We start from the raw sequence: 115,343 nt of genomic DNA, 5'->3' as shown, positions 1-115,343 counted from the left end.
TCTGGAGAAGGGCCAGAAGGTGGTGGTCATCGAGGACCTCATCTCGACGGCCGGCTCCTGCATCGAGGTGGTCAACGCGCTGCGCGAGGCGGGTGCCGAGGTGCTGGGCGTCGCTTCGATTTTCACCTACGGCATGAAGAAGGGGTTGGACCGGCTCAAGGAGGCCGGCGTGGTCAACTACAGCCTCTCGAACCTCGACGCCCTGGTGGAGGTGGCTGCCGACGAGGGCTACATCCAGCCCGAGGACAAGGCGCGCCTGCTCCGCTTCCGCGACAACCCCTCGGACGAGAGCTGGATGCAGCGCTGAGAGGCTGCCGCTGCACAATGTGAAACCCGCTAATTGCTGATTGCCTGATATGAGACATCTGATAGACCCGACCGACCTGTCGGTCGCCGAAACCGAACAGATTGTGGCGCTGGCCGAGGACATCATCGCCAACCGCGCCAAATACAGCGAAGCCTGCAAGGGAAAGAAGCTGGCGACGCTCTTCTACGAACCCTCGACGCGTACGCGTCTGAGCTTCACGTCGGCCATGCTGGAGCTGGGGGGCACCGTCATCGGCTTCTCGGACGCCAATTCCTCCTCCGTATCGAAGGGCGAGACCGTGGCCGACACGGTGCGCGTCATCCGCTGCTTCGCCGACATCATCGCCATGCGCCACTTCAAGGAGGGTGCCCCTCTGGTGGCGTCGCAGTATGCCGGCATCCCGGTCATCAACGCCGGTGACGGCAGCCACGCCCACCCGACGCAGACGCTTACGGACCTGCTCACCATCAAGCGTGAGAAGGGGCGCTTCGACCACCTGACCATCGGCTTCTGCGGTGACCTGAAGTTCGGCCGCACGGTGCACTCGCTCATCAAGGCGCTCTCGCGCTACGAGGGCATCCGCGTGATTCTGATTTCGCCCGAGGAGCTGCGCCTGCCCGACTACATGCTGCAGGAGATGAGCGCCAACTCGAAGCTGGAGTTCCACGAGGTGCGCACCATGGAGGAGGTGATGCCCGAGCTCGACATCCTCTACATGACGCGCGTGCAGAAGGAGCGCTTCCTCGACGAGGAGGAGTTCGACCGCGTGAAGAACAGCTTCGTGCTCGACCCCGACAAGCTGAAGACGGCCCGCAAGGATATGATTATCCTCCACCCGCTGCCGCGCGTGAACGAAATCACGCGTGCGGTCGACAATGACCCGCGTGCGGCCTACTTCCGCCAGGTCGAGAACGGCAAGTTCGTCCGTATGGCGCTGATTTACACGCTGCTCAAGTGGGCCGACGAGAACAAGCCCTTCGACCATACGCCCCATTTCGACGAGGAGTACATCGTCAACGAGCTGGTCTGCCCGAACCGACGCTGCATCTCGGCGACGGAGGATGTCGACCAGCTCTTCCGGCGCCACGCCGACGGCACGTGCCGCTGCGCCTACTGCGAGTCGAAGGCGAAATAGAGCCGCTGTGCGGCGGCCCGTGCGGCCGGCACACGCTGCGAATTTGCGGAAAAGCTCCCTTTCGAGGGGGCTTTTTCCTCTTTTTTATGCATTTGTCTGAAAAAAAGTGGCGGGTGGCGTCAGGAGTTTTGCCTGCTGAAGTGTTATAATACATAAGGTCGGAGCATCCGCATCCGGTCGGGAGTCGACGCAACGCTCCGGCCGGGGCCCGGAGCCCGGACCTGTGCAGTGGGGGAGATGCCCCGCGCGAAGAGAAAGGAGAGATGGGTATGGAGTCGGTTTCTTCAGGCGAAATGCTGGACCTCGCGGCCTTTGACCGCCTGTTCGGGGAGTACAGGCCGCGCTTCATCCGTTTTGCCGCGTCGTATGTGACCGATGCGGCCGTGGCCGAGGACATCGTCATGGAGAGTTTCATGGCGGCGTGGGAGCGTCGTGCCCTCCTTTCGGAGCGGAGCCTCCCGCCCTACGTGCTGGTCATCGTCCGCAACAAGTGCCTCAACCACCTGCGCGCGCGTCAGGTGCGCCTGCGCGCCGAGGAGCACCTCCATTCGCACGGCGCGCGGATGCTCGAACTCCGCATCTCGACCCTCGAGGCGTGCGAACCCGCGCAGCTCTTCTCGGACGAGGCCCGGCGGCTGGTTAACGAGACGCTCGACCGCCTGCCCGACCGTACGCGCGAGGTCTTCGTCCGCAGCCGCTTCCGCGGCGAGAGCTACAAGGAGATTGCCGCCGCTCTGGGAACGACGGTCAAGAGCGTCGAGTTCGAAATCTCGAAGGCGATGCGCTCGCTGCGCGTCTCGCTCAAGGACTATCTTCCGCTTCTCATGCTTTTTCTGCTGATTGACAAATAGTTGCTCCTCGTGGAGCTGCCGCCGGGCGCCCGCATCCGAAAAAAATCCGACTTTTTTTCAGGGGAAGGGCGCCTTTCGGTGTTATTAGTGTGACTATGGACAAAGAACTGCTCTACCGCTTTTTCAATGGAGAGACCTCCGTCGAGGAGGAGCAACGCCTGCTCGACGAAATCGACCGCAACCCCGAAAGCCGCCGCGAGCTGCTCTCGGAGCGCTGCCTCTTCGACTCGATGCTGATGCTGACGGATGCGGAGCGTGCCGCGGCGCGCCGTCCGCGGATGCAGCTGCTCCGCGGGGCCCGTCGTCTGCTCCGCTATGCCGCCGTGGTGCTCGTGACGCTCGGCGCGGCGGCCCTCTACGTACAGCTCGGCCACAACCGTCTGGCGGGCGCGGGCAATACCGTCTCGGTTCCGGCCGGACAGCGGGTCGACCTGGTGCTGCCCGACGGCACGAAGGTCTGCATGAACGCCTGCTCCGAGCTGAGCTATCCGGCCCTCTTCTCCAATGGGGAGCGCCGCGTGCGGCTCGACGGCGAGGCCTTCTTTGAGGTGGCGCACGATGCGAAGCACCCCTTCGTGGTCGAGACCTTCGCCTGCGATGTCGAGGTGCTCGGTACGAAATTCGACGTCGAGGCGCATGCCGCAAGCGACAAGTTCGTCACCTCGCTCGTCGAGGGGCGCGTGCGTGTGGTGGACCGCGACCGTCAGGTCGAGCTGCAGCCCGGCGAGCAGGTGAGCCAGGTGGACGGCCGCCTCGTGGTGGGGCGGATTCCCGACTACGAGAACTTCCAGTGGCGCGACGGCCTGATAGCCTTCCGCGACGCCTCGTTCGGCGAGCTGATTGAGGAGTTCGAGAAGTACTACGACGTACGCATCGTGGTGGCGCCCGGGCGCGACTTCTCGTCGAACCGCTTCACGGGCAAAATCCGCATCTCGGAGGGGCTCGACCACGCCCTGTGGGTGCTGCAGCGCAGCGCCGACTTCGTCTGCGAGCGCAGCGAGAGTGGCGACGTTATCTACATCCGCTGAACCCCGGGGGGAGGCGGCGGATGCATGCGAAAGAATATGACAGACAGAAAAAATAATAACGAAAAACCGAGACGAACGCCTATGTAAGAAGAAACGAACTACACCCATTTGAAACAATTCCGTGCCGCACGCCGCGACGTGCGGACCGTCTCCCCCGCGCGGAGACATTCGAGGAGCCGCCCGGCGGGAACACACTAACCAACTTAAACCTTGAAATATGAAAATGAAAAGGCAAGCAAGAGCCTTCGTGTTCTTGCCTGTATTGGCACTTTTGTGCTGCTTTTTCGCAGGCGGAGCCTACGCGCAGCGCGTGGCCGTGACGCTGAAGGCGACGGATGCCCCGCTGGAGCAGGTGCTCGATGCGATTGAAAAACAAACTACCTATCTTTTCGTCTACGACAAGAGCGTCGACGTGACGCGCCGCGTATCGGTCGACGTCGACAACATGCCTTTGGGCACGGTGCTCTCGACGCTCTTCGGTTCGACCGATATCAGCTATGCCGTAGAGAACTCCTCCATCGTCTTGTCCCGTCGGGCTGCGGAGCCGACCGCTCCGAAGTCCAAAAACCCTGTCGTCGTAACGGGTGAGGTCGTCGACGGGGCGGGACTCCCCGTCATCGGCGCCAGTGTGATTGTCAAGGGCACGACCCTCGGCACGAGCACCGGCGTCGACGGCTCCTATTCGCTCCAGGTTCCGGCTCCCGCCGAGTCGGCCGTGCTGACGGTCAACTACCTGGGCTACGAACCGGTCGAAGTGGCCGTGGGCAGCCGCACCCAAATCCGCATCACGCTGCGCGAGTCGGCCGTCGATGTCGACGCGGTGGTGGTGACGGCCCTCGGCATCAAGCGCTCCGAGAAGGCCCTTTCGTACAACGTCCAGCAGGTGAGCTCCGAGGAGCTGCTCGCCGGCAAGGATGTCAACTTCGTCAACTCGCTCAACGGCAAGGTGGCCGGTGTGACCATCAACGCCTCGTCGTCGGGCGTCGGCGGCGCCTCGAAGGTGGTCATGCGCGGTCAGAAGTCCATCATGCAGTCGTCGAACGCCCTCTACGTCATCGACGGCGTGCCGATGTTCACCACGGCGCGTGACGGCGGCACGGAGTTCGCCTCGCAGGGTACGACCGACCCCATCGCCGACATCAACCCCGAGGACATCGAATCCATCTCGGTGCTTAACGGCGCCGCAGCGGCGGCCCTCTACGGTTCGGATGCCGCCAACGGCGCCATCGTGGTGACGACCAAGCGCGGCAAGGCCGGCTTCACGTCGGTGACCGTCTCGAGCAACACCGAGGTGATGAGCCCCTTCATGCTGCCGTCGTTCCAGAACCGCTACGGCACGGGCGACCTCCTCTCGAGCGAGGGGTCGATTGACCGCAGCTGGGGACAACGGCTCAACAAGGCCAACTACATGGGCTACGACCCCGCGTCGGACTACTTCCAGACGGGCGTGACCGGCACCGAGAGCTTCTCCTTCTCGACCGGCACCGACAAGAACCAGACCTACCTCTCGGCCGCTGCGGTCAACTCGCGCGGCATCGTCCCCAACAACGGCTACGACCGCTACAACTTCACCTTCCGCAATACGACCAGCTTCCTGAAGGACCGTCTGACGCTCGACGTGAGCGCCAACTACGTCATCCAGAAGGACCGCAACATGACCAACCAGGGTGTCTACAACAACCCGCTGGTGGGTGCCTACATCTTCCCGCGCGGTAACGACTGGAACGACGTGAAGATGTACGAGCGCTACGACATGTCGCGCCTGCTCTACACGCAGTACTGGCCCGTGGGTGCCGCCGGCATGACCATGCAGAACCCCTATTGGATTAACTACCGCAACCTGCGCGAGAACCGCAAGGACCGCTACATGTTCAATGCGCAGCTCTCCTACGACATCCTCGACTGGCTCTCGGTTTCGGGCCGCCTGCGCGTCGACAACGCCCACACGGACTACACCGAGAAGTTCTACGCCTCGACCAACACGCAGCTGACCGAGGGGTCGCGAAACGGCCTCTACGGCATCACCACCTCGAAGGACAAGCAGGTCTACGGCGACGTGCTGGTCAACATCAACAAGACCTTCGGCGAGAACTGGTCGCTGCAGGCCAACGTCGGCGCCTCGATTTCCGACCTGCGCTACGACGCCATGAAGGTGCGCGGCCCCATCCCCGACGGCTCCATCACCGACGAGAAGCCGCTGCTGGCCAACGTCTTCAACGTGCAGAACCTGAGCAACTCGTCGCTCACGACACGTCTGCAGGAGGGCTGGCGCGAGCAGACGCAGTCCATCTTCGCCTCGGCCGAGGTGGGCTTCAAGAACGCCTACTTCCTCACGCTGACGGGCCGTAACGACTGGCCTTCGCAGCTGGCGGGCCCCCACTCGAACCGCTCGTCGTTCTTCTATCCTTCGGTCGGCGCCTCGGTGGTGCTCTCGGAGATTATCCCCAACATGCCGAAGAACCTCTCCTACATCAAGCTGCGCGCCTCGTACGCCTCGGTGGGCGTCGCCTTCGAGCGCTTCATCGCCAACCCGCGCTACAGCTGGAACGCCAGCGGCCTGAGCTGGAACACCAAGACGCAGTACCCGATGTATGACCTGAAGCCCGAGCGGACGAAGTCCTTCGAGGTGGGTCTGACGATGCGCTTCCTCAAGCACTTCAACCTCGACTTCACCTACTACGACACCCGTACGCAGGACCAGACCTTCGACCCGCAGGTGTCGACCGGTTCGGGAAGCTCGACCATCTACATCCAGTCGGGTAACATCCGCAACCGCGGTATCGAGCTGGCGCTGGGGTACAGCAACACCTGGGGCAAGTTCTCGTGGGAGAGCAACTACACCCTCTCGACCAACCGCAACGAGATTCTCTCGCTGGCCAACAACGTGGTCAACCCCGAGACGGGCGAACACTTCTCGGTCGACCTGCTCGACATGAACGGTCTGGGTACGGCGCACTTCCTGCTCAAGGAGGGCGGCACGCTGGGTGACCTCTACTCGTTCGTCGACCTCAAGCGCGACGAGACGGGCTCGATTTACATCGATGCCGATGGCAAGCTGGCCACCGAGACCATCGGCAACGTCGACCGCTACATCAAGCTGGGTTCGGTGCTGCCCGATGCCAACATGGCCTGGCGCAACGACTTCCGCGTGGGCAACTTCCACTTCGGCTTTATGATTTCGGCGCGTCTGGGCGGCATCGTCTTCTCGCGTACGCAGGCCATGCTCGACTACTACGGCGTTTCGGAGGCTTCGGCCGCGGCGCGCGATGCGGGCACCGTGATGATTAACGGCGGCGACTATGTCGACCCCAACGTCTGGTATTCGGCCATCGGCGGCGGCAACTCGGTGCCGCAGTACTACACCTACTCGGCGACGAACGTCCGTCTGCAGGAGGCCTCCATCGGCTACACCATTCCGCGCAAGAAGCTGGGCAACCTCTGCGAAATCACCCTCTCGCTCGTGGGCCGCAACCTGTGGATGCTCTACTGCAAGGCTCCGTTCGACCCCGAGACCATCGCCACGACGGGTAACTTCTACCAGGGCATCGACTACTTCATGATGCCGTCGCTGCGCAACATCGGCTTCAACCTCAGACTCAAATTCTAAAACCATGAAACTTCACATATTCAGGCCCTTTGTCTGCCTGCTTGCCGCAGCGGGCATCTCCTGCACGGCCAACTACATGGACATCAACGGCAATCCCTACGAGCCGACCGAGGACCAGATGCAGGCCGACGGATACATCATCGGCGCGACGCTGACGGCGCTTGCAACCACCGTCGTCTCGACCGACGTCAATACGGCCCAGTTCACCGACGTGCTGATGGGCGGCCCGCTGGGCGGCTACTTCACCACGACGGGTTCCTTCCCCACGGGCACCATCATGAACTTCAACCCGACGGACGACTGGACCAACGTCTTCCTGGCCAGCGACAAGATTATCCCGGTGCTCTACTCCAACCTGCGCGAGCTGGAGCGCGTGACCGACGACCCCATCACGCTGGCCATCGCCGAGGTCATCAAGGTTGCGGCCATGAGCCGCGTTACGGACACCTACGGCCCGATTCCCTACTCGAAGGTGGGTGAGGACGGCAAGCTGCAGGTGCCCTACGATTCGCAGGAGGAGGTCTACACGCACTTCTTCGAGGAGCTCGACCACGCCATCGGCGTGCTGACCGAGCACCGCACGGGCGCCATCGCCTCGACGGCCGACTACATCTACGGCGGCAGCGCCGAGAAGTGGTGCCGCTTCGCCAACTCGCTCAAGCTGCGTCTGGCCATGCGCATCGTCTATGCCGACAAGGCCAAGGCCCAGCAGATGGCCGAGAGCGCCGTCAAGAGCGAGGTGGGCGTGATGACCTCGAATGCCGACAACGCCATGCTGACCGCCTTCGGCGAGAAGGGAAACCCGCTCTACACGGCCATCAACTACAACTCGGTGACGGCGGCCAACCATCCCGACGGCAAAGATTGCCAGACGGGCGGTGACACGCACGCCGCAGCCGACATCATCTGCTACATGAATGGCTACAACGACCCGCGCCGTCCCGCCTACTTCATCCCCTCGGAGTGGAGCGGCTACCAGTATGTCGGCATGCGCCGCAGCATCCAGATTCCCTCGCTGGTGACCGTCGGCCACAAGTATTCGGGCATCAAGTGCGACATCTCGTCGCCCGTCTACTGGATGAACGCCGCCGAGGTGGCCTTCCTCAAGGCCGAGGCCAAGGCCGTCTTCGGATTCGACATGGGTCCCGGCACGGCCGAGGATTTCTACCGTGAAGGCATCCGCCTCTCGTTCGAGCAGTGGGGTGTCGCCGGCTGGGAGGAGTACGCCGCCGGTCAGACCAAGCCGGAGAACTACCGCGACCCCAACGGCACGAACACCTATACGGAGCCCATCTCCGAAATCACCGTCGCTTGGAACGACGGCGCCTCGACCGAGGAGAAGCAGGAGCGCATCATCACCCAGAAGTGGATTGCCAACTGGCAGCTGGGCAACGAGGCGTGGGCCGACTTCCGCCGCACGGGCTATCCGCTCATGATGCCGGCCACGGCCGAGGGCAACAAGAGCAACGGCAAGGTCGATTCGCGCATGGGCGCCCGCCGCATGCCCTATCCGCAGGTCGAGTATACGACCAACGGCGAGAACGTGCGTCAGGCCGTGGCCTCCTGGCTCAACGGCGGCGACGACATGGCAACGCGCCTGTGGTGGGACTGCAAGGAGGACCTTCCGCAACTTCGATAATCACCTAAAACGAATCCAAGACTGATATGAAATTCAATATGAACAGACGTTTCGCCCTCCTTTCGCTTGCCGCGCTGCTCGCTCTGGGCGGCTGCAGCGAGTGGACCGACATGGAGAGCGTGACCATCAAGGAGCCCCAGGTGGAGAAGAGCGAGGCCTACATGCAGGCCATCCGCGACTACAAGGCTTCGGAACACAAGGTGCTCATCGGCTGGTTCGACAACGTGGCCCTTCCGGGCGACCGCTCCCAGCATCTGACCGTGCTGCCCGACAGCATCGACATCGTCGTGCTGCAGCACCCCGAACTCATCACGGAGGCTCTGGCCGCCGAGGCGGCCGAAATCCGCACTCGGATGGGTACGCGGACGCTCTGTAGCGTCAGCTTCGCCGAGCTCGAGGCGGCCTTCGAGGCGCAGCAGCAGACGACCCCCGCGGCCGACGAGAGCGGTGAAGAGGGCGGAGACGAGGGCTCCGGCCAGGAGGGTGGCGATGGCGGCGATGAGGGCGGCGAACAGCCTCAGGAGCCCGCAGCCGACGCCTTCACGCTCTTCTGCAACGATTACGTGGCCCGCGTCATGGCGCTCTGCGATACGTGGGCGCTCGACGGCGTGAGCGTCGCCTACGACGGCCGCAGCACCACGCAGATGCCCGACGCGGAGAAGGAGAGCTACCTCTCCCGCCAGCAGGCCTTCCTTGCGGCCGTGGCCGCATGGCGCACCGCCCATCCCGACCGGATGCTGCTCTTCGAGGGAACGCCCCAGTACCTGGCCGACGCCTCGCTGCTCGAGGGGTGCGACTACATCATCCTTAAGATGTTCACGCAGACGACCGTTGCCGACCTCGACCGTGCGCTCCGTCTGGCGCTTACCGACAACGTCCCCTCGGACCGGATTGTCATCGGCGTGGAGTCGTGGCCGCTCGATGCGGCGGACACCAAGACCGGCCGCTTCCAGACCGAGGAGGGCAAGGAGGGGCGTGCCGTCATCGAGGTGGCCCGCTGGATGAATCGCTACGACGCCGGCTGCTCGAAGTCGGGCCTGGCGGTGAACCATCTCCAGTACGACTATTTCAACCCCTATCGCATTTACCAATATACGCGTGAGGCCATCGGTCTGATGAACTACGCGCCCAAAACCACTACCGAATTATGACGTCGAACCGCATATTCATGACTTTAGCCTTCGCCGCCGCTGCGCTTCTGGCCGGCGGATGCGCGAACGAGGACCTCAACGAGCACCACTTCGACAACCGGCTCTACCTCGACGGTGAGTCGACCGTCACCACGCTGCTGCTCAAGAAGGATGTCCCCTCCTATACGGTGCAGCTGATGGCTGCCATGGCCCTGCCCGAGTCGCAGGCCGTCGAGGTGGAGTTCGCGGCCGACCCGTCGCTGGTCGACCACTACAACCTCGCCTACGGAGCCGAGGCCGTCGCGCTGCCCGCCGAGAACTACACGCTCTCGGCCACCGAGTCGGTCATCGGCGCGGGAAGCGTCGCCTCGGTGCCCGTCGAGCTCTCCTTCACGGGGCTTGACGTGCTGCCCGGCCAGCAGCTCTACGTGCTGCCCGTCACCATCGTGCGTGCCACGGTGCCCGTACTCGAGAGCCGCCGCACGTTCTACTACCTCTTCCGCGAGGGTGCGCTCATCAACGTCGTGGGCGAAATGGAGAAAAACTACCTCGACGTCAACTGGGTCAATGCCGACGTGGTGAACAACCTCACGGCGATGACCGTCGAGGCGCTGGTCTACGCCCGGGACTTCGACCGCGAAATCTCGACGCTGATGGGCATCGAGGGGAAGTTCCTGCTGCGCTTCGGCGACGCTACCTACAACCCCGGACAGCTGCAGGTGGTCAACGGCAGCACCAAGTTCCCCGACAAGGATGACTCGAAGGCGATTCCCACCAACGAGTGGGTTCACATCGCCGTGACCTACCAGTCGACGGGCGAGATTTGCATCTACGTCAACGGCGTGCTGCAGTCCGAGGGCAAGTGCGGCAGCGGTGCGGTGAACTGGGGCACCTACGTTCCGCCCTACCTGGAGACCGCCAGCAAGCGCGGCTTCCACATCGGCTACTCCTACACCGACGAGCGCTACTTTGCCGGCAACCTCTCGGAGGTGCGCATCTGGAACCGCGTGCTGAGCGCCGATGAAATCAACGCGACCAACCACTTCTACTGGGTAGACCCGGCCAGCGACGGACTGGTGGCCTACTGGAAATTCGACGACGGCGAGGGCAACACCGTCCGCGACCACAGCGGCAACGGCAACGACGCCCGCTCGTTCGCCACGATGGAGTGGAAGCAGGTCGAGCTGCCCCGGACCGATAAATAACCCCTAAAACGAATCAACCCATGAACATACTGCATAAATTAGCCGCCGGATGCCTGCTCGGATGCTGGGCCTTCGCGGCGGTCTCCTGCACCGACGACATCTCGATTCCGGGCTCGGAGCAGAACGGAGGCGCGGCCGGTGAGCAAGGAATCGAAGCCTACCTCCAGAGCGAGAGCGGCAAGAGCGAAACGACGGTCGAGCTGCGCGGCCAGGCCGTGCGGAGCACCGTACGGCTGGGTCTGACCCACGTGGCCGGCCGTGCCGTGGATGCCACGCTGCGTGTGGCGCCCGAGCTGGTGGAGGCCTACAACGAGGAGCATGAGACCTCGTTCGAACTCTTCCCCGAGAGCCAGGTTTCGCTCGAGGAGAACGGAGCCGTGCTGATTGGCCCCGAGGATGTCTTCTCGGACTACATGGCCCTCAACCTCATGCCGGGCGAGGGTGCGGTCGAGGGGCAGACCTACCTGCTGCCCGTCTCCTTCGACGTCAAGACCGCGGGCATTGCCCCGGCCGCCGACCGCAAGGCGCTCTATCTGCTGGTGAAGGTCTCGGGCGCGCGTCCCGATACGACCAAGCCGGGCGGCTTTACGATGGTCTCCTACTTCGAGGTCAACGACATGAACCCGCTCAACGCCGTGAACTACTTCCTGGCCGACAGCGGCAAACCCTTCTTCGACATCGTCAACATCTTTGCGGCGAACATCAACTACGACGCCGCGAGCGGCCGTGCCTACGTCCACTTCAACGACAACGTCGCCCACCTGCTGGCCAATCGCGACAAGTACATCGCGCCGCTGCAGGCACTCGGCATCCGCGTCTGCCTGACGATTCTGGGCAACCACGACCGCATCGGCGTGGCCAACCTCTCGGCCGAGGGCGCGCGCGAGTTCGCCCGCGAGCTGCGCGTGGTGGTCGACACCTACGGGCTGGACGGTGTCGACTTCGACGACGAGTGGAGCGACTACCCCTCGCGTGCGGACGAAGCTCCGGGCTTCCTCGTCCCCTCGTCGGAGCTCTACGGCCGTCTGCTCATCGAGACGCGCCGCGTGATGCCCGACAAGCTGGTGACGCTCTACGCCTACGGCCACACCTCGTTCTACAACCCGATTGACGGCAAGCGCATCGGCGAGGTGGTCGACTATGCATGGAACAGCTCCTACCTCTACGCCGACTACAACTCGATGAAGAACTTCCTGGGGCTGATGCCCGGGCAGTGGGGGCCCTATTCCATCTGCCTGAACCCCGATTCCGACCAGTACACGGGCGACTCGCTTTCCGATGCGGAGATTCAGAAGCTGCACGAGGGTGGCTACGGCGTGATGGTGTGGTACGACCTGCGCACCGACAAGCGCCAGAGCTACGTGGGGCGCTTCTCGCAGGTGTCGAGCGTGGTCTACGGCGAGCAGACCGTCAAGCGCGGATATGATTACGGCAAGGATTGGTAACGAAAAGCGTATTTGGAACAATGAAAAGAATGATGATAGCGTTTGCAGCGGCGACGATGCTGTTGGCCGGCTGCAGCGAGGAGAATACCGAAGCGCCGGTAACGCCCGAGGTGACCGACTGGATTGAGGTCACGGGCGGCGAACAGGAGCCGCTCCCGGCCGCCGGCACCGAGTTCGCGGTGACGGTCAAGAGCAGCGGCGACTGGCGGCTGGCCGGCAGGAAGGAGTGGTGCCGCCCCGATGTGACGGAGGGCGCGGCGGGTGCCGAGGTGCACTTCACCGTCGACGAGAACACCGGCTACGAGGCCCGCAGCGTGGTCTACACCTTCATGAGCGGCGGCAAGTCGTGCAAGATGACCGTCAGCCAGGAAGGCGGCGTGGTGGTCGAGGCCGACAAGGACCGCTACGAGGTGGCATCGGCCGGCGGCGAGTTCCGCATCCGCATCGATGCGAACGTGGCCCTGACTTGGGAGCTCGACCCGTCGTGCAGCGACTGGGTGAGCGACACGACCCCCGTTTCGCGTGCCGGCATGCCCGAGCGTTCGTACATCTATCTGACCGTGGCCGAGAATACGACCTATGCGGCCCGCGAAGGTCTGCTGCGCGTGACGGGCGAGGGCGGCCAGACGCGTGAGATTACCGTGGCCCAGCTGCAGAACGATGCGATTCTGGTCGACGCCGACACCTATCCGGTCGAGCCCGAGGGTGGCGTCATTACCGTCCAGGTCGACGCCAACGTCGACTATACGGTCGAGATTCCCGCCGAGGCTGCCTCGTGGTGCCGCCATACGTCGAGCGAGGAGTCGGCGGGGGAGGGTCCCCTGCGCCGTACGGTCGAGACCTTCGAGGTCGACGAAGCCTCGATGACGCGCAACGCCGTGGTGGTGCTGCGTGCGGTCGAGGGGGGTGCGACGGCCAACGTGAACATCTCGCAGATTGTCGAGTCGGACGCTCCGATTGTCGACGTGCCCGATGAGGCCTTCCGCAACTTCCTGCTCCAGAAGGGCTATGTCGTGGCGGCCGACGGCACGAAGTGCCAGCTCACGGATGCCGGCATGGAGCTCCAGGAGATGGATTGCAGCGGTCTGAAGATTGAGTCCCTGAAGGGTATCGAGGGCTTCACGGAGCTCGTCTCGCTCAACTTCACCAACAACATGGTCAAGGAGGTCGACCTCTCGGCCAACACGAAGCTGAGCGACCTGAAGTTCGAGACCAACCCCGTCGAGCTGATGAACCTGGGCGATGCGCCGGTGATGCTGGTCGACATCTCGGGAACGAAGCTCCAGGTCGGCGAGAAGTGGTGGGAGATGGTCTATCCGCCGAAGTTCACCCTCATCAGCTCGCAGCCGCTCGAGGTGAAGGCCGGCGACAACTGCGTCTGCACGAAGTTCGACATGACGCAGGTGCCCAACCTCAAGCGCATCGACGTTTCGTACATTACCTATGCAGGTTATATTCTCTACCTGAAGCGGGGCGTGCACTCCGAGGATGTGGTTTACCGCGGCACGACGTCGTCCGTGGAAATCGTGTGGGTGGATTGATGGTGTTTCGACCCGATTTGCAGGGTGCGGGCGTTCGGTCTTCGGCCGGACGCCCGCTCTTTTTCCGGCGGCGGGGCCGGAGGTTTAAAAGAGCCAGAGAATCTCCTCCGCGCCGCGGGCCGGGCGCCCTTCCACGCGGCCGGGCTTGTCTCGGGGCGCCAGTCCGGCCCCCGCCGAGCCGTAGCGCAGCTTGAGGCTCTCGACCAGCCGCTCGGGGACACCCATCGTCCGGATGTCGCGGTTGATGGCCGTAGCACCCATCGGGATGCAAGCGATGTAGCGCACCACGTTGTGGTANTTTTCCGGCGGCGGGGCGCGGGGTGGCGGCACTGCGGAATCGTTGCGTAATGTCCCGGCCGAATGTGTGAAACTCCCGAATTTTTTGTATCTTTGTCCCCGGATTTTATCCCCACAAACCTACATCCTTTAGACCTGAATGAAACCGGTACATGCCCAATCCACGAAACACTCGCCTCTGGCGTGGGTTCCGACTCTTTACTTTGCCATGGGCCTCCCGTTCGTGGTGCTCAACATGGTCTCGGCGGTGATGTTCAAGGACCTTGAAATCTCCGACGCGCAGATTGCCTTCTGGACCTCGCTCATCATGTGGCCCTGGACCATCAAGTTCCTCTGGAGCCCCTTCCTCGAGATTTTCCGCAACAAGAAGTTCTTCGTCGTGCTGACGCAGCTGGCCAGCGGCGTGCTCTTCGGCGTGGGTGCGCTGGCGCTCCACCTGCCGTCGTTCTTCGCCATCACGATTGCCATCTTCGCCGTCATCGCCTTCAGCGGCGCGACGCACGACATCGCGGCCGACGGCGTCTACATGTCGGAGCTCTCGACGCAGGACCAGGCCAAGTACATCGGCTGGCAGGGGGCCTTCTACAACCTGGCCAAGTTGGTGGCCACGGGCGGACTGGTCTGGTTCGCCGGCTGGCTCTTCAACCGCTTCGCCCCCGATGCCGCGAGCGACGTGGCGGCCTACCGCCATGCGTGGACCATCGTGCTGGTGATTCTGGGCGCCATCATGGTCGCCGCCGGCCTGTGGCACATCCGCGTGCTGCCGCTGGGCGGCGCCCCCGCTTCGGGCGCACACTCGCTGCGCGAGGGGCTCGACGGCCTGCGGGAGGTCATCACCTCGTTCTTCGCCAAGCGCCACATCTGGTACTACATCGCCTTCATCATCCTCTACCGTCTGGGCGAGGGCTTCGTGATGAAGATTGTCCCCCTCTTCCTCAAGGCCGACACCTCGATTGGCGGTCTTGGGCTGAGCAACCAGCAAATCGGCCTCTACTACGGCTCGTTCGGCGCCGGCGCCTTCCTGCTGGGCTCGCTGCTGGCCGGATACTTCATCGCGGGCCGCGGCCTGAAGCGGACGCTCTTCACGCTCTGCTGCATCTTCAACATCCCCTTTGCGGTCTATGCGCTGCTGGCACTCTTCCAGCCCTCGTCGATGTGGCTGGTGGGCGGCGGCATCGTCCTGGAGTACTTCGGTTACGGCTTCGGCTTCGTGGGCCTCACGCTCTTCATGATGCAGCAGGTGGCCCCGGGCAAGCACCAGATGGCCCACTACGCCTTCGCCTCGGGCATCATGAACCTCTCGGTGATGGTCACCGGCATGGCCTCGGGCTTCCTGAGCGACCTGTTGGGCTACAAGTTCTTCTTCATCGCCGTGATGTTCGCCACCATTCCGGCCTTCCTCATCACGTGGTTCGTCCCCTTCACCCACCCCGACGGCAAGGAGGTTTCGTCGAGCGAGCTGAACGAGGAGCTGAAGAACGACTGATGAGTCAGGCGACACGATTCGAAAAAATGAAAAGATAACCAATAAACAAGCGTAAATTCATGAACAGCAATCTGAAAATCGCAGGTCCGGCGCTTCCGGACATGCCGTGGGAGGAGCGTCCCGCCGGCTCGAAAGAGGTGCTCTGGCGCTATTCGGCCAACCCGATTATCCCGCGCAACCTGCTTTCGACCTCGAACAGCATCTTCAACTCGGCGGTCGTTCCCTTCAAGAACGGCAAGTACAACTATGCGGGCGTCTTCCGCTGCGACGACACCAACCGCCGGATGCGGATTCACGTCGGCTTCTCGGTCAACGGCATCGACTGGGACATCGAGGAGGAGGATTTCCACCTCGAGGGTGCCGACCCCGAAGTGGGGGAGTGGGTCTACGGCTATGACCCGCGTGTGGCCAAAATCGACGACAAGTACTACGTGACGTGGTGCAACGGCTACCACGGCCCCACCATCGGCGTGGCCTGGACGACCGACTTCAAGACCTTCCACCAGCTGGAGAACGCCTTCCTGCCCTACAACCGCAACGGCGTGATGTTCCCCCGCAAGATTAACGGCAAGTTCGCCATGCTGTCGCGTCCGAGCGACACGGGCCACACCCCCTTCGGCGACATCTTCTACTCCGAAAGCCCCGACATGGAGTACTGGGGACACCACCGCCACGTGATGTCGCCCGCCGCATTCGAGGTGAGCGCCTGGCAGTGCATGAAAATCGGTGCGGGCCCCATCCCCATCGAGACCTCGGAGGGGTGGCTGCTCTTCTACCACGGCGTGCTGCGCTCGTGCAACGGCTATGTCTACGCCTTCGGCTCGGCGCTGCTCGACCTCGACCAGCCCTGGAAGGTGCTGGCCCGCAGCGGCCCGTATCTGATTACGCCGCAGATGCCCTACGAGTGCATGGGCGACGTGCCCAACGTCACCTTCCCCTGCGCGGCGCTGCATGACCCCGAGACGGGCCGCGTGGCCGTCTACTACGGCTGCGCCGACACGGTGACGGGCCTGGCATTCGGCTACATCCCCGAAATCATCGAATTTACGAAGAAGAACTCAATCCTGTAGGCCGATGAAACGGACGCTTTGGCTCGCGGCGCTGGCGGCAACGCTTGCCGTTGCCCCCCTTGCGGCGCAGGAACCGGCCGACTACGTCAATCCGTTCATCGGTACGACCAACTTCGGTACGACCAACCCCGGCGCGGTCTGCCCTAACGGCCTGATGTCGGTGGCCCCCTTCAACGTGATGGGCTCCGATATGAACCGCTACGACAAGGACGCGCGCTGGTGGTCGACGCCCTACGAGTACTACAACAAGTTCTTCACCGGCTTTTCGCACGTGAACCTCAGCGGCGTGGGATGCCCCGAGATGGGCTCCCTGCTGCTGATGGCCACCTCGGGCCCGCTCGATGTGGACTACCACAACTACGGCAGCACCTATTCGCGCGAGACGGCCTCGCCGGGCTACTACTCCAACTTCCTGGACAAGTACGGCATCCTGGCCGAGGTATCGGCCACGCTGCGCAGCGGCGTGACGCGCTTCACCTTCCCGGCCGGCGAGAGCCACATCCTGCTCAACCTGGGCGAGGGTCTGACCAACGAGTCGGGTGCCTTCGTACGCCGCGTGAGCGATACGGAAATCGAGGGGACGAAGCTGCTGGGCACCTTCTGCTACAATCCGCAGGCGGTCTTCCCGATTTACTTCGTCATGCGTGTCAACAAGCGTCCCGAGGCGGTCGGCTACTGGAAGATGCAGCCCCCGAAGCAGGGCGTCGAGGCCGAGTGGGACAAGGACAGCGGTCGCTACAAGCTCTATACGCGCTATGCGAAGGAGCTGGCCGGTGACGACATCGGCGTGTGGTTCACCTACCGGACGACCGAGGGCGAGCAAATCGAGGTGCAGATGGGCGTCTCGTTCGTCTCGATGGAGAACGCCCGCATGAACCTCGACGCCGAGCAGCAGGGCAAGGACTTCGACGCCGTGCGCGCCGAGGCGCGTGCGCGCTGGAACGACGACCTGGGCCGCATCCGTGTCGAGGGCGGTACGCGCGAGCAGCGCGAGGTCTTCTACACGGGTCTTTACCATGCGCTCATCCACCCCAATCTGCTGCAGGACGTCAACGGCGAGTACCCCGTCATGGAGAGCTCCGAAATCCGCACCGTGAAGGGCAACCGCTATACGGTCTTCTCGCTGTGGGACACCTACCGCAACGTGCACCAGCTCCTGACGCTGGTCTACCCCGAGCGTCAGATTGAGATGGTCCGCTCGATGGTCGACATCTACAAGGAGTGGGGCTGGATGCCCAAGTGGGAGCTCTACGGCCGCGAGACCTTCACCATGGAGGGCGACCCGGCCATTCCGGTCATCGTCGACACCTGGATGAAGGGGCTGCGCGACTTCGACGTGGAGAGCGCCTACGAGGCCTTCATCAAGTCGGCGACCACGCCCGGAGCCGAAAACCGGCTGCGTCCCGACATCGACCCCTACATCGAGCGGGGCTACGTGCCGCTGGGCTTCTATGCCAAGGACCTGGCCGGCGACGCCTCCGTGTCGCATGCCCTGGAGTACTACATCGCCGATTATGCCCTCTCGCGTCTGGCCGACTCGCTGGGCCGCAAGGAGGATGCCCGCCTCTTCCGCGAGCGTTCGCTGGGCTACCGCCACTACTACGACAAGGAGTACGGAACGCTGCGCCCCATCACGCTCGAGGGGCGGTTCCTCACCCCCTTCGACCCGAAGGCGGGCGAGAACTTCACCGCAGCGCCGGGCTTCCACGAGGGTTCGGCCTGGAACTACACCTTCTACGTGCCGCACGACGTCGAGGGGCTGGCGCGACTGATGGGCGGCAAGCGCAAGTTCGTCGACAAGCTCCAGATGGTCTTCGACACGGGCCTCTACGACCCGGCCAACGAGCCCGACATCGCCTATCCCTACCTCTTCAGCTACTTCAAGGGAGAGGAGTGGCGTACGCAGCGCGAGGTGCGCCGTCTGACGGCGAAGTACTTCACCACCGAGCCCGACGGCATCCCCGGCAACGACGATACGGGAACAATGTCGACGTGGGCTGTCTTCTCGATGATGGGCCTCTATCCCGACTGTCCGGGCGAGCCCTACTATACGCTCACCTCGCCCGTCTTCGACAAGGTGACCATCCGCCTCGACCCGCGCTTCTACGGGCGCGACGAGCTGGTCATCCAGACGCGCGACAACGCTCCCGACAACATCTACATCCGCTCGATGTCGCTGGGCGGCAAACCGCTTCGCAAGTACCGCATCAGCCACGAGGAGCTGCTGCGGGGCGGTACGCTGACCTTCGACCTCAGCAACGAGCACCGTTAAGATTGTTTTTATAACCCCAAACCATCCCCATAGACCATGAAACTCAGAACCATTTTCACCATAGGCGCGGCAATAGCGGCGGTCGCCTGCGGCAAGGCTCCCCAGAGCGAGTCGCTGACGCAGTGGGTCGACATGCGCATCGGCACGGGCGGCCACGGCCACGTCTTCATGGGCGCCAACGTCCCCTTTGGCGCCGTACAGCTCGGTCCCACCAGCATTCCCCAGACGTGGGACTGGTGCTCGGGCTACCACGTATCCGACACGACGGTCATCGGATTCTCGCACACGCACCTGAGCGGTACGGGCATCGGCGACCTGTTCGACGTGACGGTGATGCCCGTCATCGGCGAGGTGACCTACGCCCGCGGAACGGAGGATGAGCCGCAGTCGGGCCTCTGGTCCTACTTCAGCCATGCCGACGAGGTGGCCCGCCCGGGCTACTACCGCACGCGCCTGCTGCGCTACGGTATCGACGCCGAGCTGACGGCGACCAACCGCGTGGGCCTGCACCGCTACACCTTCCCCGCATCGGACGAGGCGGCCGTGGTCATCGACCTGGAGAACGGCGGCTGCTGGGACAAGGCTACCGAGACCCACATGGAGGCCGAGGGCGACCGCGTCGTGACGGGCTACCGCTACTCGACGGGCTGGGCCAAGGACCAGAAAATCTACTTTGCGGCCGAATTCTCGAAGCCCTTCACCTCGTTCGAGCTCAAGGGTGAGAACAACATGTACGGCCGTGCCTCGTTCGCAACCACCGAGGGTGAGGAGCTGCTGCTCAAGGTGGCTATCTCGCCCGTCTCGGTCGAGAATGCGAAGGAGAACCTCGCCGCCGAGCTGCCGGGCTGGGACTTCGAGGCCACGGCACAGGCTGCCGATGCGGCCTGGAACGACGAGCTGGGCCGTGTGCGCATCGAGACGGCCGATTCGTCGGCCCGCCGGATTTTCTATACGGCGCTCTACCATACGATGATTGTCCCCTCGACCTTCTGCGACGTGAACGGCGACTACCGCGGCGCCGACGGCAAGACGTACAACGCCGAGGGTGCGCACATCTATACGACCTTCTCGCTGTGGGACACCTACCGTGCCGCACAGCCGCTCATGACGCTCATCCATCCGGACCGTATGCAGGACATCGCCGCAACGATGGTCGACATCTACAAGCAGCAGGGCAAGCTGCCCGTATGGCACCTGGTGGGCAACGAGACCGACTGCATGGTGGGCAATCCGGGCATCTGCGCGCTGGCCGACGCCGTGCTGAAGGGCTACGTGCCGAACCGTGAGGAGGCCTACGAGGCGCTGAAGGCCTCGGCGATGGTTCCCGAGCGGGGTATGGACCTGCGCATGCAGTACGGCTACATCCCCTGCGACCTCTACAACGAGGCGGTGGCCTTCGACCTCGAATATGCCATTGCCGACTGGTCGGTGGCCCAGGTGGCCCGCGAGCTGGGCAAGGAGGAGGACTACGCCTACTTCCTCGACCGTAGCAAGTCGTACCGCCACCTGTTCGACCCCGAGACGCACTTCCTGCGCGGCCGCGACTCGAAGGGTGGCTGGCGTACGCCGTTTGACCCCTTCTCGGCCATCCACCGCGGCGACGACTACTGCGAGGGCAACGCCTGGCAGTATACGTGGCTGGTGCCCCACGACGTCGAGGGTCTGATTGAGCGCTTCGGCTCTAAGGAGGCCTTCACCGCCAAGCTCGACTCGCTCTTCACGGTCAGCTCGGAGCTCGCCGGCGCCGCATCGCCCGACATCTCGGGCCTCATCGGACAGTATGCCCACGGCAACGAGCCGAGCCACCACGTGCTCTACTTCTATACGATGATTGGCCAGCCCTGGAAGACGGCCGACAAGGTGCGCGAGGTGCTCACGACGCTCTACCACGACCAGCCCGACGGACTCTCGGGCAACGAGGACGCGGGTCAGATGTCGGCGTGGTACATCCTCTCGTCGCTGGGCATGTATCAGGTTGAGCCGGCCGGCGGCCGCTACTTCTTCGGTTCGCCGCTCTTCGACCGTGCCGAGCTGAAGGTGCGCGACGGCTTGCTGACAATCGTGGCCCACAACAACTCGGCCGAGAACCGCTACATCCAGAGCGTCCGGTTCAACGGCGAGGAGTACGACAAGCCCTGCATCGACTTCGAGTCGCTGGCGCGGGGCGGTGTGCTGGAGTTCGAGATGGGCTCCGAGCCGAAGGTATGGTATGAACTCTGAATGAACGCTAAACGAATCGACATCTGCCGATGAAAATCATCTTCTGGGCACTTTCGGTGCTCGCAATGGCTGCAACCTCCTGCTGCGCTCCGTCGCGGAGCGCGGAGGAGGTTGTCCGCCCTTCGGAGCATGTCTCGACGCTCGTCGGGACGCAGTCCGACTATTCGCTGTCGGCCGGCAACACCTATCCGGCCATCGCCCTGCCGTGGGGCATGAACTTCTGGACGCCCCAGACGGGCCGCATGGGTGACGGGTGGACCTACACCTACGGGGCCCATACGCTCCGGGGCTTCAAGCAGACGCACCAGCCCTCGCCGTGGATGAACGACTACGGCCAGTTCGCGGTGATGCCCGTGCGCGGCAACGACAAACTGGACGAGGAGTCGCGCCAGAGCTGGTTCTCGCACCAGTCCGAGCAGGCGCGTCCCTACTACTACTCGGTCTACCTGGCCGACCACGACGTCAAGGCCGAGGTGGCCCCCACCGAGCGGGCCGCCATCCTGCGCTTTACCTTCCCCGAATCGGAGGAGTCGGGCGTGGTGGTCGACGCCTTCGACCGCGGGTCGAGCATCGAGATGGTCGACGACCACACGCTGGCCGGCTATACGACGCGCAACAGCGGCGGCGTGCCCGACAACTTCCGCAACTACTTCGTCCTGCGCTTCGACAAGCCCTTCTCGGGCATCGAGCTGACCGACTCGCCGTCGGACTACAAGGCGGGCAGCCGCGTGCTCTATCCCGAGGGCGGCAAGCGCGTCGAGGGGGAGCATGCCGTGGCCAAGGTGCACTTCGCCACGCGGCGCGGCGAGCAGGTCAACGTGCGCGTCGCCTCGTCGTTCATCTCCCCCGAGCAGGCCGTGCGCAACCTTGAGAGCGAGCTGGGCAGTGACGACTTCGAGACGGTGACGGCCAAGGCGCAGCAGCGCTGGGACGACGTCCTGGGCCGCATTCGCGTCGAGGGGGGCAGCGACGAGCAGATGCGCACCTTCTATTCGTGCCTCTACCGCTCGACGCTCTTCCCGCGCAAGTTCTACGAAATCGACGCCGCGGGGAATCCCGTCCACTACAGCCCCTACAACGGCGAGGTGCGTCCGGGTTATCTCTACACCGATACCGGCTTCTGGGATACGTTCCGCTGCCTCTTCCCGCTGCTCAACCTGGTCTACCCCTCGGTCAACGCCGAGATTCAGGCCGGACTGGCCAACGTGGCGCGCGAGAATGCGCTGCTGCCCGAGTGGGCGAGCCCGGGCCACCGCGGCTGCATGGTGGGCAACAACTCCGCTTCGGTGGTAGCCGATGCCGTGGTCAAGGGCATCGTTACCGACTCGGCCGACCTGGCGAAGCTCTACGAGGCGATGGTCTACGCCACGGAGCATGTCCATCCCGAGGTCTCGTCGTCGGGCCGCTGGGGCCATGAGTACTACAACGAGCTGGGATACGTCCCCTACGACGTCAACATCCCGGAGAACGTGGCCCGCACGCTCGAGTACGCCTACGACGACTGGTGCATCCTCCAGACGGCCAAGCGGCTGGGCCGCCCGGCCGAGGAGCAGGAGCGTTGGGCGCTGCGTGCGAAGAACTACCGCAACGTCTTCGACCCCGAGACGCACCTCATGCGCGGCCGCAACGCCGACGGCTCGTTCCAGAGCCCCTTCAGCCCCTACAAGTGGGGCGACGCCTTCACCGAGGGCAACGCCTGGCACTACACCTGGTCGGTGTTCCACGACGTGGAGGGGCTCGCGCGGCTGATGGGCGGCCACGAGGCCTTTGCGCGGATGCTCGACTCGGTCTTCGTCGTTCCGCCCGTCTACGACGACAGCTACTACGGCTTCCGGATTCACGAAATCACGGAGATGCAGGTGGCCAACATGGGCAACTACGCCCACGGCAACCAGCCGGCGCAGCACATGATTTACCTCTACAACTACGCCGGCCAGCCCTGGAAGGCGCAGTGGTGGACGCGTGAGGTGATGGACCGTCTCTATTCGGCCCGTCCCGACGGCTATTGCGGCGACGAGGACAACGGACAGACGTCGGCCTGGTACGTCTTCTCGGCGCTGGGCTTCTATCCCGTCTGCCCCGCCTCGGACGAGTACGTTATCGGCTCGCCCCTCTTCCCGCGGGCGACCGTCACGCTGGAGAACGGCGCGCAGCTGGTCATCGAGGCCGAAGGAAACGGCCCTGCCCGCCGCTACATCGCCTCGGCCGAGCTCAACGGGAAGCCCTACGGGCACAACTTCCTCCGCCATTCGGAGCTGGAGCGGGGGGCGCGGCTGCACTTCACGATGTCCGAAGAGCCCGTCACCACGCGCGGAACGGCCGAGGAGGACGCTCCCTACTCGTTCAGCCGCGAAAATTGTCGATAATTTGTCGATAGAATCTGTGCCGTTATTTTGAAAGTTGTCCGGAAAACCGTACTTTTGTAACGTTGTTTTGACCATTGACAGGTTTATCCGGACGAATTCATGACACGAATCGGCAATAACGACCGGCGAGGGCGCAGGAGACGACAGGGCGGCAGCTCTGTTCTTCACTCTCGGGTGCACCGGATTGACCGGACCACGAGCGCAGCGGGGCAGGAGCGGCAAGCGGCCTGCACTCTGTGCGAATAGATAGGACCGCCATGACAGATATGTTGTGGCGGTCTGTCTTTGTATCTCCCGGCCCTGTTCCCGGGTCGGAGCGCCGCCGAAGGGGCGCACGACCGGGAGGCGTGCCGGGCTTTGGAGTTGATTTACAGATAAAAACAGATAAACTATGAAGGTCGGAGTTATTATGGGTTCGACGAGCGACTACGAGGTGATGGCCGATGCCGTGGCCATGCTCGAGCAGTTCGGCGTCGAGTACGAGAAGCGGGTGGTGAGCGCTCACCGTACGCCCGATTTGCTGTGCGAATATGCCAAGACGGCCCGCAGCCGCGGTCTGGGCGTCATCATCGCCGGAGCGGGCGGTGCGGCCCATCTGCCGGGCATGGTCGCCGCGATGACGACGCTGCCGGTGGTGGGCGTGCCCGTGAAGTCGCGCGCGCTCAACGGTCTGGACTCGCTGCTCTCCATCGTGCAGATGCCGGCGGGTGTGCCTGTGGCCACGACGGCCATCAACGGCGCGAAGAATGCGGCGCTGATGGCCGTCTCGATTCTGGCGCTGCAGGACGCCGCACTGGCCGAAAAGCTCGAGGCCTTCCGCGCCAGGCAGACGGCCGACGTGCTGCGTGCCGAACTCTGAATTGGCGGGGCGGAGCTCCGTGCGGAGTCCGCTTCCGTGCTGACAACCATTTGTAAATGAACGAAATGAAAACCATAGGAATCATCGGCGGCGGACAGCTGGGGCTGATGATTGCCCAGCAGGCCCACCTGCTCGGGGCGCGCGTCGTCTGCCTCGACCCGGCGGCCGATGCCCCGGCCTTCGCCTGCTGCGACGACCGCATCGTGGGGCGTTTCGATGACCCGCAGGCGGTCGAGGAGCTCTGCCGCCGTGCCGACGTGGTGACCTACGAGTTCGAGAACGTGCCGGGCGACATCCTCATCCCGCTGGTCGAGCGCTACAACATCCCGCAGGGATACCATCCGCTCTACGACTCGCAGGACCGCCTGCGCGAGAAGGAGAATGCCCGCCGGAACGGGTTGCTCACGCCGCGCTACGAGGCGGTCGACGACGAGGCCTCGCTGCGTGCGGCCGTCGCATCGCTCGGGCTTCCGGCCGTGCTGAAGACCCGCACGCTGGGCTACGACGGCCACGGTCAGGCGGTGCTGCGCACCGAGGAGGATATCCGCCGGGCGCTGCCCATGCTCTCGGTACCCTGCATTCTGGAGGAGTTCGTCCCCTTCGACTACGAGGCCAGCATCGTGATGGTCGCCGACGCGGAGCGGGTGGTGAGCTTCCCCGTGGGGCGCAACGTCCACCGCGACGGCATTCTGGACCTCTGCTTCGTGCCGGCCGAGATGTCGGCCGAGCTGCTCGGGCGCATGAAGCGGCTCAGCGCCGAGTTCATGCGGCGGTGCGGCTATGAGGGCATCCTCGCCATCGAGTACTTCATCCGCGACGGCGAGTTCTACTTCAACGAGATGGCGCCGCGGCCCCACAACAGCGGACACTATACGATTGAGGGGTGTACGACCAACCAGTTCCGCGAGCTGGCCCGCTACCTGCTGGGCCTGCCGCTGGAGGAGCCCCGGCTGGTCGCCCCGACGGTCATGAAGAACATCCTGGGCCAGGACCTCGAGGCGGCGCAGCGCATTGCGGCCGAGGACCATGACGGGGTCTACGTCCACATCTACGGCAAGACGGAGAGCCGCCCCAAGCGCAAGATGGGCCACATCACCTTCGTGGGGATGACCCCCGAGCGCTACGACCGGGAGTGGCGCGACCGCTTCGTGCGGTAGTCGGCCGCGAAGAGCGAGGAAAAAAGAAACAAAAGAGCATACATGAAAACGTCCAATTACCGAATTTTCGTCGAGAAGCGTCCCCGCTTCCGCGTCGAGGCGGAGAGCCTCCGCCGCGAGCTGAACGACAACCTGAATCTGCACATCGCCGAGCTGCGGCTGCTGAACATCTACGATTTGTTCGGCTTCACGGAGGAGCTGCTCGAGAAGAGCCGCTACCGCGTCTTCGGCGAGGTGGTGACCGACACGGTGAGCGATTCATGCGACCTGGAGGGGCGCAAGTACATCGCCGTGGAGTTCCTTCCCGGCCAGTTCGACCAGCGCGCCGCGTCGGCCATCGACTGCGTGCGGCTGATTGACCCCTCGGCCCAGGTCAACATCCGTTCGGCCAAGCTGCTGCTCTTCGACAACGGCGTGACCGACGAGGAGCTGGCCCGCATCCGCCACTACTACATCAACGCCGTCGAGTCGCGCGAGAAGGACCTCAGCCGTCTGACCGACCTCGAGCATGCCGAGGTGAAGCCCGTGCCGGAGCTCGAAGGCTTCCGCCAGATGGGCGAGGAGGAGCTGGAGCCCTACTGCAAGCGCTACGGCCTGGCGATGAACGCCGACGACCTGCGCGAGGTGGTCAACTACTTCCGCCGCGAGGGCCGCGACCCCTATGAAACCGAACTCAGGATTCTCGATACCTACTGGAGCGACCACTGCCGCCACACCACCTTCACGACCCACCTCGAGGATATCTCGGTCGAGGAGTCGTTCGTGCGGGGCGACATCGAGGAGTCGCTCGCGCTCTACCTGCGCATCCGCCGCGAACTGGGCCGCGAGCAGAAGAGCATCTGCCTGATGGACCTGGCCACCATCGGCGCCCGCTACCTGCGCAAGCACGGGCTGCTGGACGACCTCGAGGTGAGCGACGAGAACAACGCCTGCTCGGTCTATGTCGACGTCGACGTCGACGGACGCACGGAGCGCTGGCTGCTGCAGTTCAAGAACGAAACCCACAACCACCCGACCGAAATCGAGCCCTTCGGCGGTGCGTCGACCTGTCTGGGCGGCGCCATCCGCGACCCGCTGTCGGGCCGCAGCTACGTCTACCAGGCGATGCGCGTGACGGGTGCGGGCAACATCTACCAGAAGGTGAGCGACACGCTGCCGGGTAAGCTGCCGCAGCGGGTCATCACCCACAAGGCCGCGGCCGGTTACTCGAGCTACGGCAACCAGATTGGTCTGGCCACGACCCACGTGCGCGAAATCTATCACGAGGGCTATGTGGCCAAGCGCCTCGAGGTGGGCGCCGTGGTGGGCGCCGTCAAGGCCGAGTCGGTGCGCCGCGAGAAGCCGCAGCCGGGCGACGTCATCCTGATGCTGGGCGGCCGTACGGGCCGTGACGGCATCGGCGGAGCGACCGGCTCGTCGAAGGAGCACAACGCCAAGTCGCTCGAGACGTGCGGCAGCGAGGTGCAGAAGGGCAACGCCCCCGAGGAGCGCAAGCTCGAGCGGCTCTTCCGCCGTCCCGAGGTGACGCGCCTCATCAAGAAGTCGAACGACTTCGGCGCCGGCGGCGTCAGCGTCGCCATCGGCGAGCTGGCCGACGGACTGGACATCCACCTCGACCGCGTGCGGGTGAAGTACAGCGGTCTGAATGCGACGGAGCTGGCCATCAGCGAGTCGCAGGAGCGCATGGCCGTGGTGGTCGAGGCGAAGGATGCCGAGGAGTTCATGAAGTACTGTCGCGAGGAGAACATCGAGGTGGTGCAGGTGGCCGAGGTGACCGACACGGAGCGCATGCGGATGTACAACGGCGACCGTCTGGTGGTCGACCTCTCGCGCGAATTCATCGACAGCGCCGGCGCCCGGCACTATGCCCAGGCGCGCATCGGCCGCGTCGAGCAGCGCGACCCCTTCCGCCGCGAGCTGCCTGGTGCGACGCTCGCCGAGAAGATGGCCGCCAATCTGAGCGACGACAACGTCCTCTCGCAGCGGGGCCTCATCGAGATGTTCGACTCGACGATTGGCCGCTCGACGGTGCTCATGCCCTTCGGCGGCCGGACGCAGGGGAGCGAGACGCAGGTCTCGGTGCAGAAGCTCCCGACCGACGGCTACACCGATACGGCCAGCATCATGGCCTTCGGCTACAACCCCTTCCTGGCATCGTGGAGCCCCTACCACGGGGCGGCCTATGCCGTGGTTGAGGCTGCGGCGAAGGTGGTGGCCGCAGGTGCGCGCTACAACCGGATGCGCTACTCCTACCAGGAGTATTTCGAACGCATGACCAAGAACCCGACCTCGTGGGGCAAGCCGCTCGGCGCGCTGCTCGGCGCGCTGCGCATGCAGGTGGAGCTGGGGCTCCCCTCCATCGGCGGCAAGGACTCCATGTCGGGAACCTTCCAGGATATCAACGTGCCCCCGATGCTGATGGCCTTCGGCATCACGACGGTCAACGCCGGGCAGGTCATCTCGACCGACTTCAAGCGGCCGGGCAGCCGCCTCTACCTCGTGCGCCACACGCCGCGCGCAAGCTACATGCCCTATACGGAGCAGCTCAAGGCCAACTTCGGCTTCGTGAGCGACTGCATCGAGCGGGGCGACATCCTCTCGGCCTGGTCGGTGGGCTTCGGCGGCGTTGCCGAGGGTCTGGCCAAGATGGCCTTCGGCAACCGCATCGGTGCGCAGGTGAAGATGGACGAGCATGCGCTCTTCGACTACGCCTACGGCTCGATTCTGGTCGAGAGCGCCGTCGAGCTGGACTACCCCTCGGCCGAGCTGCTGGGTGAGACCGTCGCCGACGAGGCGCTGATTGTCAACGGTGTGCGCATGCCGCTCGACGAGCTCTACCGCGCCAACACCGAGAAGTTCGCCACCATCTATCCCGACAAGGGCGAGAACCACGCCGAGGTGGTCGAGACCACGCCCGAGCGCCGCGTGTTCCACTACGAAGGCGAGGCGGTCGAGCATCCGGTGGCCTATCTGCCGGTCTTCCCCGGTACGAACTGCGACTACGATACGGCCAAGGCCTTCCGTCTGGCGGGCGCCGAGGTGACGACGAGCGTGCTCTGCAACCTCGAGGGCGACGACATCCTGCGCTCGATTCAGCAGATGAAGGAGCACATCTCCCGCTGCCACATCCTGGTGCTCAGCGGCGGCTTCTCGGCCGGCGACGAGCCCGACGGCAGCGGCAAGTTCATCGTCAACGTGCTGAACAACGCCGAAATCGCCGCCGAGATTCATGCGCTGCTCGACCGCGGCGGCCTGATTCTGGGCATCTGCAACGGCTTCCAGGCGCTGGTCAAGTCGGGACTGCTTCCCTACGGCCGTCTGGGCATGGTGAACGACTCCTCGCCGACGCTCTTCCGCAACGACATCAACCGCCACGTCTCGCAGATTGTCACGACGCGCGTGGCGTCGCTCAACTCGCCCTGGCTGGCCGGCTTCGAACTGGGCGAACTGCACTCGATTGCCGTCAGCCACGGCGAGGGCAAGTTCGTGGTGAGCGACGAGCTGGCGCAGGAGCTCTTCGACAACGGGCAGGTGGCCTTCCAGTATGCCGACTCCGAGGGTCGCGCCACGGCCGAGGCTCCCTGCAACCCCAACGGCTCGAACTTCGCCATCGAGGGCCTCATCTCGCGTGACGGCCAGATTCTGGGCAAGATGGGCCACACGGAGCGCTGGGAGGAGAACCTCTACAAGAACATTGCGGGCAACCGCGAGCAGGCCATCTTCCGCAATGCGGTGAACTACTTCCGCAAGCGGTAGAGGGCGCCGTGAACCCCGGAATTCAAGCAGTATAAGCAACAAACACAAGATACAGAATACAAACCATGCAAAAGCTCGAAAAGTTTTACGACGGCAAGGCCAAGCAGGTGTTCAGCACGGACGACCCGGAGTATGTCATCATCCACTATACGGATGCGGCTACGGCGTTCAACAACATCAAGAAGGCCACCATCGTGAACAAGGGCATTCTGAACAACGCCATCTCGGCACTCATCTTCGAGCAGCTCGCCCGGGCGGGCGTCGAAACCCACTACGTCCGCACGCTCAACGAACGCGAGCAGCTGTGCCGCCGCGTCGAGATTATCCCGCTCGAGGTCATCGTCCGCAACGTCATCGCAGGGTCGATGGCGCAGCGGCTCGGCATCGAGGAGGGGACGCGGCCGTCGAACGTGATTTACGACATCTGCTACAAGCGCGACGAGCTGGGCGACCCGCTCATCAACGACCACCACGCCGTGGCGCTGGGGCTGGTGACCTACGAGGAGCTGGACCGCATCTACCGGATGACGGCCCGCATCAACGAGGTTTTGAAGGAGCTCTTCGCCCGCATCAACATCACCCTGGTCGATTTCAAAATCGAGTTCGGCCGCACCTCCGACGGGCGGATTATCCTGGCCGACGAGATTTCGCCCGACACCTGCCGCCTGTGGGACATGACGACCGGCGAGCGTCTGGACAAGGACCGCTTCCGCCGCGACCTGGGCCGTGTGCGCGAGGCCTATGAGGAGATTCTCAACCGACTGAAAAAAATCTGTGCCTGACATGATAGAGAAGATTCAAGAGCGCGAGTTGCACGAGGAGTGCGGCGTCTTCGGTGTCTACGGGGTGCCCAATGCGGCCTCGCTGACCTACTACGGACTCCACGCCCTGCAGCACCGCGGGCAGGAGGGCGCCGGCATCGTGGCCGTCGACGCCGGGAAGAACTTCCGCCGCATCAAGGGAGCCGGACTGGTGACCGAGGTCTTCGACGAGGCGAAGCTCGCCACCCTGCGCGGCAGCATGGCCATCGGCCACGTGCGCTATGCGACCACGGGCGGCGGCGGTGCGGAGAACATCCAGCCCTTCCTCTTCCGCCACAACTCGGGCGACTTCGCCCTGGCGCACAACGGCAACATCGTCAACTCGCAGCTGCTGCGCGAGTACCTCGAGAACAAGGGAAGCCTCTTCCAGTCGACCTCCGACAGCGAGATTCTGGCCCACCTCATCAAGAAGGAGACCCGCTACCACGACCGTCCGCGCATCTACTCGATTATCGATGCGCTGAACATGCTCGAAGGGGCCTTCGCCTTCCTGATTATGACGGGCAACCGCATCTATGCCTGCCGCGACAAGTACGGACTGCGCCCCCTCTCGATTGGACGGCTGGGCGAGGGCTACGTGCTCAGCAGCGAGACCTGCGCCTTCGACGTCATCGGCGCCGAGTTCGTGCGCGACGTCGAGCCGGGCGAAATCGTCACCATCGACGAGAAGGGGATTCGCAGCAGCGACTACTCGATGTACAAGCGCCACGAGATGTGCGCGATGGAGTACATCTACTTCGCGCGCCCCGACAGCGACATTGAGGGGTGCAACGTCCACGCCTACCGCAAGGAGTCGGGACGTCTGCTCTTCCGCGAGGCGCCCGCCGTGGCCGACATCGTGGTGGGAGTCCCCGATTCGAGCCTCAGTGCCGCGATGGGCTATGCCGAGGCGAGCGGACTGCCCTACGAGATGGGGCTCATCAAGAACAAGTACATCGGCCGCACCTTCATCCAGCCCTCGCAGGAGCTGCGCGAGAAGGGCGTGCGGATGAAGCTCTCGGCCGTGCGGACCATCGTGCGCGGCAAGCGCGTGGTGTTGGTCGACGACTCGATTGTGCGCGGCACCACCTCGCGGCGCATCGTGGCGATGCTTCGGCAGGCGGGAGCCACCGAGGTGCATGTCCGCATCGCCAGCCCCGCGATGACGAACCCCTGCTTCTACGGGGTCGACACCTCGACCTACGACGAGCTCATCTCGGCCCGCAAGAACTGCGCGGAGGTCTGCGCCGAAATCGGGGCCGACTCGCTCTCCTTCCTCTCGCCCGAGTCGGTGCTCAAGGCCGGCAACCGCAAGGAGCTCTGCATGGCCTGCTTCACGGGGCACTATCCCACGGCGCTCTACAGCCGTGTGGAGGAGGCCAACAAGGATGGCAAATAGCCTCGCAGAGACAGATAAGAAGAATTGAAGTAAGAACCTTAAAAACAATAGAATTTCATGGCTCAATCCTATGAAAAGGCCGGCGTGAATCTCGAAGCCGGATACGAAGTGGTGCGGCGCATCAAGAAGCATGTGGCATCGACCTCGCGCCCGGGTACGATGGGTAATATCGGCGCCTTCGGCGGTATGTTCGACCTGGCGTCGCTCGGCGTGAAGGAACCCGTGCTGGTCAGCGGCACGGACGGCGTGGGCACGAAGCTCAAACTGGCTTTCGAAATGGACAAACACGACACAATCGGCATCGACGCCGTGGCGATGTGCGTCAACGACGTGCTGGCCCAGGGTGCCGAACCGCTGCTCTTCCTCGACTATGTGGCCGTGGGGCACAACGAACCCCGTAAAATCGAGGCCATCGTAGCGGGTGTGGCCGAAGGGTGCCGTCAGGCGGGTGCCGCTCTGGTGGGCGGCGAGACGGCCGAGATGCCGGGCATGTATGCAGCCGGCGAGTACGACATCGCGGGCTTCACGGTCGGCGTGGTCGAGAAGTCGAAGCTCATCGACGGCTCGAAGGTCAAGGTGGGCGACGTGCTGGTGGGCATCGCCTCGAGCGGCGTGCACTCGAACGGCTTCAGCCTCGTGCGCAAGATTGTGGCCGACAACGGCTTCGACCTCCACAAGGTCTACCCCGAGCTGTCGCACAACCTGCTGGGCGAGGTGCTGCTCACGCCGACGAAAATCTATGTGAAGCAGGTGCTCGAGGTGATTCGCAACTGCGATGTCCACGGCATCAGCCACATCACGGGCGGCGGCTTCGACGAGAACATTCCCCGCATCCTGCACGACGGCCAGGGTCTCGACATCGAGGAGGGCACGTGGGAGATTCTCCCCGTCTTCCGCTTCCTCGAGAAGTACGGCAAGGTGCCTCACCGCGAGATGTTCAACATCTTCAACATGGGTATCGGCATGGTCATCGCCCTCGACTCTTCGGAGGCGCAGCGTGCCATCGACATCCTGACGGCCGCAGGCGAGAAGGCCTCGGTCATCGGCCGCGTGACCGACACCGAAGGGGTCGTCATCCGTTAGTGCCATGAAGCGACGGATTGCGGTATTCGCCAGCGGCAACGGCTCCAACTTCGAGGCCATCGCCACGGCGTGCGATACGGGCGAGCTGCAGGCCGAGGTGGCGCTGATGGTCTGCGACCGGCCCGGAGCGCCGGTCGTGGAGCGGGCTGCCGCCCACGGCGTCGAGAGCTACGTCTTTGCCCCCCGCGAGTTCGCCTCGAAGGCCGACTTCGAGCGCGAGATTGTGCGGCGGCTCGACGAGACGGGCGTCGAACTGGTCTGCCTGGCGGGCTACATGCGCATCGTGGGACCGACGCTGCTCGGGGCCTACGAAGGGCGCATCATCAACCTCCACCCCTCGCTGCTCCCCTCCTTCCGCGGAGCGCACGCCATCGAACAGGCGCTCGACTACGGCGTCAAGGTCTTCGGCGTGACGATTCACTGGGTCGATGCGACGCTCGACGGCGGGCGCATCATCGCGCAGCGCGCCTTTGGCTACGAGGGGCATGATTTGGAGGAACTCGAGGCGATGATTCACTGTGTGGAGCACCCGCTCTATATCGAGACCATCGCCCGGCTGCTCGACGGCGGACTCCGGGACCGGGGACCGGCTGCGGGGGCCGCGGAGGAAAAGAAACAGGAACAACCAACACAAACAAACGATAAACAATAAGATATGCGAGCATTAATCAGCGTAAGCGACAAGACCGGCGTGGTCGATTTTGCCCGGGGGCTGCGGAGCCTCGGCTGGGAGGTCATCGCCACGGGCGGCACCATGAAGCTGCTCCGCGAGAGCGGTGTGGAGGTAATCAACATCAGCGACGTGACGGGTTTCCCGGAAATCTGCGACGGCCGCGTGAAGACGCTCCATCCCAAGGTGCACGGCGGTCTGCTGGCCCGCCGCGACGACCCGTCGCACATGGCGGCGCTCAAGGAGAACGGCATTGAACTCATCGACATGGTCTGCGTCAACCTCTATCCCTTCCGTCAGACCATCTCCAAACCCGACGTGAAGATGGAGGACGCCATCGAGAACATCGACATCGGCGGCCCCTCGATGCTGCGTTCGGCGGCCAAGAACTGGGCCGACGTGACGGTCGTATGCGACCCGGCAGACTATGCTGCGGTGCTCGACGAGCTGCGTGCCGAAGGTACGACGCGCCGCGAAACGCGTCTGCGCCTCTCGGCCAAGGCCTTTACCCATACGGCCGAGTACGATACGATGATTGCCACCTACATGCGCGCCCAGGCGGGGCTCAACGAGAAGCTCTTCCTCGAGTTCGACCTGGTGCAGTCGCTCCGCTATGGCGAGAATCCCCACCAGGCGGCCAAGTTCTACCGCGAGGAGAAGCACGTTCCCTACTCGCTGGCCTTTGCCCGCCAGCTCAACGGCAAGGAGCTCTCGTACAACAACATCCAGGATGCCAACGCGGCGCTCTGCATCGTCCGTGAGTTCGACGAGCCCTTCTGCGTGGGTCTGAAGCACATGAACCCCTGCGGCGCCGCTACGGGCCGCGACGTGGTCGAGGCGTGGAAGAAGGCCTACGAGGCCGACAAGGTGTCGATTTTCGGCGGCATCGTGGCGACGAACCGTCCCGTAACGCTCGAGGCAGCCGAGCTGATGAAGCCCATCTTCCTCGAGATTATCATGGCGCCGTCGTTCACCGACGAGGCCCTCGAGCTGCTCCGCACGAAGAAGAACCTGCGTCTGCTCGAGGTCGACATGACGCGCGGCGAGGTGGACCGCAAGCAGTATGTGAGCGTGAACGGCGGTCTGCTGGTGCAGGACCTCGACCTGACGACCAAGCACGTCGACGCCTCGATGTGCGTGACGGAGACGAAGCCCGCCCCCGAGCAGATGGAGGACCTGAACTTCGGCTGGCGCATCGTCAAGCATGTGAAGTCGAACGCCATCGTGGCGGTCAAGGACGGACGCACGCTGGGCGTGGGCGCCGGTCAGATGAACCGCATCGGTTCGGCCGAAATTGCCCTCAAGCAGGCGCGTGCGGCCGGTGTGACCGAGGGTCTGGTGCTTGCCTCGGACGGCTTCTTCCCCTTCGACGACTGCGTGGCGCTGGCCTCCGAGTACGGCGTGACGGCCATCGTCCAGCCGGGCGGCTCGGTGCGTGACGGAGAGTCCATCAGCAAGGCCAACGAGAAGGGCATTGCCATGTGTTTCACGGGCGAGCGCCACTTCAAGCATTAACAGGACAGAGACGGGGCGGCGGACTCCTTCGGGAAGCCTGCCGTCCCGTATCGTTTCATTACAAATCCAACAACCGTTCGCAATATGAAGGTACTGGTTATAGGAAGCGGCGGCCGCGAGCACGCCATCGTCGATGCGCTGACGCGCTCGGCGCAAGTCGAAAAGATATACTGCGCACCGGGCAATGCCGGCATCGCCCGCGTGGCCGAGTGCGTCGACATCCGCGACACGGAGGTCGAGCGGCTGCGTGATTTTGCGGCCGGCGAGGGCATCGGGCTCACGGTGGTGGGCCCCGAGGTGGCGCTGGCGGCCGGTGTGGTCGACGTCTTCCGCGCTGCGGGGCTGCGCATCTTCGGCCCCACGAAGGCGGCCGCGCGCATCGAATCCTCGAAGGAGTTCGCCAAGCGGCTCATGGCCAAATACTGCGTGCCGACGGCCGGCTTCCGCGCCTTTACGGAGTATGAGGAGGCGCGCGCCTACGTTGCCGCGCGTCCGCTGCCGGCCGTGCTCAAGTACGACGGCCTGGCTGCAGGCAAGGGGGTGGTGATTGCCGCCACGATGGAGGAGGCCGACGAGGCGCTGCGCGAGATGCTGCTCGACGACCGTTTCGGCGAGGGCAAGGTCGTTGTCGAGGATTTCCTCGAGGGCCCCGAGTTCTCGTTCATGTGCTTCGTTTCGGGCCGCAAGGTGTGGCCGATGGTGCTGGCTCAGGACCACAAGCGCGCCTACGACGGCGACAAGGGTCCCAATACGGGCGGCATGGGTGCCTACTCGCCCCTGCCCTTCATCACGGCCGAGGACGAGCAGTTCGCGCTGCGCAACATCATGCAGCGGACGGCCGACGCGATGGTTGAGGAGGGGTGTCCCTTCACGGGGGTGCTCTACGGCGGTCTGATGAAGACGGCGCAGGGCATCAAGGTCATCGAGTTCAACGCCCGCTTCGGCGACCCCGAGACCGAGGTGGTGCTGCCGCGTCTGAAGAGCGACATCGTCGACATCTTCTGCGCCGTGGCCGACGGCGGCGATGCGACGCTCGAGTGGCACGACTTCGCCACGCTGGGCATCGTGCTCGCCTCGAAGGGCTACCCGGGCAGCTACGAGAAGGGTCACGAAATCAAGGGACTCGACCGCGTGCGGGGCAAGGTCTACCACATGGGCACCCGCATGGAGGGCGACCGTCTGGTGACGGCCGGCGGCCGCGTGCTCTTCGTCGTGGGCGAGGGGGCGACGCTCTCGGAGGCGCGCCGCCATGCGCTCGAGGATGTCGCCCGCATCGAGTGCGACAACCTCTTCCACCGTACCGACATCGGCCACTGGGCGCTCAACAAGAGGTAGCGGCGTGCGGATGCGAATACCGAACAACAACAAACGAACAACCTGATTGACAGCATGATTATTAGTGGAAAAGAGCTCTCGGCGCAACTCAAGGCCGAGATGGCGGAGAAGGTGAAGGGCTTTCCCGCATTGTATGGACGGGTGCCCCACCTGGTGGTGATTCTCGTGGGCGAGGACCCGGGCAGCGTGAGCTATGTGAAGGGCAAGGCGAAGGCTTCGGCCGAGGTGGGGATTCGCAACACCACCATCCGCAAGCCCGACACCATCTCGGAGCAGGAGCTGCTGGAGCTCATCGCGCAGCTCAATGCCGACGACGAGGTGGACGGCATTCTGGTGCAGCTGCCGCTGCCGAAGCACATCGACGAGGACAAGGTGATTGCCGCCATCGACAAGGCGAAGGATGTCGACGGATTCCATCCGCTCAACGTCGCCGCCCTGTGGCAGAAGCAGCCCTGCACGCTTCCCTGCACCCCGAAGGGCATCATCAAGATGCTCAAGGCGGCCGGTGTGACCATCGAGGGGAAGCGGGCCGTGGTCATCGGCCGCAGCAACATCGTGGGTCTTCCCGTCTCGAAGCTGCTGCTCGACGAGAACGCCACGGTGACGATAACCCACAGCCGTACGCGTAACCTTGCGGAGGTGACGCGCCAGGCGGAGATTCTGGTGGTGGCCATCGGCCGCCCGAAGTTCGTGACGGCCGACATGGTTGCCGACGGGGCGGTGGTCATCGACGTGGGTGTGAACCGCGACCCGGAGACGGGCAAGCTGTGCGGCGACGTCGACTTTGCGGCCATCGAGCCGAAGGCCTCGGTCATCACTCCGGTGCCGGGCGGCGTGGGTCCCATGACCATCTGCTGCCTGATGGAGAATACCATCGAGTGCTTCCTCCGCCGTCGGGCGAAGTAGTGCGTCCGGGCGGTCCGAAGGCAGCGAAGGCTGCCGGTAAAAGCCTGTAAAAGAGAAGGCCCCGAAGATAAACTCTTCGGGGTCTTCTCTTGTTTTGCGGCCTGCCGATGCGCGGCTTGCACCGGGCGGCACGATGTTTCGCGTCGGGCAGCCGTGTTGCGGTGCTTCGTGCCGGGGCGTCCGTGCTGCGGCGTTTGGCGTCGGGCGGTCGTGTCGCGGTTGTCCGTGCCGGGTGGCGGTGTCATGATTGCCCGTGCCGGGCGGCAACGCTGCCCCAGACAACACCGGCACCGGCAACGCTGTGCCCGCTACCGCTTGGCGCCGGAGAGGCGGGTGCGGAGCGCGAAACTTTCATACTCGCTGCGCAGCGAGGCGATGAGTTCGCGGACGCTCTGGATTTTCTCGGCCCGCCAGGCGTTGGCCCCGCAGAAGGCGTAGCCGTTCTGCAGCCGCCCCTTGAAGGCGTTGTAGAGTGCCAGCATGATGCAGTAGGGGCTGTGCGTCACGTCGCAGGTCTTGATGCAGTCGAAGGGGCAGGCACGTGGGCGCTTGAGCCCCTGCTTCACCCGCTCGAGGAAGGTGTTGTGGATGGCCCGGCCCGGCATGCCGACCGGGCTCTGGATGATTTCGATATCCTCCTTGCGGGCATGGAGGTAGCTCTCCTTGAACTCCCGGGCGGCGTCGCACTCCTCGGTGGTCACGAAGCGCGTCCCCATCTGTACGCCGTCGGCCCCCAGCTCCATGATGCGGTAGATGTCCTCGCCCGTGTAGATGCCGCCGCCGGCGATGACCGGGATGTGGCGGCACTCGTGCGCCGCCTCGAAGGAGCGCACCTCGGCCACAATCTCGGGCACGAGCTGCTCGAGGGCGTAGTGTTCGTCGTCGAGCTGTTCGGGCTTGTAGCCCAGGTGGCCTCCCGCCTTGGGACCCTCGACCACAATCGCGTCGGGCAGGTAGCGGTACTCCGAGAACCACTTGCGGCAGAGCAGCCCGGCGGCGCGTGCCGACGAGACGATGGGGGCCAGCTTGGTCCGCGCCCCCTGGGTGAGGAACGAGGGGAGGTTGAGCGGCAGCCCCGCACCCGAGAAGATGATGTCGGCCTTCTCGGCAATGGCCGTGCGGACCATGTCGGCGAAGTTCGACATGGCCACCATGACGTTGACGCCGATGATGCCGCGCGTCCGCTCGCGCGCCTTGCGCAGCTCCTCCTTCAGCCCCCAGATGCTGGCCTTGCGGTAATCCTTCGAATAGTCGTTGTAGATGGCTCCCAGTCCGGCCGACGAGATGACGCCGATGCCTCCCTGCTCGGCAACGGCCGAGGCGAGGCCCGAGAGCGAAATGCCGACGCCCATGCCGCCCTGTACGATGGGCAGCGGAGCGAGCAGGTTTCCGATTTTCAGTGCTTTCATGGTTGATTGGCGCGGGACGCGTTGGTTCCGTCCCGTTGAGGCAAAGGTAGGGATTTTTTGGCGCGGGTAGCCTCTGTTTCGCTGAAAAGTCCGAAAAATTTGCCAAAAAAGTCGCAGCCTGGAACGCGTCCGAGTACGGATGTTGTGCGGTTTGGCCTATTTTATGGTCTGTTATCCAGTAATTTGTGAACCTGCAGTCGGATTCTGGCGGGATTTTCGTATATTTGAGTGGGTATCGTGAATCCGACGCGGCCGGAGAGGCCGGGTTCCGCCCCCTTGCCCCCGACGGTGCGGAGCTCACGACCGGAGTATTCATCTAAAAAACAACGATGCTTATGAAACGAGTGATGTGGAGGCCGCTGTTGTTGGCCTGTGCTCTGTTTGCTTTCAGCGCCTGTGACAAGGAGGATGGCGAACGGACGGAGAGTCGCGTCGAGGTTGCGCTTGACGCCAACGCAATCGAGTTGACCGTGGGAGAGACTCATACGCTGACCGCCCAGGTGACGCCCGAGGCGGAGGCCGGTGCAAGTGTCGTGTGGGCATCGGCCAATCCCGAAGTGGCAGTTGTCGATGCCGGCGTGGTGACGGCCGTAGGTGCAGGCGAGACGACCGTCACGGCCTCGGTAGGTGAATCTTCGGCCGCATGTCGGGTGACGGTGACCGAGCCCGAACCCGAGCCCGAGCCCGAGCCTTCGGAGCCGAAGGTGGGCGACTACTTCTACAGCGACGGCACGTGGAGTGACGGCGGACTGGTCAGCATCGAGGCCGACGGTCTGAATCCCGTCTGGGCCGACGAGAAGCCGGCGCCCGTGGCCGGGAAGCAGGTCATCGGCATCGTCTTCCAGACCAACCCCGAACGCATGGCCGCTTCGGACGTTGCGGCGGGCTATACCCACGGCTATGTGGTGGCCGTGCGCTTTGCTCACGGCGCCGACAAGATGACCACCTACTGGTCGAAGGACTGGGAGTTCTCGTGCCTGGATGCCGCCAAGCTGGCCGAGACGTGGTATGCCAACGTGAACGGCTATGTCGAGACGATGACCGTGCGCGACAACTACGGCGAAACGCTCGACGAGATGATGCCCGCCTTCGGGTGTGTGCTCAACGACTTCTCGCTGCCGGCGCCCGAACATACGAGCGGATGGTTCCTCCCCTCGACGGGGCAGTTGTGGGACATGGCCGCCAACCTGTGCGGCGATGAGGTGGCCCGCTACATGAAGGAGTGGCAGACGCTCTCGTACGACGCCACGTGGTACTGCTCGGAGACGGTCTCCTACGACGCGATGGCCCGCTTCAACGAGACGCTCTCGAAGATTCCCGAGGCGGAGCGCGACCTGCTGGTCAACGACGACGAGACCCATCCCTTCTGCTCGCTCTGGGCTTCGACCCCCTACGACAGCGAGTCGGCATGCATCCTCGAAATCGGCTCCGAGGGGCTCATCGAGTGCATGACCAACTGGTACGACGCCGACTGCTTCGCGCGTCCCATTCTGGCATTCTGACCTTAGGCGGGCGGCCCGGTGCCGCCCCCTTGACGAGCGAAGGCCGCAACCCTTACGGGGGTTGCGGCCTTCGTCCTTGGAATCCGTTGCGTAGAGCGGCTGCCGGCTCAGAGCAGCTCCTCGAGCCGGGCCACGGGCGAAACCTCGAGCGAGGAGAAGAGCCCCGCGCGGTAGCGGTAGAGTCCCGCCATGGCAATCATCGCCGCGTTGTCGGTCGTGAACTTGAACTCGGGCAGGAAGGTGCGCCAGCCCCGTTTGCGCCCCTCTTCGACAATCCCGTTGCGCAGCCCCGAGTTGGCCGAGACGCCGCCGGCGATGGCGATGTCGCGGATGTCGTACTCCCGGGCGGCCTTGACGAGCTTGTCGAGCAGGATGCTCACGACGGTGCTCTGCAGCGAGGCGCAGAGGTCGGCCTTGTGCTTCTCGATGAAGTCGGGGTCCTGGGCCACGGCGTCGCGCAGCGTGTAGAGGAACGAGGTCTTCAGCCCCGAGAAGGAGTAGTCGAAGCCGTCGACGTGGGGCCGTGCGAAGCGGAAGGCCTTGGGGTCGCCCTCCTTGGCCAGACGGTCGATGACCGGACCGCCCGGATAGGGGAGTCCCATCACTTTGGCACACTTATCGAAGGCTTCACCCGCGGCGTCGTCAATCGTCGTGCCGACAATCTCCATCTCGAGCGGGGAGTTCACCCGGACAATCTGCGTGTGTCCGCCGCTGACGAGCAGGCAGAGGAACGGGAAGTCGGGGTGGGGCAGCTTGCGGTCCGGCAGGTCGAGGAAGTGCGAAAGGATGTGGCCCTGGAGGTGGTTGACCTCCACCATCGGGATGTTGTGGGCGATGGAGAGCCCCTTGGTGAACGAAACGCCCACGAGCAGCGAACCCAGCAGGCCGGGGCCGCGCGTGAAGGCGATGGCATCGAGCTTGTCGGCCGTGATGCCGGCCTCCTTGAGCGCCGTATCCACCACCGGAACGATGTTCTGCTGGTGGGCGCGCGAGGCCAGCTCGGGAATCACGCCTCCGTACTTGATGTGAACGGCTTGTGACGCAATGACATTCGACAGCAGCACGTTGCCGCGGATGACTGCCGCCGAGGTGTCGTCGCACGAGGATTCGATGCCTAAGATTGTAATATCCATTGGTTGATTTCGTTATTTTATTGCAAAAATAGTTAAATTTGCGGATTAAACGACTTTCAATGCGCAAAGGTATGAAAATATTGGGAAAGGTGCTCTCGGCAGCAGTTCTGCTGCTGCTCTTTCTGCCTTTGCTGCTCTCGCTGCTGCTCGACATCCCGGCCGTGCAGAACTTCGTGGTCCGGAAGGCCGTGACGCTCGTCAGCGAGAAGCTCGGAACGAAGGTCGCCATCGACCGCGTGGACATCGGGCTCTTCAGCCGGGTGCGCGTGCAGGGCTTCTACGTCGAGGATTTCCAGCACGATACGCTGCTCTATGCGGGGCGCGCCGAGGCCTTCGTCACGGGCTTCGGCCTCTTCAGCGAGGGCATCGTGCTGAGCCGCGCCCGCATCGAGGGGGCGAAGCTCTGCCTGCACGAGACGCCCGACGGCGAGATGAACATCAAGCAGGTGGTCGAGCGGCTGAGCAATCCCGACCGCAAGAAGAAGGGCGAATTCAAACTGACGATTCACGACGCGGCCATCGAGGGGATGGAGTTCTGCCTCGAACGGCTCGAGCACCGCAACCCCGAATACGGCATCGACTTCTCGCACCTGCACATCTACGACCTTGCGACCGTGGCCCGCGACCTGACCATCGACGGCTCGGTCATCCATACCGATTTCGAGAGCCTCTCGGCCACCGAGCGGAGCGGCTTCCGCATCGAAAACCTTACGGGTTCGTTCTACCTGACCACCGGCTGCATCGGCTTCGAGCAGACGACCATCCGAACGCCCCGCTCGCAGCTTGAGATTCCCCGCATCGCGCTGGTGGGCAACTCGTGGAACGACTACAAGTGGTTCGTCGATTCGGTGCAAATCGACGCCGCCTTCCGCCGCTCGAAGCTCTCGAGCGACGATTTGGCCTACTTCGCCCCCAAGCTGCGGCAGTGGAAGATGCTCTTTTCGGACGTCGAGCTCGACGCCTCGGGTACGGTTGCCGATTTCCAGACCCGCATCCGCAGCCTCGACGTCGGGGGTACGACCCTGATGGGCAGCGCCACGGTCAAGGGGCTTCCCGACATCGCCTCGACGCATTTCGACGTCAACGTGCAGCGCCTGGCCACCTCGGCCCGCTCGCTCAGGTCGCTGGCCGCCTCCTTCGCGCGGACGGAGCTCCCGCCGCAGACGGTCGCCATGCTCGGCCGCACGGGTCGCATCGACCTGGCGGGGAGCTTCCGCGGAACCCTCTCGCTGTTCGACCTCCGCACGCAGCTCCGCACGCCGCTGGGGCGTCTCTCGGGCCGCCTGGCGATGAAGCCCCTGCGTGCGGGCCGCCGTCAGGTGACGGGCAGCGTGCGCGTTCGCTCGTTCAGCCTCGGCAAGCTGCTGGGCAAGGAGCAGCTGCTGGGCAGCACGACCCTCACGGCCCGTGTCGACGGCGCCATCGGCCGCGGCTTTGCCGACGCCGAGGTGCTCGGCAACATCGCCCAGCTCGAATTCAAGGGCTACACCTACAACGACGTGCGCCTCGACGGCCGGCTGCGCAACAAGGAGTTCGACGGCCGCATCTTCGCGCGCGACCCCAACCTCAACTTCGACTTCCTCGGACTGGTCGACCTGAACGACGGAACGCCCCGCTACGACTTCGTGATGGAGCTCCATCGGGCCGACCTTGCAGCGCTGCACCTCAACCGGCGCGACTCCATCTCGCAGCTCTCGGCGCGCGTGGTGGCCCGCGCGGGCGGCCGCTCGCTCGACGACCTGAACGGCCGCATCCAGGTGCTCGACGCCACCTACCGCTACAACGACAAGTCGCTCACGGCCAAGAACGTCTCGGTGACGGGCGAGAACTCGCCCACGAGCAAGTTCGTCGAACTGCGCTCGGACTTCGCCGACGCCACCTTCCGCAGCAAGACCAGCTACCGCGAGGTCTTCGCCTACCTGCGCGAGAGTGCGGCCCGCTACCTGCCGATGCTCCACGACGCCCGGGTGCGCGAAGGCGCCGCCGAGCGGAAAATCGCCCTGGCCAACGACTATTCGCTGCTGTCGGTCAGCATCCGCAACATCAATCCGGTGATGGACGCCATCTCCGAGGGGCTGCAGGTGGCCGACGGCTCGAAACTCCAGCTGCTCTTCAACCCGGCGAGCGACCAGCTCTCCTTCCGGGCCACTTCGGACTACATCGAGCGGCGCCGCATGCTGGCCACGCGGCTCAACGTCAACGCCTCGAACCGCGGTGACTCGCTCACGCTCTACGCCTCGGCCGAGGACCTCTACCTCGGCATGCTCCATCTGCCCAACCTCTCGGTGACGGGCGGCGCGCGGCAGGGCGACGTCCAGCTCTCGACGGGATTCTCCGACACGACGCGCCGCTTCTCGGGCCAGCTGAGCGTCCGCGCCTCGATTGCCGACGAGCACGGCCCCTCGGGACGGGTCGTCGGTCTGAGGATTCTCCCCTCGCGCATCGTCCGCGGCGACAAGATGTGGCGCATCCTGGCCCGCAACATCCAGTTCGACACCACGCGCGTGGTCATCGACCGCTTCTACGTGCGCAACGACGAGCAGGTGCTGGCGCTCAACGGCATCGCCTCGCGCAGCCGCGACGACTCGCTCACGCTCCGTCTGCGCAACTTCGACCTGGCCCCCCTGACGCAGTTCGCCGACCGCATGGGCTACGTCGTCGAGGGGCGCACGGACGGCTTCGCGGTGATGAAGTCGGTGCTGCGCGACGGTCAGTTCACGGCCGACATCCAGCTCGACAGCCTCGAGGTGAACGACATCCCGGCCCCTCCCATGCGGCTGACCTCGCAGTGGGACTTCCAGCGCAACCGCGCGGGGCTGACGGTGGCCAACCGCATCAAGGGCGACACGCTCGTGAGGGGCTTCTACGCCCCCTCGCAGCGGCGCTACTACGCCCGCATGCGCATCGACAGCCTCGACATGGGGCTGCTCGACCCCGTGCTCACGGGGGTCATCTCCCGCACGCGCGGTCTGGCCAATCTGGACCTCGTCCTGACGGGGCGCGGCCGCGACGGCGAACTCTCGGGGGCGATTCACGCCTCGGGGCTCTCGACCACGGTCGACTTCACGCAGGTGACCTACACGGTGCCCGACGTGACGCTCGAGGTGAAGAACAGCCTCTTCAGCGCCAAAAACGCCACGGTGCTCGACAGCGAGGGCAACCGCGGCTCGCTCGACTTCAGCCTCGATTTGGGCCACGTGACCAACATCGCCTACGACCTGCGCGTCACGCCCGAGCAGATGCTCGTGCTCAACACCTCGAGCCGCGACAACGACCTCTTCTACGGCAAGGTCTACGCCTCGGGCCGCGCCCGGATTCGGGGCGACAAGCTGGGCGTCAACATGGACGTGACGGCGACGACGGCCGGCAGCTCCTCCTTCTTCATGCCCCTTTCGGGCAAGTCGAACATCTCGGCGGCCAACTTCGTCACCTTCGTCGAGCCCGCCGCCACCGATACACTCACGACCGTCGAGCTCAAGAAGCTGAGCTTCGAGCGCAAGCAGCGCAAGAAGAGCGCCACGCCGGGACAGATGAACATCTCGCTGGCACTCGACGTGCGCCCCAACACCGAGGTCGAGCTGACCGTGTCGGGCAATGCCGTGCGGGCCCGCGGCGAGGGTACGCTCAACCTGCAGATTAACCCCCGCTCGGGCATCTTCGAGATGTACGGCGACTATACGATTCTGGAGGGAAGCTACCTCTTCTCGCTCGAGAACCTCATCAACAAGAAGTTCGTCATCGAGAACGGCTCGACGATTCAGTGGACCGGAGCGCCGACCGACGCGATGCTCGACATCGATGCCGTCTACAAGGTCAAGGCCTCGCTCCAGCCGCTGCTGCAGGGTACGGCCGACGTGGCCGGCGACCGCTCCGTGCCGGTCGAGTGCGTCATCCATCTGGGTGACCGGCTGACCAACCCGGCCATCGGCTTCGACGTGCGCGTGCCGGGTGTCGACCCCGAGATGCAGAGCATCATCGCCAATGCGCTCAGCACCCCCGAGTCGGTTGACATGCAGTTCCTCTACCTGCTGCTCTTCAACAGCTTCATGGCCGAAAATTCGGCCGCCGGGAGCAACATGGGCGCCTCGGTGTCGGCCGCCACGGGGCTCGAATTCCTGACCAACCAGCTCAGCAACTGGCTCTCGGCCGACGACTACAACCTGGTCATCCGCTACCGGCCCAAGTCGGAGCTGACGAGCGACGAGGTCGATTTCGGCCTCTCGAAGAGCCTCATCAACAACCGTCTGTTCGTCGAGCTGGAGGGCAACTACATCATCGACAACAAGCAGGCGGTCAACAACAACGCCATGTCCAACTTCATGGGCGAGGCCTATGTGACCTACCTCATCGACCGCTCGGGTGCCTTGCGCCTGAAGCTCTTCACGCAGACCATCGACCGCTTCGACGAGAACCAGGGTCTGCAGGAGTACGGCCTGGGCGTCTACTTCAAGGAGGATTTCAATAACTTCCGCGACTTCCGCCAGCGGGTCAAGGAGCGCTTCATCAACCGCAAGCGCCGGGCCCGCCGCGAGGAGCGCCGCGCCGAACGGGAGCGCCGGCGTCAGGCCGGGCAGGAGCAGCCGGAGGCGGCCGCCGCCGGTGCGGAGCCGCTTGCAACGGCGGACGACGAGTACAATACGGAGAACTCAAACAACAAATAAAAACAAAAAACGACGTTATGATGACTTTTTTACAGGCTGCCGAAGCGGTGGCTGCGAGCGAAGAGACCCGCATGGGATTGTGGACCCTGTTCACCAAGGGCGGCTGGCTGATGTGGCCTCTGCTGGCACTGGGCGGCGTGACGATTTTCATCTTCGTGGAGCGTTTCCTCGCCATCCGCAAGGCCTCGGTGCTCGACATGAACTTCATGAACCGGATTCGCGACTATATCTCGGACGGCAAGATTGCCGTGGCGGTCAACCTCTGCAAGAAGACCGATACCCCCATTGCCCGCATGATTGAGAAGGGCATCGAGCGCATCGGACGGCCGATGGGCGACGTGCAGACGGCCATCGAGAATGTGGCCAACCTCGAGGTCTCGAAGCTCGAGAACGGCCTTCCCTTCCTGGCGACCATCGCCGGCGGCGCCCCGATGATTGGCTTCCTCGGCACGGTGCTCGGCATGGTGCAGACCTTCATGGACATGTCGGCCGCGGGTGGCACGGTGGACCTCGGCCTGCTCTCGAGCGGCATGTATGTGGCGATGGTCACCACGGTGATGGGCCTCATCGTCGGCATCCCGGCCTACTTCGGCTACAACTACCTGGTGGCGCGCATCGAGAAGCTGGTCTTCCAGATGGAGGCCAACTCGATTGCCTTCATGGACATCCTTAACCAACCCGTTCAAAAATAGTGCGCCATGGCAATCAAACACGGTTCCAAGGTTGACAAGAGCTTCTCGGCATCGTCGATGACCGACCTGATGTTCCTGCTGCTGCTCTTCCTGCTGATAGCCACGACGCTCATCAACCCCAACGCCCTCAAGCTGATGCTCCCCAAGAGCTCCAACCAGCTGAAGGACAAGGCGATGACCACCGTGTCGATTCAGGACACGGGCCACGGCTACCGCTACTACGTCGAGCTGCAGGACGTGGGTTCCATCGAAGGGGTCGAGCGGGCGCTCTCCACGCGCCTCGAGGGTCAGGAGGAGCCCACCGTATCGCTCCACTGCGACAAGACGGTGGCCGTCGACGAGGTGGTGAAGGTGATGAACATCGCCAAGGACAACAAGTACAAGCTCATCCTGGCCACGACACCGCGCTAGGAGGGCGGTCTTCGCGGCGGCCCGCTGCGCAGGAGCGGCGCATGCCGCCGGGCGGAGACCTGGATTTTGAAACGCAACAGAGAAGATGTATTATTACGACCCGAACGACCGGTCCCCCCGCAGGTGGGCGACGATGGCGGCGCTGTGCTACGCGCTGCTGCTCGTCGTTGCGTTCGCGCTCGTGTCGTTCGACTTCCGGCATATCGAGGAGAAGCCCGGTGATACGATTGTCATCGACTTCACGGAGCCTCCCGAGCCCGAGCCGCAGCGTCCTCCGGTGCGGCGGGCCACCGAGCCGCGCATGCACGACGAGGCGGCTCCCGTCGAGCAGACGGCCCGCGTGAGCGGCAAGGACGAGGTGACGCAGACACCCAACCCCCGGGCGCTCTTCCGGATGAACAAGGGCGGGGCCGACGAGCCCGAGAATGCGGGCAATCCCCGCGCTCCGAAGGGTGAGGACAAGGCGAGCGGCAAGGGTCCGGGACTCGACGTCGACGGCCTCGACCAGCTCGACAAGGGGTTGCAGGGACGCGGCCTGGTGGGGGCGCTGCCCAAACCCGTCTATCCGGGCAACAAGAGCGGTAAAATCGTGATTCGCGTGACCGTTGGCCCCAAAGGCAATGTGACGGGGGCCTCGTACGAGCCCAAGGGGTCGACCGAAAGCGACCCGGCACTGGTGGCCGCGGCCCTCGAGGCGGCCCGCAAGGCGCGCTTCACGGAGAACCGTGCGGCGGTGCAGGGCGGCACAATCACCTACGTCTTCCGCATGGAGTAGCCGCCGGCGGGGGCGGAGCCGATAAGCGGCCGCCCCTCCGACGAGGCAGACCCGCCGGCAACGGAGGCCGCGGGCCGAGCTGCGGAAGCGGAGAAGACTCCGGAGGGGAGCCCCTCAGAGGGGACTCCCGGAAAAAGAGAAACACTATGCGCAAATTTGTTTGGACATGCATCGGGTGCCTGCTCCTGGCAACGGGACAGGCCGTCGGCCGGACCGCCGGCGCGGCGGAGCGCTCGCAGCGGGATGCCGTGGCGGAGAGCTCCCCGAAAAAGGGGGAAAACCCCTCGCGCCGCGAACGGCGGAATGGCTCGGCACAGCAGGGCGGTGCGCTGCTGCGGCTCGAGGAGTCGGTCTATGACTTCGGCCGCGTGCCGCGCCGCGGCAGCGATTTGGTGCACGACTTCGTCGTCGAGAACGAGGGTACGGTGCCGCTCGTTGTCACGCGGGTCTTCACCTCGTGCTCGTGCCTCAAGGCGAGCTATTCGAAGCGCCCCATCCCGCCCGGCGGCACGGGGGTGATTCGGATTACCTACGAACCCTACAAGAGCGAGCCCGGAACCTTCTACAAGGTCATCCAGGTCTACTCCAATTCGACCGAGGGGCGCACCGTCATCACGGTGCAGGGAAGCTCCTACGACGACGAAGAGGAGGAGTAGCTCCCTCTGTCGGGACACGCGGCGACAGAGCCTCCGCATCCCGGCGCAGTCAACCATACCCGGACGCGCAACCGCCCGGGTATGTCGTCCGAAGTCCGCAGCGGGGCCGGGCGCGAAACACCTAAGCAACAATCTTTTTTATGACATCGATTCTCTTCCGAAACGCGACCGTGCTGCCCATGACGGCGGAGGCGGACGCACCGAAATACTTCACGGGCTGGGTCGGCATCGTCGGCAACCGCATCGAGCGGGTCGAGGCCGGAGATGCCGGCGCCGACGAGTTCCTGGCGGCGCATCCCGACGCGCGGCTCTTCGACTGCCGCGGCAAGCTGGTCATGCCGGGTCTGGTCAACACCCACTGCCACGCGGCGATGACGCTCCAGCGGGGCTACGCCGACGACATCGCCCTCATGGAGTGGCTCAACGACTACATCTGGCCCTTCGAGGGGCGCCAGACGGCCGACGACGTGGCGCTGGGCATGACGCTGGGCATCGTCGAGATGCTGCTCGGGGGTGTCACCTCGTTCGTCGACATGTACTACCACGAGGACCGCTGCGTCGAGGTGGCCGAGCGGATGGGCATCCGCGCGATGCTGGGCTGCAACTACTTCGACAGCAACATCGACGAGGTCTTTCCGCAGATTGAGCGCGCTGCGGCGGCCGCTGCCGGCAGCTTGCGCGTGCAGATTGCCGTGGCGCCCCACTCGGCCTACACCGTCTCGCCCGAGAACCTGCTGCGGGGCCGCAAGTTGGCCGACCGCCTCGGCCTGCGGATGATGACCCACGTGGCGGAGACCCGCGACGAGGTGCGCATCATCGGCGAACGCTTCGGCTGCACGCCCGTCGAACACCTCGACCGCCTCGGGCTGCTCGACGAGCGGCTCATCGCCGCGCACTGTGTCCATCTGACCGACGACGACCTGCGCACGCTCGTCGAGCGGCGCGTCGTCGTCTCGCACAACCCGCAGAGCAACATGAAAATCTCGAGCGGCGTGGCCCCCGTCGAGCGGCTGCGCAAGGCCGGGGCCTGCGTGACGGTGGCCACCGACGGCACCTGCTCGAACAACGACCTCGACATGTGGGAGGAGCTGCGCACGGCATCCTTCCTCCAGAAATCCTATACGGGCGACCCCTGCGCGCTGCCGGCCTACGAGGCGCTGCGCATGGCAACCGTCAACGGCGCCCGCGCCTTCGGTCTGGAGGGCCTCCTGGGGGTGCTGCGCCCCGGAGCGCTGGCCGACGTGGTGGTGGTCGACCTCCGGAAGCCCCACCTGCAGCCCGTCCACGACCTGGTGGGCAACCTGGTCTACTGCGGCAAGGCGTCGGATGTCGAGACGGTGGTGGTCGACGGCCGCGTCGTTGTCGAGAAGCGGCAGATAGAGGGCATCGACCTCGAGCGGCTCTATGCCGACGTGGCGGCTGCCGTCGAGCGCATCAAGCGCGCGTAGCCGTCCGTCCGCTTGCGCTGGGGGGGGAGTGCTGCCTCCCGCCGCGAGCGGCTGTCCCGTTTTTGATGCGGCGCAGGTTGCCGATTTTCGGTCTCATGCGGCGCTCTCCATCCCCTTTTCGGGGTATGGAGGGCGCCGTTGTTCGGTCTGGTCCGGCGGAATTCTGCCGGTGCGGGAGGTTTGTCGGAAAAAAACACTATCTTGTTACCTGAAACGTGCCCTTCGGGGAGCCAAATTTTCCGACCATGAAGAGAAACCTTCGTTTTTTGCTCCTTCTGTGCAGCCTTTGGATGCTCGCTGCCCTGCCGGTGCAGGCCCAGCAGATGGCGAATGCCTCTTCGGGGTTTTCGATGACCTCCGACGACCTGAGTGACCCCCGCGTGCCCGGCAACCTTGAGACGCTCTGCCGCGTCTGGGGCTATGCCAAGTACCACCATCCGGTCTTTTGTGACACGCTGTGCCGCGTCGATGTCGACAGCGCCCTCTTTGCCTTGCTGCCGAAGGTCGTGCATGCCGACCGGGATACCCGCAACCGGCACCTGCTCGACTGGGTACGCTCGCTGGGAGCTTACACCCCCAACCGGGTCGATTACGAACAAAGCCTAGCACCGCTCGAACTGGTATCGACCGTCGACCTGGCGTGGACCCGGGATACAACCCTGTTGGGGTGTGATCTGTCGCATCTGCTGCAGGACCTGCGTTATGCCGAGCGCGGCGAAAACTACTATCTCCGCATGGGAACAATGGAAAATGGACCGGGTTATCACTACCTTTCGTTGCGCAACGAGAGGTCCTATCCGACCCAGCAGATGGATAGCGGGCTCAACCTGCTGACGCTCTTCCGGCTGTGGAACGTCATCGAGTACTACGCTCCGAACCGTTCGCTGACACTGCACCCCTGGGAGGAGGTGCTCACGAGCTACATTCCGCGCATGGGGGTCGAGACGGACCCCGTCCGCTTCTCCCGGCTCTACTTCCGGCTGATTCGCGAGCTTAACGACGGCCATGCCTACGCGCCAATCGAGATGCTTTTCGGACAGCGGATGCTGCCCGTGTGGCCGCTCCAGGCCGAAGGGCGCCTCTTCGTCAGCCACTCCGACGACAGAGCCCTCAAACGGGGCGACGAGGTGCTGGCCATCGACGGGGAGCCTATCTCCGAACGGCTGGAGCTGCTGCGGGAGTATGCCTCGCGGTCGAACGAGGCGAGCCTGCGACAGGCCCTCCGTTATTATGGGCTCTGCACACGTCGCGATACCGCCGAGGTGGTCCGCCGCCGCGCCGGGGCCTGCGACACGCTCCGCGTGGCAACGGTGCCCTATGGCAGCGTCTCCCCCCTTTACGACCCGGCACAACTCGTGCAGCCGCCCTTCCGCCTGCTGGCCGATTCGGTGGGGTACATCTATGCCGGGACCTTCACCCGCGAGCACCTCGCCGAGGTCGGGCAGGCGCTGCCCCGCACGCGGGCGCTCATCATCGACCTGCGCACCTACCCGCTGAAAGTGGACGGCGCGCTGATAGCGTTGATTGGCCAGTCGTTGCGCACCGAGTCGGTTGTTGCCTGGCAAATGGTGCATCCGACGCTGGCCCTGCCCGGTCTCTTTTACCGGCAGGAGCAGTGGCTTTACGAAGGCTTCGAGGAGGGAGCCGAGCGGTGCACCGAGCCCTACAAAGGACGGGTAATTTTACTGGTCGACGAGATGACGCAAAGCAACCCCGAGTTCCAGGCCATGGCGTTCCAGAGTTGCCCGCAGACGCAGACCATCGGCTCGCCGACCTCGGGTGCCAACGGTTCCATTGTCTGGATTCCGCTGCCCGGTCAGCTAACCAGTTTCTCCGGCATCGGCGTCCTCTATCCGGACGGGACCCAGCCCCAGACCGTGGGCGTGCGCCTCGATGTCGAGGTGCTGCCGACGGCAGAAGGGTTGCAGGCCGGGCGTGACGAGGTGCTCGAACGGGCGCTGGAGCTGGCCCGGCAATAGGGTGGGGCGTGCCGCTCCGTGACTGTGGCCGTGACTGTGGCCGTGGCCGGGGCGGGCCGGCGGTACGGCTTTTGCAGCGGTGAATGGTCCGCGGCGCGGCCTCCGATGGCTGACATGCGGACGCCGGGCCGCTCGGACGGTGTATGAACGAAAAAGAGCCCTTCGGCTCCGGTGCGGTGTGCCGCACCGGGCTGCGGGACAAGGATAACAACTAAACAGTAAAACGTTATGGGAGAAAAAGTTTTGTTCGCAGGGCAGCCCTTCGAGCTGGAGGGTACGCCGCGGCGTGTGGGCGATGCGGCCCCCGATTTCGTATTGACGGGTCAGGACCTGGCGCCCGTGTCGTCGGAGCGTCTGCACGGCAAGGTGCGTGTCTACAGCGTCTTCCCCTCCATTGACACCCCCGTCTGCTCGCTGCAGAACATCCGCTTCAACCGCGAGGCGGCGGCGCTGGGTGACGAGGTGACCATCGTGGCGATTTCGGTCGACCTTCCCTTTGCGCAGAAGCGTTTCTGCGCGGCCGAGGGCATCGACCGCGTCGAGGTGCTGTCGGACTATCAGCGTCTCGACTTCGGTATGAAGTACGGATTCGTCCTTCCGGGGCTGCGGCTGCTGGCGCGCGGCGTGGTGGTGGTCGGCCGTGACGACCGGATTCGCTACATCGAGTATGTGCCCGAGGTGACCCACGAACCCGACTATGCGCGGGCCATCGAGGCGGTTCGCAGCGCGCTCAAGGAGTAGGCGGACAAATCCGGCCGGCGGGGCGCTTTCCGCCGCATTTTGCCGCGTTCCGTCGTGTGCTGCGTCTGAGGCCTTCGCGCGGCGGGGCGCTTTCCGCTTCGGGTGCCGGGTTGAGCCGGATATGAGAGAGGGGGTGATGCTTCAGCATCACCCCCTCTTCCGTTGCATGCGGTGCGTGTTCCGCTACTTGGCTACTTGGTCACCCGCTCGAGCCACTTGACCATGGCCAGCATGGCAATCATCGAGATGGCGCAGACAATCACGAAGATGCTCCACGTGGCCGAGATGGAGATGCGCTTGTAGAGAATCGGGCCGATGAAGAGCAGTCCGTTGCCGATGGCCGTGGCGCCGAGCCAGCAGCCCTGCATCAGACCCTGCAGCTTCTGGGGAGCCACCTTCGAGACGAACGACAGACCCAGCGGCGAGATGAAGAGCTCGGCGATGGTCAGAATCAGGTAGGTAGCCACAAGCAGCCACGGCGTGACGCGGTCGGCGACGGCCAGACCGCCCTGGGCCTGCACCTCGGCCAGTTTGGGAAGACCCAGCGAACCGAGGACCATCAGCACGTATGCGAAGGCGGCAATGCCCATGCCGATGGCAATCTTCATCGGCGTCGAGGGCTCCTTGCCGCGGTTGCGCAGCCACGAGAAGACGGCGATGACCAGCGGCGTGAGGAAGACCACGCAGAAGGGGTTGGCCGACTGGAAGATTTCGGCCGTGATGGGCATTCCGAAGATTTCAAGACGCGTGTAGTCCTGAGCGAAGAGCGTCAGCGTCAGACCGTTCTGGTGGAACGAGAACCAGAAGAAAATCACGATGGCGAAGACGGCGAACAGCGCGTAGAGACGCTGCTTGATTTCGCGGGCATCCTGCTGGATTTCGGCCTTCGAGGGGGTCGGACGGTTCTTCTCGGCAACCTTGGGGTCGGGCAGCTTCTTCTTGTTGACCACGAAGACCACCAGCGAGAAGAGCAGCGCCACGATGGCCACGCCGAAGGCGTAGTGGAAGCCCGTGTTGAAGGCGTTGAGGTAGCTCTCGGCGAAGACACCCATGTCGGTCGGGGCGCCGTTGAGGCTCACCTGGGCGGCCAGTTCGCTGAAGCGGCCGTCAACCACCTCGGGAGCCATCGTGCCGCCCAGATACTGGTGGCAGAGGGCCGAAAGGTCCGAGTTGTAGAGGTAGCCCTGCGTGCGCAGCCACCAGTTGCGGACGCTCACGGCCGCAAAGGGGGCGACCATGGCGCCGATGTTGATGAACATGTAGAAAATCTGGAAGCCCGTATCGCGCAGCTTGGCGTACTTCTCGTTGTCGTAGAGCTGGCCCACCAGTGCCTGGAGGTTGCCCTTGAAGAGGCCGTTGCCGAAGGCGATAATCATCAGGGCGCCGATGACCATCGTTTTCGAGGTGATGGTGGGTACCATCAGCACGGCGTAACCCAGCGTCATGACCACGATGCCGGCGATAATCGTCCCCTTGTAGTTGCGCAGGCGGTCGGCGATGAGTCCGCCCACCAGAGCGAGGATGTAAATCGAGGTGTAGAAGAACGAATAGATTTTTCCGGCCTGCTCACCGTCGATGCCGAATTTCGACATGAGGAAGAGCGTCAGGATGGCCATCATCGTGTAGAAGCCGAAGCGTTCGCCGGTGTTGGCCAGCGCGGCGGCAATCAGGCCTTTGGGTTGATTTTTGAACATTGCATTTAGGGGTTTTTGGTTACGTTTTCCGACAAAGATAATATTTTTTCCACGACCTGCAATATCCGCGCCGATGAATTGTGCAGCCGACGGGGGTGGAATGAATCGGGCATTCGGCAAACAGGGTATTGCGATTTGTCGTTTTTTTGTATCGCCGGTCAACCTTTGGGCCCCGAATATCGACTCAATCCGGGCCGGCGGTTTGCGCCGATGCCCTGTTTGGGGCTCAACTTCAATATCGGGCCACGCTTCGGGCGGGGCCCGGCCTTTTTGCCGGCGGCGGGGTGTCGATTTTCAGTGGGCGGATGCCGACGGCATCGGATTTTTTCGTATATTTGTAATAAATCAACCGCTACTGACACGCTATGGAACAAACGTCGCGACATCTTCCGATGGTCGAACGGGACGAGTGGCTCGCCCCCGTCGAAGGGGAGCTTCTCCGCCGCCGTGAGCGCTACCTGAACCACATGAAGGATATTGAGGCTTCGGCCGGCAACATCGTCGACTATGCCAACGGATACCGCTATTTCGGCTGGCAGTGGGACGACGACCTCGACGGGTGGTGGTTCCGCGAATGGCTGCCCGGGGCCTACGACGTCTACCTCTTCGGCGACTTCAACAACTGGCAGCGCACCGAGCTGCGGCTGAGCAAGGATGCGGCCGGCGTCTGGAGCATCTTCCTGCCGGCGGCCATGTACGGCGACCGGCTGACGCACGGCTCGCTCTACAAAATCCACGTCCACGGCGACAACGGCTGGCTGGACCGCATCCCGGCCTACGCCACGCGCGTGGTGCAGGACGACAAGACGAAGGACTACACGGCGCAGTTCTGGAACCCCGGCCCCTTCGACTGGAAGGGCGACTGCTTCGACATCGCGCAGGTGGGCAGCCTGCTCATCTACGAGGCCCACGTGGGGATGGCCCAGGAGCGCGAGGGGGTGGGCACCTACCGCGAATTCACCGAGAAGATTCTCCCCATCATCAAGCGCGACGGCTACAACGCCGTGCAGTTGATGGCCATCGCCGAGCACCCTTACTACGGTTCGTTCGGCTACCACGTCTCGAGCTTCTTCGCCCCGACGAGCCGTTGCGGTACCCCCGAGGAGCTCAAGGAGCTCATCCGTCGCGCCCACGAAATGGGACTGGCCGTCATCATGGACCTGGTCCATGCCCACTACGTCAAGAACCTCAATGAGGGCATCAACGAGCTCGACGGCACGGACCACCTCTATTCGCTGCCGGGTGAGGCGGGCTACCAGCCCTACTGGGACTCGAAGCTCTTCGACTACGGCAAGCGCGAGGTGCAGCACTTCCTGCTCTCGAACGTCAAGTACTGGCTCGACGAGTTCCACTTCGACGGCTACCGCTTCGACGGCGTCACTTCGATGATTTACCACCACCACGGCTACGTCGACTTCGACTGCCGCGAGCGCTTCTTCGACAGCGGGGTCAACACCGATGCACTCTGCTACCTGACGCTGGCCAACCGCCTCATCCACGATTTCCGCCCCACGGCGGTCACCATCGCCGAGGATGTGAGCGGCATGCCGGGCATGTGCATCCCCATTGACGACGGCGGGGTGGGCTTCGACTACCGCCTCGGAATGGCGATTCCCGACTTTTGGATTAAGCTGCTCAAGGACATCCCCGACGAGCAGTGGAACATCTGGGAGATGTGGTCGGTGATGACCAACCGTCTGCCCGAGGTGAAGACCGTGGCCTATGCCGAGTCGCACGACCAGGCGCTCGTGGGCGACAAGACCATCGCCTTCCGGCTGATGGACAAGGAGATGTACTTCCACATGGACCGCGCCTCGGAGAACTTCATCATCGACCGGGGCATGGCACTCCACATGATGATTCGGCTGATGACCATCTCGACGGGCGGTCAGGCCTACCTGAACTTCATGGGCAACGAGTTTGGCCACCCCGAGTGGATTGACTTCCCGCGCGAGGGCAACGGCTGGAGCTATGCCCATGCGCGGCGGCTGTGGTCGCTCTCGCGCAACGGGCTGCTGCGCTACTCGTGGCTGGGGGCCTTCGACAAGGCGATGCTGCGGCTGGTGAAGCGCTACAACGTGCTGGGCGACGGCTATGCCTGGAACCAGCAGATGGACGAGCAGAACAAGACGATGGTCTTCTCGCACGGGCGGCTGCTCTTCGTCTTCAACTGGCACCCCACGGCCTCGATTCCCGACTACGAGCTGCAGGTGCAGGGGCCGGGTCGCTATGTTCCCATCCTCTCGACCGACGAGAAGCGCTTCGGAGGCCCGGAGCGGCAGTCGATGGATGTCGAGCACCTCTCGACCCCCGTCGTGTGCGACGACGGGCAGACGCGCCACCACATCCGCATCTACAACACGTCGCGTACGGCGACGGTCTACCTGCGCAAGCGTTGAGGCCGCCGACGGAAGGCAAAGAGACGAAAAGGGGCGAGGTCGAACCTCGCCCCTCTCTTTTTGCAGGGTTTAACTCTTTTGTGTGCGGCCCGCCCGTTTTGCTTGTGAGGCGTGCTTCCCGGTCCGGTTCAGCCCGTTGGTCCTATACACCGGCTCGGTCTGCTTCGCCGGTCCTGCCCGCCGGTTCAGCTCGCAGGCCCATTCATTGGCTCGGCTCGGCTCGGTTTGGTTTGGTTTGGTTCGGCTCGGTTTGACTCGGCCCGGTCTGCCCCCGCAGGTCCGCTTCCCGGCCCGCTGCGTGGTCAGCGGCGGCTGTCGAGCATCTGGGCCATGCGCACCAGGGCGATGAACTCGCGGCGCTCTTCGTCGGGGTCACTGCCGAGCCCCTTTTCGGCCAGTTCGAGCACCTTGTCCCAGGTGGAGTCGCCGCGGAACTCCGAGTCGCTCAGCAGCTGCCCGTACATCGCCACGGCGGCCGCAAAGGCGAAGTCGCCCGTCAGCTCCACGAGGTTCTCCTCCTTGAGCGTAGCGGTCATCTGCTCGCCGCGGCGGACCCCCGGAAGGTGGTAGCGCACCCGTGCCGTGAGCAGCTCGGAGGAGGGGATGAGTACGACGGGAACCCCTTCGCGGCTCTCGAGCCGAAGGGCCGAGGCCCGCTCCGGCGAGCGCACGGCTTCGGCGGGAATCATCTCATAGAGAATCGTCGTCGAGTAGCCCGCCTCGAGGCGTCCGCCGCGTCGCGCCGCATCGTGCCTTCTGTGGCGGTGGCGCGGCTGGGGAAGGATGCGGTCGTCACCCACCAGACGGTAGGCTACGACCTGTGCGGGGTTGAACTCCACGCGCAGCCGTGCATGACGGAGCGGTAGCAGGGTCGTGTCGGCGGCGTCGCGGAGGCGGATGCCGAAGCGGACGAGCCGGTGCTCGGCATTCCACGGGCAGGGGGCCATCTCGGCCGTGAACGAGAGCGACGCTCCGTCTGTGGGTGCGGGGTAGTCGTAGGTGAAGTGGTTGACCAGCTGGTCGATGTGCACATCTCCGGCCGCGGGCAGCTTATCCTCGCCGAGCATGCGGCGGCATTTGGCGTAGGCGTTGCCGCATGGCGTAAGGGGAACGACCGAGCGCGGCTCGGTAAAGGCGTGGCGGTAGGGGCACTCGCCGACCAGCCCCGTGTGGTCGTGCATCGGCAGTGCGACGGTATCGGGTCGTGGGGCGCGCAGGGCCTCTGCGGGCGCCGGAGCCGCCTTTGATTCCGGCGCCTGCTCGGGCGCGACGGGCGGCTGTGCTGCTGCTGCGGCGGGCAGCAGCAGAAGCAGCAGGCTGATGAAGCGTTTCATGGCGGTTGGTTTCAGGTTCTCACCTACAAGATACGGATTTTTTTCGAGACGGCGAAATTCCGGGGTCCCGCGATGGCGAAAATCCTGTTTCCGTGCGGTAGAACCGGCGGCGGAATGGAAAACTTTTTGGGTTTTTCGGGTTTCTTCGCTATCTTTGCCGCGTGAAAGCTCCGGAACATAACCTCCACAAGGAGAAAATCGTCGCTCAGGCGATGCAGATATTCCTCAAGCAGGGAATCAAGGCGGTGCGCATGGACGACATCGCCCAGATGATGGGCATCTCGAAGCGGACGCTCTACGAGCTCTTCGGCGACAAGGAGACGCTCCTCTTTCTGGCCGTCGAGAGCTATTTCGGGGAGTGCAACGAGCGCCGGGCCCGTCTGAGTGCCGGGGCGCGCGACGTGCTGGAGGCCATTTTCCTCGAACTCAACGAGCTGATGGCCCAGTCGGAGACTGCCAACCGCATCATGAGCAGCCTGCGCAAGTTCCATCCTGCGGTGCACGACCGCGTGCTGCATGAAGGGGCCGAGAAGAACCGGCGCAACATCCGAGAGATGCTCGAAAAGGGGATAGCCGACGGATTCTTCGTGGCGGACTTCAACCTCGATTTGGCCATCACGATGCTCTACCATACCGCCTCGGTGCTGGTGAAGCGCCGCGATTTGGTGCTGCCCGAGGGGATGACCGAGCGCGAGGCCTTCATTCAGGTAATCAGCACCTTCTTCCGCGGAATCGCCACCGCCAAGGGGCTGGAGCTCATCGACGAGTACAAGAACCGTATTGTCTCCGGCACCGACCGGGCGTGACGTCTCCGGAGCCGCGGTGAGGGGCGGACCTCGATAAGTCGTGTCGTGCCGAGGGCAAAACCTGCACGCAGATGGAGGAGCTTCCGCGGATTTTTCCTATTTTTGCCTCATGAAACTCACTTTTCTGGGAACCGGGACCTCGCAGGGGGTCCCCGTCATCGGATGCCGGTGCGCCGTCTGCCGTTCGACCGACCCGCGCGACAACCGGCTGCGCACGTCGGCCATGGTCGAGACGCGCGGCGTGCGTCTGGTCATCGACGCGGGACCCGACTTCCGCTGCCAGATGCTCCGCACCGGAGTGCGCCACATTGATGCGATTCTCCTCACGCACGAACACAAGGACCACATCGGCGGTCTGGACGACGTGCGGGCCTTCAACTTCGTGGACTATCCCGCCGCCATCCATCGCGTGGACATCTATGCCGCGCCGCGTACGCTGGCCGTCGTGCGCAAGGATTTCGACTACGCCTTCGCGCAGGACAAGTACCGCGGCGTGCCCGAAATCGAGCTCCACGAAATCGACCTCGACCACCCCTTCGAGGTCAAGGGCGTGGAGGTCGTCCCCGTAGCGGGGCACCACTCCGAGCGCTTCACGGTGACGGGCTACCGCATCGGGCCGCTGGCCTACCTGACCGATTTCAAGACCATCGAGGAGTCCGAAGTGGCCAAACTCGCCGGGGTGGAGGTGCTGGTGGTCAACGCGCTGCGCTTTGCGCCCCACGATTCGCACTTCAACGTCGAGGAGGCGCTTGCGCTCATCCGCCGCGTGGCGCCGCGTGAGGCCTACCTCACCCACATGTCGCACGACATCGGGCTGCAGGCCGAGACCGAGCCCCGTCTGCCCTGCGGCGTGCACATGGCCTACGACGGCCTTCAGGTCGAGATTGGGGAGGAGTAAACGGCTGTACGAAGCGGCGGGGCGAAGCCTCCGGCGCGCCGGACAGGGAACAGAACGAAAAACATAAACAGGAGATAATGAAACAGTATTTCAAGGACAAGGTCGTCGTCGTGACGGGCGCATCGTCGGGAATCGGCGAGGCGCTGGCGCGTGAATTTGCCGCCGAGGGCGGGCGTGTCGTGCTGGGAGCGCGCAGCCTGCAGAAACTCCAGCACATCGTCGACGAGATTCGCGCCCAGGGCGGGCAGGCCGCCTGCTGCGCCGTCGACGTGACCCGCCCCGAGGAGTGCCGCGAGCTCATCGCCACGGCCGTGCGCGAATTCGGCGGCGTGGATATCCTGCTCTGCAATGCGGGTATTTCGATGCGGGCGCTCTTCGACGACGTGGAGCTCGACGTGCTGCACCGCCTGATGGATGTCAACTTCTGGGGGACGGTCTACTGCTGCAAGTATGCGCTGCCCTACCTGCAGGCGTCGCACGGCTCGATTGTCGGCGTCTCGTCGGTGGCCGGCCTGCACGGCCTGCCGGGACGTACGGGCTATTCGGCCTCGAAGTACGCCATGACGGGCTTCCTCGAGACGCTGCGCATCGAGAACCTCAAGAAGGGGCTCCACGTGATGATTGCCTGCCCGGGCTTCACCGCCTCGAACGTCCGCTTCTCGGCCCTCACGGCCAACGGTTCGCAGCAGGGCGAGACGCCGCGCGACGAGTCGAAGATGATGACCGCCGCACAGGTGGCCCGCATCATCGCCCGGGGCGTGCGTCACCGCAAGCGTCTCTGCCTGATGGAGGCCGAGGGACGCGCCACGCACTTCGTCAAGAAGTTCGCCCCGGCCTTCCTCGACCGCATGTTCTATCTGGTCATGTCGCGCGAACCCGATTCGCCGCTCAAGTAACACCCCTCACCGGGCCGCCACGGGAGTGGGGCGGGGTGCCTTCCGCCTCCCGGCCTCCCGGCCTCCAGCCCTCCTTCTCGCCTTCCGTCTCCCGGCCTTTCCGCCGCCGGAGACGGCAGACCGGCCGATAAGCAGGTCAGTAAACCGGCAGTTGCGGGGCGTGCCGCTCCGTCCGTTGTCCTTTCAATTGTTTTGACGCATGCAGATTCTCAAAGCCGAATTCCAGTGCAGCTCCGAGCGCATCTCGCAGGTGCCCGCCGACTCGCTGCGCGACATCGCCTTCATCGGGCGGAGCAACGTGGGCAAATCGTCGCTCATCAACATGCTCACGGGCCGCAACGGCCTGGCCAAGGTCTCAGCGACGCCCGGCAAGACGCGCCTCATCAACCACTTCCGCATCAACGACGCGTGGTATCTGGTCGACCTGCCGGGCTACGGCTATGCCCGCACCTCGAAGAGCCAGCGCGAGGGCTTCTCGAAGCTCATCACCGACTATGTGCTCCGCTGCGAGAAGATGCACTACCTCTTCGTACTGGTCGACGCGCGGCTCGAGCCCCAGAAAATCGACCTGCGCTTCATCGAGATGCTCGGCATGAACGGCGTCCCGTTCGGGATTCTCTTCACGAAGGCCGACAAGCTCTCGAAGGCGCAGCTGCAGCGAAGCGTCGAGCGCTACCGCCAGACGCTCGCGGAGCAGTGGGAGGAGCTGCCGCCGATGCTTGTTACCTCGTCGGAGCGGGGCACCGGGCGCGACGAGCTGCTCGATTTCATCGAAGAGTGTCTGGCTCAGGGCTGAAAAAGCTGCCGTGCGGACCTAAATCGGGCACCGGTGTTGAAAAAAGGTAACCGGCAAAGTGTTTTTTTTCACCGTATTGTCCTATATTTGCAACATCAAAAACCCTCCATACCTATGGCAATCCACAAAATCAAGTTTTTCGCAGGGCAGGGTTCCGAATATCTTGCCGAAAAAATCGTCGCCAGCTATGGCACGACCCTCGGCAAATCGGACGTGCTGCGCTTCAGCGACGGCGAATTCCAGCCGAGCTACAACGAATCCATCCGTGGCTGTACGGTCTTCATCATCCAGTCGACCTTCCCGCCCTCGGACAACCTGATGGAGTTGCTGATGATGATTGATGCGGCGCGCCGCGCCTCGGCCTACAAGGTGGTGGCCGTGATGCCCTACTTCGGCTGGGCGCGTCAGGACCGCAAGGACCGTCCCCGCGTGCCGATTGGCGCCAAGCTGGTGGCCAACATGCTCATGGCCGCCGGTGTGGACCGCATCATGACGATGGACCTCCACGCCGACCAGATTCAGGGCTTCTTCGACGTTCCGGTCGACGCGCTCTACGCCAGCGGCATCTTCGTCCCCTATATCAAGAGTCTCAACATCGAGGACCTCTCGATTGCCGCACCCGACATGGGCGGCGCCAAGCGGGCCAACACCTACGCCAAGCACCTCGGTACACCGATTATCATCTCGCACAAGGAGCGTGCGAAGGCCAACGTCGTGGGCAAGATGACCGCCATCGGCGAGGTCGAGGGGCGCAACGTGCTCATCGTCGACGACATGATTGATACGGCGGGCACCATCTGCATGGCTGCCGACATGCTCATGGCGCGCGGCGCGAAGAGCGTGCGTGCGGCCATTACCCACCCCGTGCTCTCGGGCCCGGCCTACGAGCGCATCAACGACAGCGCGCTGGAGGAGGTGATTGTCACCGACACCATTCCGCTCAAGCCCGAGAAGGACCTCCACAAGTTTACGGTGCTCTCGGTGGCGGACCTCTTTGCCGACGTGATTGAGCGCGTCCACAACTACAAGGAGATTTCGTCGATATTCTTCAAATAGCCGACCCTGCGTCACCCTGCGGAGCGGAACTTCCCTGACGGAGGTTCCGCTCCGCTTGCTGTATGGAGACGGCGTTTCTCTGGCCTTTGCCCCCCGCATAGCTCTTCCTCCAGCCCCGGCATCTTCCCTTTCCCGGCCCTGGCCTTTCCACGCCCTTTCCCGGCCACATCGCCTTCCCTGCTCCGACCCCTCCGCGTCGCCTTTCCCGGCCTCCGCGTCCTCTCCCCGCATGGCCTTTCCTCCGGCCACATTGCCTTCCCTGCTCCGACCCCTCCGGCGTCGCTTTTTTTTCGGTTCCGGCGCCCTTCGGTCCCGGCCATTACTTGCTCCGGTTCCTCCTGTTTCAGTTCTCCCTCCGGCCCCTCCTGTGCCCCCTTCTGGTTCGTGCCTCTTCCCGCTTTCGGAAAGAGGCCGGATTGTCCCCGGATGGGGCTGTTTTGTCCGCCTCCGGCTCCAAAAAGTATCAATCCGTCCGCCCGAAAGAGGAGAAAATATTTGGAGAAACGGCTGCAAAATCCTATCTTGTAGAACGAAACCCATCTAACCTTAAAAAATGATGAAAAAACTTCTGTCGCTTCTGGGCGCCCTGCTGGCGTTCAGCACGCTCTTCTCCTGCAGTTCGGATGAGAGCGAAACCCCCGCGTGGAAAGAGCTCTCCTTTACCTTTGCGGTGGCCGAACCCACCTCCAACTCGGTCGAATTCTCGATTATGCCCGACGACCAGAGTCTGACCTACTTCGCATACTACATCAAGAAGGCGTCCTATGTCGACGATGCCACGCTCAAGGCCGACGACCGGGCGCTTGTCGAGCAGCAGGCTGCAAGCAAGGGCATCACCTTCGAGGAGGCGCTCCGCCAGCGGCTGGAGTGCGGCCAGACGGAGGGCCGTTTCGAGGAGCTCGACCCCGATACCGACTACTTCATCTACGCCTATCGGATGGATGAGACGGGGCGTGCCGACGGAGCGGTTGCCCGCAGCGAGTTCCGCACGCAGCCGGCTCCCGAAGAGCTGGTCCGGTTCACCTTCTCGACCCCGGTGCTCGAGTATACGCGCATGACCGTTGTCACGGAGGCCTCCGAACCCGAGGTGTTCTACTGCACCGATTTGATGGAGGCCGCTGACTACGAGGCTCTGGGCGGCGGTGAAGGCGCCGTGCTCGAGTACTTCAGGCAGGTGGCCTCCTATACCGCTTCGTCGGGCGGCATGACGGTTGAGGAGCTCGTCCGGGCCATGAGCGTGCAGGGAACCGATGAATATACCTACGAGGATTTGACGCAGGACACCGAATACTACGCCTATGCCGTGGTGGTCGATGCCGAGGGCAACATCTCCGACCGGTGCGCCTTCGAGAAGTTCCGCACGCCGGCCGTCGAGGCCTCCGACATGACCATCGCCATCGAGGTCTCGAACATCAAGCCCGACCAGGCCGACGTCACCACGACGCCCGACAACGACGACGAGTTCTACCTGGTCAACCTCTTCTATGCCGACGAGCTGACGAAGTTCTCGAGCGACCAGGAGATTATCGACGCCATGATTCAGAAGTTCGGCCCTTCGGTCGACTCGGAACTCAAGTTCGGAACGCGGACGCAGACCTTCTACGAGCTCGCACCCGATACGGAGTGGGTCGTGCTGGCCTTCGGCTACGAGTCGGGCGTCAATACGACGGGGCTCTTCCGCCGCAACTTCCGCACGCCGGCAACGGGCGCGGTCGTCGACCTTGACTTCGAAATCGAGGTGGTGCCCCACCAGTTCAAGGCCGAGGCTACCTACAAGCCCTCGATGGAGTCGGTCCGCTATGCCTATGAAATCATGCCCGAGGATACCTACAACGAGTACGGAGCCGATGCCGCGGCGATTCAGCGCTACTACGACGAGCTCATCGCCCGCCTCATCGAGCAGCTGCCCTCGCTTACGGTCCGAGACGTGGTCTACCAGATTACGGCCAAGAACGAGTTCACCTACCGGCTCTCGTTCCTCACTCCCGGCAAGAACTACATCACCTGGGCGGCCGCGTGCGACGAGGAGGGCAAGCTCCAGTCGGAACCCGTCGTGAAGGCCTTCAAGACCACGCCCTACGTGCTTTCGTCGGAGACCGTGACCCACCGGCTCGAGATGTACTTCGACGGCGGCGACGTTGCCGAGGTCGACCCCTACATGGGTGGTGTCTCCTCGGAGGTTGCCGTGGGCTACTTCCGTACGGAGCGGAGCGAGAATGCCGTGACGACCTGGACGGCGCTCTATCAGGGTGATTATACCTCGACGAGCGATTATCCCGATTACCGGCTTGCGGCCAAGATGGAGAACGACGGCAACAAGAATGTCTATTGTCCCATCTATTCGCTGGCGTGGGATGTCCCGATGACGCTGTGCGCCGTGGCCATCGATGCCGAGGGCAACTACGGTCCCATTCAGCGCGAAATCATTCAGGTGAACCACGAAGGGGTGACGCCGATTTCGGAGTATCCCTGGTTCTGGCCCTATGCCGAGCGGCCGGAGCTGCCGGTGGAGATGGTTCCCTGCCCGCTGCGCCAGCTCGACGAGTCGCTCCGTGCGCCGGTTTCGGAGCCGGTGCCGGCGGCGCGCTGCGAGGCGATGCAGCTCGGGCGTCGTGAGGCACAGGCCTCGTCGGACAAGCTGCGCGGCCGCATGCTCTCACCCGAGGTGATGCGGGGCTCGGCTGCCGTGCGCAACTGGGGCCGCGAGCTGCGGTAGGGTAAGGCCCGTGTGAAAGAGGCGGCGGCCCGGCAACAGTGCCGGGCCGCCTTTTTGGTCGCCCCTGCGGCTCAACGCCCTTGCAGCCCTGCAGGGGGCTTACCCGGTTGCGGCCGGTAGTCGGAGCTAACAGAATAGCCTGAATCGGAAGCCGGAGTCAATAGCCGGGAGCGGGATAAAAACGAAAAACCTCTCGAGTAATCTCGAGAGGTTTTCCTTGGTACCCCCCCAGGGGCTCGAACCCTGGACCCCAACATTAAGAGTGTCGTGCTCTACCAACTGAGCTAGAGAGGCATCAATCATTTCCTGATTGCGAGTGCAAATATACGGCGAATTTTCATATCTCCAAAATATTTGCACGATTTTTTTTAAAAAAATGCATTTTTTTCACTCCGTCACCACCAGGTCCGTGTTCCATTCACCCTCTGCTGCGGGGTAGATGACGGGCCGTTCGTCGCCCAACTGCTTCATTGTCAAGTATGAATCGTAGAGGTTGGTGCCGTTCGACGAATTTTCGGCCAGCGAGAAGGCAATGACCGAGCAATGGCGCCGCGCCGAGTAGTAGCTGTCGGTTGTCCGCTCGATGTAGGCCCCCTTCCAGCGCGGGTCGTTGGTCGGGTTGCCCCCCTTGCGGCGCGAATTGCCGCTGCGGCTCGTGTTGAGCGGCGCCTGGGCGATGACCATAAGGCCCATCGCGTCGCATGTGTTGTAGAATCCCGGCACCTCGGCCCCCGCCTTGACGCGGAGCGTGTTGTAACCCTGCTCGCGCAGCAGGGCCAGCTCCTGCGGCTGGATGTAGGGGGCCACCTCGGCCGTCCGCAGCGTGACGGGCTGCCCGTTCAGCAGCAGCCGTCCCTCGCGCCACTCCAGGGCGCGGAAGCCCACCTTCGCCTCGATATACTCGCCGTAGCGCCCCTCGTGCTGCGTGCGGAGCCGCAGCGTGTAGCGGGTCGGCAGCTCGTCGCTCCAGAGCAGGTTCTTCGGAATCGGGGTCAGGAAGCGGAGCGTATCCTCGCGGCGCATATCGAGCGTCAGCTCCTTGTGGTCGAAGAGGACCTGTTCGCCCGACGGGGCGAGCAGCTCGCAGTATACGCGCGAGGTGCGGGGGTTGAGCGCCCCGCTCTTGACCACCACCGTAATCTCGGCCATGGCCGTCGTGTCGCTCAGCCACGTGCGCGCATAGTAGTCGCGGATGTACATCGTCGGCTGGCTCATGACCCACGTCTGACCGATGGCGGCCTGCGCGGACTCCTCGCGCCAGCTCTCGAGCGGAACGAGGGGCGAGGGGTTGGAGAGCACCACCTCGAGCGTGTTGCGCCCTTCGTGGACGGCACGCGTGATGTTGAACTCGGCGGGGTTGCAGCTGTTGGCGTTATAGGCCACCTGCTTACCGTTGACGTAGACTTCGTAGTCGGCCGTCGCGGCCGAGATGTGGAAGAGCACCTGGCGATTGGCCCAGGCGAAGGGGACGGTGAAGGGGGTGGTGAAGCGGTTGCCCTCGCGCGTCCAGCCTTCGAGCCGCGTGAGGTATTTCGAGCTGCGCTCACCCGCCGTTGCCTCGGCCTGGGTGGGGTAGACGACCACCTCGCCGCGCGTTGCCTCCTTGCCGAAGGAGGCGGGGAGCTGCTGGGCGCGGAGCGTCGGCGTGAGCAAAAAAAGGGCTATGGTTACAAGAAGAGTTCGCATGGGAATTCGTATATTTGTGCGCATAAAGATACTAATTTTTTTGGAACTCCCATGTTGCGGCCTCCCAAACTCAATTTCCCGCCCGTGAAGCTCCGCGCCCGCCGGCAGGGTGCGCAGACCGAGGTGTGGGATGAGTGGCGGGGGTGCTATCTGGTGCTGACGCCCGAGGAGTGGGTGCGCCGCCATCTGCTCGTCTTCCTTGTGGAGCGGTGCGGCGCCTGCGCCAAGCGCATCGTGCAGGAGTATCCCGTGCGGCTCAACGGGCAGCCGCAGCGGGCCGACGTGGTGGTGGTCGATGCGGCCGGACAGCCGCTGTTGCTGGCCGAATGCAAGGCCCCCGACGTGAAGCTCGACGGGCGTACGCTCGCCCAGGCCGTGCGCTACAACTCGGTGCTCGGCGCTCGCTACATCCTGCTCACCAACGGCCTGAACCACTACTGCTACGCCTGCCATGACGGGCAGTGCCTGCCGCTCGGGGCCTTTCCCGACCTGAGTGATTCTTCGGACGACGCCTCGTGCGGGGCGCCGGAGGTGTCGGCCGCCGGCGCAAAGCCGGAAGAGCCCGGAAATCCGGTCCTCTGAGGCCGACCGGGCGGAGTTGCCCCCCTCTTGAAGTTTGTCAGAAAAATGCCTCCGCCGAGAAAGCGGAGGCGGGCGGTATGCCGGATGTCCGGTGTGCAGGTTGTCCGGCTGTTCCGTCGTCCGTCGGCTGTTCCGTCGTCCGTCGGAGGTGCCGGCGACTGTTGGAGGTGCCGGCGGTCGGTGCGAAGCCGGGCGGGCGGTCAGAGATTCCGGAACGTGCGGTCGATATAGGCCTGGAAGGCCTCCTTGTAGTTCTCCCCGGTGGGGACATACTCCGTGTCGCTCAGATAGACGCGCCCCTTGACATAGGCCCGCGTGTACTTCAGATTGACGATGTAGGAGCGGTGCACCCGCATGAAGTGTTCCGAGGGGAGCGCCGCCTCCATGTTCTTGAGCCGGAAGAGGGTGGTGATGCTCGAACCGTCGGCCAGATGGAGCCGCACGTACTCCCCCTCGCTTTCAAGATAGACGATGTCGCTGATTTTCACCAGCGAAACCTTGTAGTCAGCCTTCACCGAGATATACTCCTTGTCCTTGGGCGCCGCCTCCGCTTCGGCCTCCGGAGCCGTGCGCTGGTTGTGGCGCAGCTCGTAGAGCTGGTTGGCCTTCGAGACCGAGCGGCTGAAGTCGGCGAAGCTGAAGGGCTTGAGCAGGTAGTCGACGGCGTCGAGCTTGAACCCCTCGACGGCATACTCCGAGTAGGCTGTCGTGAAGACCACCATCGGCCTCTGGGTGAGCGAGCGGACGAAGTCCACGCCGTTGAGGTCGGGCATGTTGATGTCGACGAAAATCAGGTCGACGCTGTGCGTGGCGAGAAACTCCTGTGCCTCGAGCGCGTCGTTGCACAGGGCTGCCAGCTCCAGATAGGGAATCTTGGCGATGTAGGCCTTGAGCTGTCGCAGGGCCAGCGGTTCGTCGTCGATGGCAAGACACTTAAGCATGCAGGGTCGGTATTACGAGTTGTACGGTATAGGTATCCGGCTGCTCGTCGATGTGCAGCGTGTAGTTGCGCGGGCCGTAGATGAGTTCGAGCCGCTTGCGGACGTTCTCCAGTCCGATGCCCGTCGGGCGGTTGCCGCTCTCGGGGTTGCGGCTGTTGACGATGGTGCCCGTCACGCGCTCGGGAGTGCAGGCAATCTCGATGTGGATGAACGAGCGGCGGTTGTAGCTCACTCCGTGCTTGAAGGCGTTCTCGACGAAGACGATGAAGAGCAGCGGCGGAATCGAGACTCCGTCGGGCAGCGGACGGGGGTAGTCGAGGCGAATCTCGACGTTGTCCGTATAGCGGATGCGCATCAGTTCGATGTAGTTCTCGAGGAACTGGATGTCGCGGCTGAGCGGGATGACCTCGCGCCCCGAGTCGTAGAGCACGTAGCGCATCATCTTCGAGAGCTCGATGACGGCATCCTTGGCGCACTCGGGGTCGATGTCAATCAGCGCGTGGATGTTGTTGAGCGTGTTCATGAAGAAGTGCGGGTTAATCTGGTACTTGAGGTAGTCCATCTCGGCCTGCATGTTCTGGCGCTTGAGCTCCTCCATCTCCTGCTCGTCGCGAATCGACTGGTACATGAGCTTGATGCCCGAGTTGGCGCCGGTCATGAAGAGCGCCAGCACGACGTTCCAGTAGAGCTCCAGGTCGGTGAACGACGCCTTGCGGTGCTCGTCGAAGGGCTCCTCCTCGGTGAAGAGCAGCGGGGTGGAGAAGTACTGGTCGTAGAGGTCCACGGCCCAGAAGACCGCGATGATGAAGAGTAGATTCACCACCAGGTAGAGCGCATAGCGGTGGCGGAGCATCAGCCGCGGGGCGATGATGGCGTTGTGGACGATGAAGACAATCAGGTAGGGGGCGATTTTGCGCCAGGCAATCAGCACGTTCTCCAGACTGATGTGCAGCTCGGACATCATCTGCGAGTTGAGCACCGGCACCAGAATGATGGCCAGCCAGACCATCACGTAGAGCAGGTTCTCGCCGATGGCTTGCTTTTTCGTGATTTTCATGCCGTAAAGATAGCGATTATTCCGCAAAAAACGGACCGTCCGTCCCTGGGGCGGAGGTCCGTTGTATAAGTGCATTGCCGCACGGGGCGCGGGGTGAGGTCCGTTGTATAAGTGCGTTGCCGCGCGGATTGTCCGGGGGCCGTTGTCGCATTGCCGCACGGGTGCGGGGCGGAGGTGCGTTGCAGCGCCGTGCCGTACGGATTATCCGGGGCGGTTTTAGCGTTGCCGCACGGGTGCGGGGCGGGGTCAGTCGAGCAGCGCCGTGGTGTAGAGGTAGCGCTTGATGCTCCGCTTGGGGGTCTTTTCGAACTCGGTGGGGTAGATGGTAATCGAGTTGACGCGTTCGTAGGCCGCCAGCAGCGTGTTGAGCTCCTTGAGGTTGTTCTCCATGATGGCGGGCAGGTCGTTCTTGTCGACCCCCTCCTTCTCGGCCTGCTCGTAGTCGGGCACCACCAGCGCCCGCAGGCGGCCGTTCCCCGAGTCGAGCACCAGCGATTCGAGCACCAGGTACATGTTGTTGAGCTTGTCCTCAATCTCCTCGGGGTAGATGTTCTGGCCGTTGCCGCCGAGAATCATCGTCTTCGAGCGGCCGCGGATGTAGAGCGTGCCGTCGGGGTCCATCGTCCCCATGTCGCCCGTGTGGAGCCATCCGTCGGGGGTGAGCACCTTGTTCGTATCCTTTTCGTTCTTGTAGTACCCCTTCATGACGTTCTCGCCCCGGACGAGAATCTCGCCGGCCGTATGTTCGGGGTCGGGCGAGTCGATTTTCACCTCGAGGAAGCCATGGAGGTAGCGGCCGCACGAGCCCGCCTTGAACTCGTTGTCGGGGGTGAAGCTGATGAGCGGCGCGCACTCGGTCATGCCGTAGCCGATGGTGATGGGGAAGTGTATTTTCATGAGGAACGACTCGGTCTCCTGGTTCATCGGGGCACCGCCTACGATGAAAATCAGCACGTTGCCGCCGAATGCCTCCATCAGCTTGCGGCGGATGACCGAATGGATGGCCGAGTTGAGCAGCGGAATCTTCATGGCAATCGACATGGGACCCTTTTCGAGCAGCGGGAGCACCTGCTTGCGGTAGACCTTCTCGAGAATCATCGGCACGCAGCAGATGATGGTGGGCTTGACCTCGGCCATCGCCTCGAGCAGAATCTTGGGCGAGGGGATGCGGCCCAGCAGCGTGATGTGGCCGCCGACGGCCAGCGGTGCCAGGAAGTCGAAGGCGCAGCCGTAGGCGTGGGCCAGCGGCAGGAACGAGAGCGTGCGGCCGCCCCGCTGGAAGTAGCGGGTCTGCGTGCGGGTGTTGAGCGCCGTCATGGCGAAGAGGACGTTGCCCGTGAGGTTGTTGACCGTCAGCATGACCCCCTTCGAGTAGCCCGTGGTGCCCGACGTGTAGTTGAGCAGGATGACCTGGTCGTTGGGTATGTCGGGGTACCTGATGTCGTCGATGCTGAATCCGCGCGGATACTTCGAGCGGTAGTTCTTGACGATGTTGCTCTGGTACTTGCTCAGCGACTTGCCGTCGCGCTCGTAGATGACGTGGAAGTCGGTGAGCGAGAAGACCGCCTCAATCTGGCGAATCTGGTCCTCCTCGATGTTGTCCCAGTAGTTGTCGCCCAGGAAGAGCAGGCGGCTCTCCGAGTGGTTGATGATGTGGATGATGTCGGCCGGGGTGAAGTCCTGGAGGATGGGGACGATGACCGCGCCGTAGGTGATGGTTCCGATATAGGTGATGCACCACCGCGGGTTGTTGCGTCCTACCAGGGCGATTTTGTCGCCGCGCTTGATGCCTGCCTTCTTGAAGAGCAGGTGTAGCTTGGCAATCTCCTTGGCCATCTCGTAGTAGGAAAACTCCTCTTTCTTGAAGTAGTCGGTCAGAGCGGCCATCTCACGATTCTCGCGGAAGCTCTGTTCGTAAATCTTAATCAGGTTCTCTTGTAACATGGTCGTATCTGTTTCGGTCTGCGGAACCCTCCCCCGTGGGGCCGGTTCGCTCGACAGGGGGTCAGCGGGGACGCGGTCTGCCCGCATGCTCCGATTGCGGAGCATCGTCTCTGCCGGCTCCGGTTTTGTCGCCCCGGGCGCTGCATCCGCGGCCGGGCGAGCCTTCCGCGCGCGGTTGCGCCTGTTTCGGGCCTACCTTGTCTGATTGCGTTCGCGCGCGCATGCGCGCGTGCGCGTTGAGGCGTTTTTCACGCCGGAGCGTGCCGCATGATGCAGTCATGCTGCAAACGGAGTGCCGCACGCTGCACGCCGGCTCACGCCTGCGGCGGCGTCTGGTCCTCGTGGGGCGGTCGGGGTTTCCAGATGTAGATTTTCGATTCGGTGCCGTGGAGCAGCCGCTCGATGTTCTTGCGGTGGGTGACGAGCAGCAGTACGGCAATGACGAACGAGAAGACGACGAAGGGCACCGAGTCGTTCACCTTGGGCGAGATGAGCGTGAAGACGGGGAAGCAGCAGCCCGCCACCATCGACGAGAGGGAGACGTAGTGCGAAATCATCAGCACGACGAGCCATACGCCGAAGCAGAGCAGCGCCACCGGGGGGTAGATGCCCGTGATGGCCCCCACCAGCGTGGCAACCCCCTTGCCGCCGCGGAATCCGGCGAAAATCGGGAAGATGTGGCCCAGCACGGCGGCGATGACGGCGGCAATCTTCAGATTGATGAGGTCGTTGTCACCGACGTGGACGTCGTATTTGAGCATCTCGAAAATCGTCACGGCCAGAAATCCCTTCAGGAAGTCGAGCGCGAAGACCGGAAGGGCGGCGCGCTTGCCCAGCACGCGGAGCATGTTGGTCGTTCCGGCGTTTTTCGAGCCGTGCTCGCGGATGTCGATGCCGTAGTATTTCTTGCCAATCCACACGGCACTCGGAATCGAGCCGAGCAGATAGGCAATGATTATCATGGTGATGGCGCAGTAGTATGTCAATATCATGGTCGGTTCGTTTTGCGGGTTGATAATGCAAACTTAATAAAATTTTCGGGAAACGGAAGCCCCGGTCGAAAAATCCGCCTGCGGGAGCTGGCAAATTCGGCGGATTTGAGTAACTTTGCGCTACATCTAAAAATTGACCTGATATGAATACTAAGGCTTTTCTCGAACCGATGGGGTCGTGGGCATGGTGGCGTTCGTGGTTTCTGATATTCTTCGGATGCGCCGTCATGGGTACGGGCTTCGTGCTCTTCATCAATCCCTACAACTTCGTGCCCGGAGGCGTCTACGGCCTCGGCATCGTGCTCCACAACATCTTCCCCTCTGTGCAGGTGGGTACCTTCGGCTACATGTTCGACGTGCCGCTGATGATTATCGCCATGCTCATCTTCGGAGGGCAGTTCGGTACGAGAACGGTCCTTGCCGCGCTCTTCACGCCCGGCTACATGAACATCCTCACGCGGCTGGTCTATCCCGACGCGGCGGCGGTCGAGAGCCTCGACCCGGCGCTGCTGCTCGGCGGCCGGCTCGACCTGTCGAACGACCTGCTGCTCACCTGCGTCATCGGCGCCGTGGTCATCGGCGTGGGCCAGGGCATCGTCGTGCGGCAGCAGGCCACCACGGGCGGTACGGACATCGTGGCGATGCTGCTCCAGAAGTTCGCGGGCCTCAAGTTCTCGACGGGCATCCTGCTGGCCGACGGTTCGGTGGTGCTGTCGGGTCTGGTGGTCATCGGCTTCGGCATCGGTACGGCCGAGGCGGAGCCCGCCGGCTGGATGCTGACGCTCTACTCGCTCATCACGATTTACATCACCTCGCGCGTCATCGCCTACATGCTCGACGGCGCCTCGTACGACAAGCTGCTCTTCATCATTACGGACAAGCACCAGGAGCTGCGCCAGTTCATCCTCGAGGACCTCGAGCGCAGCGCCACCTACCTGAAGGGCAAGGGCATGTACACCGAAGCGATGAAGGATGTCATCTTCCTGGTGGTGAGCCGCAAGGAGGTGCGCCTGGTCGAGCAGAAGATTCGCTCCATCGACCCGCGCGCCTTCGTGGTGGTGACCGATGCCTACGACACCTACGGCGAGGGCTTCAAACCGCTGCCCGACGCCGATACGATTCAGGCGGAGTGACGGCGCACCGACGCGCGGTCCAAACGCTATAAACCGGTAATGAAACAATTGGAAATTCAAGTAAATTCGCTGCGACCGCTCCAGGGCACCGGGCGGAAGCTCTTCGTCGAGACATACGGGTGCCAGATGAACGTGGGTGACTCGGAGATTGTCGTCTCGCTCATGCAGCGCGAGGGCTACGTCTATACCGACCGCATCGAGCAGGCCGACGTGATTCTCATCAACACCTGCTCGATTCGCGACAACGCCGAACAGCGCATCTGGGGGCGTCTGAACGAGCTGAAACGCTACCGCAAGGCGCGTCCGGGGCTCATTGTCGGCATCCTGGGCTGCATGGCCGAACGGCTGCGCGAGCAGCTGCTCGAGGGCCCCTGGGGCGTCGACGTCGTCGCGGGCCCCGACGCCTACCGCGACCTGCCGCGGCTGGTGCGTGAGGCCGAGGCGGGCGGCAAGGGGGTCAACGTGCTGCTCTCGACCGAGGAGACCTATGCCGAAATCGCCCCCGTGCGGCTCGACCGCAACGGCGTGAGCGCCTTCGTGGCCATCATGCGCGGCTGCAACAACTTCTGCTCCTACTGCGTGGTCCCCTATACGCGGGGCCGCGAGCGGAGCCGCGATGCGGCGACCATTGTCGCCGAGGCGCAGTCGCTCTTCGACAACGGCTACCGCGAGGTGACGCTGCTGGGGCAGAACGTCAACTCGTACCGCGCCGGCGAGGTCGACTTCCCGGAGCTGCTGCGCCGCGTGGCCTCCATCTCGCCGCTGCTGCGCGTGCGCTTCGCCACGTCGCACCCCAAGGACATGAGCGACCGTCTGCTCGAGACGATGGCCTCGATGCCCAACATCTGCCGGGCGATTCATCTGCCCGCCCAGTCGGGAGCCACCTCGATGCTCGAGCGGATGAACCGCAAGTATACGCGCGAGTGGTACCTCGACCGCATCGCCGCCATCCGCCGCTACATGCCCGACTGCGCCATCACGACCGACCTGATTGCCGGCTTCTCGGGCGAGACGGAGGAGGAGCATGCCGCCACGCTCTCGCTCATGCGCGAGGTGGGCTACTCGTGGGCCTTCATGTTCAAGTACTCGGAGCGCCCGGGCACCTTCGCCCAGCGCAACCTGCCGGACGACGTGCCCGACGAGGTGAAGAGCCGCCGCCTGCAGGAGATTATCGCCCTGCAGAACGACCTCTCGCTCGAGAGCAACCGCCGCGACGTGGGGCGCGAGTTCGAGGTGCTGGTCGAGAGCGAATCGAAGCGCAACAGCGGCCAGCTCTCGGGCCGCACGTCGCAGAACAAGGTGGTGGTCTTCGACCGGGGCAACCACCGCATCGGCGACTACGTGCGCGTGCGCGTGACGGGCTGCACCTCCGCCACGCTGCTGGGCGAGGAGCTTCCGGCAGGGGAGCCTCAGCCCGGGGCGGAGCGTTGAGCGGCCGCCGCACTCCGCCGCCCGTGACGCGGCGGAGCCGTGTTCCCGGAGCCACTCCGGGAACAAACCCTATTGTTGTACCTTTAATATAAAATTTACGATTCATGCGATTCGACGAACTGGATTTGGAGGATGAAATCCTCGACGGTCTGTACGATATGAACTTTCACGAAATGACCCCCGTGCAGGAGAAGACCATCCCGGTCATCCTCGAGGGGCGCGACATCATCGGCTGCGCCCAGACCGGTACGGGCAAGACGGCGGCCTATACGCTGCCGCTGCTCAACCGGCTGCTCATCGAGGGCAACGAGGACAACGTGGTCAAGGCGCTCATCATCGTCCCCACGCGCGAGCTGGCGCAGCAAATCGACCAGCAGTTCCAGGGCTTCTCCTACTACCTGCCCGTCTCGACCACGGTGGTCTACGGCGGCGGCGACGGCAAGGGCTGGGACATTCAGAAGCGGGGCATGCTGATGGGTTCCGACGTGGTGATTGCCACCCCGGGCCGCATGATTTCCCACCTGCAGAACAGCGGCGTCGACCTCTCGCACGTCGAGTGCCTGATTCTCGACGAGGCCGACCGCATGCTCGACATGGGCTTCAGCGACGACATCCTGAAGATTATCTCCTACCTGCCGCGCGAGCGTCAGACGGTGATGTTCTCGGCCACGCTGCCGCCCAAAATCCGCGAGCTGGCCAAGAGCATCCTGCGCAACCCGGCCGAAATCAACATCGCCATCTCGAAACCCAACGAGGCGATTGACCAGTCGGCCTACATCTGCTACGAGAGCCAGAAACTGGGCATCATCCGCGAGCTCTTCGCCAAGCCGTCGGAGTCGAAGACCATTATCTTCTCGTCGTCGAAGATGAAGGTCAAGGAGCTGGCCCATACGCTCAAGCGCATGAAGCTCAACGTGGCGGCCATGCACTCCGACCTGGAGCAGGCGCAGCGCGAGGAGGTGATGCTCGCCTTCAAGAACAACCGGGTCAACATTCTGGTGGCCACCGACATCGTGGCCCGAGGCATCGACATCGAGGACATCGGACTGGTCATCAACTACGACGTGCCTCACGACCCCGAGGACTACATCCACCGCATCGGCCGTACGGCGCGAGCCGACGCCACGGGCAGCGCCATCACCTTCGTCAACGAGGAGGAGCAGGGCAAGTTCCACCAGATAGAGAAGTTCATCGAGCGCGACATCCGCAAGGCGGAGCTTCCCGCCAGCGTGGGCGAGGGGCCGAAGTACGAGCCCGAGGAGAGCCGCAAGCGGGGCGGCCGCGGAGGCCGCAGCCGCAGCAAGGGGGGCGACGGACGCGGCCACGGGCGCGGACGCCGCGACCGTCTGCGCGACAAGCCGCGTTCGAGCAGCTCGGCGCCACGTGACGAGCGCCCGGCCGACAGCGCCGGGGCGCCGACGTCGAACGATCGTCCCGCGGCTGCGGCCGATGCTGCGGCGACGAACCCGGTAGCGGCCGGCGCCGCTCCGACCGAAGGCGAGAAGCCCCGCCGCCGGCGTCACCGCGGAGGACGGCGCCATCGTCGCGGCGGCGGAGCCTCGGCAGAGGCCTCCTCGCTGCCTCTTCTCTTATACACATCTGACGCTGCCGACGAATAGGGCATCTCTCCGTTGAGCCCGGGCTACTTCAAAAAAAAAACAACTGCCGACTATTGCCCTTCGCCTCACTACCGCTCCTCAGTTGAAAGCATGCAAATACTCACGCAGCATACCTTGGAGTCACGCATAGTTGCATTGTTTGTTGTTNACCCCGGCCCACCCCAGAATCCCGGCCCCAGGCCCCGGAGGCCCAGCCTCTGAGCCCCGAACCGGACGCCGGACGCCGGACCCGGCTCCCGGCCTCCGATAGGACTCCGGGCCCGAGACCCGAAATCCGAACCCCAAATTGCTTATTTTATTCAACCTAAGAACCCAGGTAAAAACATGACCAACTTCAGAAAACTGCTCTCGCTGCTGGCCGCCGGCCTTGTCTGCTGGTGCCCGCTGCAGGCCCAGGAGGAGGGCTTCGACCTCACGTCGCAGCGCTCCGAATCGCAGGACGTACGCAAAGTCCCCGGCCACGTGGTCGACCACGGCGGCATCATCATCAACCCCATGCCTCACAGCCTCGAGGTCAACGCCGCACAGCGGCTCGACCTTTCGCGCGGCGTTGCCGTGAAGGACCGCCGCAAGGCCTTCTCCGAGGACGTGGACTTTCTCAAAGCCAATCGCCGCGGTCCCGTGGTCGACATCGACTTCGGCGCCAAGGCGGCTGCCCGCGCGGGCGTGAAGCCCCTCTCGGGAGCCTACGCACTGAGCGTCGGTGAGAAGGGCATTACGATTGTGGGCTACGACGAGCGGGGTGCCTTCTACGGCATCCAGACGCTCCGGCAGCTGGTCGCTTCGCCCGCTGCGGCCGGCGGTACGCTCCCCGCGGTGGAGGTCAACGACTATCCCGACCTGCCGCTGCGCGGCGTGGTCGAGGGCTTCTACGGAACCCCCTGGTCGCATGAGGTGCGCCTCTCGCTCATCGACTTCTACGGCCGCTTCAAGATGAACTGCTACATCTACGGCCCGAAGGACGACCCCTACCACAGCTGCCCCAACTGGCGGCTGCCCTATCCCGAGAAGGAGGCGGGCAACATCCGCGAGCTGGTCGAGGCGTGCCGCCGCAACCGCGTCGACTTCGTCTGGGCCATCCACCCGGGACAGGACATCAAGTGGAACGAGGAGGACTACGCCAATCTGGTGCGCAAGTTCGAGTGGATGTACGACCTCGGCGTCCGTTCGTTCGCCATCTTCTTCGACGACATCTCGGGTGAGGGTACCAACCCCGAGCGGCAGACCGAGCTGCTCAACCGTCTCAACGAGGAGTTCGTCCGGGTGAAGGGCGACGTGACGCCGCTGACGGTCTGCCCGACCGACTACTCGAAGCTCTGGGCCAACCCCACGCCGCAGGGCAGCCTGGCCATCTACGGCCGGACGCTCGACCCCTCGGTGGCGGTCTTCTGGACGGGCGACGTCGTCTGCAGCGACCTCACGCCCGAGACGTTGGAGTGGGTCAATTCGCGCATCCGCCGGCCGGCCTTCTACTGGTGGAATTACCCGGTGACGGACTACGTGCGCCACATCCTGATGCAGGGCCCCGTCTACGGCCTCGATACGACGCTCACGGCCGATGACCTGTGCGGTCTGGTGAGCAACCCCATGGAGCACGGCGAGGCCTCGAAGCTGGCTCTCTACGGCGTGGCCGACTATACGTGGAACGTCGCCGCTTACAACCCCATCGACAACTGGGAGCGCGGCCTTGCGCTCCTTGCGCCCGAGGTGCGCGACGCCTACCGCACCTTCGCCATCCATTCGTGCGATACGGAGACGGGCTACCGCCGCGACGAGTCGTGGGAGACCGAGACCTTCCGTCTGGCCGACCGTACGCCCGAGCGGGCTGCGGCGCTGCGTGCCGAGCTGGAGCGCGTCGTGCGCGTGCCGGCCCGGATGGAGCAGTGCGCCAACAAGGAGCTGCTGGCGGAGCTGCGGCCGTGGCTCGTCGAGTTCGGCAAGCTGGGCGAGCGCTGCCTGCGCGCCCTCGATTTGATGGAGCTCTATGCCGGCGGTGACGATGCCGCCTTCTGGGCCGCCTACGTCGCCAACCGCATGACGCCCGACCAGATGAAGGCCTACGAGGCCCACAAGTCGGGCACGATGAAGCTCCAGCCCTTCTACGAGCAGGCGATGGACGACATGGCCTCGGGCCTCTTCGAGCGGCTCACGGGCGAGAAACCCGCCGGGTGCAAGGGTATCGGGTCGTTCCAGAACCTGCGCACGACGCTCAGCAAGCTGATGTTCGACCACGACTCGACGACGCACTACACGTCGGGCGTCTCGCAGCAGGATGGCGACTGGATTGGCGCCGACCTGGGCTGCGTGCGCGACGTGCACGAGGTGGCCATCCTCCAGGGCCGCAACTCGGTCGACGACGTCGACTTCTTCGACCATGCGCTGGTCGAGGCCTCGGTGGACGGCCGGCAGTGGACGGCGCTGGGCGACAGCCTCCGCACGGTCTACGACATCCGCTGGACGGGTGAGCCGGTGCCGGCACGTTACGTGCGCCTGCGCCGCCTGGAGTCGCCCCGCACGCACTGGGCCTCGGTGCGTTCGTTCGAGGTGAACCCCGTGCGGGCCGAGCGGCTCGGCTTCGAGGTCGAGGCCGACGACCTGACGGCGGCGCTCTACGCCTTCGACCGCAACCCGTCGACCTCGTTCCTGCTCGACGGCGCGCTCCGCTTCGGGGTGCCTGCCGGTGCGAAGGGGTATACGATGCTCCTGCAGCCGGATGCCGATGCTGCGCCCGCGAGCGTGCGTCAGTATGCGGCCGACGGAACGCTGCTGTCCGAGACGCACGTCGATGCACCTCTCTTCCGCCTCACGCTTGAGTCGGGAGCCGCCCGCGTCGAGCTGGAGGGCGCCCTGCGCATCTTCGAAATCATCGCCGAGTAGCGGCGTTTGCTCCGGCAGACCTCTCTTCGTAGATTTGTCGGAACATCGTTGCCGGGAAAAACATGAAACAGGTCCGTGCCCTGAAAGGGATACGGACCTGTTTGTTAATGAATGGCTATCTTCAGGTAAATCATGTCTTTCAATTGTTTGCCCTTTTCAAAAATGGGATGGTCGTAATTATCCGTGAAAAAATCAGGTATCCGGTGTGAATAGACAAATCCGCATTGCTTGTAGAAGGAGAGGTTTTCGGGAGATTCTCCGGTCCCGACAAGCATTGTGTGACATCGAGCCTTGTAGTGCTCCAGAAGAAAAAATATCAATCTTTTCCCATACCCCCGGTGCTGGAACTGTGGATAGACCGCAATATTTTTGATTTCGTAGATGCCTTTGCCTTCTTCAGTTACAACGCATGCAGCTTTGACCTCGCTGTTTTCAGCCAGGACGAACATTTCCCCGCGTTCCAGATAGCGGTCAATCATCGACTCCTGCTCGTCGGCGAGGAGCAGTAAATCGAGATATTGCTTTTTGTTGCAAAGGACAGGATATATATCCATCATTTCAACTTTTATCGATGAATGGTTTGATTCGCGGGAAGCATATTTCTTCACGTGAGCCCTAAAATTAGACAATTGCAGCGTATTCAACAAATGTAGGCCAAATCTTATGGCTTCGGATTAAAATAATATGCTCCTGAGCTGTTTCATACAGTGTTGGTCGGCTCGATTATTTGATGGATAATGTCCTATTTGAGTGTTCTAAGTCGGGCAATTCGTTCATACGCTTTCTCGCAGAGGGCGGTTGCCGTGTTGCGATGTGTGACCATTGCTGGAAGCAATCAGAAGCGGAACGCCGGGGCTCATCGGTCGGCGGGGAAGCCGGGTCGGGTGTCCGGGGGCCGGTGCCGGGCCGCGGCGAGGAGGCGGGCAACAAAAAATCCCCCTTTGCCAAAGAGGAACAAAGGGGGAATGTCAATACGGGTTCTTTCCGGATGAGCTCTGGTGCTGTTCACGTTGCCCTTGCTATTTCTGTCGGAAGTAAATCTGGAGCGGGACACCGAGGCTTTCGGCCAGCGGGAAAGCAGGACCGGGGCCGGGTCCCGGTGCCGGGCCGCGGCGAGAAGGCGGACGATAAAAAATCCCCCTTTGCCAAAGGGGGACAAAGGGGGAATGTCAATATGGGATTTTTCCAGATGCGGAACGAGCCGGGCTGCAACGGGTGCGGTCTCGGTCTACTTCTGCCGGAAGTAAATCTGGAGCGGGACACCGGAAAAATCCCAGTGTTCGCGGATGTTGTTCTCCAGGAAGCGGCGGTAGGGCTCCTTGATGTACTGCGGCAGGTTGACGAAGAAGGCAAACTGCGGCGTCGGCGTCGGGAGCTGCGTCACGTACTTGATGCGGATGTACTTGCCCTTGGTTGCGGGGGGCGGGTAGTTCTCGATGAGCGGCAGCAGCACCTCGTTGAGCTCCGAGGTGGCGATGCGCCGCTTGCGCGACTGATAGACCCGGATGGCCGTCTGCAGCACCTCGAGGATGCGCTGCTTGTTGATGACCGAGGTGAAGATAATCGGAATGTCGTTGAACGGTGCGAGCCGCTTCATCAGGAAGTCGCGCCATTCCTTCATCGTGTTGCTTCCCTTCTCCACGAGGTCCCACTTGTTGACCACGATGACACACCCCTTGCGGTTGCGGACAATCAGGTTGTGGATGTTCAAATCCTGCGACTCGAGCCCCTGCTGCGCGTCGAGCATCAGGATGCAGACGTCGGAGTTCTCGATGGCGCGGATGGAGCGCATGACCGAGTAGAACTCGAGGTCCTCCATCGTCTTGCCCTTCTTGCGCATGCCGGCCGTGTCGACCAGGTAGAAGTCCATGCCGAACTTGTTGTAGCGCGTGCGAATCGAGTCGCGCGTGGTGCCGGCAATCGCCGTGACGATGTTGCGTTCCTCGCCCAGCAGGGCGTTGGTCATCGACGACTTGCCGACGTTGGGGCGGCCGACGATGGTGATGCGCGGCAGGTCGTCCTCCTCCTCGGCCGCCGCATCCTCGGGCAGTGCCGCCAGGATGGCGTCCATCATGTCGCCCGTGCCACTGCCCGACATCGAGGAGATGCAGTAGGGGTCGCCCAGCCCGAGCGAGTAGAACTCGTGCGAGAGGTAAATCTGGTCGTTGTTGTCCACCTTGTTGCAGATGAGCAGCACCTTTTTCGACGAGCGGCGCAGGATGTCGGCCATCATCATGTCGAGGTCGGTGACGCCCGTCGCCACCTCGACCAGAAAGAGGATGACATCCGCCTCGTCGATGGCCAGCAGCACCTGGCGGCGGATTTCGTCCTCAAAGATATCCTCCGAGTTGACCGTATAGCCGCCCGTGTCGATGACCGAGAACTCCTTGCCGTTCCAGTCGGTGCGGCCGTAGTGGCGGTCGCGCGTGGTACCGGCCGTGGAGTCGACGATGGCCTGGCGCTGGCCGACGAGCCGGTTGAAGAGGGTGCTTTTGCCGACGTTGGGACGGCCTACTATTGCTACAAGACTCATATTCCGTAGGTTTTGGGGTGCAAAGATAGCGTAAATCCGCGAAGTAAAAAAGTTTTGGCCCCCGGAACCGCAAAAAAGGGGCCGCAACGGCTTTCATCGTTGCTGAAAATCCCTTCAGCCTCTGCCACGAAGCCTTCTCCCCGGGACTTCCGTTCCGGGACCTCCGCTCCGGGACCTCCGCTCCGGGATCTCCGCCCTGGGACCTCTTCTTGGAGCCTCTCCCGAAACCTCTGCTCCGGAACCTCCACCTTGGTCCCTCTGCCGCGCAGAGCGGCCGTGGGCGTCAGGCCAGGTAGTGCGCCTCGGTGTTCGAGGCCTGCTCGGGGTAGAGCAGCACGAAGCTGTGTTCGGGGAAGTAGGTGCTCAGATAGTAGGAGATGCGGCTCATGGGCGCCTGGTAGGAGATGCGCTCCTTGCGGCTCATGATGAGCCAGATGCAGTCGTCGCGGCGCGAGTCGTTGGCCACGCCGAGCATCTCGTCCCAGTCGTCGAAGGTGTGGTACGACGCCTCGCCGGCCCGCTTGCCGTTCAGTTCGCGGATGTAGCGCAGCGTGGTCTCGGTGCCGTAGAAAATCATCCGGGCGCCGGTGTTGCGCGCGATGTTGCGCAGACGGTGCACCCAGCGCGGGAAGCCCGCCTCCTTCTCGGCCTGCGCGGGGCAGACCACCAGATGGCGCTGGATGGTCGACAGCGGCTGCTTCGAGCGGTAGATGAGCGTCATGGTGCTGTTCTGGCTCAACACGCCCTGCGCCGTGTTGCCCAGGAAGGTGTCGATGCGCCCCTGGCTGTGGTGCAGACCCATGACCAGGTCCGTAATCCGCTGCTCGCGGATGACGCTCGTGATGGCGTTGACCGTGTTGACGTCGTAGCGGAGCATCGCCTCGATGGGGTAGTCGCCCGCGGCGGCGGTCTTCTGGGCGATGCGCAGCGCCGTCTTGGCCCGCTTGATGTCGGGGCCGTTGTCCTGCAGGTGGTTGCTCACCGAGTTGAGGGCGAAGAGGCCGCCCTTGTCGCGCGGGGTCTTGATGGCGGTGCTCAGGTGCACCAGCTCCTCGACCGTCTCGTCGTTGGCCACCGGGATGAGAATCCGCTCGTCGTGTTCGTCGGGCTCCTCCGTCCGCCCGCCGCTCAGGGCGATGTTGTGGGCGCCGCGCTGGGCGGCGAAGGTCGAGATGGTGCAGGTGAAGAATATCATGAGGATGGTGCCGTTGAGCACGCTTTCGTTCAGCAGGCGGATGGGCTCGCCCTCGGGCGTATGGCCCAGGATGACGTTGTAGCCCACCATCACGGCGGCCAGCGTGGCGGCCACGTGGGCCGAGCTCAGGCCGAAGAGCAGCGTGCGCTGGTCGCGCGAGAGGCGGAAGGTCTTCTGTGAGAGGACCGCCGCGAGGTACTTGGCCGCCGTGACGCCGACGACCATCACGGCGCTCACCTCGAGCGTCTCCCAGCTCTTGAAGAAGGCGCGGTAGTCGATGAGCATCCCCACGCTGATGAGGAAGAAGGGGATGAAGATGGCGTTGCCGACAAAGTCGATGCGGTTCATCAGCGGCGAGGTGCGCGGGATGAGCCGCCCCATGGCCAGACCCGCCAGGAAGGCGCCGATGATGGGCTCCAGACCGGCGGCTTCGGCGGCGAAGGCCCCCAGAAAGACCATCATCAGCACGAAGATGTACTGCGCGATGTTGTCGCTGCAATGTTTGAAGAACCAGCGTCCGATGAGCGGGAAGAGCAGCGTGATGCCGGCGATGCAGGCCACCACCGAGCCGCTGAGCCGGTACCAGAAGGCCTGGTCGACCTTGCCCGTCGAGAGGCCCACGATGACGGTCAGCACCAGCAGGGCCAGCGTGTCGGTAATCATCGTGCCGCCCACGGCGATGACCACCGACTTGTCGCGGGCGAGCCCCAGCTTCGAGACCATCGGGTAGGCGATGAGCGTCTGCGAGGCGAAGAGCGCCGCCAGCAGGATGGAGGAGTGGAGCGCGAAGCCGAGGATGTAGTATCCGGCCAGGATGCCGAAGGCCATCGGTATCGAGAAGGTGTAGAGGCCGAAGACGATGCTGCGCCAGCCGTTGCGGCGCAGGTCGTTGACATCCATCTCGAGACCCGAGAGGAACATGATGTAGAGCAGTCCGGCCGTACCCGAGAGGATGATGCTGCTGTCGCGCAGCACGAGGTTGAAGCCGTGGGGGCCGATGACGGCGCCGGCGATGATGAGTCCCAGCAGGTAGGGAATCCGCAGCTTGTTGAGCACCAGCGGGGCGGCCAGAATGATGGCCAGGATGAGCAGGAACTTGAGTATGGGGTCTTCGAGCGGCAGGGTGATGCCGGAGAGTGCGAGAAACATGGTCGGTGCGGTTTTTGGAGGTTGCGGAGCCGGTTCGGGCATGCCGTGCGGGTTCTCTCCCTGAGAAAAGGGCTGCGCCCGGGCTCCTTAGAAACAAATATACGAAAAATCGGCGAAAAAAAGAACGTTCCGCCCGTAATTTTCGCCCCGTGCTGCGGCTTCGGTGGGGGTCGGCAGCGATTCGCTGCGTGCGGGCGCTCTTGCCGTGGCGCGCGGGAGGCATCCGGCGGCAGCGGCGCATGCGGCAGGGGCGGACGGAGTGCTGCTCGGGTCGGACGGAGTGTCGCGGGGGTCGGATGAGGTGTTGCTTGGGGCCAGATGAGGTGCCGCGCCGGGTCGGACGGAGTGTCGCGCAAGTCGGCGAAAGTGCCGCGCCGGGCGGTAAAAAATCGGGCGGAGCGGTTGTTTTCCCGAAAAAAAATGTAACTTTGACGAAACATATCCTTGTGTCGATGGGTAAGAAAGTGGACAGAAAACTGCTCGGAGCGGTCCTGATGGGGTTCTTCATCATGGGCTTCTGCGACATTGTGGCCCCCATTACGGGGCGCATCGCCGCCGAGTTTCCGGCCGGGCGCCAGGCGGCCGTGAGCTTCCTGCCGACGATGGTCTTCCTCTGGTTCCTGCTTCTCTCGACCCCCGTCGCGGGGCTGATGAACCGCATCGGGCGCAAGGCCACGGCGCTGCTGGGCTACGCCCTGACGGCCGTCGGGCTGCTCGTCCCCTGGCTTGCGGGCGAGGGGTGCGCCCTGGGGTGGTACTTCGTCGGCTTCGGCCTGCTGGGCATCGGCAACACGGTGGTGCAGGTGGCCGTCAACCCGCTGCTGGCAACCATCGTGCCCGAAGAGCGGATGACGAGCTATCTGACCATCGGGCAGATTTTCCGCAACACCTCGCTGCTCCTGCTGGCGCCGATTGTCACGGGGCTCGTGGCGCTGACCGGCTCGTGGCGCCTGCTGCTGCCGCTCTACGCTGCACTGACCGTTGCGGGCGGGCTCTGGCTGCAGCTGACACCCGTTGCGGAGCCCGCAGCGGCGGCACGCACCGCCCGGAGCGGCGGCCGGCGGGGGCTTGCCGACAGCTTCCGCCTGCTGGGCAACCGCACGGTGCTCCTCTGCGCCGTCGGCGTGGCCTGCTTCATCGCGGCCGATGTCGGGGTGGGCTACCTCTCGGTGCGGCTCATCGATTCGCCCGACGCGATGCTCACCACGACGGGCTTCTACGCCTGCCGCATCGTCGGGACGCTGGTCGGCGCGTGGGTGCTGGCCCGCCGCTCCGACGTGAAGTACCTCGGCGGCAACATGACGGTGGCCCTCGCGGCACTCGCCGCCCTGGTGGCCCTGCCGCACGGCTCCGTATGGCCGGTCTACCTGCTGCTGGGGGTGCTGGGCTTCACGCTGGCCTGCGTCTTCGCCACCTTCTACGCCGTCGCCACGCGGGCCGTCGCCGCGGAGCAGGCCAACGGCGTGGCCGGGCTGATGATTCTGGCCATCTCGGCCGGCGCCCTCTCGGGTCCGGTCTGCGGGGCGATTGTCCGCTGGACGGGGGCCGCGGCATGGGGATTGCTCTTCCCGGCGGCGTGTGTCCTCTACATGCTCTGGGCCTCGGTGGTGCTGCGGCGGCGCGGCCGGAAAGAGATGAACAACCGATAACGAAACAAACCGAAAAACAGAAACGATTATGATACGCAGAATAGTGATTACCTCGCTGCTGCTCGTCGTCGCTCTGACGGCCTCGGCACAGCGCTCTCCGATTCGGGTGGAGTGGGGCATCATGGGCGGCGTGAACGTCCCCGAGTTCACCACCAACATGAGCAAGACCGAAATCCGCAACAAGCTGGGCTGGCAGGCCGGCATCATGACGGCGGTCAACTTCGGCGCCGTGGCCATCGAGCCGCAGATTCTCTATGTCCGCCAGGGGATGCGCATCCGCACCGAAGGCGAGGCTGAGGTCAACGTCAAGTCGAACTCCATCGACGTGCCGGTGCTCGCATCGCTGCGGCTGCTCCGTCCGGTGCGCATCTTCGCCGGTCCGGTCTTCACGGTGCTCAACGACTGCAAGCAGAAGTCGGGCGGTGACCTGCTCGACTTCGGGCGCGTGCGTCCGTCGGTCTCCTATACCGTGGGCGCGGGCATCACGCTGCTGCGCCACCTCTACATCGACCTGCGCTACAACGGCCAGTTCTCGAGCAAGAAGGATGTGGCGCTGCCCAACGACAAGGTGATGGGCAAACTCCGTTCCTACAACGTGGCGCTCAGCGTCGGCTATATCTTCTGACCATGACGGAGGCAGTCGGCAGAGAGATACTCGTCGAGGGGGTCGACCCCCGCGAGCTCTACGGAGCCCAGAACGTCTATCTGGACCAGATTCGGGAGCTGCATCCCCAGTTGAAGATTGTCGCGCGCGGCTCGTCGCTCAAGGTGCTCGGCCCGCGTGCCGAGACCGAGCGCTTCGAGAAGCACCTCGACGGGCTGGTGGCCTATTACCTCAAGTACGGCCACATCTCCTCGGAGGTGGTCTCGCAGGCCTTCTCGGGCGTGGCGCTGCAGGAGGCGCCCACCGACAAGGATGTAATCGTCTACGGCAACAACGGCAACATCATCCGCGCACGGACGGTCAACCAGCAGCGGCTGGTGAGCCTCTACGACAAGTGCGACCTGCTCTTTGCGGTCGGACCGGCCGGCTCGGGCAAGACCTATACGGCCATTGCGTTGGCCGTGCGGGCGCTCAAGGAGCGGCAGGTGCGGCGCATCATCCTGACGCGTCCGGCCGTCGAGGCGGGCGAGAAACTGGGCTTCCTGCCCGGCGACATGAAGGAGAAGCTCGACCCCTACCTGCAGCCCCTCTACGATGCGCTGAACGACATGATTCCCGCCGCCAAGCTGACCCGCTACATCGAGGAGGGGACCGTGCAGATTGCGCCGCTGGCCTACATGCGCGGCCGCACGCTCGACAACGCCTTCGTCATTCTGGACGAGGCGCAGAACACGACCCTCTCGCAAATCAAGATGTTCCTCACGCGCATGGGACGCAACGCCAAGTTCATCGTCACGGGCGACGTGACGCAGATTGACCTGCCGCGCAAGAGCGACAGCGGTCTGGTGCACACGATGGAGATTCTGCGCCGCGTGGAGGATATCGGCATCGTCGAATTCGACAAGCGCGACATCGTCCGCCACCCGCTGGTCAAGTACATCGTCGAGGCCTTCGACCGCGACGCCGCCGCATCGGCCCCCGCGCGCGGCGCTTCGGCTTCGCACGAAAACGAACAGAATGTATCACACAAAAACCAATAGAACCTTATGGATAAGAATCTGACAGCCCTCAAACCGGCGCTTGTCTGGAAACATTTCGCCGAAATCGTCCGCATTCCGCGCCCCTCGTCGCACGAGGAGCAAATCCGCCGCTACGTGCTCGACGTGGCCCGTTCGCTCGGGCTCGAGTGCCGCGAAGATGCGGGCCACAACGTCTACGTGCGCAAACCCGCCTCGAAGGGGATGGAGAACCGCAAGGGCGTGGTGCTGCAGGCCCACCTCGACATGGTGCCGCAGAAGAACAACGACAAGGTCTTCGACTTCGAGAAGGACCCCATCGAGGCCTACATCGACGGCGAGTGGGTGACGGCCGACGGCACGACGCTCGGCGCCGATGACGGCATCGGCGTGGCCGCCATTCTGGCCGTGCTCGAGGACAACACGCTGCGCCACGGTCCCGTCGAGGCGCTCTTCACCGCCACGGAGGAGACCGGCATGGACGGCGCCTTCGGGCTGGAGGAGCACCTGCTCCAGGGGGACATCCTGCTCAACCTCGACTCCGAGACCGAGGGCGAGCTCTACGTCGGCTGCGCCGGCGGTCTGGACGCCAACATCACCTTCAACTACGAGGCCGAGCCGGTGCCCGCTGCCTGCGAGGCGCTGCGCATCGTGGTCAAGGGGCTCAAGGGGGGCCACTCGGGCATCCAGATTGTCTGCCAGCGTGCCAATGCCAACAAGCTGCTCTTCCGCTTCATCGGCCGCATGGCTGCCGACGAGGGGATGCTGCTCGCGTCGGTCGACGGCGGCGGTCTGCGCAACGCCATTCCGCGCGAGGCCGAGGCGGTTGTGCTGCTTCCCGCCGGCCGTTCGGGTACCGTCATCGAGGCGCTGAAGCACTTCGAGCAGGTCGTCGTGGCGGAGTTCGCCGGCATCGAGGATTCGATTGAAATGCACGCCGAACCCTGCGCGCTGCCCGAGCGGATGATTGCCCGCGCGGTGGGCGAGCGTCTGGTGCGGGCCGTGCTCGCATGCCCCGACGGCGTGCGCCGCATGTCGATGTCGATGCCCGGTCTGGTACAGACCTCGTCGAATCTGGCCCGCGTGGTCTCTGACGGGCGGACCGTCCGGCTGCAGAGCCTGCTGCGCAGCTCGGTCAACTCCGAGAAGGAGGAGCTGGGCCAGGCCTTCGAGGCGCTCTTCACGCTGGCCGGCGCGCGCGTCGAGCTGACGGGCAGCTACGACGGCTGGAAGCCCGATATGGACTCTCCGATTCTCAAGGCGATGACCGCCTCCTACGAGGCGCTCTACGGCCGCAAGCCTCTGGTGACGGCCATCCACGCCGGTCTGGAGTGCGGCATCATCGGCGGCAAGTATCCCGGTCTGGACATGATTTCGTTCGGCCCGACCATCTGCTACCCCCACTCGCCCGACGAGAAGGTCGACATCGCTTCGGTGGGCCGCTTCTACGAGTTCCTGGTCCACACGCTGGAGAACGTACCCCAAAAGTAGCAGACCTTGGAGACACGCGGCGTCAAATGGTTCGTAATCGTCAATCCCGTGGCCGGAGGCGGCCGCGGGCTTGACCATTTTCCGCAGATATCGAAGCATCTGCGCGATGCGTACATCCGCTGCGAACCGGTCTTCACCGAGCACAAGTTCCACGCCACGGAGCTCACGGTCACGGCCGTGAGGGAGGGCTACCGCCACATCATCGTCGTGGGTGGCGACGGAACGCTGCACGAGGTGGTCAACGGCCTCTTCATCCAGCAGGAGGTGCGCCCCGACGAGGTGCTGCTGGCGGTCATCGCCGTCGGCACGGGCAACGACTGGGTCCGCACGTTCGGCATCTCGAACCGCTACCGTGACGCCGTGCGGGCCATTGCCGAGGGGCACTCGTTCCTGCAGGACGTCGGCGTGGTCTCCTACGAGGAGGCGCACTACCGCCAGAGCCGCTACATGGCCAACGTGGCCGGCGCGGGGTTCGACGCCCACGTGGTGCGCAAACAGTCGCATCTGAAGAAGAAGGGCCACAAGCACCGCTGGCGCTACACGTGGTGCGTCGTGAACTCCTTCTTCCGCTACAAGTCGACGGGCGTGAAGGTATGGGTCGACGACCGGCTGGTCTACAACAACCTGCTGCTGAGCATCGCCATCGGTATCTGCAAGTACAACGGCGGAGGCATGCAGCCGCTGCCCGAAGCGGTGGCCGACGACGGCATGTTCGACGTCTCGCTCATCCGTCCGGTCCACTTCTGGCACCTGCTCTTCCGCTTCCACTACCTCTTCAACGGCGGCATCTACCGCATCCGCCACATCCTGCGCGAGCGGGGTAGCCGCATCCGGATTGAGTCCTCGCCCGAGGTCTCGGTCGAGGTCGACGGCGAGCTGCTGGGCGAGTCGCCGCTCGAGTTCTCGGTGCTCCACCGCGCCATCCGTGTGGTGGTGGGGCGTGAATTCCTGGCCGGGCGGCTTGAGCGCAGCGCCGGCGCCGGGCCGCAGCCTTCGACGCCGGATGCCTGAGCGGGCGCCGTCGTCTCGGGCCGCATGCGGAGCAGGCCAGATATGAAAAATCCCGGAACATTGCCGTTCCGGGATTTTTCGTGTGTGGAGGTGCCGCACATCCGCGAAGTGCGGCTCCGAACACTGCGGCCGGGTTTGCTGCTGCGCCGGGCGGGGGCTGCAAGGACCGGCCGCGGAGGTCCGCTTCGTCGCGGCGTCCGGGCCGATGCGGGGGTCAGTCGACCGTCTCGAGGATGTCGACCTCGGTGAAGGTCCACCCGAAGAGGTCGTTGGCGCACTCGAGCTCCAACTGTCGGATTTGCGACAGGTCGGTCGTGTCGGCCAGCACGGCGTTGAAGAAGGCGCCCATGGTCTGGTAGGTGTTGTTGACCTTCGAGGCGAAGCACTTGTAGAAGCCGTGCTGCTGTTCGTAGTTCAGGCCGGCGGGCAGCACGCCCTGGGCCACCAGATAGGGGTAGGGGTAGATGTGGCGCATGTTGCGGGCGTCGGCGTTGAGCTCGTCGACGATGGTGGTCACCACGACCATGTCCACCGTGTCGCTCACGCCCGGCATCTCGAGGAAGGTGACGTAGACCGGATAGCTCGCCTCGAGCTGTCCCGACACGTCGTCGGCGAAGAGCGAGAATTCGGCGTCGGTCAGGTCGTCGAGGTAGACCATCTGGCGGTAGTCGCGCAGTGCTTCGCGCATCGCCTTGCGCTCCTGGTCGTTCCAGCGGCGCTGCTGCGAGCAGCCCGCGAGGCCGGCGGCGAAGAGCGCCAGCACCGGAATGCAGAGTAGAATCTTTTTCATCCTTTCTTGGTTGTTGGTTTGCTTCCTCGCAACGGAGCAATCCCTGTGCCAAAAAAGTAGTATCTTGCGGTGCCATATTTAATATAAGCGGCGACGATGGATTTCAATCGCTATATCACGACTGCTGAGTTTCATGAACTTGCAGAACTTCTCCGGACCGAAGGGCGGCTTGTTGCGTTTGCTCCCGGGGAGCCGTTCGCGCGTCAGGATGAGCGCAATCGCCATTGCGGACTGGTCGAAGAGGGGGCTTTTCGCTATGTGCATCTTACCTCTCGGGGGGAATCCCATGTGGTGGGTTATGCCTTTGCCGGGGAGTTTGTGGGCGACTACATCTCGATGAGCAGCGGCCGTCCGTCCTGGGTCGGAATCGAGGCAATCTGCGAAAGTCGTGTATGGACTCTTGAGCGAGACACTCTGGAGGCTTTTTATGCAGTGGATGCGGCGCATGAGCGACTCGGGCGCCTGTTTGCGGAGCATCTGCTGTCCGAGGTCTATGAACGGTTGCTGCAATCTTACGTCACTTCGCCTCAGGACCTTTATGAAATATTGTTGCGCCGCTGTCCCAATCTGTTGAACTTCATATCGCTGAAGGAGCTGGCCTCCTTCCTGCGCATTCGCCCCGAAACCTTGAGCCGCATCCGGCGCCGCATTTTGTAGATTTCTTGATTCTAATCAAGATTGACACGGAAAAAATCCGATACTTTTGCCTTCATGAAACAGGCAGTCGTTATCGGAGCTACGTCGGGAATCGGGCGCTCTCTTGCATTGAAACTTGTTGCAGCCGGCTGGCGGGTAGGTGTGGTTGGACGCCGCGAAGCGTTGCTGCGTGAATTGAAGGAGCGTTATCCAACCGCTTTTTCATATGCTGCAGTCGATATTGCACAACCGGCCGCCTGTCTGAACGCTCTGTCGGATTTGGTCGAGCGGATGGGAGGGATGCACCTCTGTGTCGTATGCGCCGGCACGGGCGAACTGAATCCGTCGCTCGATTTCACCCTTGAAGAGCCCTCCATCTTGACCAACGTACGGGGATGGACGGCTGTGGTGGACTGGGCGTACAACTATTTCGAAGGTCGGGGTGGAGGAGACCTTGCGGTTGTTACGTCGATTGGCGGATTGCGCGGAAGCGCGTCGGCTCCGGCATACAATGCCTCGAAAGCCTATCAGATTAATTATGTCGAGGGGTTGTGTCAGCGAAGCGTACAATCTGCCTCGAATGTCCGGATAATGGAGATTCGTCCCGGCCTGGTTGATACGGCGATGGCCAAAGGCAGTGGCTTGTTCTGGGTGATGCCCGTCGACCGGGTAGCGAATCAGGCGTTGAATGCCCTGCTCAAGGGCCGACGATTAACAGTTGTTACCCGCAGATGGTTGATTGTCGGCTGGATACTTCGTATATTGCCCCAATTCTTGTATCTTAGATTGTAATCAGAAGAACGAGTCTCTCCTGGCAGCGGGAATTTTGCTTCTGACAGATGATTGGCGTGGATTTGTTGCCCTCCGCCGTTCTTCACCATCTTTGCGGGTCAATCTTTTTCCGAAAGAGGTCCGGGGTGCCGGACGGGAAGCGGCGCAGCGTGAGAAGGGTCGGGGAGGACGGTGGACAGCCGCACGACCTGCAAAAAAACGGAACAAAACAGGCGAAAAAGAGAAATTTTGTCTACTTTTGCGCTTTCGTTCCAAACAAGAATCCTCGAAATGAAACTCTTCACGTTCAGGCCCAAACTCGTCGACACGCTCCGCAACTACTCGCGTGCCGACTTCATGCGCGACCTGATGGCCGGCGTCATCGTCGGCATCGTCGCCCTGCCGCTGGCCATCGCCTTCGGCATCGCTTCGGGCGTCTCGCCCGAGAAGGGCATCATCACGGCCGTCATCGCCGGCTTCGTCGTCTCGCTGCTGGGCGGCAGCCGCGTCCAGATTGGCGGCCCGACCGGCGCCTTCATCATCATCGTTTACGGCATCGTCCAGGAGTACGGCGAGGCGGGACTTCTGGTGGCAACGCTCATGGGCGGCGTGCTGCTCGTGCTCATGGGGCTCTTCCGGCTGGGTACGGTCATCAAGTTCATCCCCTATCCCATCATCGTGGGCTTCACGAGCGGTATTGCCGTGACCATCTTCACCACGCAGGTAGCCGACATCTTCGGCCTCGACTTCGGCAGCGAGAAGGTGCCGGGCGACTTCATCGAGAAGTGGGCCCTCTACTTCCGCCACTTCGACACGGTCAACTGGTGGAATACGCTCGTCGCCGTGCTGAGCATCGTCCTCATCGCCCTCACGCCGAAGCTCATGCGCCGCATCCCCGGCTCGCTCGTGGCCATCGTCGTGATGACGGCAGCCGTCTGGGCGCTGCGCCGCTATGCGGGCATCGACTCCATCGACACCATCGGCGACCGCTTCACGATTCGCTCCGAGCTGCCCGCCGCGGCGCTCCCGGCCCTCGACTGGGAGGCCGTGCGGAGCCTCTTCCCGGTAGCGGTGACCATCGCGCTGCTGGGGGCCATCGAGTCGCTCCTCTCGGCCACGGTGGCCGACGGCGTCATCGAGGACCGCCACGACTCGAACACCGAGCTCATCGCCCAGGGTGCGGCCAACCTGCTGACGCCCCTCTTCGGCGGCATCCCCGCCACGGGCGCCATCGCCCGCACGATGACCAACATCAACAACGGCGGTCGCACCCCCGTGGCGGGCATCGTCCACGCCGTCGTGCTGCTGCTCATCCTGCTGCTGCTCATGCCCCTGGCGCAGTACATTCCGATGGCCTGCCTGGCGGGTGTGCTGGCCGTGGTGGCCTACAACATGAGCGGCTGGCGCACCTTCAAGGCGCTACTGCGCAACCCCCGCTCGGATGTGGCCGTGCTGCTCATCACCTTCTTCCTGACGGTGGTCTTCGACCTGACGGTGGCCATCGAGGTGGGGCTGCTCATCGCCTGCGTCCTCTTCCTCAAGCGGGTGATGGAGACCACCGAGATTTCGGTCATCCGCGACGAAATCGACCCCAGTGCCGGCACCGACCTGACGCTGCACGAGGAGCACCTCACGGTGCCCGAGGGGGTCGAGGTCTACGAAATCAACGGCCCCTACTTCTTCGGCATCGCCACCAAGTTCGAGGAGCTGATGGCCCAGATGGGCGACCGCCCCAGGGTGCGCGTCATCCGCATGCGCAAGGTCCCCTTCATCGACTCGACGGGCCTGCACAACCTCACGACGCTGTGCGAGATGTCGCGCCGCGAGAAAATCGAGGTGGTTCTCTCTGGCGTGAACGAGCAGGTGCACGGAGCGCTCGAACGGGCGGGCATCATCGAGATGCTGGGCGGTGAGAACGTCTGCCCCAACATCCACGTGGCGCTCGAGCGTGCCGCACGGCTCGTTGCGGCGCGGAGCTGACCCGTGCGGCGGTCGCAGGTCGACAGCTGGAAGAGGCGGCGTGGAGCGATGACTCCGCGCCGCCTCTTCTGTTTCCGGGGCGGGGCAAATACAGTGCGGGAAGAGGACTTTGTGAAGGCCGGCTCCGCAAAGAGGGGACCGTCGCCGTGCGGAGGTCGCAAAAGTCCCTTGCGGAGTGCCGTTTGCGTACGAATTGAAAAGCGTTTCCGGACGGAATTCCTTATCTTTGTGGAGGAAGGAGGTGCCGCCTCTCCCCACGTACGGTCTGCACCGTCAACGCACCCGAAGGGCGGTGTGCGCCTCATCCCTATCCCGCTTTTGTTATCCGTACAAACCGCATCATGATTCGCAAACTGATTGGAATGGCCCTTCTGCTTCTCCTGACGGGGTGCAGCGGCACGGAGGCTCCCCGTCACGGAGCGCTCACCCTATGGTACGACAGACCTGCCTCGCGCTGGGTCGAGACGCTTCCGCTGGGCAACGGCCGGCTGGGGGCCATGCCCGACGGCGGGCCTGCGGCCGAGCACATCGTGCTCAACGACATCTCGCTCTGGAGCGGCTCCGAGCAGAACACCGACAACCCCGAGGCCGGCGAGTGGCTTCCCCGCATCCGCGCCCTGCTGCTCGAGGGGCGTAACCTCGAGGCGCAGCGGCTCATGTACCGTCACTTCGTCTGCCGGGGTGGAGGCTCCGCCGGTGCGGCCTACGGCAGCTACCAGCTGCTGGGTGCGCTCGATATCCGGCAGCAGCTTCCCGACAGCTCCGACGTCGGAGCCTATGAACGGGGCCTGAACATCGGCGACGCGACGGCCTATACGCGTTTCGAGTCGGGCGGCGTGCGGTTTACGCGCGAATATTTCGTCTCGCGCACCGCCGATGTCGTGGCCGTGCGGCTGCGCGCCTCCCGGCCCGGAGCGCTCAACTTTTCGGTGCGGCTGTCGCGCCCCGAAAACGCCCGCTGCTCGGCCGGGCGGGGGGAGCTGCGGATGGAGGGCTCGCTGCCGAGCGGCCAGGAGGGGGTCGAAGGGATGCGCTATGCCGCCCGTGCGGCGGTGAAGGGCAACGGCCGGCTCGACGAGGAGGCGGGAGCCCTGCATGTGAGCGATGCCGACGAGGCGGTGATATACCTCTCGGCCTCGACCACGTGGTGGAGCGACGACTGCGGGCGGATGACCGACTCGCTGCTCGATGCGGCCCTTGGCTGTGATTTCGATTCGCTGCGCGAGGCCCATACGGCCGACTACCGCCGCTATTTCGACCGTGTCTCGCTCGATTTGGGCGAGGCGCCCGACCTGCCCACCGACCGGCGGCTCGAACGGTTCGATTCGCTGCCCGACCCGGCGCTTGCGGCGCTCTACATGCAGTACGGCCGCTACCTGCTGCTCAGTTCGACGCGCGAGGGGTCGCTGCCGCCCAATCTGCAGGGGCTCTGGGCCAATACGGTTGATACCCCCTGGAAGGGGGACTACCACCTGAACATCAACGTCGAGATGAACCACTGGCTCACCGGCCCGGGCAATCTGTCGGAGCTCCAGCAGCCGCTCATCGAGCTCGTCCGGCGCATGGTCCCCTCGGGCGAGCGGACCGCCCGCTGCTTCTACCGCTCGGAGGGGTGGTGCGCCCACGTGCTGGCCAATCCGTGGAACTTCACGGCGCCGGCCGAGAATCCCGCCTGGGGAGCAACCAATACGGGCGGGGCCTGGCTGGCGCTGCACCTCTGGGAGCAGTACCGCTTCACGGCCGACACGGCCTGCCTGCGCAGCGTCTACCCTGTGATGCGGGGTGCGGCGCGCTTCTTCCTCGACAACCTCATCCCCGAGCCCGAGCACGGATGGCTGGTGACGGCCCCCACCTCGTCGCCCGAGAACGGATTCTACGACGAGAGCCCGACGGAGATTACCTACGTATGCATGGGCTCGACGATGGATACGCAGCTGGTGCGCGAGCTCTTCGGCGCCGTCACCCGGGCCTCGGAGCTGCTGGGCTGCGATGTCGATTTTGCCGCACGGCTGCGTGCCACGGCGCTGCGGCTGCCGCCCCATCAGGTCAGCGAGTCGGGCTACCTGCTCGAGTGGCTGAAGGACTACCGCGAGATGGAGCCCCACCACCGCCACGTCTCCCACCTGTTCGGCCTCTATCCCGGCACGCAGCTGACACGCCGCCGTACGCCCGAGTTGATGTCTGCCTGCCGGGCGACGCTCGAACGTCGCGGCGACGAGGGCACGGGGTGGTCGCGCGCCTGGAAAATCGCCTTCTGGGCCCGTCTGGGTGATGGCAACCGCGCCTACCGCCTCTTCCACAACCTGCTCCAGCCGGCGCTCGTCGAGGGTTCGGCCGACGAACGCAGCGGTACCTATCCCAACCTCTTCTGCGCCCATCCTCCCTTTCAGATTGACGGCAACTTCGGCGGAGCGGCGGGCATTGCCGAGATGCTGCTGCAGAGCCACGACGGCTGCATCGATGTGCTGCCGGCGCTTCCCGACGCCTGGCCCGAGGGCGAGTACCGGGGGCTCAAGGCGCGCGGCAACATCGCGGTCGGCTGCCGCTGGTCGCAGGGGCGGGTCCGCGAGGTGACGCTCTGCAGCGAGGCCGACTGCCGCGTGACGCTCTGCGTGCCGGGCGGCGAGTCGCGCGAGGTGAGCTGCCGCGCCGGCGAGCCCTGCACGCTGCGCTTTAGCTGACGGTTCCTCCAGGAGACGAAAAAGCGGGGAGGGTTCCAACGTGGAACCCTCCCCGCTTTTTCCTATCGGTCGTCGCCCGGCCTTCAGAAGGTGCCGAAGCGGAAGACAATCTTCTGGCAGTAGAGCTCGCCGGGGTGGAGCAGCGGCGAGGGGAAGTCGGCGTGGTTCACCGCATCGGGGTAGTTCTGACACTCGAGGGCCACACCAGCGTAGTCCTCGTAGCGGCCGCCCGACTTGGTCTCGGGACATCCGCCCGAGAGCCAGTTGCCCGTGTAGAGCATCACGCTGGGCTGCGACGAGAGCACCTCAAGGCGGCGTCCCGACCGCGGGTCGCGCAGCTCGCCCACCTCGCCCAGGATGTTGGGCTTCCAGCCGTCGATGATGAAGGGGTGGTCGTAGCCGCGGAAGTCGCGGATGTGGTTGAACTCCGAGTCGATGCCGGGTCTCAGGGTGCGGAAGGTGCGGAAGTCCTGCGGCGTCCCCTCGACGTCGAGGATGCGCCCCGTGGGAATCTGCCGCTCGTTCATCTCCAGCACGTGCGACGAGTTGAGCCGCAGCTCGTGGTCGAGCACCGAGCCCGAATGCTCGCCCGAGAGGTTGAAGTAGACGTGGTTCGTCAGGTTGACGGGCGTCGTCCGGTCGCACTTGGCCAGATAGGTGATTTCGAGCGCGTTGTCGTCGTCGAAGTCGAAGACCGCCTCGACGTTCACCTCGCCCGGGTAGCCCTGGTCGCCATCCTCCGACGTGAGGGCCATCACCACGCGGTTCTCCTCCACGCGGCTCTCCCAGATGCGGTTGGCGAAGTTCTTCGTGCCGCCGTGCAGGTGGTTCACGCCGTTGTTCACCTCGAGCCGGTACTCCTTGCCCTCGACCGTCATCCGCCCGTAGGCAATCCGGTTGGCCACGCGGCCCACGCTCTTGCCCAGCGCCGCGCTGTCGTAGAAGTAGCCCTCGGGATGCTTGTATCCCAGCGCCACGTCGTCGATGTGCCCCTCGCGGTCGGGGACCTCAATTGAGACAATCGCCGCACCGTAGTTGGTCACCCGTACGCGGCCGCCCCGGCTGTTGCTCATCGTATAGAGGATGATGGCCTCGCCTTCGGGGGTCATGCTCCAGAGATTCTGTTCGATTTCAATCATGGTGTTCGCTTTTTTGTCGGTTGTCGGTTCCGCCGCCGTGCGCTACTCGGCCGGCTGCAGACGCTCGAGCAGGTTGTCGATGCGGCGCAGCGTCTCCTGCTTGCCGATGAACGAGGTGACGTCGTACATGCCGGGGCCCTTGCCCGCACCCACGAGCGCCAGACGCAGCGTGTTCATCACCTGCCCCATGGAGTAGCCCTTCTCCTCAATCCAGCCGTGGACAATCCGCTCGGTGTTCTCGAGCGAGAAGTCGTCGATGCCCTCCAGCACGGCGCGCACCTCGCGCAGGATGCGCGGGTTGTCGCCCTTCCAGTACTTGCGCACCTGCTTCTCCTCATACTCGGTCGGAGCCACGAAGAAGAACGAGGTGAGGTCCCACAGGTCGGTGATGAGCGAGGCGCGCTCCTTCATGATGCCTGCGGCACGTCCGGCCACCTCGTCGGAGACTTCGATGCCGTGCTCGCGCAGAATCGGCTGGTAGACGGCCGCCAGCTCGGCGTCGCTCTTGCGGTGCATGTACTGGGCGTTGAACCAGCGCGCCTTGTCGGGCTGGAAGCGGGCGCCCGACTTCGAGACGCGGTCGAGCGAGAAGCTGTCGATGAGCTCCTGCATCGTGAAGAGCTCCTGCTCGGTGCCGGGGTTCCAGCCCAGCAGCGCCAGCATGTTGATGAAGGCCTCGGGGAAGTAGCCGTCCTCGCGGTAGCCGCGGGCCGTCTCGCCCGTGGTGGGCGACTTCCAGAAGAGCGGGAAGACGGGGAAGCCCATCTTGTCGCCGTCGCGCTTCGAGAGCTTGCCGCCGCCCGTAGGCTTGAGCAGCAGCGGCAGGTGGGCGAAGGCGGGACGCGAATCCTCCCATCCGAAGGCCTTGTAGAGCAGGTAGTGCAGCGGCAGCGAAGGCAGCCACTCCTCACCGCGGATGACGTGCGAAATCTCCATCAGGTGGTCGTCGACGATGTTGGCCAGGTGGTAGGTGGGCAGCGCGTCGGCCGACTTGTAGAGCACCTTGTCGTCGAGCGTCGAGGTGTTGACCTCGACATGGCCGCGAATCAGGTCGTCCATCTCGACCATCTGGTTCTCGGGCATCTTGAAGCGGATGACCCACTGGTCGCCGCGCTCGATGCGGGCGCGCACCTCGTCGGCCGGCAGGGCGAGCGACGTGGCGAGCTTCTCGCGCACCGTGTAGTTGTAGGCGAAGGCCTCGCCGCGCGCCTCGGCCTCCTTGCGCAGCGCCTCGAGCTCCTCGGCCGTGTCGAAGGCGTAGTAGGCCCATCCGGCATCGACGAGCTGGAGGGCGTACTTGAGGTAGATTTCGCGGCGCTCGCTCTGGCGGTAGGGGGCGTGGGGACCGCCCACGCCGACGCCCTCGTCGATTTCGATGCCGCACCACTTGAGCGAGTCGAGGATGTACTGCTCGGCGCCCGGGACGAAGCGGTGCGAATCGGTATCCTCGATGCGGAGCAGCATCACGCCGCCGTGGTGGCGGGCGAAGAGGTAATTGTAGAGTGCCGTGCGGACGCCGCCGATGTGCAGCGGGCCGGTGGGGCTGGGTGCGAAGCGCACCCGAACGGGTCTTTCCATATCGTTTTTCAAATTTTGAATATCCTTGCTCAAGCGTTCCGTGCACGGTTGCGTGCGCGTTTCGCGTATTCGTTTTTCGTTTCGTGCGGCTCTCCGCTTCGTGCGGCAGCGCACACCTGCGGGCGGCGTGCCCGGGCGGGTGTGCGCTCCGTAGCGGTTGGCGGCGGAAGGTGCCGGGTGCGGGTTCGCAACGGTTCCGTTTTCACACCGGCCCCGGTTCCGGGATGGCGGTTGCGCGCGGTCCCGTTGCGCGGCGGCCCGGTTTTTGGGTGGTGCGGGAGGCCTCGGCGGTTGCCGCAGCCCTCAGCCGTTGCCGTGGGGCGGCGTTGCGCCGGTTTTCAGCCGGTAGGGCGGGTGTCATCCCGCCCCCCCCCTTGGGCGCCGCTACTTGACCCGGTACTCGAGCCGCATGGTGATGCGGGCCTTCTTCTGGCGCGACGAGGTGTTGAACGACCCTCCGGCCGAGAACTCCTCGTTGGTGTTGGCCCCCGTAATCTGGAAGACGCCCATGCGCGCCGAGGCCACGCGGCCCAGCTTCGCACCGGCGTTCCGGGCAATCTTCTCGGCGCGCGTGCGGGCATCGGCCGAGGCGGTCTCGATGAGCCCCATCTTCACGTCGTCGAGCTTCGTGTAGTAGTAGTCCGGCGCCATCACCTCGATGCCCACGCCCTGGGCCATGAGCGACGAGATTTCACGCGAGATGGCCTCGACCTTCTCCACCTCGTTCGACTCGACCGTAAAGCGCTGCCGGAGCAGGTAGCCCGTGAAGCGCTGGCCGGCCCAGTTGCCGTTGGCGTTGTAGATGGCCGTATACTGCTTCTCGACGTTGACGAACTCGAAGACCACCGCCTCGGCGGGGAGCCCCCGCTCGGCGAGGAACTTCTGGACCTTCGCCTTGCCGGCCTCGATTTCGGCATAGCCCCGGGCGACGTTCTCCGCTTCGGCTGTCAGGACGCCCGACCAGACAATCAGGTCGGAGGTGAACTCCGTCTCGCCCAGACCCGTGACGGTGACGGTCTCCTGAGCACGGTACTTGTAGGTGTAGTAGCGGCCCAGCAATACAACGCAGACGATGGCCGTCACTCCCAGAATGAGGTACTTGCTTTTCATGGTTCGAACTCTGTTTTAGGTTATCGGGTTGGTTGTCTCAATCGGGACGGGGTTCGGGGCGGAGGGCCGGCGGCGGGGCCGCAGGCGCCCCGCGCGGACGCCGAATCAGACGTTGAACAGGAAGTGCATGATGTCGCCGTCCTGCACGACGTAGTCCTTGCCCTCGATGCCGATTTTGCCGGCGTCGCGGCAGGCCTTCTCCGAGCCCAGCGTCACGTAGTCGTCGTACTTGATGACCTCGGCGCGGATGAATCCCCGCTCGAAGTCGGTGTGGATGATGCCGGCCGTCTGGGGCGCCTTCATGCCGCGCACGTAGGTCCAGGCGCGCGTCTCGTCGGCTCCCGTGGTGAAGAAGGTCTCGAGGTTGAGCAGCCGGTAGGCCGACTTGATGAGCCGGGCCACGCCCGACTCTTCGAGGCCGAGGTCCTCGAGGAACATCTGACGCTCCTCGTAGCTCTCCAGCTCGGCGATGTCGGCCTCGGTGGCGGCGGCGATGATGAGCATCTCGGCCTTCTCGTCGGCGATGGCGGCCCGCACCGCTTCGGTGTAGGCGTTGCCCGTCGCGGCGCTCTTCTCGTCGACGTTGCAGACGTAGAGCACCGGTTTGTCGGTCAGCAGGTTGAGGTCGGCCACCAGCTTGTGGTCCTCCTTGTCGAGCTCGACCGTGCGGGCGCTCTTGCCCTGCTCGAGCACTGCCTTGTACTGCAGCAGCAGCTCGACGGCGCGCTTGGCCTGCTTGTCGCCGCCCGAGGTGGCCGCCTTCTGGGTCTTTGCCAGACGGTTCTCGACCGTCTCGAGGTCCTTCAGCTGGAGCTCCGTGTCGATGATGCCCTTGTCGCGCACGGGGTCGATGGAGCCGTCCACGTGGGTGATGTTGCCGTTGTCGAAGCAGCGCAGCACGTGGATGATGGCGTTCGTGTTCCGGATGTTGCCCAGGAACTTGTTGCCCAGACCCTCGCCCTTGGAGGCACCCTTGACCAGACCGGCGATGTCGACAATCTCGATGGTGGTGGGGATGACCCGCTTCGGATGGTCAATTTCGGCCAGACGGACCAGCCGCTGGTCGGGCACGGTGATGACGCCCACGTTGGGCTCGATGGTGCAGAAGGGGAAGTTGGCCGCCTGGGCCTTTGCGTTGGAGAGGCAGTTGAAAAGCGTCGATTTGCCGACATTGGGCAGTCCGACGATGCCGCATTGTAAAGCCATTATCTGAATTCTGATTTTCGTTTCGTGCTGCAAAGATAACCAACTTTTCGGGAACGGGATGCGGGAGCCTCTTTATTTTTCGGGTGGAGGTTCCTGTGTGTGGGCTCTGTTTCAAATCTTTTGGCCTGGGGCGGGGCGGCTGCCGGGGGCCGCGGGGCAAAATATCGCGGGCAATGCTTGCCTCGATGCGCATTAATGCGTATCTTTGGAGGTCAAAAAGAGCCTTGAAATTATGGATTTGAAAACGATACGGGAAGAGTTGTCGCGGCTCGAATCGCTCGTCGGCGGCTGGCAGGCCGAGGCGGAGGTTCCGGCCGTCGAGCGCGACCTGGCGCTCGAACTGCTCCGGAGGCTGTACGAGCAGCTGCGTTTCGACGCCCCCGGGGCGCCGCAGCCCGAAGAGGCCGGGACGGGGGCCGTCGAGGTGCCCGAGAGCATCGACCTGGACGAGATGCTCGCCCTCGAACCGGTTGCCGCCGCTGCCGTGGAGGAGTCTGCGGCGGCTGCGGACGACGACAACGAGGCCGAAGCGGTGATGAAGGCCGAAGAGGCTGCGGCCCCGGCCCCCGGTTCGCCCGAGGCGCGTGCGGCGGCGGCCGAGGAGGCTGCTGCCGAGACGGTCGAGGTGGTGACGGCCACCGTCGACGAGGAGCGCACCGACGCTGCCGGGAAGAATGTTCCGGAGACGCCTGCCGCCGAAAAGACTGCTCCGGAGGAGCCTGCCACCGCGACATCCGCCGCCGAAGAGGTCAAGGAGGTCGTAGAGGCCTCGCCTGCGGTGCCGGTATCCGAGCCCGTCACCCCGGCTGTCCCGGCCGAACCCGCCGAATCGGTGCAGCCCGCAGTGGAAGCGGCTGCTGCAGAGCCGGCCGTTGCGGCTGAGCCTGCGGTTGAACCGGCTGTCGCAGCTGAACCCGCTGCGGCCCCTGCCGTTGCCGAAGCGGCTGCCGGAAGTGAGGCCGGGGAGGAGGAGCACCATGCGGGCGGTCGTCCGCGTGCCGTGATGGGCAGCCTGTTCGGTGCCGAGGAGCCCGTCGTGCGCCACCGCCACCGTCAGCGGGTCATCATGTCGCTCTACGGCGATGGGGAGCCCGCATCGGGCGAGCGCCTTTCGGGTACGGGTACGGTGCGCAAACCGGCCGCCTCCGTTGCCGAGCGTCGCATGGCCGGTCTGCGTGACGAGGCCGCCGGGGAGGAAGCCCGCGCCGTGAGCCCGACCGCTTCGCAGCCGGCACCCGCCGCCGCGGCTGAGCATTCGGTCGAAGCGGCTGCCGTGAAGGGCGAAGCTGCCGGGCAGCGCCCGGAGACGGAACTGTCCGCCGGGCCGCAAACCGAGCCGCAGAACGACGTTCAGAACGCGCCGCAGAACGAACAGCAAACCGAGCCCGAGGTGCAGCCCGAAGTTGCCGCGCCGGAACCTCAATTGGAAAAAGCCGCTGAAGCCGCAGCTTCGGAACCCGGAGCCGGGGAAGAGGAGGCGGACCCCTTTGTCGAGGTGGAGCTCGCTCCCGACGCGATTGCAGAGGAGGCGGCCCCGGCCCCGGAACAATCGGAAGAGCCGGAAGCCGAGCCTGAGCCCGAGTCCGAACCGGAACCCGAGCCTCTCCAATCGCATCCCGCACACGCCTCGCACTCCGCCGGTGCCGTGCCGCACGGAGCGGGTCCGGGCGCTGCACCGCATGCACATCCGTCGGCACCTCTTGCCGCCGAGGGGGACGCCGTGCTGGGCGAGGTCATCAACCACGACGTGCGGACGCTGGCCGACACCATCGCTCCGCCGCGCGACATGGCCTCGCAAATCGCCCGCAGCGAACCGGTCACCGACCTGCGCCGGGCCATCGGCATCAACGACCGCTTCCTGATGATTCGCGACCTGTTCGGCGGCGACGCCGACGCCTACGAGCGCGCCATCACGGCGCTCGACGGCTGCAGCGACCTGGACGAGTGCATGATTTACATCGCCGAGAACTACGCCTGGAACTCCTCGTCGGACGGCGCACGCTTCCTCATGGAGCTCCTCGAACGCAAATACGCTTAGCTTAGCATGGCCAAACTCTATATCGTACCCACGCCCATCGGCAATCTGGACGACATCACGCTGCGCGCCGTCAAGGTGCTGGGCGAGGTGGACCTCATCCTGGCCGAGGATACGCGGACCACGTCGGTGCTGCTGCGCCACCTGGGCATCGAAAAGCCGCTCCGCTCGCACCACAAGTTCAACGAGCACGCCACGGTCCGCATGGTGGCCGACCACATCGCCGCGGGCCGCACCGTGGCGCTGGTCTCCGACGCCGGCACGCCCGGCATCTCGGACCCGGGCTTTCTGCTGGTGCGCACCTGCGTCGAGCAGGGCATCGAGGTCGAGTCGCTGCCCGGAGCCACGGCCTTCGTGCCGGCGCTGCTCCAGAGCGGCTTCCCCTGCGACCGCTTCTGCTTCGAGGGCTTCCTGCCCCAGAAGAAGGGGCGCATGAAGCGTCTGCAGGCGCTTGCCGACGAGGAGCGTACGATGATTTTCTATGAATCGCCCTACCGCGTGGTCAAGTGCCTTGAGCAGTTTGCCGAGACCTTCGGGGCGGAGCGGCAGGTGTCGGTCTCGCGCGAGCTGACCAAGAAGTTCGAGCAGACCGTGCGCGGCACGGTGGCCGAGGTGCTCGAATACTTCCGCGCGACGGAGCCCCGGGGCGAGTTCGTCCTGGTGGTGGCCGGCAAGACGCGCCCGCGCCGCGGCGAGGCGGCCGACGGGGAGGAGTTCCCCGAGCAGGAAAACGATTGAAACGGACAACATGGAGCATACGGAACTGAAAAATACCGAAAACACGGGAAACACGGAAAATACGGGAAACGCGGGGAATACGGAAAATCCCGCAGGTAACGCAAATACCGCAAACGGCGGCGCCACCTCGGGGCCGCAGAGGAGCCGCGGCGGGCGCCAGCGCCGGGCCTTCGGAGTGTGGCTCGCCTCGCTGCGCGACTACCTGAGCGACCGCTTCAGCCTCGAGGATGACGACAAGGCGCAGCGCGACGAGGTGGTGGCCAACATCGCCAAGGGGGTCGAGTTCCGCGGCGTGAACCTCTGGGTGCTGATTTTCGCCACGATGATTGCCTCGCTGGGACTCAACGTCAACTCGGCGGCCGTCATCATCGGCGCGATGCTCATCTCGCCCATCATGGGCCCCATCATGGGCATCGGCCTCTCGCTGGGCATCAACGACTTCGAGCTGCTCAAGCGCTCGCTGCGCAACTATGCGCTGATGTTCATCGTCGCCATCATCACCTCGACGCTCTACTTCCTCATCTCGCCCATCGGGACGGCGCAGAGCGAGCTGCTGGCGCGCACCGTCCCGACGACCTACGACGTGCTCATCGCCCTGTTCGGCGGTCTGGCGGGCATCGTCGCCCAGTCGCGGCGCGACCGCACCTCGACGGTCATCCCCGGCGTGGCGATTGCCACGGCGCTCATCCCTCCCCTCTGCACGACGGGCTACGGCGTGGCGATGGGGCAGCCGCGCTTCTTCATCGGGGCCTTCTACCTCTTCTTCATCAACTCGGTCTTCATCGCCCTGGCCACCTACCTCATGGTGCGCTTCCTCAAGTACGAGAAGAAGGTCTTTATCGACAAGGTCCGCGAGCGCAACGTCAAGCGGCTGATGATGTTCATCACGCTCATCACCTTCATCCCGAGCGTCTTCGTGGGCTTCCGCATGGTGCGGGTCTCGCTCTTCGAGGCGGCGGCCGACAAGTACGTCTCGCGGGTCTTCAACTTCCCCCATACGCGCGTCATCGAGTGCAACAAGCACTACGCCCGCGGCAGCCATCCCTCGCAGATTGAGCTGGTGCTGCTGGGCGAGACGCTCGGCGACGAGGTCATCGAGAACGCCCGGGCGCAGCTGGCCGGCTTCCGCGGACTGGAGGATGCCGAGCTGGTGGTCCGCCAGGCCGACAACAGCGACCGGCTGGACATGGCGACGCTCCAGAAGAGCTACCTCGAGCTGCTCGGGGAGAAGAACGCCCAAATCGAGCAGATGCGCTCGCAGTTGGCCCGCTACCGGGTGACGAACGTCGCCGTGGAGGATATCTCGCGCGAGGCCGGGGTGGTGGTCCGCAACGTGGCGGCGGTGTCGCTCACCAAGGGCATCACCTTCGGAGTCGACGGCCAGCCGCGCGACACGACGCTCGTCTGTGTCGTCTCGCCCGCCGATTCGACGCAGCACATCGACCGTGAGTCGCTCGCCGCATGGCTGCGCGTGCGCACGAAGGTGGCCAACGTCAAGGTATTCGTAGAGAACGACAGACCATGAATCATCAGAAACTGACATTCGCGCAACGGGTAGGTTTGGAGCTGCTCTGGCTCTGGGCATGGCTCTTCGCCGTGATGCCCTACTGGTTCAAATACTACGTGGTCGAGAATCTCTTCTACGTGCTGCTCTGCTACGTGCTGCGCTACCGCCGCAAGGTGGTGTGGCAGAACCTGCGCAACTCCTTCCCCGAGAAGAGCGACGACGAGCTGACCGCCATCCGCCGCAAGTACTACCGCACGCTCTCCGAGCTGTTCGTCGATACGGTCAACATGGCCCACATGAGCGCCGACAAGGCCCGCACGGTGCTGACGGTCAAGGGGCTCGAGGAGCACCGCGCCGCCGTCAGGGGGCGCGACTGGATTGCGCTGACGGCCCACTACGGCTGCTGGGAGTACTGCTCCTACTGGGGGCTCTACGAACCCTCGCAGATGCTCGTTGCGGTCTACCATCCGCTGCGCAGCGTGGTGATGGAGTGCTTCTACCAGCGGCTGCGCAACTACGAGAATTCGACCACGGTGGCCATGAAGGAGTGCCTGCGCTTCTACCTGCGCAACCGCGAGAAGGGCATCGACGGCAAGAACCTCGTCATGGGGCTCATCGCCGACCAGAACCCGCCGCGGCGTCCCGACAGCCACTGGTTCCGCTTCCTCAATCAGGATACGATATTCTTCGACGGCGGCGAGAAGCTGGCCCTGCGCTGCCACCTCCCCGTCTATTTCGTCCGCATGAAGCGGCTGCGCCGCGGCCGCTACGAGATGTCGTTCGACCTGCTCTATGACGGCGAGGAGGTGGTCGAGCCCAACGAAATTACGGAGCGCTACGTGCGCCGGCTCGAGGCGGAGATTGTCGCCCAGCCCGAGCTGTGGATATGGTCGCACCGCCGCTGGAAACACAAACGCACGAATGTCAACGGTTAAAATCGTCATACTCAACTGGAACGGTGCGGAGCATCTGCGCCGCTTCCTGCCGAGCGTCGTGGCGGCGGCCGACGGGGCCGGCGTGGTCGTGGCCGACAACGGCTCGACGGACGACTCGCTGCGGCTGCTCCGCGAAGAGTTCCCCGGGGTCGAGGTGGTGACGATGGATGCCAATTACGGCTTTGCGGGCGGCTACGACCGCGCGCTCGAACACATCGAGGCGGACTACTACGTGCTGCTTAACTCCGACGTCGAGACCCCCGCGGGGTGGCTCGCGCCGCTCATCGCCGAACTGGAGCGCCATCCCGACGTGGCGGCCGTTGCGCCCCGCCTGCGGTCGCTCTGCGAGCCCGAGAAGTTCGAGTATGCCGGTGCGGCGGGCGGATACATCGATTTTCTGGGTTATCCCTTCTGCCGCGGCCGGATTCTGAAGTGCACCGAGCGCGACGAGGGGCAGTACGACGATGCGCGCGACGTCTTCTGGGTGACGGGCGCCGCCTTCTGCTGCCGGGCCGATGTCTTCCGGGCGCTGGGGGGCTTCGACGCCGACTTCTTCGCTCACATGGAGGAGATTGACCTCTGCTGGCGGATGCAGCTGGCGGGCTACCGGGTGCGGATTGTCCCCGGCAGCACGGTCTACCATCTGGGCGGAGGCACGCTGCAGACCGACTCGCCGTCGAAGGTCTTCTACAACCACCGCAACAATCTGGCGATGCTCTACAAGTGCTCGTCGCCCCTGCAGCGCCTCATCGTGGCCGTCGTGCGGCCGATGCTGGACCTGCTGGCGGCCCTCTCCTACCTGGCGCAGGGGCGCTGGGACAACTTCCGGGCCGTGGGGCGCGCCTACCGCGACTTCGTGCGGTGGCATCCGATGCTCTCCCGCAAGCGGCTCGAGACGCGGGCGCTGCTCGACTCCGAGCGCGTGTGCGGCGAGCGCGAACGTGCGCTGCGGCGGCATGTCTACGACGGCTCCATCGTGCTGCGCTACCTGCTCGGGCGCCGCACCTTCGGCCGGATGATGTAACGGGGGGGAAGAAGGAGAAGAAGGAGAAGGAGAAGGAGAAGGAGAAGGCTGTTTCGCCCTCAGCCCTGAACTTGCGGACCATGTGATTCCGGCGGGTGCCCCACCCAAAAACGGGCATCTTTCGGTTCAGATACGCTCCGGCATAAATCATGAAAATCCCCGGCTTCGTGAGAAGTCGGGGATTTTTGTCTGCAAGAGGGCGGTGCAGCGCCCTTCCGCGCCGCCGCTCAGATGGAGCCGAAGAAGCGCAGAAAGTCGGTCACCTTCTCCATCATCGCCTCCGAACCGGCGTAGAACGGCGTGCGCTGGTGCACGTCCTCGGGCTCGAGGTCGAGGATGCGCCGCTCGCCGTCGGTGGCCCGGCCCCCCGCCTGCTCGACGATGAAGGCCATCGGGTTGCACTCGTACTGCAGCCGCAGCTTGCCGCGCGGGTGGCTCTCGGTCTCGGGGTAGATGTAGATGCCCCCCTTGAGCATGTTGCGGTGGATGTCGGCCACCAGCGAGCCGATGTAGCGCGACGTGTAGGGGCGCTCCGTGCGCGCATCCTTCTCCTGGCAATACTTGATGTACTTCTTCACCCCGATTGGGAAACGTTCGTAGTTGCCCTCGTTGATGGAGTAGATGCGTCCCCGCTGCGGGAAGCGGATGTCGGGGTGCGAGAGGCAGAATTCGCCGATGGAGGGGTCGAGCGTGAAGCCGTTCACGCCGTTGCCCGAGCTGTAGACCAGCATCGTCGAGGAGCCGTAGATGACATATCCGGCCGCTGCAAGGGCGCGCCCCGGCTGGAGGAAGTCACCCCGCCCGACGCGCTCGCCCACGGGCGAGAGGCGGCGGTAGATGGCGAAGATGGTTCCCACCGAGACGTTGACGTCGATGTTCGACGAGCCGTCGAGCGGGTCCATGCAGACCACGTAGCGGGCGCCCTGCGCGAGCCCCTCCTCGAAGAGGACCACCTCTTCGTTCTCCTCCGACGCTACGCCGCAGCACTCGCCGCTGGCGCGCAGCTCGTCGAGGAAGGTCTCGTTGGCGTAGAGGTCGAGCTTCTGCTGCTCCTCGCCCTGGACATTCTCGACGCCCGTGCGTCCGAGGATGTCGACCAGGCCCGCCTTGTTCACTTCGCGGTTGACCTTCTTGGCCGCGATGCCGATGTGGTGGAGCAGCCGCGAGAAGCCGCCCGTGGCTTCGGGGAACTCCGACTGCCGTTCGATGATGAATTGGTTGAGGGTGGTGACTTTCGTCATGTCGGTCTCTTTTTAAGGGTTGCGGTAGAGCAAGTTAGAAACAAATTTCCGAAAAAGGAAATACTTTTTCGGGCAAACGCTCTTCGCACCCAAAGAAAAGGGCCTCCCGGACAAAAGAGCTCCGCCCCGTCGCTTCATCGTAAAGCGGCGGGGCGGAGCGGTTTCAGCGGCCCGTGGCCCGGTTTGTCACCAGCAGCCCGGTTCGTTGCCGTCTGCCCGGCTTGTCGTCTGCTGCCCGGCTTGTCACCGGCGGCCCGGTTTGTTGCCCTCGACTGGGGCGTCGGACGTGGCGGGGCAGTCGGATGTCAGGGCAGGGCAGGGCAGTCGGGAGGCGGGGCTACTTGTTGATTTTGGCCCACGAATCCTTGAGCGTCACCGTGCGGTTGAAGACCAGATGGTCGGGCGTCGAGTCCGTGTCGGGGCAGAAGTAGCCCACGCGCTCGAACTGCACGGCCTGGCCGACGGGCACGTCGCGCAGCGAGGGCTCGAGGTAACCCTTGATTTTGACCATCGAGTCGGGGTTGAGGTTGTCCTCCCACGTCTTGCCCTCCTCCACGTCGTCGGGGTTCTCCTTCGTGAAGAGAGGGTTGAAGAGGCGGATTTCGGCTTCGACGGCGTGCGGAGCCGATACCCAGTGGATGACACCCTTGACGCGGCGGCCGTCGCTCGACGAGCCCTCGCCCGACATCGGGTCGTAGGTGCAGTGCAGCTCCGTGATGTTGCCCTCGGCATCCTTAATCACCTCCTCGCACTTGATGAGGTAGGAGTAGCGCAGGCGCACCTCGCCGCCGGGCTGCAGGCGGAAGAACTTCTTGGGGGGATTCTCCATGAAGTCGTCGCGCTCGATGTAGAGTTCGCGCGAGAAGGGTACCTCGCGCGTGCCGGCGGCCTCGTTCTCGGGGTTGTTCACCGCCTTGAAGTACTCGGTCTTCGCGGCGTCGTAGTTGGTGATGACCACCTTCAGGGGGTTGAGCACGGCCATGCGGCGCTCGGCCACCTTGTTCAGGTCTTCGCGTACGCAGTACTCGAGCTTGCCCAGGTCGATGACGTTGTCGCGCTTGGCGACGCCCACCATCTCGGCGAAGTTGCGCACCGATGCGGGGGTGTAGCCCTTGCGGCGCAGGGCGCAGATGGTCGGCATGCGGGGGTCGTCCCAGCCCATCACGGCGCCCTCCTGCACGAGCTTCAGCAGGCGGCGCTTCGACATGAGCGTGTAGGTGAGGTTGAGCCGCGCGAACTCGTACTGATGCGACGGGAAGATGCCCAGCGCCTGGATGAACCAGTCGTAGAGCGGACGGTGGACGTCGAACTCGAGCGTGCAGATTGAGTGGGTGATGTGCTCAATCGAGTCGCTCTGGCCGTGGGCGTAGTCGTACATCGGGTAGATGCACCACTTGTTGCCCGTGCGGTGGTGTTCGGCGTGGATGATGCGGTACATGATGGGGTCGCGGAAGAGCATGTTGGGGTGCGCCATGTCGATTTTCGCACGCAGCACCTTCGAGCCGTCGGGGAACTCGCCGCGCTTCATCCGCTCGAAGAGGTCGAGGTTCTCCTCCACCGAGCGGTCGCGCCACGGCGACGGGGTGCCCGGTACGGAGACCGTGCCGCGGTTCTCGCGAATCTGCTCCTGGGTCTGGTCGTCGACGTAGGCCAGCCCCTTCTTGATGAGGAGGACGGCCCACTCGTAGAGCTGGTCGAAGTAGTCCGACGCGTAGCGCTCCAGCGCCCAGTCGAAGCCGAGCCAGTGGATGTCGCGCTTGATGGAGTCGACATACTCGACATCCTCCTTGACGGGGTTCGTGTCGTCGAAGCGCAGGTTGCACTTGCCGCCGTATTTCTTTGCCAGGCCGAAGTTGATGCAGATGCTCTTGGCGTGGCCGATGTGCAGATAGCCGTTCGGCTCGGGCGGGAAGCGGGTCTGAATCTCCTTCACGCTGCCGTCGGCCAGCGATTTTTCGATAATCTCCTCGAGAAAGTTCAGCGACTTCTCGCGGGTTTCGGTGGTTTCGGTTGCTGCCATAATATATAATGTCTGTTAATGTCTGTTTAATGTCCGTGTTTGTGGTTTCGGCTGTTGTAGACCGGTTTGAGGAACTTTACGGCCACGTCGAGCAGCTGCTGCGTGCCCAGCCCCGAGCCGTCGCAGTGGGTGACGAACTCGGCGCGCACGCGCACCGTGTCGTGGAAGAAGTGTTTGGCGTAGGAGAGCGACGCGCGGTTGTAGAAGCCGCGCTGGGTGCGGAAGAAGCTCTCGCCCGGATAGAGCGCGCGGCCGTAGGGGATGTAGACCGTTTCGCCGCCCTCGGTCACGTAGTCGTGTCCGCCGTAGAAGGGGCAGAGGTTTCCGCCGAAGTAGATGCGCTCGTCGAGCGTGAATCCCCAGCGGCTCATGCGCAGCCCGAATTCGCCCATGCGGGGCAGCTCCCACGAGTGGCCGAAGCTGCGGTCGCGCTGCGCCGTCTGGAGCAGTCCGAGGTGGATGTCGAAGTCGAAGAAGGCCTTGAACTTCACACCCACCGTCGGGTTGACGAGCAGGTAGTCGACCACGTTCTCGAGCGGAGCGTCCTTCTGGAAGGCGAAGTGGAGCAGCGTGAGGTTGTAGCCGTAGTAGAAGTGGTCGAGGAAGTGGCGCCCCGAGCTGAGAATCCGGAACTTCTCGCGCGAGGCGGTGGAGTACATCCCCTCCCAGTCGCAGACGAACTCGACGTAGGAGCCGCGCCGGCCGTTGTACTGGGCCAGGACGCCGTTCATGCGGTTGTGGACGAAGCGCTCGGCGAGCGAGAAGAAGGCCGTCGAGTAGTCCTCGTCGTGGGTCAGGTCGCGCGTGAAGATGCCGGCCACGGCCCGCACTCGGGGCGTCTGGAACTGGTAGTACATCACGGGCTTCACCTCCGAGAGGAATTGCGAGCCGGGTTCACCGAAGTTCTGGACCATGTCGGCACCGAAGACCAGCGAGTTCTTCTCCTCCCAGCGCAGACCGATGCGCGGGGTGAGGCGGGCGGCGAAGTCGGTGCCCGAGACCTTCTCGGGTTCGGGCACGGTGAAGGTGCAGCTGCCGAACTCCTTGTTGTCGAAGTAGGTCCGGAAGTCGACGTCGACGAAGAGCTCCTGGGCCGAGAGTCGGGCGGCGCAGAGGGCCGTCAGCAGCGTGAGGATGATTCGAATTTTCTTCATGCGCAGTTGCAGGGTTGCAATCAACCGACAAAAGTAGGGAAAAGATTTCAAATTTGGTTACATTTGCATCCAAATTAGAGGAGCAATGCGCAAGATTACCAACGAAGAGCTCGGACGTCCCACGCCCGAGGAGTTTGCCGCCCGGGAGAAGATGCCCGTTGCGGTGGTGCTTGACAACGTGCGGTCGGCCCAGAACGTGGGTGCCTTTTTCCGCACGGGCGACGCCTTTGCCGTGGAGTGCATCCACCTGTGCGGCATCACGGCGGTGCCCCCTTCGCGCGAGATTCACAAGTCGGCGCTCGGTGCCGAGGCCACCGTCGTGTGGCACCATGCCGGGCAGACGACCGACTGCCTCGAGGCGCTGCGTGCAGAGGGCTACCGCCTGCTGGCCGTCGAGCAGGTCGAGGGGGCCTGTTCGCTCGAGCGCTTCCGCGTCGAGCCGGGGGTGAAGTACGCCCTGGTCTTCGGCAACGAGGTGGAGGGGGTCTCGCAGCAGGCCGTCGACCTGTGCGACGGGGCGCTGGAGATTCCGCAGGCGGGGACGAAGCACTCGCTCAACGTCTCGGTCTCGGGGGGCGTCGTGCTGTGGGAGTTCTTCCGCCAGCTGGCACGCTGAGGCGCCGGGCCGCTGAGGTGCCGGGTCGCTGCCGCAGAGCTGCCGGGCTGCTGAGGCGCTGAGGTGCCGGGCCGCTGCCGCTGAGCCGCCGGGCCGCCCCTGAACAGGTGCGCGGAGGCCGCAGGGTGAAAAAAATTTGCTTGTGCCGCCGCCATGCACTACCTTTGCCCCGATTTTGACCGGCGTGCCGCCCGCAGCGGGCCCGGCCGGCCGTACAACGCTAAGTACTAAACGCAAAAAAGATGTCTGTAGAAAGCACCGTTCGGGCCGTGACGACTTACCGGCTCACGGAAATGAAGCAGCGCGGCGAGAAAATCGCCATGCTCACCTCGTATGATTATTCGATGGCGAAGATTGTCGATGCCGCCGGAGTCGATGTGATTCTGGTGGGCGACTCGGCGGCCAACGTGATGGCCGGCTACGAGACGACGCTCCCCATTACGCTCGATATGATGATTTACCACGCCCGCTCGGTGGTGCGCGCCGTGCAGCGTGCGCTGGTGGTGGTCGACCTGCCGTTCGGCACCTATCAGGGCAACTCGAAGGTGGCGCTCGACTCGGCCGTGCGCATCATGAAGGAGACCGAGGCCGACGCCGTGAAGATGGAGGGCGGCGAGGAGGTGCTCGAGTCGGTGCAGCGCATCCTCTCGGCGGGCATCCCCGTCATGGGTCACCTGGGACTGACGCCCCAGTCGATTCACAAGTTCGGCACCTACAACGTCCGCGCCAAGGAGGAGGCCGAGGCGGCCAAGCTCGTGCGTGACGCCCATCTGCTGAGCGAGGCGGGGTGCTTCGGCATCGTCCTCGAGAAGATTCCCGCGGCGCTGGCAACGCGCGTGACGAGTGAAATCCCGACGCCGACCATCGGCATCGGCGCCGGCCCGGGCTGCGACGGCCAGGTGCTGGTCATCCACGACATGCTGGGCATCAACAAGGGCTTCTCGCCCCGCTTCCTGCGCCGCTATGCCGACCTGCACACGGTGATGACCGATGCCGTCGAGCGCTACGTGGCCGACGTGAAGGAGTGCGACTTCCCCAACGAGAAGGAGCAGTATTAATCTCGGACGCAGAGCGCCGCGACTTCACGGTCCGGCGGCAGCAAACCTCCGAAGGGGCCTCCCGCAAGGGTGCGCCCCTTCGTCTTTTTCCTCTTTTGCCTCCGGGCGCGGAGCGGGTGCGGCGCGCTCGGTCATCTTTTCCGTAGGAAATTCGTTGCAGGTTTGGGCCGTTCGAAAAAAATGCTTATTTTTGCAGGCAACAAAAATCCACGTTCTTATGTCGTTTATCAATGAAAGGGTGCAGCCCGAAGGCCTTACCTTCGACGACGTGCTGCTCATACCCGCCTATTCGGAAGTGTTGCCGCGAGAGGTGAATGTCAAGACCCGATTCTCGCGTAATATCCAGCTCAACATCCCCATCGTCTCCGCGGCGATGGATACCGTCACGGAGGCTCCGCTGGCGATAGCTCTTGCCCGCGAAGGAGGTATCGGCGTGATTCACAAGAACATGTCCATTGCCGAGCAGGCCGTGCAGGTGCGTCGTGTGAAGCGTGCCGAGAACGGCATGATTTACGACCCGGTGACCATTTCCAAGGAGGAGACCGTCGGCGATGCCCTCGCATTGATGCAGGAGAACAAAATCGGCGGCATTCCCGTGGTGGATGCCGGGCGCCGTCTGATTGGCATCGTGACCAACCGCGACCTGCGCTTCCAGCGCGACATGCAGCGCCGCATCTCCGAGGTGATGACCCCCGGTGACCGGCTCGTGACGACCCACAGCACCGACCTGCGCGAGGCGCAGGAGACGCTCCTGGGCAGCAAAATCGAAAAGCTCCCCGTAGTCGACGACGAAGGCCGGCTCGTGGGACTTATCACCTACAAGGACATCACCAAGGTGCAGGACCATCCCAATGCCTGCAAGGACGAGAAGGGCCGTCTGCGCGTAGCGGCCGGCGTGGGCATCACGCCCGACATGATGGAGCGTGTCAAGGCGCTCGTCGACGAGGATGTCGACGCCGTGGTGCTCGACTCGGCGCACGGCCACTCGGCCAACATCGTCAACGCCCTGATGCGCATCAAGGCCGAATATCCGAAGCTGGACGTGGTGGTGGGCAACATTGCCACGGCCGAAGCGGCCCGCTACCTGATTGACCACGGTGCCGACGGCATCAAGGTGGGTATTGGCCCCGGCT

General features: G+C 64.0%; 84 protein-coding genes and 1 tRNA gene (2 of these 85 only partly in view). 63 read left to right on the top strand and 22 right to left on the bottom strand.

What is annotated here, in order from left to right; translation table 11 throughout:
* The 10 genes from pyrE to C8267_RS04895 form a co-directional block, all read left to right on the top strand.
* On the top strand, nt 1-307 hold the final stretch of the coding sequence (gene pyrE, locus C8267_RS04940; protein ID WP_106634169.1) for an orotate phosphoribosyltransferase. It extends 326 nt beyond the left edge of the window; 307 of the gene's 633 nt are visible here — the last part of the coding sequence; its start codon lies off the left edge, out of view; its stop codon occupies nt 305-307.
* A 49-nt stretch (nt 308-356) separates the two neighbouring features.
* Entirely contained in the window at nt 357-1,442 is a 1,086-nt protein-coding gene (pyrB, locus tag C8267_RS04935) for an aspartate carbamoyltransferase (protein ID WP_087361475.1), read from the top strand.
* Between the two features lie 269 nt (nt 1,443-1,711).
* Complete coding sequence (locus C8267_RS04930; RefSeq protein WP_087361473.1) at nt 1,712-2,293, top strand: RNA polymerase sigma-70 factor; 582 nt, start codon at nt 1,712-1,714, stop codon at nt 2,291-2,293.
* A gap of 95 nt (nt 2,294-2,388) precedes the next feature.
* The gene (locus tag C8267_RS04925) at nt 2,389-3,321 is read left to right on the top strand and encodes a FecR family protein (protein ID WP_106633890.1); all 933 of its coding nucleotides are present in this window, start codon (nt 2,389-2,391) and stop codon (nt 3,319-3,321) included.
* 217 nt (nt 3,322-3,538) lie between these two features.
* Nucleotides 3,539-6,928 (top strand): SusC/RagA family TonB-linked outer membrane protein, encoded by a 3,390-nt coding sequence (locus C8267_RS04920; protein WP_234025698.1) that lies wholly within the window; start codon nt 3,539-3,541, stop codon nt 6,926-6,928.
* 4 nt (nt 6,929-6,932) lie between these two features.
* Nucleotides 6,933-8,567, top strand: a complete 1,635-nt coding sequence (locus C8267_RS04915; protein WP_106633889.1) for a RagB/SusD family nutrient uptake outer membrane protein — start codon at nt 6,933-6,935, stop codon at nt 8,565-8,567.
* Between the two features lie 26 nt (nt 8,568-8,593).
* Nucleotides 8,594-9,718 carry a glycoside hydrolase family 18 gene (locus tag C8267_RS04910; protein WP_106633888.1) on the top strand — a complete coding sequence of 375 codons (1,125 nt, stop codon included), beginning with the start codon at nt 8,594-8,596 and terminating at the stop codon, nt 9,716-9,718.
* Nucleotides 9,715-10,902: a DUF1735 and LamG domain-containing protein gene (locus C8267_RS04905; protein ID WP_234025697.1), complete on the top strand. Its 1,188-nt coding sequence runs from the start codon at nt 9,715-9,717 to the stop codon at nt 10,900-10,902. Before C8267_RS04910 ends, C8267_RS04905 begins: the two co-directional genes overlap by 4 nt.
* Nucleotides 10,903-10,922: 20 nt before the next feature.
* Nucleotides 10,923-12,347, top strand: coding sequence for a BT_3987 domain-containing protein (locus C8267_RS04900; protein WP_106633887.1), 1,425 nt, complete (start codon nt 10,923-10,925; stop codon nt 12,345-12,347).
* Nucleotides 12,348-12,367: 20 nt separating this feature from the next.
* On the top strand, nt 12,368-13,888 hold the full coding sequence (locus tag C8267_RS04895; RefSeq protein ID WP_106633886.1) for a BACON domain-containing protein: 1,521 nt from the start codon (nt 12,368-12,370) through the stop codon (nt 13,886-13,888).
* An 84-nt stretch (nt 13,889-13,972) separates the two neighbouring features.
* Here the strand turns inward: C8267_RS04895 and C8267_RS04890 are convergent, their stop codons facing one another.
* Entirely contained in the window at nt 13,973-14,173 is a 201-nt protein-coding gene (locus tag C8267_RS04890; protein WP_234025696.1) for a cell division protein FtsA, read from the bottom strand.
* A 151-nt stretch (nt 14,174-14,324) separates the two neighbouring features.
* Here C8267_RS04890 and C8267_RS04885 point away from each other — a divergent pair, with 151 nt between their 5' ends.
* The 15 genes from C8267_RS04885 to folD all read left to right on the top strand — a co-directional run bounded on the left by C8267_RS04885 (nt 14,325) and on the right by folD (nt 37,079).
* Nucleotides 14,325-15,671 (top strand): MFS transporter, encoded by a 1,347-nt coding sequence (locus C8267_RS04885; RefSeq protein WP_087361458.1) that lies wholly within the window; start codon nt 14,325-14,327, stop codon nt 15,669-15,671.
* Between the two features lie 59 nt (nt 15,672-15,730).
* On the top strand, nt 15,731-16,741 hold the full coding sequence (locus tag C8267_RS04880) for a glycoside hydrolase family 130 protein (RefSeq protein ID WP_087361456.1): 1,011 nt from the start codon (nt 15,731-15,733) through the stop codon (nt 16,739-16,741).
* A 4-nt stretch (nt 16,742-16,745) separates the two neighbouring features.
* Nucleotides 16,746-19,013 (top strand): GH92 family glycosyl hydrolase, encoded by a 2,268-nt coding sequence (locus tag C8267_RS04875; RefSeq protein WP_106633885.1) that lies wholly within the window; start codon nt 16,746-16,748, stop codon nt 19,011-19,013.
* A gap of 36 nt (nt 19,014-19,049) precedes the next feature.
* The gene (locus C8267_RS04870; protein ID WP_106633884.1) at nt 19,050-21,233 is read left to right on the top strand and encodes a GH92 family glycosyl hydrolase; all 2,184 of its coding nucleotides are present in this window, start codon (nt 19,050-19,052) and stop codon (nt 21,231-21,233) included.
* A 29-nt stretch (nt 21,234-21,262) separates the two neighbouring features.
* On the top strand, nt 21,263-23,599 hold the full coding sequence (locus tag C8267_RS04865) for a GH92 family glycosyl hydrolase (RefSeq protein ID WP_106633883.1): 2,337 nt from the start codon (nt 21,263-21,265) through the stop codon (nt 23,597-23,599).
* 391 nt (nt 23,600-23,990) lie between these two features.
* Nucleotides 23,991-24,458, top strand: coding sequence for a 5-(carboxyamino)imidazole ribonucleotide mutase (gene purE, locus C8267_RS04860; RefSeq protein WP_087361448.1), 468 nt, complete (start codon nt 23,991-23,993; stop codon nt 24,456-24,458).
* Nucleotides 24,459-24,523: 65 nt separating this feature from the next.
* Nucleotides 24,524-25,615: a 5-(carboxyamino)imidazole ribonucleotide synthase gene (gene purK / locus C8267_RS04855; RefSeq protein ID WP_106634167.1), complete on the top strand. Its 1,092-nt coding sequence runs from the start codon at nt 24,524-24,526 to the stop codon at nt 25,613-25,615.
* Nucleotides 25,616-25,657: 42 nt separating this feature from the next.
* A complete protein-coding gene (locus tag C8267_RS04850) occupies nt 25,658-29,371 on the top strand; it encodes a phosphoribosylformylglycinamidine synthase (RefSeq protein WP_106633882.1) in 3,714 nt (1,237 codons plus the stop codon).
* A gap of 65 nt (nt 29,372-29,436) precedes the next feature.
* The gene (gene purC / locus C8267_RS04845; protein ID WP_106633881.1) at nt 29,437-30,153 is read left to right on the top strand and encodes a phosphoribosylaminoimidazolesuccinocarboxamide synthase; all 717 of its coding nucleotides are present in this window, start codon (nt 29,437-29,439) and stop codon (nt 30,151-30,153) included.
* A 1-nt stretch (nt 30,154) separates the two neighbouring features.
* Nucleotides 30,155-31,570, top strand: coding sequence for an amidophosphoribosyltransferase (gene purF / locus C8267_RS04840; RefSeq protein ID WP_087361442.1), 1,416 nt, complete (start codon nt 30,155-30,157; stop codon nt 31,568-31,570).
* A gap of 57 nt (nt 31,571-31,627) precedes the next feature.
* Entirely contained in the window at nt 31,628-32,653 is a 1,026-nt protein-coding gene (gene purM, locus C8267_RS04835; protein ID WP_106633880.1) for a phosphoribosylformylglycinamidine cyclo-ligase, read from the top strand.
* Between the two features lie 4 nt (nt 32,654-32,657).
* On the top strand, nt 32,658-33,305 hold the full coding sequence (purN, locus tag C8267_RS04830; RefSeq protein WP_106633879.1) for a phosphoribosylglycinamide formyltransferase: 648 nt from the start codon (nt 32,658-32,660) through the stop codon (nt 33,303-33,305).
* Nucleotides 33,306-33,308: 3 nt separating this feature from the next.
* Nucleotides 33,309-34,838 (top strand): bifunctional phosphoribosylaminoimidazolecarboxamide formyltransferase/IMP cyclohydrolase, encoded by a 1,530-nt coding sequence (purH, locus tag C8267_RS04825; RefSeq protein ID WP_106633878.1) that lies wholly within the window; start codon nt 33,309-33,311, stop codon nt 34,836-34,838.
* 84 nt (nt 34,839-34,922) lie between these two features.
* Entirely contained in the window at nt 34,923-36,173 is a 1,251-nt protein-coding gene (gene purD / locus C8267_RS04820) for a phosphoribosylamine--glycine ligase (protein WP_087361434.1), read from the top strand.
* Nucleotides 36,174-36,227: 54 nt separating this feature from the next.
* Nucleotides 36,228-37,079, top strand: coding sequence for a bifunctional methylenetetrahydrofolate dehydrogenase/methenyltetrahydrofolate cyclohydrolase FolD (folD, locus tag C8267_RS04815; protein WP_106633877.1), 852 nt, complete (start codon nt 36,228-36,230; stop codon nt 37,077-37,079).
* A 308-nt stretch (nt 37,080-37,387) separates the two neighbouring features.
* On the opposite strand, the gene C8267_RS04810 is transcribed toward folD, so the two are convergent.
* The gene (locus C8267_RS04810; RefSeq protein WP_106633876.1) at nt 37,388-38,488 is read right to left on the bottom strand and encodes an NAD(P)H-dependent flavin oxidoreductase; all 1,101 of its coding nucleotides are present in this window, start codon (nt 38,486-38,488) and stop codon (nt 37,388-37,390) included.
* Nucleotides 38,489-38,823: 335 nt separating this feature from the next.
* Between C8267_RS04810 and C8267_RS04805 the strand changes: the two genes are divergently transcribed.
* Entirely contained in the window at nt 38,824-39,990 is a 1,167-nt protein-coding gene (locus C8267_RS04805; RefSeq protein ID WP_158699716.1) for an Ig-like domain-containing protein, read from the top strand.
* Nucleotides 39,991-40,097: 107 nt separating this feature from the next.
* Here C8267_RS04805 and tsaD read toward each other — a convergent pair whose 3' ends face one another.
* A complete protein-coding gene (tsaD, locus tag C8267_RS04800) occupies nt 40,098-41,123 on the bottom strand; it encodes a tRNA (adenosine(37)-N6)-threonylcarbamoyltransferase complex transferase subunit TsaD (RefSeq protein WP_087361427.1) in 1,026 nt (341 codons plus the stop codon).
* Between the two features lie 71 nt (nt 41,124-41,194).
* Here tsaD and C8267_RS04795 point away from each other — a divergent pair, with 71 nt between their 5' ends.
* The 8 genes from C8267_RS04795 to tpx all read left to right on the top strand — a co-directional run bounded on the left by C8267_RS04795 (nt 41,195) and on the right by tpx (nt 52,486).
* Nucleotides 41,195-45,784, top strand: a complete 4,590-nt coding sequence (locus C8267_RS04795) for a translocation/assembly module TamB domain-containing protein (RefSeq protein WP_234025695.1) — start codon at nt 41,195-41,197, stop codon at nt 45,782-45,784.
* A 17-nt stretch (nt 45,785-45,801) separates the two neighbouring features.
* Nucleotides 45,802-46,476: a MotA/TolQ/ExbB proton channel family protein gene (locus tag C8267_RS04790; protein ID WP_087361423.1), complete on the top strand. Its 675-nt coding sequence runs from the start codon at nt 45,802-45,804 to the stop codon at nt 46,474-46,476.
* A gap of 6 nt (nt 46,477-46,482) precedes the next feature.
* A complete protein-coding gene (locus C8267_RS04785) occupies nt 46,483-46,887 on the top strand; it encodes an ExbD/TolR family protein (protein ID WP_087361421.1) in 405 nt (134 codons plus the stop codon).
* A gap of 85 nt (nt 46,888-46,972) precedes the next feature.
* Nucleotides 46,973-47,662 carry a TonB family protein gene (locus tag C8267_RS04780; RefSeq protein ID WP_106633873.1) on the top strand — a complete coding sequence of 230 codons (690 nt, stop codon included), beginning with the start codon at nt 46,973-46,975 and terminating at the stop codon, nt 47,660-47,662.
* Between the two features lie 146 nt (nt 47,663-47,808).
* Nucleotides 47,809-48,318, top strand: coding sequence for a DUF1573 domain-containing protein (locus C8267_RS04775; RefSeq protein WP_106633872.1), 510 nt, complete (start codon nt 47,809-47,811; stop codon nt 48,316-48,318).
* Between the two features lie 140 nt (nt 48,319-48,458).
* Nucleotides 48,459-49,766 carry an amidohydrolase gene (locus tag C8267_RS04770; RefSeq protein WP_234025694.1) on the top strand — a complete coding sequence of 436 codons (1,308 nt, stop codon included), beginning with the start codon at nt 48,459-48,461 and terminating at the stop codon, nt 49,764-49,766.
* A gap of 245 nt (nt 49,767-50,011) precedes the next feature.
* Nucleotides 50,012-51,745, top strand: coding sequence for a S41 family peptidase (locus C8267_RS04765; RefSeq protein ID WP_106633871.1), 1,734 nt, complete (start codon nt 50,012-50,014; stop codon nt 51,743-51,745).
* A gap of 228 nt (nt 51,746-51,973) precedes the next feature.
* On the top strand, nt 51,974-52,486 hold the full coding sequence (gene tpx, locus C8267_RS04760; RefSeq protein ID WP_106633870.1) for a thiol peroxidase: 513 nt from the start codon (nt 51,974-51,976) through the stop codon (nt 52,484-52,486).
* A gap of 191 nt (nt 52,487-52,677) precedes the next feature.
* On the opposite strand, the gene C8267_RS04755 is transcribed toward tpx, so the two are convergent.
* Nucleotides 52,678-54,180, bottom strand: a complete 1,503-nt coding sequence (locus tag C8267_RS04755) for a peptide MFS transporter (RefSeq protein WP_087361410.1) — start codon at nt 54,178-54,180, stop codon at nt 52,678-52,680.
* A 365-nt stretch (nt 54,181-54,545) separates the two neighbouring features.
* Here C8267_RS04755 and C8267_RS04750 point away from each other — a divergent pair, with 365 nt between their 5' ends.
* The gene (locus C8267_RS04750) at nt 54,546-56,579 is read left to right on the top strand and encodes an alpha-amylase family glycosyl hydrolase (protein ID WP_106633869.1); all 2,034 of its coding nucleotides are present in this window, start codon (nt 54,546-54,548) and stop codon (nt 56,577-56,579) included.
* 302 nt (nt 56,580-56,881) lie between these two features.
* Here C8267_RS04750 and C8267_RS04745 read toward each other — a convergent pair whose 3' ends face one another.
* Nucleotides 56,882-57,913 carry a YfbK domain-containing protein gene (locus C8267_RS04745; protein WP_106633868.1) on the bottom strand — a complete coding sequence of 344 codons (1,032 nt, stop codon included), beginning with the start codon at nt 57,911-57,913 and terminating at the stop codon, nt 56,882-56,884.
* A gap of 161 nt (nt 57,914-58,074) precedes the next feature.
* On the opposite strand from C8267_RS04745, the gene C8267_RS04740 reads away from it, so the two are divergent.
* From C8267_RS04740 to C8267_RS04715, 6 genes are all read left to right on the top strand, one after another.
* Nucleotides 58,075-58,719 (top strand): TetR/AcrR family transcriptional regulator, encoded by a 645-nt coding sequence (locus tag C8267_RS04740; RefSeq protein WP_234025693.1) that lies wholly within the window; start codon nt 58,075-58,077, stop codon nt 58,717-58,719.
* A gap of 109 nt (nt 58,720-58,828) precedes the next feature.
* Nucleotides 58,829-59,617, top strand: coding sequence for an MBL fold metallo-hydrolase (locus tag C8267_RS04735; protein ID WP_106633866.1), 789 nt, complete (start codon nt 58,829-58,831; stop codon nt 59,615-59,617).
* A gap of 77 nt (nt 59,618-59,694) precedes the next feature.
* On the top strand, nt 59,695-60,513 hold the full coding sequence (locus C8267_RS04730) for an SDR family oxidoreductase (protein WP_087361402.1): 819 nt from the start codon (nt 59,695-59,697) through the stop codon (nt 60,511-60,513).
* 199 nt (nt 60,514-60,712) lie between these two features.
* The gene (gene yihA, locus C8267_RS04725; RefSeq protein ID WP_087361400.1) at nt 60,713-61,309 is read left to right on the top strand and encodes a ribosome biogenesis GTP-binding protein YihA/YsxC; all 597 of its coding nucleotides are present in this window, start codon (nt 60,713-60,715) and stop codon (nt 61,307-61,309) included.
* Nucleotides 61,310-61,423: 114 nt separating this feature from the next.
* The gene (locus C8267_RS04720; protein ID WP_087361398.1) at nt 61,424-62,365 is read left to right on the top strand and encodes a ribose-phosphate diphosphokinase; all 942 of its coding nucleotides are present in this window, start codon (nt 61,424-61,426) and stop codon (nt 62,363-62,365) included.
* Nucleotides 62,366-62,921: 556 nt separating this feature from the next.
* The gene (locus C8267_RS04715; RefSeq protein WP_106633865.1) at nt 62,922-65,081 is read left to right on the top strand and encodes a hypothetical protein; all 2,160 of its coding nucleotides are present in this window, start codon (nt 62,922-62,924) and stop codon (nt 65,079-65,081) included.
* A gap of 218 nt (nt 65,082-65,299) precedes the next feature.
* Here the strand turns inward: C8267_RS04715 and C8267_RS04710 are convergent.
* Both C8267_RS04710 and C8267_RS04705 read right to left on the bottom strand, forming a co-directional pair.
* Nucleotides 65,300-65,375, bottom strand: a tRNA-Lys gene (locus tag C8267_RS04710).
* 93 nt (nt 65,376-65,468) lie between these two features.
* The gene (locus tag C8267_RS04705; RefSeq protein ID WP_106633864.1) at nt 65,469-66,767 is read right to left on the bottom strand and encodes a glycoside hydrolase family 2 TIM barrel-domain containing protein; all 1,299 of its coding nucleotides are present in this window, start codon (nt 66,765-66,767) and stop codon (nt 65,469-65,471) included.
* 84 nt (nt 66,768-66,851) lie between these two features.
* Here C8267_RS04705 and C8267_RS04700 point away from each other — a divergent pair, with 84 nt between their 5' ends.
* Nucleotides 66,852-67,349 (top strand): type I restriction enzyme HsdR N-terminal domain-containing protein, encoded by a 498-nt coding sequence (locus C8267_RS04700; protein WP_317046020.1) that lies wholly within the window; start codon nt 66,852-66,854, stop codon nt 67,347-67,349.
* Between the two features lie 200 nt (nt 67,350-67,549).
* Here C8267_RS04700 and C8267_RS04695 read toward each other — a convergent pair whose 3' ends face one another.
* From C8267_RS04695 to plsY, 4 genes are all read right to left on the bottom strand, one after another.
* Nucleotides 67,550-68,290, bottom strand: a complete 741-nt coding sequence (locus C8267_RS04695; RefSeq protein WP_106633862.1) for a LytR/AlgR family response regulator transcription factor — start codon at nt 68,288-68,290, stop codon at nt 67,550-67,552.
* Nucleotides 68,283-69,347, bottom strand: coding sequence for a sensor histidine kinase (locus tag C8267_RS04690; protein ID WP_106633861.1), 1,065 nt, complete (start codon nt 69,345-69,347; stop codon nt 68,283-68,285). The genes C8267_RS04695 and C8267_RS04690 overlap by 8 nt, the downstream gene beginning before the upstream one ends.
* 246 nt (nt 69,348-69,593) lie before the next feature.
* Entirely contained in the window at nt 69,594-71,291 is a 1,698-nt protein-coding gene (locus C8267_RS04685) for an AMP-binding protein (protein ID WP_106633860.1), read from the bottom strand.
* 314 nt (nt 71,292-71,605) lie between these two features.
* Complete coding sequence (plsY, locus tag C8267_RS04680) at nt 71,606-72,283, bottom strand: glycerol-3-phosphate 1-O-acyltransferase PlsY (protein ID WP_087361384.1); 678 nt, start codon at nt 72,281-72,283, stop codon at nt 71,606-71,608.
* A 143-nt stretch (nt 72,284-72,426) separates the two neighbouring features.
* Here plsY and C8267_RS04675 point away from each other — a divergent pair, with 143 nt between their 5' ends.
* From C8267_RS04675 to C8267_RS04660, 4 genes are all read left to right on the top strand, one after another.
* On the top strand, nt 72,427-73,416 hold the full coding sequence (locus C8267_RS04675) for a YitT family protein (protein ID WP_106633859.1): 990 nt from the start codon (nt 72,427-72,429) through the stop codon (nt 73,414-73,416).
* Nucleotides 73,417-73,455: 39 nt separating this feature from the next.
* A complete protein-coding gene (miaB, locus tag C8267_RS04670) occupies nt 73,456-74,847 on the top strand; it encodes a tRNA (N6-isopentenyl adenosine(37)-C2)-methylthiotransferase MiaB (protein ID WP_087361380.1) in 1,392 nt (463 codons plus the stop codon).
* Between the two features lie 104 nt (nt 74,848-74,951).
* Nucleotides 74,952-76,466, top strand: a complete 1,515-nt coding sequence (locus tag C8267_RS04665) for a DEAD/DEAH box helicase (RefSeq protein WP_106633858.1) — start codon at nt 74,952-74,954, stop codon at nt 76,464-76,466.
* Between the two features lie 324 nt (nt 76,467-76,790).
* Complete coding sequence (locus C8267_RS04660) at nt 76,791-79,343, top strand: beta-N-acetylglucosaminidase domain-containing protein (RefSeq protein ID WP_106633857.1); 2,553 nt, start codon at nt 76,791-76,793, stop codon at nt 79,341-79,343.
* A gap of 104 nt (nt 79,344-79,447) precedes the next feature.
* Here C8267_RS04660 and C8267_RS04655 read toward each other — a convergent pair whose 3' ends face one another.
* The 3 genes from C8267_RS04655 to C8267_RS04645 form a co-directional block, all read right to left on the bottom strand.
* Nucleotides 79,448-79,900: a GNAT family N-acetyltransferase gene (locus C8267_RS04655; protein ID WP_087361374.1), complete on the bottom strand. Its 453-nt coding sequence runs from the start codon at nt 79,898-79,900 to the stop codon at nt 79,448-79,450.
* A gap of 671 nt (nt 79,901-80,571) precedes the next feature.
* On the bottom strand, nt 80,572-81,876 hold the full coding sequence (der, locus tag C8267_RS04650; protein ID WP_087361372.1) for a ribosome biogenesis GTPase Der: 1,305 nt from the start codon (nt 81,874-81,876) through the stop codon (nt 80,572-80,574).
* 283 nt (nt 81,877-82,159) lie between these two features.
* Nucleotides 82,160-84,220, bottom strand: coding sequence for a cation:proton antiporter (locus tag C8267_RS04645; protein WP_106633856.1), 2,061 nt, complete (start codon nt 84,218-84,220; stop codon nt 82,160-82,162).
* A gap of 452 nt (nt 84,221-84,672) precedes the next feature.
* On the opposite strand from C8267_RS04645, the gene C8267_RS04640 reads away from it, so the two are divergent.
* From C8267_RS04640 to C8267_RS04620, 5 genes are read left to right on the top strand one after another with little or no spacing between them, the layout of a single operon-like run.
* Nucleotides 84,673-85,869, top strand: a complete 1,197-nt coding sequence (locus C8267_RS04640; RefSeq protein ID WP_106633855.1) for an MFS transporter — start codon at nt 84,673-84,675, stop codon at nt 85,867-85,869.
* A 28-nt stretch (nt 85,870-85,897) separates the two neighbouring features.
* Nucleotides 85,898-86,494 (top strand): porin family protein, encoded by a 597-nt coding sequence (locus C8267_RS04635; RefSeq protein ID WP_106633854.1) that lies wholly within the window; start codon nt 85,898-85,900, stop codon nt 86,492-86,494.
* Between the two features lie 2 nt (nt 86,495-86,496).
* Nucleotides 86,497-87,513, top strand: a complete 1,017-nt coding sequence (locus tag C8267_RS04630; RefSeq protein ID WP_087361362.1) for a PhoH family protein — start codon at nt 86,497-86,499, stop codon at nt 87,511-87,513.
* 6 nt (nt 87,514-87,519) lie between these two features.
* Nucleotides 87,520-88,980 carry an aminoacyl-histidine dipeptidase gene (locus tag C8267_RS04625; RefSeq protein ID WP_106633853.1) on the top strand — a complete coding sequence of 487 codons (1,461 nt, stop codon included), beginning with the start codon at nt 87,520-87,522 and terminating at the stop codon, nt 88,978-88,980.
* Between the two features lie 6 nt (nt 88,981-88,986).
* A complete protein-coding gene (locus tag C8267_RS04620; RefSeq protein WP_087361359.1) occupies nt 88,987-89,991 on the top strand; it encodes a diacylglycerol/lipid kinase family protein in 1,005 nt (334 codons plus the stop codon).
* 214 nt (nt 89,992-90,205) lie between these two features.
* Here the strand turns inward: C8267_RS04620 and C8267_RS04615 are convergent, their stop codons facing one another.
* On the bottom strand, nt 90,206-90,781 hold the full coding sequence (locus C8267_RS04615; protein ID WP_106633852.1) for a hypothetical protein: 576 nt from the start codon (nt 90,779-90,781) through the stop codon (nt 90,206-90,208).
* Nucleotides 90,782-90,877: 96 nt separating this feature from the next.
* On the opposite strand from C8267_RS04615, the gene C8267_RS04610 reads away from it, so the two are divergent.
* The 4 genes from C8267_RS04610 to C8267_RS04595 all read left to right on the top strand — a co-directional run bounded on the left by C8267_RS04610 (nt 90,878) and on the right by C8267_RS04595 (nt 96,849).
* Nucleotides 90,878-91,438 carry a Crp/Fnr family transcriptional regulator gene (locus C8267_RS04610; RefSeq protein ID WP_087361356.1) on the top strand — a complete coding sequence of 187 codons (561 nt, stop codon included), beginning with the start codon at nt 90,878-90,880 and terminating at the stop codon, nt 91,436-91,438.
* 54 nt (nt 91,439-91,492) lie between these two features.
* Nucleotides 91,493-92,209, top strand: a complete 717-nt coding sequence (locus C8267_RS04605) for an SDR family NAD(P)-dependent oxidoreductase (RefSeq protein WP_106633851.1) — start codon at nt 91,493-91,495, stop codon at nt 92,207-92,209.
* A gap of 270 nt (nt 92,210-92,479) precedes the next feature.
* Nucleotides 92,480-94,168, top strand: a complete 1,689-nt coding sequence (locus C8267_RS04600) for a SulP family inorganic anion transporter (RefSeq protein WP_106633850.1) — start codon at nt 92,480-92,482, stop codon at nt 94,166-94,168.
* A 362-nt stretch (nt 94,169-94,530) separates the two neighbouring features.
* The gene (locus C8267_RS04595) at nt 94,531-96,849 is read left to right on the top strand and encodes a glycoside hydrolase family 95 protein (protein ID WP_158699715.1); all 2,319 of its coding nucleotides are present in this window, start codon (nt 94,531-94,533) and stop codon (nt 96,847-96,849) included.
* 83 nt (nt 96,850-96,932) lie between these two features.
* Here C8267_RS04595 and C8267_RS04590 read toward each other — a convergent pair whose 3' ends face one another.
* The 4 genes from C8267_RS04590 to ychF form a co-directional block, all read right to left on the bottom strand.
* Nucleotides 96,933-97,988 (bottom strand): aldose epimerase family protein, encoded by a 1,056-nt coding sequence (locus tag C8267_RS04590; RefSeq protein WP_106633848.1) that lies wholly within the window; start codon nt 97,986-97,988, stop codon nt 96,933-96,935.
* A 42-nt stretch (nt 97,989-98,030) separates the two neighbouring features.
* Nucleotides 98,031-99,566, bottom strand: coding sequence for a glutamate--tRNA ligase (gltX, locus tag C8267_RS04585; RefSeq protein WP_106633847.1), 1,536 nt, complete (start codon nt 99,564-99,566; stop codon nt 98,031-98,033).
* A gap of 384 nt (nt 99,567-99,950) precedes the next feature.
* Entirely contained in the window at nt 99,951-100,676 is a 726-nt protein-coding gene (locus C8267_RS04580) for an SIMPL domain-containing protein (protein WP_106633846.1), read from the bottom strand.
* 105 nt (nt 100,677-100,781) lie between these two features.
* Nucleotides 100,782-101,882 (bottom strand): redox-regulated ATPase YchF, encoded by a 1,101-nt coding sequence (gene ychF, locus C8267_RS04575; RefSeq protein ID WP_087361343.1) that lies wholly within the window; start codon nt 101,880-101,882, stop codon nt 100,782-100,784.
* 232 nt (nt 101,883-102,114) lie between these two features.
* Here ychF and C8267_RS04570 point away from each other — a divergent pair, with 232 nt between their 5' ends.
* Genes C8267_RS04570 through C8267_RS04550 form a run of 5 tightly spaced genes read left to right on the top strand, consistent with a single transcriptional unit; the run spans nt 102,115 to nt 108,121 of the window.
* Nucleotides 102,115-103,920: a hypothetical protein gene (locus tag C8267_RS04570; protein ID WP_158699714.1), complete on the top strand. Its 1,806-nt coding sequence runs from the start codon at nt 102,115-102,117 to the stop codon at nt 103,918-103,920.
* A 6-nt stretch (nt 103,921-103,926) separates the two neighbouring features.
* Complete coding sequence (gene rsmI / locus C8267_RS04565) at nt 103,927-104,655, top strand: 16S rRNA (cytidine(1402)-2'-O)-methyltransferase (protein WP_087361339.1); 729 nt, start codon at nt 103,927-103,929, stop codon at nt 104,653-104,655.
* A 10-nt stretch (nt 104,656-104,665) separates the two neighbouring features.
* A complete protein-coding gene (locus C8267_RS04560) occupies nt 104,666-106,180 on the top strand; it encodes a TIGR00341 family protein (protein ID WP_106633844.1) in 1,515 nt (504 codons plus the stop codon).
* The gene (locus C8267_RS04555) at nt 106,177-107,097 is read left to right on the top strand and encodes a lysophospholipid acyltransferase family protein (protein ID WP_106633843.1); all 921 of its coding nucleotides are present in this window, start codon (nt 106,177-106,179) and stop codon (nt 107,095-107,097) included. Before C8267_RS04560 ends, C8267_RS04555 begins: the two co-directional genes overlap by 4 nt.
* A complete protein-coding gene (locus C8267_RS04550) occupies nt 107,084-108,121 on the top strand; it encodes a glycosyltransferase family 2 protein (protein ID WP_106633842.1) in 1,038 nt (345 codons plus the stop codon). The genes C8267_RS04555 and C8267_RS04550 overlap by 14 nt, the downstream gene beginning before the upstream one ends.
* A gap of 227 nt (nt 108,122-108,348) precedes the next feature.
* Here the strand turns inward: C8267_RS04550 and fbp are convergent, their stop codons facing one another.
* The 3 genes from fbp to C8267_RS04535 form a co-directional block, all read right to left on the bottom strand.
* On the bottom strand, nt 108,349-109,362 hold the full coding sequence (gene fbp / locus C8267_RS04545; protein WP_106633841.1) for a class 1 fructose-bisphosphatase: 1,014 nt from the start codon (nt 109,360-109,362) through the stop codon (nt 108,349-108,351).
* 337 nt (nt 109,363-109,699) lie between these two features.
* Nucleotides 109,700-111,382, bottom strand: a complete 1,683-nt coding sequence (locus C8267_RS04540; protein ID WP_087361325.1) for a glutamine--tRNA ligase/YqeY domain fusion protein — start codon at nt 111,380-111,382, stop codon at nt 109,700-109,702.
* A gap of 26 nt (nt 111,383-111,408) precedes the next feature.
* A complete protein-coding gene (locus C8267_RS04535) occupies nt 111,409-112,536 on the bottom strand; it encodes a hypothetical protein (protein WP_087361712.1) in 1,128 nt (375 codons plus the stop codon).
* Between the two features lie 85 nt (nt 112,537-112,621).
* Here C8267_RS04535 and C8267_RS04530 point away from each other — a divergent pair, with 85 nt between their 5' ends.
* The 3 genes from C8267_RS04530 to guaB form a co-directional block, all read left to right on the top strand.
* Nucleotides 112,622-113,152, top strand: coding sequence for a TrmH family RNA methyltransferase (locus C8267_RS04530; protein ID WP_087361323.1), 531 nt, complete (start codon nt 112,622-112,624; stop codon nt 113,150-113,152).
* 242 nt (nt 113,153-113,394) lie between these two features.
* Nucleotides 113,395-114,210 (top strand): 3-methyl-2-oxobutanoate hydroxymethyltransferase, encoded by an 816-nt coding sequence (gene panB / locus C8267_RS04525; RefSeq protein WP_087361321.1) that lies wholly within the window; start codon nt 113,395-113,397, stop codon nt 114,208-114,210.
* 217 nt (nt 114,211-114,427) lie between these two features.
* Nucleotides 114,428-115,343, top strand: partial view of an IMP dehydrogenase gene (guaB, locus tag C8267_RS04520; protein WP_106633840.1) — the 5' portion only. The gene runs 557 nt beyond the window's last position; the window shows 916 of its 1,473 coding nt (coding positions 1-916); it begins with the start codon at nt 114,428-114,430; the stop codon falls past the right edge of the window.

This window comes from Alistipes sp. Marseille-P5061 (genome assembly GCF_900290115.1).
GTDB lineage: Bacteria > Bacteroidota > Bacteroidia > Bacteroidales > Rikenellaceae > Alistipes > Alistipes excrementigallinarum.
Note: the sequence above shows the minus strand (reverse complement) of the source record. Positions and strands in the feature narration are given on the sequence as shown.

Bases quoted from the DNA above. Each gene is read 5' to 3' on its own strand.
- pyrB (WP_087361475.1), top strand. From the start codon at position 357: ATGAGACATCTGATAGACCCGACCGACCTGTCGGTCGCCGAAACCGAA.
- C8267_RS04930 (WP_087361473.1), top strand. From the start codon at position 1,712: ATGGAGTCGGTTTCTTCAGGCGAAATGCTGGACCTCGCGGCCTTTGAC.
- C8267_RS04925 (WP_106633890.1), top strand. From the start codon at position 2,389: ATGGACAAAGAACTGCTCTACCGCTTTTTCAATGGAGAGACCTCCGTC.
- C8267_RS04920 (WP_234025698.1), top strand. From the start codon at position 3,539: ATGAAAATGAAAAGGCAAGCAAGAGCCTTCGTGTTCTTGCCTGTATTG.
- C8267_RS04915 (WP_106633889.1), top strand. From the start codon at position 6,933: ATGAAACTTCACATATTCAGGCCCTTTGTCTGCCTGCTTGCCGCAGCG.
- C8267_RS04910 (WP_106633888.1), top strand. From the start codon at position 8,594: ATGAAATTCAATATGAACAGACGTTTCGCCCTCCTTTCGCTTGCCGCG.
- C8267_RS04905 (WP_234025697.1), top strand. From the start codon at position 9,715: ATGACGTCGAACCGCATATTCATGACTTTAGCCTTCGCCGCCGCTGCG.
- C8267_RS04900 (WP_106633887.1), top strand. From the start codon at position 10,923: ATGAACATACTGCATAAATTAGCCGCCGGATGCCTGCTCGGATGCTGG.
- C8267_RS04895 (WP_106633886.1), top strand. From the start codon at position 12,368: ATGAAAAGAATGATGATAGCGTTTGCAGCGGCGACGATGCTGTTGGCC.
- C8267_RS04885 (WP_087361458.1), top strand. From the start codon at position 14,325: ATGAAACCGGTACATGCCCAATCCACGAAACACTCGCCTCTGGCGTGG.
- C8267_RS04880 (WP_087361456.1), top strand. From the start codon at position 15,731: ATGAACAGCAATCTGAAAATCGCAGGTCCGGCGCTTCCGGACATGCCG.
- C8267_RS04875 (WP_106633885.1), top strand. From the start codon at position 16,746: ATGAAACGGACGCTTTGGCTCGCGGCGCTGGCGGCAACGCTTGCCGTT.
- C8267_RS04870 (WP_106633884.1), top strand. From the start codon at position 19,050: ATGAAACTCAGAACCATTTTCACCATAGGCGCGGCAATAGCGGCGGTC.
- C8267_RS04865 (WP_106633883.1), top strand. From the start codon at position 21,263: ATGAAAATCATCTTCTGGGCACTTTCGGTGCTCGCAATGGCTGCAACC.
- purE (WP_087361448.1), top strand. From the start codon at position 23,991: ATGAAGGTCGGAGTTATTATGGGTTCGACGAGCGACTACGAGGTGATG.
- purK (WP_106634167.1), top strand. From the start codon at position 24,524: ATGAAAACCATAGGAATCATCGGCGGCGGACAGCTGGGGCTGATGATT.
- C8267_RS04850 (WP_106633882.1), top strand. From the start codon at position 25,658: ATGAAAACGTCCAATTACCGAATTTTCGTCGAGAAGCGTCCCCGCTTC.
- purC (WP_106633881.1), top strand. From the start codon at position 29,437: ATGCAAAAGCTCGAAAAGTTTTACGACGGCAAGGCCAAGCAGGTGTTC.
- purF (WP_087361442.1), top strand. From the start codon at position 30,155: ATGATAGAGAAGATTCAAGAGCGCGAGTTGCACGAGGAGTGCGGCGTC.
- purM (WP_106633880.1), top strand. From the start codon at position 31,628: ATGGCTCAATCCTATGAAAAGGCCGGCGTGAATCTCGAAGCCGGATAC.
- purN (WP_106633879.1), top strand. From the start codon at position 32,658: ATGAAGCGACGGATTGCGGTATTCGCCAGCGGCAACGGCTCCAACTTC.
- purH (WP_106633878.1), top strand. From the start codon at position 33,309: ATGCGAGCATTAATCAGCGTAAGCGACAAGACCGGCGTGGTCGATTTT.
- purD (WP_087361434.1), top strand. From the start codon at position 34,923: ATGAAGGTACTGGTTATAGGAAGCGGCGGCCGCGAGCACGCCATCGTC.
- folD (WP_106633877.1), top strand. From the start codon at position 36,228: ATGATTATTAGTGGAAAAGAGCTCTCGGCGCAACTCAAGGCCGAGATG.
- C8267_RS04810 (WP_106633876.1), bottom strand. From the start codon at position 38,488: ATGAAAGCACTGAAAATCGGAAACCTGCTCGCTCCGCTGCCCATCGTA.
- C8267_RS04805 (WP_158699716.1), top strand. From the start codon at position 38,824: ATGAAACGAGTGATGTGGAGGCCGCTGTTGTTGGCCTGTGCTCTGTTT.
- tsaD (WP_087361427.1), bottom strand. From the start codon at position 41,123: ATGGATATTACAATCTTAGGCATCGAATCCTCGTGCGACGACACCTCG.
- C8267_RS04795 (WP_234025695.1), top strand. From the start codon at position 41,195: ATGAAAATATTGGGAAAGGTGCTCTCGGCAGCAGTTCTGCTGCTGCTC.
- C8267_RS04790 (WP_087361423.1), top strand. From the start codon at position 45,802: ATGATGACTTTTTTACAGGCTGCCGAAGCGGTGGCTGCGAGCGAAGAG.
- C8267_RS04785 (WP_087361421.1), top strand. From the start codon at position 46,483: ATGGCAATCAAACACGGTTCCAAGGTTGACAAGAGCTTCTCGGCATCG.
- C8267_RS04780 (WP_106633873.1), top strand. From the start codon at position 46,973: ATGTATTATTACGACCCGAACGACCGGTCCCCCCGCAGGTGGGCGACG.
- C8267_RS04775 (WP_106633872.1), top strand. From the start codon at position 47,809: ATGCGCAAATTTGTTTGGACATGCATCGGGTGCCTGCTCCTGGCAACG.
- C8267_RS04770 (WP_234025694.1), top strand. From the start codon at position 48,459: ATGACATCGATTCTCTTCCGAAACGCGACCGTGCTGCCCATGACGGCG.
- C8267_RS04765 (WP_106633871.1), top strand. From the start codon at position 50,012: ATGAAGAGAAACCTTCGTTTTTTGCTCCTTCTGTGCAGCCTTTGGATG.
- tpx (WP_106633870.1), top strand. From the start codon at position 51,974: ATGGGAGAAAAAGTTTTGTTCGCAGGGCAGCCCTTCGAGCTGGAGGGT.
- C8267_RS04755 (WP_087361410.1), bottom strand. From the start codon at position 54,180: ATGTTCAAAAATCAACCCAAAGGCCTGATTGCCGCCGCGCTGGCCAAC.
- C8267_RS04750 (WP_106633869.1), top strand. From the start codon at position 54,546: ATGGAACAAACGTCGCGACATCTTCCGATGGTCGAACGGGACGAGTGG.
- C8267_RS04745 (WP_106633868.1), bottom strand. From the start codon at position 57,913: ATGAAACGCTTCATCAGCCTGCTGCTTCTGCTGCTGCCCGCCGCAGCA.
- C8267_RS04735 (WP_106633866.1), top strand. From the start codon at position 58,829: ATGAAACTCACTTTTCTGGGAACCGGGACCTCGCAGGGGGTCCCCGTC.
- C8267_RS04730 (WP_087361402.1), top strand. From the start codon at position 59,695: ATGAAACAGTATTTCAAGGACAAGGTCGTCGTCGTGACGGGCGCATCG.
- yihA (WP_087361400.1), top strand. From the start codon at position 60,713: ATGCAGATTCTCAAAGCCGAATTCCAGTGCAGCTCCGAGCGCATCTCG.
- C8267_RS04720 (WP_087361398.1), top strand. From the start codon at position 61,424: ATGGCAATCCACAAAATCAAGTTTTTCGCAGGGCAGGGTTCCGAATAT.
- C8267_RS04715 (WP_106633865.1), top strand. From the start codon at position 62,922: ATGAAAAAACTTCTGTCGCTTCTGGGCGCCCTGCTGGCGTTCAGCACG.
- C8267_RS04705 (WP_106633864.1), bottom strand. From the start codon at position 66,767: ATGCGAACTCTTCTTGTAACCATAGCCCTTTTTTTGCTCACGCCGACG.
- C8267_RS04695 (WP_106633862.1), bottom strand. From the start codon at position 68,290: ATGCTTAAGTGTCTTGCCATCGACGACGAACCGCTGGCCCTGCGACAG.
- C8267_RS04690 (WP_106633861.1), bottom strand. From the start codon at position 69,347: ATGAAAATCACGAAAAAGCAAGCCATCGGCGAGAACCTGCTCTACGTG.
- C8267_RS04685 (WP_106633860.1), bottom strand. From the start codon at position 71,291: ATGTTACAAGAGAACCTGATTAAGATTTACGAACAGAGCTTCCGCGAG.
- plsY (WP_087361384.1), bottom strand. From the start codon at position 72,283: ATGATATTGACATACTACTGCGCCATCACCATGATAATCATTGCCTAT.
- C8267_RS04675 (WP_106633859.1), top strand. From the start codon at position 72,427: ATGAATACTAAGGCTTTTCTCGAACCGATGGGGTCGTGGGCATGGTGG.
- miaB (WP_087361380.1), top strand. From the start codon at position 73,456: ATGAAACAATTGGAAATTCAAGTAAATTCGCTGCGACCGCTCCAGGGC.
- C8267_RS04665 (WP_106633858.1), top strand. From the start codon at position 74,952: ATGCGATTCGACGAACTGGATTTGGAGGATGAAATCCTCGACGGTCTG.
- C8267_RS04660 (WP_106633857.1), top strand. From the start codon at position 76,791: ATGACCAACTTCAGAAAACTGCTCTCGCTGCTGGCCGCCGGCCTTGTC.
- C8267_RS04655 (WP_087361374.1), bottom strand. From the start codon at position 79,900: ATGATGGATATATATCCTGTCCTTTGCAACAAAAAGCAATATCTCGAT.
- der (WP_087361372.1), bottom strand. From the start codon at position 81,876: ATGAGTCTTGTAGCAATAGTAGGCCGTCCCAACGTCGGCAAAAGCACC.
- C8267_RS04645 (WP_106633856.1), bottom strand. From the start codon at position 84,220: ATGTTTCTCGCACTCTCCGGCATCACCCTGCCGCTCGAAGACCCCATA.
- C8267_RS04640 (WP_106633855.1), top strand. From the start codon at position 84,673: ATGGGTAAGAAAGTGGACAGAAAACTGCTCGGAGCGGTCCTGATGGGG.
- C8267_RS04635 (WP_106633854.1), top strand. From the start codon at position 85,898: ATGATACGCAGAATAGTGATTACCTCGCTGCTGCTCGTCGTCGCTCTG.
- C8267_RS04630 (WP_087361362.1), top strand. From the start codon at position 86,497: ATGACGGAGGCAGTCGGCAGAGAGATACTCGTCGAGGGGGTCGACCCC.
- C8267_RS04625 (WP_106633853.1), top strand. From the start codon at position 87,520: ATGGATAAGAATCTGACAGCCCTCAAACCGGCGCTTGTCTGGAAACAT.
- C8267_RS04615 (WP_106633852.1), bottom strand. From the start codon at position 90,781: ATGAAAAAGATTCTACTCTGCATTCCGGTGCTGGCGCTCTTCGCCGCC.
- C8267_RS04610 (WP_087361356.1), top strand. From the start codon at position 90,878: ATGGATTTCAATCGCTATATCACGACTGCTGAGTTTCATGAACTTGCA.
- C8267_RS04605 (WP_106633851.1), top strand. From the start codon at position 91,493: ATGAAACAGGCAGTCGTTATCGGAGCTACGTCGGGAATCGGGCGCTCT.
- C8267_RS04600 (WP_106633850.1), top strand. From the start codon at position 92,480: ATGAAACTCTTCACGTTCAGGCCCAAACTCGTCGACACGCTCCGCAAC.
- C8267_RS04595 (WP_158699715.1), top strand. From the start codon at position 94,531: ATGGCCCTTCTGCTTCTCCTGACGGGGTGCAGCGGCACGGAGGCTCCC.
- C8267_RS04590 (WP_106633848.1), bottom strand. From the start codon at position 97,988: ATGATTGAAATCGAACAGAATCTCTGGAGCATGACCCCCGAAGGCGAG.
- gltX (WP_106633847.1), bottom strand. From the start codon at position 99,566: ATGGAAAGACCCGTTCGGGTGCGCTTCGCACCCAGCCCCACCGGCCCG.
- C8267_RS04580 (WP_106633846.1), bottom strand. From the start codon at position 100,676: ATGAAAAGCAAGTACCTCATTCTGGGAGTGACGGCCATCGTCTGCGTT.
- ychF (WP_087361343.1), bottom strand. From the start codon at position 101,882: ATGGCTTTACAATGCGGCATCGTCGGACTGCCCAATGTCGGCAAATCG.
- C8267_RS04570 (WP_158699714.1), top strand. From the start codon at position 102,115: ATGGATTTGAAAACGATACGGGAAGAGTTGTCGCGGCTCGAATCGCTC.
- rsmI (WP_087361339.1), top strand. From the start codon at position 103,927: ATGGCCAAACTCTATATCGTACCCACGCCCATCGGCAATCTGGACGAC.
- C8267_RS04560 (WP_106633844.1), top strand. From the start codon at position 104,666: ATGGAGCATACGGAACTGAAAAATACCGAAAACACGGGAAACACGGAA.
- C8267_RS04555 (WP_106633843.1), top strand. From the start codon at position 106,177: ATGAATCATCAGAAACTGACATTCGCGCAACGGGTAGGTTTGGAGCTG.
- C8267_RS04550 (WP_106633842.1), top strand. From the start codon at position 107,084: ATGTCAACGGTTAAAATCGTCATACTCAACTGGAACGGTGCGGAGCAT.
- fbp (WP_106633841.1), bottom strand. From the start codon at position 109,362: ATGACGAAAGTCACCACCCTCAACCAATTCATCATCGAACGGCAGTCG.
- C8267_RS04540 (WP_087361325.1), bottom strand. From the start codon at position 111,382: ATGGCAGCAACCGAAACCACCGAAACCCGCGAGAAGTCGCTGAACTTT.
- C8267_RS04535 (WP_087361712.1), bottom strand. From the start codon at position 112,536: ATGAAGAAAATTCGAATCATCCTCACGCTGCTGACGGCCCTCTGCGCC.
- C8267_RS04530 (WP_087361323.1), top strand. From the start codon at position 112,622: ATGCGCAAGATTACCAACGAAGAGCTCGGACGTCCCACGCCCGAGGAG.
- panB (WP_087361321.1), top strand. From the start codon at position 113,395: ATGTCTGTAGAAAGCACCGTTCGGGCCGTGACGACTTACCGGCTCACG.